This window comes from Erythrobacter sp. S43, from assembly GCF_057364955.1.
This window is the reverse complement of the sequence record NZ_CP200285.1, coordinates 2,292,590-2,404,191: the sequence shown is the minus strand read 5'-3', so window position 1 is coordinate 2,404,191 and position 111,602 is coordinate 2,292,590. Positions and strand designations below refer to the sequence as shown.

Annotated in this window: 114 protein-coding genes, 1 tRNA gene and 2 pseudogenes (2 of these 117 running past the window's edge); 56 read left to right on the top strand and 61 right to left on the bottom strand. The window is 58.7% G+C overall.

Going from position 1 to position 111,602, the window contains the following annotated elements; genetic code table 11:
• The 16 genes and pseudogenes from AC0V6K_RS11775 to coxB form a co-directional block, all read right to left on the bottom strand.
• A protein-coding gene (locus tag AC0V6K_RS11775; protein ID WP_472622457.1) for a hypothetical protein crosses the window boundary here: on the bottom strand, window positions 1-320 show its 5' portion. It extends 124 nt beyond the left edge of the window; the window shows 320 of its 444 coding nt (coding positions 1-320); it begins with the start codon at window positions 318-320; its stop codon lies beyond the left edge, outside the window.
• Between the two features lie 62 nt (window positions 321-382).
• A complete protein-coding gene (locus AC0V6K_RS11770; protein WP_472622455.1) occupies window positions 383-859 on the bottom strand; it encodes a molybdenum cofactor biosynthesis protein MoaE in 477 nt (158 codons plus the stop codon).
• A 6-nt stretch (window positions 860-865) separates the two neighbouring features.
• Window positions 866-1,069 carry a MoaD/ThiS family protein gene (locus tag AC0V6K_RS11765; protein WP_472622453.1) on the bottom strand — a complete coding sequence of 68 codons (204 nt, stop codon included), beginning with the start codon at window positions 1,067-1,069 and terminating at the stop codon, window positions 866-868.
• On the bottom strand, window positions 1,041-2,120 hold the full coding sequence (gene moaA, locus AC0V6K_RS11760; protein ID WP_472622451.1) for a GTP 3',8-cyclase MoaA: 1,080 nt from the start codon (window positions 2,118-2,120) through the stop codon (window positions 1,041-1,043). Before moaA ends, AC0V6K_RS11765 begins: the two co-directional genes overlap by 29 nt.
• Entirely contained in the window at window positions 2,113-2,433 is a 321-nt protein-coding gene (locus tag AC0V6K_RS11755) for a Rossmann fold domain-containing protein (protein WP_486172645.1), read from the bottom strand. Before AC0V6K_RS11755 ends, moaA begins: the two co-directional genes overlap by 8 nt.
• A complete protein-coding gene (locus tag AC0V6K_RS11750) occupies window positions 2,434-2,817 on the bottom strand; it encodes a dihydroneopterin aldolase (protein ID WP_472622447.1) in 384 nt (127 codons plus the stop codon).
• 18 nt (window positions 2,818-2,835) lie between these two features.
• The gene (locus tag AC0V6K_RS11745) at window positions 2,836-3,726 is read right to left on the bottom strand and encodes a class I SAM-dependent methyltransferase (RefSeq protein ID WP_472622445.1); all 891 of its coding nucleotides are present in this window, start codon (window positions 3,724-3,726) and stop codon (window positions 2,836-2,838) included.
• Entirely contained in the window at window positions 3,726-5,135 is a 1,410-nt protein-coding gene (gene thrC / locus AC0V6K_RS11740; RefSeq protein ID WP_472622443.1) for a threonine synthase, read from the bottom strand. The genes AC0V6K_RS11745 and thrC overlap by 1 nt, the downstream gene beginning before the upstream one ends.
• A gap of 61 nt (window positions 5,136-5,196) precedes the next feature.
• Window positions 5,197-5,766, bottom strand: a complete 570-nt coding sequence (locus tag AC0V6K_RS11735; protein WP_472622441.1) for an SURF1 family cytochrome oxidase biogenesis protein — start codon at window positions 5,764-5,766, stop codon at window positions 5,197-5,199.
• Entirely contained in the window at window positions 5,763-6,143 is a 381-nt protein-coding gene (locus AC0V6K_RS11730; RefSeq protein ID WP_472622439.1) for a DUF983 domain-containing protein, read from the bottom strand. The genes AC0V6K_RS11735 and AC0V6K_RS11730 overlap by 4 nt, the downstream gene beginning before the upstream one ends.
• Complete coding sequence (locus AC0V6K_RS11725) at window positions 6,143-7,024, bottom strand: cytochrome c oxidase subunit 3 (protein ID WP_472622437.1); 882 nt, start codon at window positions 7,022-7,024, stop codon at window positions 6,143-6,145. Before AC0V6K_RS11725 ends, AC0V6K_RS11730 begins: the two co-directional genes overlap by 1 nt.
• A gap of 33 nt (window positions 7,025-7,057) precedes the next feature.
• On the bottom strand, window positions 7,058-7,648 hold the full coding sequence (locus tag AC0V6K_RS11720) for a cytochrome c oxidase assembly protein (protein WP_472622435.1): 591 nt from the start codon (window positions 7,646-7,648) through the stop codon (window positions 7,058-7,060).
• Complete coding sequence (locus tag AC0V6K_RS11715) at window positions 7,645-7,776, bottom strand: hypothetical protein (protein ID WP_472622433.1); 132 nt, start codon at window positions 7,774-7,776, stop codon at window positions 7,645-7,647. The genes AC0V6K_RS11720 and AC0V6K_RS11715 overlap by 4 nt, the downstream gene beginning before the upstream one ends.
• Window positions 7,773-8,708, bottom strand: coding sequence for a heme o synthase (locus AC0V6K_RS11710; RefSeq protein WP_472622431.1), 936 nt, complete (start codon window positions 8,706-8,708; stop codon window positions 7,773-7,775). Before AC0V6K_RS11710 ends, AC0V6K_RS11715 begins: the two co-directional genes overlap by 4 nt.
• Window positions 8,709-8,822: 114 nt before the next feature.
• Complete coding sequence (ctaD, locus tag AC0V6K_RS11705) at window positions 8,823-10,541, bottom strand: cytochrome c oxidase subunit I (RefSeq protein ID WP_472622429.1); 1,719 nt, start codon at window positions 10,539-10,541, stop codon at window positions 8,823-8,825.
• A 56-nt stretch (window positions 10,542-10,597) separates the two neighbouring features.
• Window positions 10,598-11,595: pseudogene (coxB, locus tag AC0V6K_RS11700) on the bottom strand (cytochrome c oxidase subunit II).
• Between the two features lie 233 nt (window positions 11,596-11,828).
• On the opposite strand from coxB, the gene pyrE reads away from it, so the two are divergent.
• The 7 genes from pyrE (at window position 11,829) to ruvX (ending at window position 16,473) form a co-directional block, all read left to right on the top strand.
• Window positions 11,829-12,422 carry an orotate phosphoribosyltransferase gene (pyrE, locus tag AC0V6K_RS11695; protein ID WP_472622427.1) on the top strand — a complete coding sequence of 198 codons (594 nt, stop codon included), beginning with the start codon at window positions 11,829-11,831 and terminating at the stop codon, window positions 12,420-12,422.
• 7 nt (window positions 12,423-12,429) lie between these two features.
• On the top strand, window positions 12,430-13,170 hold the full coding sequence (locus tag AC0V6K_RS11690) for a pyridoxine 5'-phosphate synthase (protein ID WP_472622425.1): 741 nt from the start codon (window positions 12,430-12,432) through the stop codon (window positions 13,168-13,170).
• Window position 13,171: 1 nt separating this feature from the next.
• A complete protein-coding gene (locus AC0V6K_RS11685) occupies window positions 13,172-13,456 on the top strand; it encodes a pyridoxal phosphate biosynthetic protein (protein WP_472622423.1) in 285 nt (94 codons plus the stop codon).
• A complete protein-coding gene (gene acpS / locus AC0V6K_RS11680; RefSeq protein WP_472622421.1) occupies window positions 13,453-13,863 on the top strand; it encodes a holo-ACP synthase in 411 nt (136 codons plus the stop codon). The genes AC0V6K_RS11685 and acpS overlap by 4 nt, the downstream gene beginning before the upstream one ends.
• Window positions 13,864-13,960: 97 nt before the next feature.
• Window positions 13,961-14,848: a signal peptidase I gene (gene lepB / locus AC0V6K_RS11675; RefSeq protein WP_472626137.1), complete on the top strand. Its 888-nt coding sequence runs from the start codon at window positions 13,961-13,963 to the stop codon at window positions 14,846-14,848.
• Between the two features lie 9 nt (window positions 14,849-14,857).
• The gene (locus AC0V6K_RS11670; protein WP_472622419.1) at window positions 14,858-16,006 is read left to right on the top strand and encodes a DUF3089 domain-containing protein; all 1,149 of its coding nucleotides are present in this window, start codon (window positions 14,858-14,860) and stop codon (window positions 16,004-16,006) included.
• Window positions 16,007-16,020: 14 nt separating this feature from the next.
• The gene (gene ruvX / locus AC0V6K_RS11665) at window positions 16,021-16,473 is read left to right on the top strand and encodes a Holliday junction resolvase RuvX (protein ID WP_472622417.1); all 453 of its coding nucleotides are present in this window, start codon (window positions 16,021-16,023) and stop codon (window positions 16,471-16,473) included.
• Here the strand turns inward: ruvX and AC0V6K_RS11660 are convergent.
• The 3 genes from AC0V6K_RS11660 to AC0V6K_RS11650 form a co-directional block, all read right to left on the bottom strand.
• Window positions 16,470-17,381, bottom strand: coding sequence for a transposase (locus AC0V6K_RS11660; protein WP_486172644.1), 912 nt, complete (start codon window positions 17,379-17,381; stop codon window positions 16,470-16,472). The genes ruvX and AC0V6K_RS11660 overlap by 4 nt on opposite strands.
• Window positions 17,381-18,220 carry a hypothetical protein gene (locus AC0V6K_RS11655; RefSeq protein ID WP_486172643.1) on the bottom strand — a complete coding sequence of 280 codons (840 nt, stop codon included), beginning with the start codon at window positions 18,218-18,220 and terminating at the stop codon, window positions 17,381-17,383. Before AC0V6K_RS11655 ends, AC0V6K_RS11660 begins: the two co-directional genes overlap by 1 nt.
• Window positions 18,221-18,352: 132 nt before the next feature.
• Window positions 18,353-18,523 carry a hypothetical protein gene (locus tag AC0V6K_RS11650; protein WP_472622411.1) on the bottom strand — a complete coding sequence of 57 codons (171 nt, stop codon included), beginning with the start codon at window positions 18,521-18,523 and terminating at the stop codon, window positions 18,353-18,355.
• Between the two features lie 121 nt (window positions 18,524-18,644).
• On the opposite strand from AC0V6K_RS11650, the gene AC0V6K_RS11645 reads away from it, so the two are divergent.
• Both AC0V6K_RS11645 and AC0V6K_RS11640 read left to right on the top strand, forming a co-directional pair.
• Window positions 18,645-19,142 (top strand): PaaI family thioesterase, encoded by a 498-nt coding sequence (locus AC0V6K_RS11645; RefSeq protein WP_472622409.1) that lies wholly within the window; start codon window positions 18,645-18,647, stop codon window positions 19,140-19,142.
• The gene (locus AC0V6K_RS11640) at window positions 19,135-19,527 is read left to right on the top strand and encodes a PaaI family thioesterase (protein ID WP_472622407.1); all 393 of its coding nucleotides are present in this window, start codon (window positions 19,135-19,137) and stop codon (window positions 19,525-19,527) included. The genes AC0V6K_RS11645 and AC0V6K_RS11640 overlap by 8 nt, the downstream gene beginning before the upstream one ends.
• A gap of 9 nt (window positions 19,528-19,536) precedes the next feature.
• On the opposite strand, the gene AC0V6K_RS11635 is transcribed toward AC0V6K_RS11640, so the two are convergent.
• The 3 genes from AC0V6K_RS11635 to AC0V6K_RS11625 all read right to left on the bottom strand — a co-directional run bounded on the left by AC0V6K_RS11635 (window position 19,537) and on the right by AC0V6K_RS11625 (window position 23,616).
• Window positions 19,537-21,723 carry a transglycosylase domain-containing protein gene (locus AC0V6K_RS11635; protein ID WP_472622405.1) on the bottom strand — a complete coding sequence of 729 codons (2,187 nt, stop codon included), beginning with the start codon at window positions 21,721-21,723 and terminating at the stop codon, window positions 19,537-19,539.
• Between the two features lie 62 nt (window positions 21,724-21,785).
• Window positions 21,786-22,775: a cobaltochelatase subunit CobS gene (gene cobS, locus AC0V6K_RS11630; protein ID WP_472622403.1), complete on the bottom strand. Its 990-nt coding sequence runs from the start codon at window positions 22,773-22,775 to the stop codon at window positions 21,786-21,788.
• A gap of 82 nt (window positions 22,776-22,857) precedes the next feature.
• Window positions 22,858-23,616 carry a cupin domain-containing protein gene (locus AC0V6K_RS11625; protein WP_486172642.1) on the bottom strand — a complete coding sequence of 253 codons (759 nt, stop codon included), beginning with the start codon at window positions 23,614-23,616 and terminating at the stop codon, window positions 22,858-22,860.
• 4 nt (window positions 23,617-23,620) lie between these two features.
• On the opposite strand from AC0V6K_RS11625, the gene AC0V6K_RS11620 reads away from it, so the two are divergent.
• A complete protein-coding gene (locus AC0V6K_RS11620; RefSeq protein ID WP_472626135.1) occupies window positions 23,621-24,460 on the top strand; it encodes an oxygenase MpaB family protein in 840 nt (279 codons plus the stop codon).
• Between the two features lie 58 nt (window positions 24,461-24,518).
• Window positions 24,519-24,878: a DUF1428 domain-containing protein gene (locus tag AC0V6K_RS11615; protein WP_472622399.1), complete on the top strand. Its 360-nt coding sequence runs from the start codon at window positions 24,519-24,521 to the stop codon at window positions 24,876-24,878.
• Between the two features lie 6 nt (window positions 24,879-24,884).
• Here AC0V6K_RS11615 and AC0V6K_RS11610 read toward each other — a convergent pair whose 3' ends face one another.
• Window positions 24,885-25,478 (bottom strand): DnaJ domain-containing protein, encoded by a 594-nt coding sequence (locus tag AC0V6K_RS11610; protein ID WP_472622397.1) that lies wholly within the window; start codon window positions 25,476-25,478, stop codon window positions 24,885-24,887.
• 86 nt (window positions 25,479-25,564) lie between these two features.
• Here AC0V6K_RS11610 and AC0V6K_RS11605 point away from each other — a divergent pair, with 86 nt between their 5' ends.
• The 5 genes from AC0V6K_RS11605 to AC0V6K_RS11585 are packed head-to-tail and all read left to right on the top strand — an operon-like array spanning window position 25,565 to window position 28,935.
• Window positions 25,565-25,816 carry a BolA family protein gene (locus tag AC0V6K_RS11605; protein WP_472626133.1) on the top strand — a complete coding sequence of 84 codons (252 nt, stop codon included), beginning with the start codon at window positions 25,565-25,567 and terminating at the stop codon, window positions 25,814-25,816.
• Window positions 25,816-26,694, top strand: a complete 879-nt coding sequence (locus AC0V6K_RS11600) for a pirin family protein (protein WP_472622395.1) — start codon at window positions 25,816-25,818, stop codon at window positions 26,692-26,694. Before AC0V6K_RS11605 ends, AC0V6K_RS11600 begins: the two co-directional genes overlap by 1 nt.
• 23 nt (window positions 26,695-26,717) lie before the next feature.
• Window positions 26,718-27,530 (top strand): SDR family NAD(P)-dependent oxidoreductase, encoded by an 813-nt coding sequence (locus tag AC0V6K_RS11595; RefSeq protein WP_472622393.1) that lies wholly within the window; start codon window positions 26,718-26,720, stop codon window positions 27,528-27,530.
• Complete coding sequence (locus AC0V6K_RS11590; RefSeq protein WP_472622391.1) at window positions 27,530-28,423, top strand: alpha/beta fold hydrolase; 894 nt, start codon at window positions 27,530-27,532, stop codon at window positions 28,421-28,423. The genes AC0V6K_RS11595 and AC0V6K_RS11590 overlap by 1 nt, the downstream gene beginning before the upstream one ends.
• Window positions 28,424-28,479: 56 nt before the next feature.
• Entirely contained in the window at window positions 28,480-28,935 is a 456-nt protein-coding gene (locus AC0V6K_RS11585; RefSeq protein WP_472622389.1) for a hypothetical protein, read from the top strand.
• A gap of 15 nt (window positions 28,936-28,950) precedes the next feature.
• On the opposite strand, the pseudogene AC0V6K_RS11580 reads toward AC0V6K_RS11585, so the two are convergent.
• A pseudogene (locus AC0V6K_RS11580) lies at window positions 28,951-29,475 on the bottom strand (DUF2332 family protein).
• Window positions 29,361-30,029: a DUF2332 family protein gene (locus AC0V6K_RS11575; protein ID WP_472622387.1), complete on the bottom strand. Its 669-nt coding sequence runs from the start codon at window positions 30,027-30,029 to the stop codon at window positions 29,361-29,363. The pseudogene AC0V6K_RS11580 and the gene AC0V6K_RS11575 overlap by 115 nt, the downstream one beginning before the upstream one ends.
• Before the next feature lie 66 nt (window positions 30,030-30,095).
• Between AC0V6K_RS11575 and hisG the strand changes: the two genes are divergently transcribed.
• The 8 genes from hisG to AC0V6K_RS11535 all read left to right on the top strand — a co-directional run bounded on the left by hisG (window position 30,096) and on the right by AC0V6K_RS11535 (window position 38,902).
• A complete protein-coding gene (gene hisG, locus AC0V6K_RS11570; RefSeq protein ID WP_472622385.1) occupies window positions 30,096-30,788 on the top strand; it encodes an ATP phosphoribosyltransferase in 693 nt (230 codons plus the stop codon).
• Window positions 30,788-32,080 carry a histidinol dehydrogenase gene (hisD, locus tag AC0V6K_RS11565; RefSeq protein ID WP_472622383.1) on the top strand — a complete coding sequence of 431 codons (1,293 nt, stop codon included), beginning with the start codon at window positions 30,788-30,790 and terminating at the stop codon, window positions 32,078-32,080. Before hisG ends, hisD begins: the two co-directional genes overlap by 1 nt.
• Window positions 32,077-32,541: a transcription antitermination factor NusB gene (gene nusB / locus AC0V6K_RS11560; RefSeq protein ID WP_472622381.1), complete on the top strand. Its 465-nt coding sequence runs from the start codon at window positions 32,077-32,079 to the stop codon at window positions 32,539-32,541. The genes hisD and nusB overlap by 4 nt, the downstream gene beginning before the upstream one ends.
• A gap of 35 nt (window positions 32,542-32,576) precedes the next feature.
• A complete protein-coding gene (thiL, locus tag AC0V6K_RS11555) occupies window positions 32,577-33,434 on the top strand; it encodes a thiamine-phosphate kinase (RefSeq protein WP_472622379.1) in 858 nt (285 codons plus the stop codon).
• A gap of 164 nt (window positions 33,435-33,598) precedes the next feature.
• The gene (locus tag AC0V6K_RS11550; RefSeq protein ID WP_472622377.1) at window positions 33,599-35,719 is read left to right on the top strand and encodes a sodium-translocating pyrophosphatase; all 2,121 of its coding nucleotides are present in this window, start codon (window positions 33,599-33,601) and stop codon (window positions 35,717-35,719) included.
• A 169-nt stretch (window positions 35,720-35,888) separates the two neighbouring features.
• On the top strand, window positions 35,889-37,058 hold the full coding sequence (locus tag AC0V6K_RS11545; protein ID WP_472622375.1) for a GNAT family N-acetyltransferase: 1,170 nt from the start codon (window positions 35,889-35,891) through the stop codon (window positions 37,056-37,058).
• Complete coding sequence (locus tag AC0V6K_RS11540; RefSeq protein ID WP_472622373.1) at window positions 37,058-37,939, top strand: cupin-like domain-containing protein; 882 nt, start codon at window positions 37,058-37,060, stop codon at window positions 37,937-37,939. The genes AC0V6K_RS11545 and AC0V6K_RS11540 overlap by 1 nt, the downstream gene beginning before the upstream one ends.
• 33 nt (window positions 37,940-37,972) lie before the next feature.
• Window positions 37,973-38,902 (top strand): acyl-CoA thioesterase, encoded by a 930-nt coding sequence (locus AC0V6K_RS11535; protein WP_472622371.1) that lies wholly within the window; start codon window positions 37,973-37,975, stop codon window positions 38,900-38,902.
• A 40-nt stretch (window positions 38,903-38,942) separates the two neighbouring features.
• Here AC0V6K_RS11535 and AC0V6K_RS11530 read toward each other — a convergent pair whose 3' ends face one another.
• Window positions 38,943-39,761 carry a universal stress protein gene (locus AC0V6K_RS11530; protein WP_472622369.1) on the bottom strand — a complete coding sequence of 273 codons (819 nt, stop codon included), beginning with the start codon at window positions 39,759-39,761 and terminating at the stop codon, window positions 38,943-38,945.
• Window positions 39,762-39,899: 138 nt separating this feature from the next.
• Here AC0V6K_RS11530 and AC0V6K_RS11525 point away from each other — a divergent pair, with 138 nt between their 5' ends.
• Window positions 39,900-41,402 (top strand): carotenoid oxygenase family protein, encoded by a 1,503-nt coding sequence (locus AC0V6K_RS11525; RefSeq protein WP_472622367.1) that lies wholly within the window; start codon window positions 39,900-39,902, stop codon window positions 41,400-41,402.
• 103 nt (window positions 41,403-41,505) lie between these two features.
• Window positions 41,506-42,117 (top strand): superoxide dismutase, encoded by a 612-nt coding sequence (locus tag AC0V6K_RS11520; RefSeq protein ID WP_472622365.1) that lies wholly within the window; start codon window positions 41,506-41,508, stop codon window positions 42,115-42,117.
• Between the two features lie 60 nt (window positions 42,118-42,177).
• On the opposite strand, the gene AC0V6K_RS11515 is transcribed toward AC0V6K_RS11520, so the two are convergent.
• From AC0V6K_RS11515 to AC0V6K_RS11495, 5 genes are all read right to left on the bottom strand, one after another.
• Window positions 42,178-43,365 carry a flavin monoamine oxidase family protein gene (locus AC0V6K_RS11515; RefSeq protein ID WP_472622363.1) on the bottom strand — a complete coding sequence of 396 codons (1,188 nt, stop codon included), beginning with the start codon at window positions 43,363-43,365 and terminating at the stop codon, window positions 42,178-42,180.
• A 44-nt stretch (window positions 43,366-43,409) separates the two neighbouring features.
• Entirely contained in the window at window positions 43,410-45,014 is a 1,605-nt protein-coding gene (locus AC0V6K_RS11510) for an AbgT family transporter (protein ID WP_472622361.1), read from the bottom strand.
• 139 nt (window positions 45,015-45,153) lie between these two features.
• A complete protein-coding gene (locus AC0V6K_RS11505) occupies window positions 45,154-45,663 on the bottom strand; it encodes a hypothetical protein (protein ID WP_472622359.1) in 510 nt (169 codons plus the stop codon).
• Between the two features lie 128 nt (window positions 45,664-45,791).
• Window positions 45,792-46,814 carry a DUF6607 family protein gene (locus AC0V6K_RS11500; RefSeq protein WP_472622357.1) on the bottom strand — a complete coding sequence of 341 codons (1,023 nt, stop codon included), beginning with the start codon at window positions 46,812-46,814 and terminating at the stop codon, window positions 45,792-45,794.
• 22 nt (window positions 46,815-46,836) lie between these two features.
• A complete protein-coding gene (locus tag AC0V6K_RS11495) occupies window positions 46,837-49,083 on the bottom strand; it encodes a TonB-dependent hemoglobin/transferrin/lactoferrin family receptor (RefSeq protein WP_472622355.1) in 2,247 nt (748 codons plus the stop codon).
• Between the two features lie 485 nt (window positions 49,084-49,568).
• On the opposite strand from AC0V6K_RS11495, the gene AC0V6K_RS11490 reads away from it, so the two are divergent.
• A complete protein-coding gene (locus AC0V6K_RS11490; protein WP_472622353.1) occupies window positions 49,569-50,222 on the top strand; it encodes a hypothetical protein in 654 nt (217 codons plus the stop codon).
• A 200-nt stretch (window positions 50,223-50,422) separates the two neighbouring features.
• On the top strand, window positions 50,423-52,273 hold the full coding sequence (locus AC0V6K_RS11485) for a DEAD/DEAH box helicase (RefSeq protein ID WP_472622351.1): 1,851 nt from the start codon (window positions 50,423-50,425) through the stop codon (window positions 52,271-52,273).
• 41 nt (window positions 52,274-52,314) lie between these two features.
• On the opposite strand, the gene AC0V6K_RS11480 is transcribed toward AC0V6K_RS11485, so the two are convergent.
• Both AC0V6K_RS11480 and uvrC read right to left on the bottom strand, forming a co-directional pair.
• Complete coding sequence (locus AC0V6K_RS11480) at window positions 52,315-54,213, bottom strand: putative bifunctional diguanylate cyclase/phosphodiesterase (protein WP_486172641.1); 1,899 nt, start codon at window positions 54,211-54,213, stop codon at window positions 52,315-52,317.
• A 135-nt stretch (window positions 54,214-54,348) separates the two neighbouring features.
• Window positions 54,349-56,310 (bottom strand): excinuclease ABC subunit UvrC, encoded by a 1,962-nt coding sequence (gene uvrC / locus AC0V6K_RS11475; RefSeq protein ID WP_472622347.1) that lies wholly within the window; start codon window positions 56,308-56,310, stop codon window positions 54,349-54,351.
• A 35-nt stretch (window positions 56,311-56,345) separates the two neighbouring features.
• On the opposite strand from uvrC, the gene AC0V6K_RS11470 reads away from it, so the two are divergent.
• The 4 genes from AC0V6K_RS11470 (at window position 56,346) to AC0V6K_RS11455 (ending at window position 60,536) form a co-directional block, all read left to right on the top strand.
• A complete protein-coding gene (locus AC0V6K_RS11470) occupies window positions 56,346-57,575 on the top strand; it encodes a BaiN/RdsA family NAD(P)/FAD-dependent oxidoreductase (RefSeq protein WP_486172640.1) in 1,230 nt (409 codons plus the stop codon).
• 23 nt (window positions 57,576-57,598) lie between these two features.
• Window positions 57,599-58,018, top strand: a complete 420-nt coding sequence (locus AC0V6K_RS11465) for a DoxX family protein (protein ID WP_472622343.1) — start codon at window positions 57,599-57,601, stop codon at window positions 58,016-58,018.
• 197 nt (window positions 58,019-58,215) lie between these two features.
• A complete protein-coding gene (locus AC0V6K_RS11460; protein WP_472622341.1) occupies window positions 58,216-59,667 on the top strand; it encodes a WS/DGAT/MGAT family O-acyltransferase in 1,452 nt (483 codons plus the stop codon).
• 59 nt (window positions 59,668-59,726) lie between these two features.
• A complete protein-coding gene (locus AC0V6K_RS11455) occupies window positions 59,727-60,536 on the top strand; it encodes an esterase/lipase family protein (protein WP_472622339.1) in 810 nt (269 codons plus the stop codon).
• A gap of 98 nt (window positions 60,537-60,634) precedes the next feature.
• Here the strand turns inward: AC0V6K_RS11455 and AC0V6K_RS11450 are convergent, their stop codons facing one another.
• Entirely contained in the window at window positions 60,635-63,817 is a 3,183-nt protein-coding gene (locus tag AC0V6K_RS11450) for a TonB-dependent receptor (RefSeq protein ID WP_486172639.1), read from the bottom strand.
• A 293-nt stretch (window positions 63,818-64,110) separates the two neighbouring features.
• Here AC0V6K_RS11450 and infA point away from each other — a divergent pair, with 293 nt between their 5' ends.
• From infA to purQ, 10 genes are all read left to right on the top strand, one after another.
• Complete coding sequence (gene infA, locus AC0V6K_RS11445; RefSeq protein WP_298465050.1) at window positions 64,111-64,356, top strand: translation initiation factor IF-1; 246 nt, start codon at window positions 64,111-64,113, stop codon at window positions 64,354-64,356.
• Between the two features lie 26 nt (window positions 64,357-64,382).
• On the top strand, window positions 64,383-64,958 hold the full coding sequence (locus AC0V6K_RS11440) for a Maf family protein (protein ID WP_472622335.1): 576 nt from the start codon (window positions 64,383-64,385) through the stop codon (window positions 64,956-64,958).
• Window positions 64,951-65,802 (top strand): Rne/Rng family ribonuclease, encoded by an 852-nt coding sequence (locus AC0V6K_RS11435; RefSeq protein WP_472622333.1) that lies wholly within the window; start codon window positions 64,951-64,953, stop codon window positions 65,800-65,802. The genes AC0V6K_RS11440 and AC0V6K_RS11435 overlap by 8 nt, the downstream gene beginning before the upstream one ends.
• Window positions 65,781-65,924 carry a hypothetical protein gene (locus AC0V6K_RS11430; RefSeq protein WP_472622331.1) on the top strand — a complete coding sequence of 48 codons (144 nt, stop codon included), beginning with the start codon at window positions 65,781-65,783 and terminating at the stop codon, window positions 65,922-65,924. The genes AC0V6K_RS11435 and AC0V6K_RS11430 overlap by 22 nt, the downstream gene beginning before the upstream one ends.
• Window positions 65,921-66,121 carry a DNA gyrase inhibitor YacG gene (yacG, locus tag AC0V6K_RS11425; RefSeq protein ID WP_472622329.1) on the top strand — a complete coding sequence of 67 codons (201 nt, stop codon included), beginning with the start codon at window positions 65,921-65,923 and terminating at the stop codon, window positions 66,119-66,121. Before AC0V6K_RS11430 ends, yacG begins: the two co-directional genes overlap by 4 nt.
• 95 nt (window positions 66,122-66,216) lie before the next feature.
• A tRNA-Phe gene (locus AC0V6K_RS11420) sits at window positions 66,217-66,291 on the top strand.
• Window positions 66,292-66,330: 39 nt separating this feature from the next.
• A complete protein-coding gene (gene purC / locus AC0V6K_RS11415; RefSeq protein WP_472622327.1) occupies window positions 66,331-67,134 on the top strand; it encodes a phosphoribosylaminoimidazolesuccinocarboxamide synthase in 804 nt (267 codons plus the stop codon).
• A 137-nt stretch (window positions 67,135-67,271) separates the two neighbouring features.
• Window positions 67,272-70,205, top strand: a complete 2,934-nt coding sequence (locus AC0V6K_RS11410; RefSeq protein ID WP_472622325.1) for a M16 family metallopeptidase — start codon at window positions 67,272-67,274, stop codon at window positions 70,203-70,205.
• Between the two features lie 267 nt (window positions 70,206-70,472).
• Window positions 70,473-70,724, top strand: coding sequence for a phosphoribosylformylglycinamidine synthase subunit PurS (gene purS / locus AC0V6K_RS11405; RefSeq protein WP_472622323.1), 252 nt, complete (start codon window positions 70,473-70,475; stop codon window positions 70,722-70,724).
• Window positions 70,724-71,413 carry a phosphoribosylformylglycinamidine synthase subunit PurQ gene (gene purQ, locus AC0V6K_RS11400; protein WP_472622321.1) on the top strand — a complete coding sequence of 230 codons (690 nt, stop codon included), beginning with the start codon at window positions 70,724-70,726 and terminating at the stop codon, window positions 71,411-71,413. The genes purS and purQ overlap by 1 nt, the downstream gene beginning before the upstream one ends.
• 16 nt (window positions 71,414-71,429) lie before the next feature.
• Here the strand turns inward: purQ and AC0V6K_RS11395 are convergent, their stop codons facing one another.
• From AC0V6K_RS11395 to AC0V6K_RS11380, 4 genes are all read right to left on the bottom strand, one after another.
• Window positions 71,430-73,730 carry a putative bifunctional diguanylate cyclase/phosphodiesterase gene (locus AC0V6K_RS11395; protein WP_472626131.1) on the bottom strand — a complete coding sequence of 767 codons (2,301 nt, stop codon included), beginning with the start codon at window positions 73,728-73,730 and terminating at the stop codon, window positions 71,430-71,432.
• Between the two features lie 136 nt (window positions 73,731-73,866).
• On the bottom strand, window positions 73,867-74,250 hold the full coding sequence (locus tag AC0V6K_RS11390) for a GFA family protein (RefSeq protein WP_486172638.1): 384 nt from the start codon (window positions 74,248-74,250) through the stop codon (window positions 73,867-73,869).
• Complete coding sequence (gene glmS / locus AC0V6K_RS11385; RefSeq protein WP_472622319.1) at window positions 74,247-76,070, bottom strand: glutamine--fructose-6-phosphate transaminase (isomerizing); 1,824 nt, start codon at window positions 76,068-76,070, stop codon at window positions 74,247-74,249. Before glmS ends, AC0V6K_RS11390 begins: the two co-directional genes overlap by 4 nt.
• 114 nt (window positions 76,071-76,184) lie before the next feature.
• On the bottom strand, window positions 76,185-77,072 hold the full coding sequence (locus AC0V6K_RS11380) for a DMT family transporter (RefSeq protein ID WP_472622317.1): 888 nt from the start codon (window positions 77,070-77,072) through the stop codon (window positions 76,185-76,187).
• 160 nt (window positions 77,073-77,232) lie between these two features.
• Here AC0V6K_RS11380 and AC0V6K_RS11375 point away from each other — a divergent pair, with 160 nt between their 5' ends.
• Genes AC0V6K_RS11375 through AC0V6K_RS11360 form a run of 4 tightly spaced genes read left to right on the top strand, consistent with a single transcriptional unit; the run spans window position 77,233 to window position 81,702 of the window.
• On the top strand, window positions 77,233-78,252 hold the full coding sequence (locus AC0V6K_RS11375; RefSeq protein WP_472622315.1) for a glycosyltransferase family 2 protein: 1,020 nt from the start codon (window positions 77,233-77,235) through the stop codon (window positions 78,250-78,252).
• Between the two features lie 5 nt (window positions 78,253-78,257).
• A complete protein-coding gene (locus AC0V6K_RS11370; RefSeq protein WP_472622313.1) occupies window positions 78,258-79,931 on the top strand; it encodes an ArnT family glycosyltransferase in 1,674 nt (557 codons plus the stop codon).
• Entirely contained in the window at window positions 79,931-80,746 is an 816-nt protein-coding gene (locus tag AC0V6K_RS11365) for a class I SAM-dependent methyltransferase (RefSeq protein ID WP_472622311.1), read from the top strand. Before AC0V6K_RS11370 ends, AC0V6K_RS11365 begins: the two co-directional genes overlap by 1 nt.
• Complete coding sequence (locus AC0V6K_RS11360; RefSeq protein WP_472622309.1) at window positions 80,743-81,702, top strand: lysylphosphatidylglycerol synthase transmembrane domain-containing protein; 960 nt, start codon at window positions 80,743-80,745, stop codon at window positions 81,700-81,702. Before AC0V6K_RS11365 ends, AC0V6K_RS11360 begins: the two co-directional genes overlap by 4 nt.
• On the opposite strand, the gene AC0V6K_RS11355 is transcribed toward AC0V6K_RS11360, so the two are convergent.
• Window positions 81,647-82,777, bottom strand: coding sequence for a glycosyltransferase (locus AC0V6K_RS11355; RefSeq protein WP_472622307.1), 1,131 nt, complete (start codon window positions 82,775-82,777; stop codon window positions 81,647-81,649). The genes AC0V6K_RS11360 and AC0V6K_RS11355 overlap by 56 nt on opposite strands.
• 280 nt (window positions 82,778-83,057) lie before the next feature.
• Between AC0V6K_RS11355 and AC0V6K_RS11350 the strand changes: the two genes are divergently transcribed.
• Window positions 83,058-84,590, top strand: coding sequence for a TadA family conjugal transfer-associated ATPase (locus AC0V6K_RS11350; RefSeq protein ID WP_472622305.1), 1,533 nt, complete (start codon window positions 83,058-83,060; stop codon window positions 84,588-84,590).
• On the opposite strand, the gene AC0V6K_RS11345 is transcribed toward AC0V6K_RS11350, so the two are convergent.
• Window positions 84,587-84,829, bottom strand: coding sequence for a hypothetical protein (locus tag AC0V6K_RS11345; protein ID WP_472622303.1), 243 nt, complete (start codon window positions 84,827-84,829; stop codon window positions 84,587-84,589). The genes AC0V6K_RS11350 and AC0V6K_RS11345 overlap by 4 nt on opposite strands.
• Window positions 84,830-84,893: 64 nt before the next feature.
• Between AC0V6K_RS11345 and AC0V6K_RS11340 the strand changes: the two genes are divergently transcribed.
• Window positions 84,894-85,793 carry a DMT family transporter gene (locus tag AC0V6K_RS11340; RefSeq protein WP_472622301.1) on the top strand — a complete coding sequence of 300 codons (900 nt, stop codon included), beginning with the start codon at window positions 84,894-84,896 and terminating at the stop codon, window positions 85,791-85,793.
• A 57-nt stretch (window positions 85,794-85,850) separates the two neighbouring features.
• Complete coding sequence (locus tag AC0V6K_RS11335; protein WP_472622299.1) at window positions 85,851-85,982, top strand: entericidin A/B family lipoprotein; 132 nt, start codon at window positions 85,851-85,853, stop codon at window positions 85,980-85,982.
• Between the two features lie 17 nt (window positions 85,983-85,999).
• Here AC0V6K_RS11335 and AC0V6K_RS11330 read toward each other — a convergent pair whose 3' ends face one another.
• The 15 genes from AC0V6K_RS11330 to AC0V6K_RS11260 all read right to left on the bottom strand — a co-directional run bounded on the left by AC0V6K_RS11330 (window position 86,000) and on the right by AC0V6K_RS11260 (window position 98,835).
• Complete coding sequence (locus AC0V6K_RS11330) at window positions 86,000-86,629, bottom strand: DUF938 domain-containing protein (RefSeq protein WP_472622297.1); 630 nt, start codon at window positions 86,627-86,629, stop codon at window positions 86,000-86,002.
• Window positions 86,630-86,635: 6 nt separating this feature from the next.
• Entirely contained in the window at window positions 86,636-88,198 is a 1,563-nt protein-coding gene (locus AC0V6K_RS11325; RefSeq protein ID WP_472622295.1) for a long-chain-fatty-acid--CoA ligase, read from the bottom strand.
• Window positions 88,199-88,286: 88 nt separating this feature from the next.
• Window positions 88,287-88,733, bottom strand: a complete 447-nt coding sequence (locus AC0V6K_RS11320; protein WP_472622293.1) for an ABA4-like family protein — start codon at window positions 88,731-88,733, stop codon at window positions 88,287-88,289.
• Between the two features lie 9 nt (window positions 88,734-88,742).
• On the bottom strand, window positions 88,743-89,486 hold the full coding sequence (locus AC0V6K_RS11315; protein WP_472622291.1) for an NAD(P)H-binding protein: 744 nt from the start codon (window positions 89,484-89,486) through the stop codon (window positions 88,743-88,745).
• Window positions 89,479-90,651: a deoxyguanosinetriphosphate triphosphohydrolase gene (locus tag AC0V6K_RS11310; RefSeq protein ID WP_472622289.1), complete on the bottom strand. Its 1,173-nt coding sequence runs from the start codon at window positions 90,649-90,651 to the stop codon at window positions 89,479-89,481. Before AC0V6K_RS11310 ends, AC0V6K_RS11315 begins: the two co-directional genes overlap by 8 nt.
• A 270-nt stretch (window positions 90,652-90,921) precedes the next feature.
• On the bottom strand, window positions 90,922-91,626 hold the full coding sequence (locus tag AC0V6K_RS11305) for an aspartate/glutamate racemase family protein (RefSeq protein ID WP_472622287.1): 705 nt from the start codon (window positions 91,624-91,626) through the stop codon (window positions 90,922-90,924).
• 76 nt (window positions 91,627-91,702) lie between these two features.
• On the bottom strand, window positions 91,703-92,677 hold the full coding sequence (locus tag AC0V6K_RS11300; protein ID WP_472622285.1) for an alpha/beta fold hydrolase: 975 nt from the start codon (window positions 92,675-92,677) through the stop codon (window positions 91,703-91,705).
• A complete protein-coding gene (locus tag AC0V6K_RS11295; protein ID WP_472622283.1) occupies window positions 92,677-93,657 on the bottom strand; it encodes an SO2930 family diheme c-type cytochrome in 981 nt (326 codons plus the stop codon). The genes AC0V6K_RS11300 and AC0V6K_RS11295 overlap by 1 nt, the downstream gene beginning before the upstream one ends.
• 29 nt (window positions 93,658-93,686) lie before the next feature.
• A complete protein-coding gene (locus AC0V6K_RS11290) occupies window positions 93,687-94,877 on the bottom strand; it encodes a parallel beta-helix domain-containing protein (RefSeq protein ID WP_472622281.1) in 1,191 nt (396 codons plus the stop codon).
• A gap of 67 nt (window positions 94,878-94,944) precedes the next feature.
• Window positions 94,945-95,313 (bottom strand): hypothetical protein, encoded by a 369-nt coding sequence (locus tag AC0V6K_RS11285; protein ID WP_472622279.1) that lies wholly within the window; start codon window positions 95,311-95,313, stop codon window positions 94,945-94,947.
• A gap of 18 nt (window positions 95,314-95,331) precedes the next feature.
• Window positions 95,332-96,783, bottom strand: a complete 1,452-nt coding sequence (locus AC0V6K_RS11280; RefSeq protein ID WP_472622277.1) for an NAD(P)(+) transhydrogenase (Re/Si-specific) subunit beta — start codon at window positions 96,781-96,783, stop codon at window positions 95,332-95,334.
• Between the two features lie 3 nt (window positions 96,784-96,786).
• Window positions 96,787-97,068 carry an NAD(P) transhydrogenase subunit alpha part 2 gene (locus AC0V6K_RS11275; protein ID WP_472622275.1) on the bottom strand — a complete coding sequence of 94 codons (282 nt, stop codon included), beginning with the start codon at window positions 97,066-97,068 and terminating at the stop codon, window positions 96,787-96,789.
• Window positions 97,069-97,080: 12 nt separating this feature from the next.
• Complete coding sequence (locus AC0V6K_RS11270) at window positions 97,081-97,575, bottom strand: PDZ domain-containing protein (RefSeq protein WP_472622273.1); 495 nt, start codon at window positions 97,573-97,575, stop codon at window positions 97,081-97,083.
• Window positions 97,575-98,696, bottom strand: coding sequence for an NAD(P) transhydrogenase subunit alpha (locus tag AC0V6K_RS11265; protein ID WP_472622271.1), 1,122 nt, complete (start codon window positions 98,694-98,696; stop codon window positions 97,575-97,577). The genes AC0V6K_RS11270 and AC0V6K_RS11265 overlap by 1 nt, the downstream gene beginning before the upstream one ends.
• Before the next feature lie 10 nt (window positions 98,697-98,706).
• Window positions 98,707-98,835, bottom strand: coding sequence for a hypothetical protein (locus tag AC0V6K_RS11260; protein WP_472622269.1), 129 nt, complete (start codon window positions 98,833-98,835; stop codon window positions 98,707-98,709).
• A gap of 230 nt (window positions 98,836-99,065) precedes the next feature.
• On the opposite strand from AC0V6K_RS11260, the gene AC0V6K_RS11255 reads away from it, so the two are divergent.
• Complete coding sequence (locus AC0V6K_RS11255; RefSeq protein WP_472622267.1) at window positions 99,066-100,529, top strand: sigma-54-dependent transcriptional regulator; 1,464 nt, start codon at window positions 99,066-99,068, stop codon at window positions 100,527-100,529.
• 32 nt (window positions 100,530-100,561) lie between these two features.
• Window positions 100,562-101,329, top strand: a complete 768-nt coding sequence (locus AC0V6K_RS11250) for an SDR family NAD(P)-dependent oxidoreductase (protein WP_472622265.1) — start codon at window positions 100,562-100,564, stop codon at window positions 101,327-101,329.
• 4 nt (window positions 101,330-101,333) lie between these two features.
• Here the strand turns inward: AC0V6K_RS11250 and AC0V6K_RS11245 are convergent, their stop codons facing one another.
• The 6 genes from AC0V6K_RS11245 to AC0V6K_RS11220 all read right to left on the bottom strand — a co-directional run bounded on the left by AC0V6K_RS11245 (window position 101,334) and on the right by AC0V6K_RS11220 (window position 107,875).
• A complete protein-coding gene (locus tag AC0V6K_RS11245; protein WP_472622263.1) occupies window positions 101,334-102,530 on the bottom strand; it encodes an alkaline phosphatase D family protein in 1,197 nt (398 codons plus the stop codon).
• 77 nt (window positions 102,531-102,607) lie between these two features.
• The gene (folP, locus tag AC0V6K_RS11240) at window positions 102,608-103,723 is read right to left on the bottom strand and encodes a dihydropteroate synthase (RefSeq protein ID WP_472622261.1); all 1,116 of its coding nucleotides are present in this window, start codon (window positions 103,721-103,723) and stop codon (window positions 102,608-102,610) included.
• Between the two features lie 229 nt (window positions 103,724-103,952).
• On the bottom strand, window positions 103,953-104,732 hold the full coding sequence (locus AC0V6K_RS11235; RefSeq protein ID WP_472622259.1) for an outer membrane protein: 780 nt from the start codon (window positions 104,730-104,732) through the stop codon (window positions 103,953-103,955).
• Window positions 104,733-104,913: 181 nt separating this feature from the next.
• Window positions 104,914-106,065 carry a site-specific DNA-methyltransferase gene (locus AC0V6K_RS11230; protein ID WP_472622257.1) on the bottom strand — a complete coding sequence of 384 codons (1,152 nt, stop codon included), beginning with the start codon at window positions 106,063-106,065 and terminating at the stop codon, window positions 104,914-104,916.
• Window positions 106,066-106,309: 244 nt separating this feature from the next.
• Window positions 106,310-107,239 (bottom strand): calcium/sodium antiporter, encoded by a 930-nt coding sequence (locus AC0V6K_RS11225; protein ID WP_472622255.1) that lies wholly within the window; start codon window positions 107,237-107,239, stop codon window positions 106,310-106,312.
• A 12-nt stretch (window positions 107,240-107,251) separates the two neighbouring features.
• Window positions 107,252-107,875, bottom strand: coding sequence for a ribonuclease HII (locus AC0V6K_RS11220; RefSeq protein ID WP_472626127.1), 624 nt, complete (start codon window positions 107,873-107,875; stop codon window positions 107,252-107,254).
• Between AC0V6K_RS11220 and AC0V6K_RS11215 the strand changes: the two genes are divergently transcribed.
• The 5 genes in view from AC0V6K_RS11215 to AC0V6K_RS11195 are tightly spaced (at most 42 nt apart) and all read left to right on the top strand, a layout consistent with a single transcriptional unit that may run on beyond the window.
• On the top strand, window positions 107,874-109,040 hold the full coding sequence (locus AC0V6K_RS11215) for a PQQ-dependent sugar dehydrogenase (RefSeq protein ID WP_472622253.1): 1,167 nt from the start codon (window positions 107,874-107,876) through the stop codon (window positions 109,038-109,040). The two genes, AC0V6K_RS11220 and AC0V6K_RS11215, sit on opposite strands and share 2 nt — an antisense overlap.
• Window positions 109,041-109,082: 42 nt before the next feature.
• Window positions 109,083-109,619, top strand: a complete 537-nt coding sequence (locus AC0V6K_RS11210; RefSeq protein ID WP_472622251.1) for a GNAT family N-acetyltransferase — start codon at window positions 109,083-109,085, stop codon at window positions 109,617-109,619.
• Between the two features lie 42 nt (window positions 109,620-109,661).
• Window positions 109,662-110,216 (top strand): DUF1285 domain-containing protein, encoded by a 555-nt coding sequence (locus tag AC0V6K_RS11205; protein WP_472622249.1) that lies wholly within the window; start codon window positions 109,662-109,664, stop codon window positions 110,214-110,216.
• Window positions 110,217-110,220: 4 nt separating this feature from the next.
• The gene (locus AC0V6K_RS11200; RefSeq protein ID WP_472622247.1) at window positions 110,221-110,814 is read left to right on the top strand and encodes a CoA pyrophosphatase; all 594 of its coding nucleotides are present in this window, start codon (window positions 110,221-110,223) and stop codon (window positions 110,812-110,814) included.
• 17 nt (window positions 110,815-110,831) lie between these two features.
• Window positions 110,832-111,602, top strand: the 5' portion of a protein-coding gene (locus AC0V6K_RS11195) for a CCA tRNA nucleotidyltransferase (protein WP_472622245.1). 408 nt of this gene lie beyond the right edge of the window; the window shows 771 of its 1,179 coding nt (coding positions 1-771); it begins with the start codon at window positions 110,832-110,834; its stop codon lies off the right edge, out of view.

Here is a 111,602-nt window from a genome sequence, read left to right as displayed (position 1 = left end):
TTCTGAAATTTACCGGCAGTCATCGGTACGCTCTCGTTTGCGTCCAACGCATTGCTCTTAAGCTTCACCCAGATAGTCGGCACACCGAACGCCGCCACAATGAACAGCGCGAAGATCACCATCGGGATGACCAGAACGGGATTGCCAAACGCCGCCGCCATGATCGCGATGAAGCCGAGATAAAGACCCGCTGTCGCAGCATAGAGAGCAGTCGGAAGCTCAAAATTGCGATCGACCTCAACCTGATGGCGCGCGGCTTGTGGGGCCTCGACGACACGTGCGTCGCCGCGAGCGATGATATCGTGAACCTGTTTGCTCATGCGTGTTCTCCTTCGTTGGGAGGAGAATTAGAGCAGCGGTCGGCGCGCTTCCTTGATCTGCATCAAATTGAGTGGATCTTGCGGGATTTTTCGCGCCAGCGGGCGAGGTCAGCGTAGTCTTCAGCGCGCGGTTCGATCCAATGCCAAGCGCCAGCGCGCTTCTCGCGCTTCCAGAACCACGCTGCGCTTTTGAGATGGTCCATGCAAAAGTCGACAGCCTCAATCGCCCCGCGGCGGTGCTGCGCGGCGGCAGCCACGCACACTATGGGTTCACCGGGTAGCATATGGCCAACTCGGTGAATGATCGTGATCGATTCAAGATCAAACCGGACGCAAGCCTCACCGCCAATGTCTTCCATGCCACTCAGCGTAAGCGGCTCGTAGTACGAGAGCTCAAGCGCCTCGACTTCACCATCGGTTCGAACGATCCCGGTGAAGCTTGCCACTCCGCCGACCCTTGACACGGATCGCGAGGTCTCTTGGATTGCCTCGCTGGGATTGAATGGCTCTTCGACCAATCGAATGAGTTCATAATACATCGAGCTTCAACCGCCAGAGACAGGAGGCAGGAGCGCCACTTCTTCACCATCCGCTGCTTTGAGCGCAGTCTTGTCCGCTAATACCTTACCTGCACAGGCGACATTGGCCCGTTCTTGCTGAAGTTGTTCGGCGATTTCGGGGCCAACCGCTTTGAGTAACCCTTGCCAATAAAGCGGACCATCAACCGCACGCGATTGTTCGCCCGCCATGTCGCGCAAGGGACCTAGAAAGAGGATTGTTACGGACACTGGATCTACCCCCCGTCATCGACATATGGCGCGGCTGAGCCGGCTCCGCGCCGCGCTCATCCATGCGGAAATGGTGCCGCTCGGGTTTGATCCGCATGGCCTGATCAAGCGCGCGAGCAAGATTCGCCTCAGGCTCATCTGACCGCAGCGCCGAGCGCAGATCGACCCGTTCACTGCCTCCAAGGCACGGATAAAGCTGCCCCGTCGCGGTCACCCGCAGCCGATTGCAACCTGCGCAGAAATTGTTGGTCAGAGGAGTGATGAAGCCTAGCCGACCGCCTGTCTCAGCGACTTCGACATAACGTGCTGGTCCGCCTGTGGTCGTGGCGGAGTCTGTGAGAGCCCAGCGCTGCTCCAACCCGTCACGAACCGCGCTCAAAGGCAAAAAGTGATCAAGCCGGTCTTCATCCACATCACCCAGCGGCATGACCTCGATCAGTGTCACGTCATGCCCTCGCGCATGCGCCCATGCGATCAGATCCGGCAATTCATGCTCGTTGATGCCCTTTAGCGCGACCGCGTTGAGTTTGACCTTCAACCCGGCCTCTTTCGCCGCAGCAATTCCCTCAAGCACCTGCCGTAAGGCATCGCGCCGCGTAAGCCTCGCAAAGGTCTCGTGGTCCAGCGTATCGAGCGAGATGTTGACCCGCTTCACGCCCGCTTTCGCCAGTGCATCGGCTTTGTCGGCAAGCTGTGTCGCATTGGTGGTGAGGGTGAGCTCCTCGAGTCCCTTGCCCAATTGCCGACCAAGCGCGGTGAACAGGTCTATGATATCGCGCCGGACGAGTGGCTCGCCGCCCGTCACACGTATTTTTGTGACGCCGCGCGCGATAAAGCCGAGCGCAAGATCATGCAGTTCTTCGAGAGTCAGCACCTCTTTCTTCGGCAGAAACTGCATCCGCTCGGGCATGCAATAAGTGCAGCGCAGGTCGCAGCGATCCGTAACTGACAGGCGCAGGTAGGTGATGCGGCGTTGAAACGCGTCAATCAAGGGCGCAGCAGAATCACTCATGCGCGGCAAGATACTGTCCCGTAACGCCGGGCGCACCTTCAAGATATGCGAGGATGGCATCGCGCTCTGCACCTGCCACACCTCCAACCACATTCACACGCTTTGGAGTGTACGCTCGAGCAAGATCGCCCGCGAGTGTGCGTCGCCAGTCATCATGGTCGGGACCAGCGATAGGCAAAACGATCGCCAACGCCTCATTGGCGCCCTGATCGAGCAGTTCAGCCGCCTCATTGATGTGCTTGTCATAGAAGGTCCGGCTCGCTGACAAGCTGTCAGTTGGAAAGTCGTGAATGGTCAGGACCGCCTGCACCACCTACTCCGCCGGACGCTCGCGGTGCAGCGTAATGCCAATCTTCTCACCTGCTTCGGCGATCGCCAGTTTAATGATTTTGACCGACACCGCCCGCACCCTTTTGTCCTGCACGAACAGCGTTTCGCAAATATGATCGGCCACCGCCTCGATCAGTTTGAAGTGCACGCCTTCAGGCAGGCCCTCGGACATAGCAAACTTGATATCCATGTAGTTTTTGCTGGCATCGAGCGGTGTATCAGCACCGTAATGATCCGCTACATCGTAGCGAACCTGCGTTGTCATACGCAGCGGCTGTGGCTTGCCGGTTTCCTCCGAGTATATGCCTGTCAGGACATCAACTTCGAGATCGGCAACTTCGAGGATAAGCGAATCGGATTGAGTCATGGTCATTTGCGAGCACGTTTAGCTCACATTGCTCCACCGTGCGAAGATGGCTGTGGGAAGGAGGCGCGCGCCCTCACCTTCTTCGCGCACGGCCAAATCGCCGAATTCGATTGTGCCGGGCAGGTGGGCCAACTTCTCCCGGAGAAGAGCGGCGATGGAAAGTGCGCTCATGCGTACGGCGTAGACTGTGAGAAACAGAAACCGACTATCGGCATCAAGCAATTGTGAGCAATCACCGATCAGGCCGGGTAGTCCTTCTTCCAAGCGCCATGTTTCGTTCTTCGGTCCGCGGCCAAACTTGGGCGGGTCGAGGATGATCCCGTCATAGCGGTTTTCACGGCGCACCTCGCGTCCGGCGAATTTGGCGGCGTCGTCGACGAGCCAACGGATCGGGCGGTCTTGCATGCCAGACAGCATCGCATTCTCGCGTGCCTGTGCCACCGATTTCTTTGACGCGTCGACATGGGTGACACGTCCGTGTCCACTTAACGCCAGCGAACCGAGGCCGGTATAGCCGAACATGTTCATCGTCTCGGCGTCGTCTCGATCACCCAACTGCGCGCGCATCCAATCCCAAACCGGAGCCATATCCGGAAAGAACTGCAGGTGACGGAACGGCGTTGGCAGCGCGTTGAAGCGCACTTCGTTCCACGCCAATTCCCACCCATCAGTCGGCACTTCCCGATTGAACACCCAGCGCCCGCCGCCATCCTCGTCCGAACCCGGCACGAATTCACCATCGGCGTCCCAGTCATCACGGCGCGGCTGCCACAGGGCCTGCGGCTCAGGGCGAATGAAGGAATAGGGGCCGAACGCCTCCCATTTGCGCCCTGCCCCGCTGTCGAGCAGGCGATAGGCATCCCAGCCTTCGCACTCCATCACCAACGGTTGAGGGGTCAGCGTCGCCATCAGCGGACCGCTTTTTCCAACACGAAGTCGCGGGTTGCTTCGTAATCGCCGCTCAACTCGGTGAAGAATTCCTCGCGCCCAAACAGATCGCCCACACGGGTTGGAAGCGAAGGCCGTACACCAACCGCGCGTTCAACCGCATCGCGAAATTTGGCCGGGTGCGCGGTGGCTAGCGTCACCAACGGCGTCGAAGGATCAACCCCGCCATTCGCGATCAAGTCACGCGATGCACCTAGACCTACGGCGGTGTGCGGATCGATGATCTCGCCGCTCGCTCGGTGGGCCCATTGCATCGTCTGAGAGGTCTCTTCCTGGCAGACGCTGCCGCTGCGGAACAGCGCCTTCATTCCGTTACGCTGGGCATTGGTCAATTGCATCGCCTTCGCATCGGCAAAGCCGGCCATCTGCGCTGCCATCGCCGCACCATCACGCCCGCCGACATCGAACAGCAGGCGTTCGAAGTTCGAGCTCACCTGAATATCCATCGATGGGGTGATCGTGGGCGTCACGCCGCTCGCTGAATAGTCGCCGTTCTGGATGGCGCGATCGAGGATGTCGTTGACGTTGGTTGCAACCAGAAGGGTCTCGATCGGCAGGCCCATTTGCGCCGCGACATAACCTGCGAATACATCGCCGAAATTGCCGGTGGGAACACTGTACGCAATCTTGCGATCCGGCGCGCCAAGCTGGAGCGCGGAATAAAAGTAATAGACCACCTGCGCCATCAACCGCGCCCAGTTGATCGAGTTGACCGCGCCGAGGTTTAACGCGCTGGTCACACCCTCATCCGCGAACATCCGCTTCACATGCGCTTGTGCGTCGTCAAAGCTGCCCTCGATGGCGATGTTGTGAACGTTGGGCGCGCGGACGGTGGTCATCTGGCGGCGTTGAACGTCGCTCACCTTGCCCTTGGGGTGGAGCATGAAAATCTCTACCCGCTCAAGCCCTGTAACTCCGCGGATCGCTGCCGAACCAGTATCGCCACTCGTCGCACCGATAATGGTCAGCCGTTCATCGCGGCGCTCAAGGAAAGTGTGAAACAGCCGCCCGAGCATTTGCAGCGCCACATCTTTGAAGGCGAGCGTGGGGCCGTGGAACAATTCTAGCAGCCAGTTCTGCTCGTCGAGCTGAACCAGCGGAGTGACCGCTGCATGGCTGAATTCGCTGCGATAGACAGAGTTGCACAGACTCGTCAGCTCATCCTCGGTCAGGCTGTCGCCGACGAACGGGCGCATGACCTCAACCGCCACCTCGGCATAGTGCCACCCGCGCATGGCGCGAATCTGATCCTCGGTGAAACGCGGCCATTCGCGCGGCAGGTAAAGGCCGCCATCAGAGGCGAGGCCAGCGAGCGTAGCCCCTTCAAAATCGAGCGTAGGCGCGGAGCCACGGGTGGAGATGTATTCCATTGTGCGAGTGCGAATAGCGGCGCGTGCCACGCGGGGCAAGCAAGCGGTTTTTGACGGTGGATTAGCCGCGCTTGCGCATCCGCGAGCGGACCGCAAATCCGTAGATCAATAGGGCGGTCAGCGCGAAGAAAAACCACTGTCCGGCATAGGCGAGGTGGTTGTTAGGCAGATCCTTCGGATCGGGACTGGCCAACGGTTGCAGATCGGCAACTGGCGGATCAGCGACAAGGCGCGGTCCTTCGGCAATGACCCCGGCGACTGCACCGCCAGACCATTCAGGCGTTGCAGGTGTTCGGGCAAAACCAAGATCGACGAAGTACGCCGCCTCGCTATTTGGGCTGGAGCAAGTGGCTCGTAGAACCCATCCTTTTGTCCCCTTTGCCGAAGTGCCGGCTTTAGCCTCTATCCCCTGGACTCGAACACAATCGACCTCGCTACGACGAAACCATTTTTGGCGATCATCACCAGACACGGGAAACGCAACAGCTGTTTCATCTGCAAGAGCGATCTCGGCCTGCGCAATCAGCTCCGCTTTCTCATCAGCCCGCCCCAACTGCCAGAAGCCGAGCCAGACCATCACACCCGCTGCCGCGATGACGATAATGGTAGGGATGATCGGTATGCGATTCACTCATCTTGCTCCTGAACGATCTCATACTGGCGATACAGCAAAGCCGTCTTGAGCAGCCTCAAAACACCGATAACGACACCGACCGTCACCGGTGCCCATACCAGGGCTTGCAGCCACAAAGGTGGGCGAAAGTTAATCTCGATTGCGAGCGCAATGGCGATCAGCACCGCCGCGACCAGTATCGTCACCGGTCCGGCAAGCCGCCCTCCCCGCTCAAGTTCGGCGAGCTTTAGCCCGCAATTGTCGCATTGAAAGGCGAAACGCGCTGGCCCTTCAAACAGGGTCTTCGCTCCGCACCGGGGGCATAAACCGGAAAGGGCAGCCGAGAAGATCCTCGGCTGCCCCTTAATTTCCGTCGGACCTTGGTCCTGATGCATCAGTGGAATTCAGCGCCCCAACCGCCCCAGATGTAGACGGCGATGAAGAGGAACAGCCACACAACGTCAACGAAGTGCCAGTACCACGCTGCCGCTTCGAAACCGAAGTGCTGGCGCGGAGTGAAGTGGCCTTTGTAAGCGCGGAACAGGCACACGGCGAGGAAGATCGTTCCGATCAGAACGTGGAAGCCGTGGAAGCCGGTCGCCATGTAGAACGCCGAGGAATAAGTGTTCTGGCCAAAGTTGAACGGCGCAACACTATATTCGTAAGCTTGGATAGCGCTGAACAGTACGCCCAGAGCAATGGTCGCCCAAAGGCCCTGTTTCAGGCCTTCACGATCACCGTGGATCAGCGCGTGGTGCGCCCAGGTTACGGTGGTGCCCGAGCACAGCAGGATCAGCGTGTTAAGCAGCGGGAGGCTGAACGGGTTCAGCACTTCCATGCCGGTCGGAACCAAAGTGCCGAGGCCCGCAGTGTTATCGCCAATGAATGCGTTGGTTGTCACCTGTTCGGCAGTACCAGCGGCTTCAACACTTAACGGTGCGGGGAACAGAGCAAAGTCAAAGAAGCTCCAGAACCAGCCCACGAAGAACATCACCTCGGATGCGATGAACAGGATCATGCCATAACGCATATGCAGCTGGACCACTGGCGTGTGATCCCCTCGCTGGGCCTCGATGACGACGTTGCGGAACCAGAAGAAGAAGGTAGCCAGAAGGCCGGCAAGACCGAGATACATGATGATCGATCCGGCAGAGCCGAACATTTCATGCATGTTGAAAACTAGGCCTGTGGTGAAGGTCACTGCCGACATAGAGCCGATCAGCGGCCAGATATCCGGCTCTAGAATGTGATAATCGTGGTTTACCTTACCGCCCATAATCTTGGTTCCCGTACCTTCGGATGGTTGTAATCAATTCGCGCTGGAACGAGCCGAGTCTACGGCCTCTTTCGCGCGGTGGAAAGTGTAGCTCAAAGTGATTTGCTCGATATCGCCGATAACCTCATCTTCAAGGATGGCGGGATCGACGTAATAGAGCACGGGCATGTTGACTTCCTGCCCTGGCTCAAGCGTCTGCTCGGTGAAGCAGAAGCATTGGATCTTGTGGAAATACTTGCCCGCTTGCGCCGGTTCGACATTGAATGTCGCGGTGCCCGTCACGGCGAAGCTGCTTGTGTTGCGCGCGGTGTAGCTCGCAAGGTCGCGTTGGCCGATCTCAACAGTGTCGGTCGATTGGACCGGAGCGAAAACCCACGGCATGTTGTTCGCAGTCGAGGCGTCGAAACGGATCGAGATTTCCTCACCGGTCGCAGTCGCTGCGGCGCGTGCGGCTTCGGTCTCGTTAGCGACCTGCGTGGTTCCGCCAAAGCCCGTTACGCGGCAGAACAAGTCGTAGAGCGGCACAGCAGCATATCCGAGGCCGAGCATGGCCAGCGCGCCGACAAAGGCTAGGATGCCGACCTTCGCGTTACGCTGGTCAAGGTTAGGTTGCGCGGTGCTCATGATGCACCGCCAATCCGTGCCATGGTGATGAAGTAGAACAGCACCACAAAGAACAACAGCGTGCCTGCAACCACAAGGTTGCGGCTCTTCTGGCGACGCTTGGCTTCTGTCTCTTCTTCAGGCGTCATGCGAACATGCCCCCGGCAATTACACCCTGCGCTGCCAGCACGCGGTCAGCGACCAGCGCGCCGAACAGGATGAAGAGATAGAGGATGCTGAATTTGAACAGCGTCTTTTCCGGCTTGAGCGGATCGTCGCCAGTACGGTTCTCTGCCATCACCGGCAGCGCCAGCACAGCAAACAAGACCGAGAGCACGACCGCTACCGAGCCATAGACCCAGCTCGTCCCACCGATCAACCACGGCGCAATCGCGACAGGAGCCAGCAGCAGGGTGTAGACCATAATGTGGATGCGCGTGGAGCGCTCACCGGCAACCACCGGCAGCATGGGAATGCCAACCTTGGCGTAGTCCGACTTAACAAACAGCGCGAGCGCCCAGAAGTGCGGCGGCGTCCACATGAAGATGATCGCGAACAGCAGGACCGGCATCGCGGTGATTTCACCGGTAACCGCAATCCAGCCAATGAAAGGCGGGAAAGCGCCAGCGCCGCCACCGATTACGATGTTCTGCGGCGTGCGCGGCTTCAGCCACATTGTGTAAATCACGGCGTAATAGACAATCGCAGCGGCAAGCGAGATCGCGGCAAGCCAGCCAATGGCAACGCCCATCAGACCCACCGAAACACAGCTGAGGAAGACACCGAAATCGCGTGCGTCATTCGGGTTCATCCGCCCCTGCGGGATCGGGCGGGTCGCAGTGCGTTTCATGCCCGCATCCAGATCCGCTTCCCACCACTGGTTGAGGACAGCCGACCCGCCTGCGCCCATCGCAATCGCAAGGATCGCGGTAAAGCCGAGTACCGGGTGAATAGTCCCCGGCGCCGCCAGCAGTCCGCAAATGCCGGTGAAGATCACCAGCGTCATCACGCGCGGCTTGGTCAGCGTGAAGAAATCACGCCATTCCGCCGGGAGCGATGTTGTGTTTGCAGTCGTGTCCATCGGACGGTTCTTACTCGGTTTCAGTGTCTTTATCGGGAGAGAGCGCACCATCGCGGCGCGCCCCCTCAAGTTTCGGTTTGTCGAGCAGGTGGGAGGCGCCCCACCCTGCTCCGATCACTCGGCCGGCTGAGCCGACGGACGGTGATCGTGGTAATCGTGGTGGTCCTCGATCACCGGAAGCGTCTCGAACTGGTGGAACGGCGGCGGGCTCGGGAGAGTCCATTCAAGCGTTGTTGCACCTTCGCCCCATGGGTTCCCTTCTGCCTTGCGGCCCGCAAAGAACGCGTAGGCAAGGTTCACGAAGAACACGGCAACCGAAGCGAGAATGATCATGTAACCGATCGAGCTGATCTGGTTCCAGTAAGCGAAGGCTTCCGGATAGTCAGGGATACGTCGCGGCATACCGTTCATGCCTAGGAAGTGCTGCGGGAAGAACACCACGTTCACGCCGATAAAGAACAGCCAGAAGTGAACATGCGAGAGAAGCTCGCTATGCATCTTGCCGCTCATTTTCGGGAACCAGTAGTAGAACGCCGCGAACAGCGAGAACACTGCACCCATCGACAGCACGTAATGGAAGTGCGCCACAACGTAGTAGGTGTCGTGCAGGTTATCATCGATACCGCCATTGGCGAGGATCACACCGGTTACACCACCAACGGTGAACAGGAAGATAAAGCCCAGCGCCCAGACCATCGGTGATTTGAACTCCATGGAGCCGCCCCACATCGTCGCGATCCAGCTGAAGATCTTTACGCCCGTCGGGACGGCAATAACCATCGTCGCGGCGGTGAAGTACATCTTCGTGTTCACGTCGAGGCCGACGGTGTACATGTGGTGCGCCCACACGATGAAGCCGACGACACCGATGGCAACCATGGCGTAGGCCATACCGAGGTAACCGAAGACCGGCTTACGGCTAAAGGTTGCGACGATCTGGGAGATCATGCCGAAGCCCGGCAGGATCATGATGTAAACCTCTGGGTGACCAAAGAACCAGAACAGGTGCTGGTAGAGAACCGGGTCGCCGCCGCCTGCTGGATCGAAGAAAGTCGTACCGAAGTTACGGTCGGTAAGCAGCATGGTGATTGCAGCCGCGAGCACCGGAAGGGCGAGCAGCAGCAGGAACGCTGTGACCAGAACCGACCATACGAACAGCGGCATTTTGTGCAGGGTCATGCCCGGCGCGCGCATGTTGAAAATGGTGGTGATGAAGTTGGTCGCACCAAGGATCGAGCCTGCGCCAGCAAGGTGAAGCGAGAAGATCGCAAAGTCGACCGCAGGCCCGGGGTTCGCGGTGGTCGAGAGCGGCGCATAGACCGTCCAACCCACACCTGCTCCCAGGGCATCAGCGCCCGTTCCAGGTACAAACAGCGAGAAACAAAGACTGATGAAACCAGCAACGGTCAGCCAGAATGAAATGTTGTTCATGCGTGGAAACGCCATGTCAGGCGCACCGATCATGAGCGGCACGAACCAGTTGCCGAAGCCACCGATCATGGCTGGCATGACCATAAAGAATACCATGATCAGGCCGTGAGCCGTGATGAACACGTTCCACATGTGATAATTGGCGTTCTCGGACGGATTGCCGCCGAAAAACTCAACCGCAGCGCCAAGATACTGGATGCCAGGTTCGGCCAGTTCCAAACGCATAACGCCTGACATCGCGCCGCCGATGATACCGGCGAAGATCGCGAAGATCAGGTAAAGCGTGCCGATATCTTTGTGGTTGGTCGACATGAACCAACGCTTGAAGAAGCTCGGCTTGTGATCCGCGTGATCATCGGTGTGCCCGTGGGCTGCGTCGAAATTTTCTGCGGTGGTTGCCATGGTTACGTTTCTCTCAGGCTAGTCTAATTCGTTCAGTGCGATGGGATAGAAAGCGATCAGCTTTCTGTCTCTTCGCCTTCCTCAGCAGTTGCTTCTTCGGCGGGCTCTTCAGCAGTTTCTGTGCCGGGCATCGCGCCGCCCTGCGATGCCACCCAAGCTTCAAACTCGGCAGGCGGCAGCGCTTCGACTGTGATCGGCATAAAGCCGTGGCGCGCGCCGCATAGTTCGGAGCACTGGCCATAATAAACGCCCGGCTCTTCGATCGTGAGCAGCTTCTCGTTCAAACGGCCCGGAACGGCGTCCATTTTGAACCAAAGCGACGGAACCGAAAATGCGTGGATCACGTCTGCGGCGGTTGTCTGGATACGAAGGGGGTGTTGGCGGGCACAACCATCCGATTGTCAACAGCCAGCAGGTAAGGCTCGCCATCTGCCAATGCAGTCGGCTTGTCCTTCATGTTTGATACGATTTCGACGCCGTGGTCGGGATACTCATAACCCCAATACCACTGATAACCCACCGCCTTAACGGTCACAGCATCTTCGGGTGGGTTCTCGTACTGCGCGGCCAAAAGGGTGATCGATGGGATGGCGATCACGACGAGGATAAGGACCGGTACAACGGTCCAAACCACCTCAATCAGCGTATTGTGAGTGGTGCGCGACGGGGTCGGGTTACTCCTGCGATTGTAGCGGATCATAACCCAGATCAGAAGGCCCAACACGAATAGGCTGATGACCGTGATGATCGGCAGCAGCAGATAATCATGCATACCAAGAGCGTAGGCACCGTCCTTGGTGTACTGGTCCTGGAAGGTCATCGATTTGAGCGCATCATCTTCGTAAGGCGTGGGCATACCCTTATCTTTGGTCGGCGCCATCGGCGTGTAGCCACCGGCTGTTTCAGCCACCTCTTCGGTCGCTGGCGCCGCAGTTTCTTCTGCTGCATCCTGTGCGAATGCCGCTTGCGGCGACGCAAGGGTCGCAAATGCGAGGAGAACCGCCGCGAACACAGCTGCGGTTGCAAACTTCAAATGGCTGAGTGCCTGACCCATAATAATGTGCCTAAACATGCTTTAGAGTTTTGATCCCATTCCGCACCACCCGAGGATTCGTCCAAACCCCTTGAAAGCACGGCATTGCTGTCGGCATTTCTGCCAACTTCTCGGCCCCCTTAGCCGCGCTTGCCCCCTGCCTCAAGCGCTTCTAGGGAGAAAAATATGCAAGGCCCCATGATGCGGGCGCAAGTTGATGCAACCTTCTAGACGGTGTGAGGATTTGAACGGCAATGACCGCAGCTCTTTCTACAGATGACGTATTGAACGAATTTCGCGGCTGTGGCGCCTTGCTTGAAGGGCATTTCAAACTGTCGTCTGGCCGGCACAGCGGCCATTATCTGCAATGTGCCCGCGTCCTTATGAACCCGGCTCGTGCCGCGCGCTTGGCCGAAGCAACCTGTGCAAAAATCCCCCTCGATATCCTCAACGAGGTTGATGTGGTCGTCTCGCCAGCAATGGGCGGAATCATCATGGGCCATGAAGTCGGACGGGCTTTGAACATGGATGCGCTGTTTCTCGAACGCCCCGATGGCGTGTTTCACCTACGCCGCGGTTTCGCGATCGAGCAAGGTGCCAAAGTTCTGATGGTAGAAGACGTGGTCACCACGGGCCTTTCCAGCCGCGAAGCCATCGCGGCGGTAGGCACGGAAGGCGGTGAAGTGATCGCAGAGTGCTCGCTGGTCGACCGTTCGGGCGGTTCGGTCGATCTGGGCGTGCCTTTTTTCCCTCTCGTCGCCATTGATTTCCCAACCTATGCCGAAGACGAAATCCCCGACGCGCTGGCCGCCGTACCTGTGACCAAACCCGGAAGTCGCAAGGAATAGAGCCGCTATGACATCCCCCTTACGTTTGGGCGTGAACATTGATCACGTTGCCACCATTCGCAATGCGCGCGGCGGCGATCATCCAGATCCGGTGCGCGCAGCGGAAATCGTGGCAAGGGTCGGCGGTGATGGCATCACTGCGCATTTGCGCGAAGACCGCCGCCATATCCGCGATGAAGACTTGGCGCGCATCCAGTCTGCAACCAATTTGCCGCTCAATCTGGAAATGGCCGCAACGCCGGAGATGCTGGAGATCGCGCTGCGTCACCAGCCACATGCCGCCTGCATAGTCCCCGAAAAGCGCGAGGAGCGGACCACCGAAGGCGGTCTGGATGCGGCTGGTCTGCACAACACACTCGTGCCGATTGTCGAACAACTGCGCGAGGCAGACATTCGCGTCTCACTGTTCATCGAAGCCAACGAACGCCAATTGGACGCCGCCTTGCGCTTAGGAGCCCCCGTGGTGGAGTTTCATACCGGCGAATACGCGCACGCTTTCCTAGATGACGACTACGCAAGAGTTGAAAGCGAGTTGCGACGCATATCAGACATGGCAGCGCTTGCCGCCAAAAACGGGATAGAGCCGCATGCCGGACACGGCCTAACGTTCGAGAATGTCCAGCCCATCGCCGCTATCCCGCAGATCGCCGAGCTGAATATCGGGCACTACCTTGTGGGCGAGGCAGTTTTTGTTGGCCTCGAAAACGCCATTCGCCGCATGCGCGAATTGATGGATGAGGCACTCTAATATGGCAGCCGAAGAACTTCCCGAACTCACTAACGCGCAGAAAGGTTGGGCGTTCGCCGCAGCCGCGCTCTTCTTGGGAGCAGTCGGGTTTCTCGGTTTCGCGCTTAATACCGGCATCCTGCGCCCCTTTGCCATCGGGTGGATAGCCTTGCAGATCTTTGGCTTTGTTGGCGCGTTGAAGTTTGCAAAGGGCGACTTCGCGCATCCTTTATTCAAAAGTCAGGTGATGCTCCATATCATTGCTGTGGCGCTACTGGTGCTGGCTATATCGAGGGCTTCCGCATGATCATCGGCCTTGGTTCTGACCTGTGCAACATCGAACGCATCGCCAACTCACTCGAACGGTATGGCGAGCGGTTCGAGAACCGCGTCTTCACCGAAATTGAGCGCGCCAAGGCGCGGCGGCGCCCCTACACCATCGCCGGAACCTACGCGAAACGCTTCGCTGCCAAGGAAGCTTTCAGCAAGGCGGTGGGCACCGGTTTCAAACGCGGCGTTTACATGAAAGACATCGGCGTGGTGAATGCCCCTTCCGGTGCGCCCACTCTTGCGCTAACGGGCGGCGCAGCGACGCGGCTTGAAGAAATGATCCCGGCGGGACATGAGGCGCACATTCATCTTACCCTAACCGACGATCATCCATGGGCGCAGGCCTTCGTTATTATTGAAGCCTACCCCCGCGCAGCCCAATGATTGCAGCAGTTTGAAACGGACACACGTGACTGACACCAACACCCCGACCACCGGCGACACCCCTGTCGAGCCCGAAGTCGAGACCAAAGCAGAGGCAGTGGCCGAAGTGGCTGACGGCGAAACTAAAGACGAGAAGGTCAACTGGTTCGCAGAGCTGCGCGGGCTGGCCCTCATGCTGCTCGCGGTGCTGTTCTTTCACAGTCTGGTCGCCAAACCGTTCTACATCCCTTCGACCTCTATGATGCCAAGCCTGTGGGTCGGCGACCGTCTGGTGGTCAGCAAGTACCCGTATGGCTGGAACTGGTCATCGGCCAGCTTCCATCTGCTTCCCCGCGGAGAATGGCGCATTTGGGCCGACACGCCTGAATATGGCGATATTGTCATTCCTGTGCACCCGGACCGTGATGAAGATTACATCAAACGTGTCGTTGGACTGCCCGGCGATACAGTCGAGGTGAAGGACGGGGTTCTGATCCTCAACGGAACACCGGTGAAACGCGAAATCGTGCCACCGACGCGCATTCCGTATGAACCCGAGTTGCTGTGTGGCGGCAGCGGGATCGAAATGCCCTGCCTCACCGCGTTTGAGCCGTACAAGGTACGTGAGGCGAATGGCGATCAGTTTTACGAGCCCGCGACCTATCGGGAGACCCTACCCAACGGTGCGAGCTATCTGGTAATCGATCACGAGGACCAACCGCTCGACAACTTCGCCCCTTACATTGTCCCCAAGGATCACGTCTTCGTGATGGGCGACAATCGCGACGAAAGCGCTGACAGCCGTGCCAGCGCTGCAGAGCGCGGGCTTGGTGGCGGCGTGCCGCTTTGGAACATCGGTGGCCGTGCAGAGTTCATCACATTCTCGCTCGACGGCTCGACGTCATGGAACCCGGTAAGCTGGTTCACATCGATGCGCGGCGATCGGGCGTGGAGCACCTTGCGTCCGGCCAAGGCGGAGACGTCGAAGGCGGCAACTGAAGAGTAAAGAGCTCTAATGGCCAAGAAATTCCTGTATTTCATCGCGTTCTGCATCGTTCTTGCGTTGATCGGCCGGATCGGCTGGGAGATGTTCAAGGAAGAGATCGCTGCGGCGGTGCTTGTGCCTTCGACTGAGTTCACGCCACAAGAGCCATTGCAAGCCAACGCGTACCAAGACCCGTCGCTTTGGTATTCGCGTCCGGGGATGGGGACAAATGATCCGGCGCGCTGGAGGCCATCCAACGTCATTGACAGCGAATCCGGCGACGGACCGAACTTCGCTGTCTTCTTCGTCCATCCGACCAGCTATCTGAACCGCGAGGCGTGGAACGCGCCGATAGGTGAGAATGCCGATGCCGAGGCAGAGCGCATAGCCCGCATCTACCTTCGCGGCATGGCGAGCCCGTTCAACGAAGCAAACGAGATATGGGCTCCCAAGTATCGCCAAGCGACGATGGGCGCATTTCTGACTGATGCTGAAGAAGGCCAGAAAGCCATCGACGCGGCCTATAGCGATGTTCTGGAGGCCTACCGCTACTTCCTGGAGTCGCTTGATGCCGACACGCCTATCGTGCTGGTCGGACACAGTCAGGGCTCGCTGCACCTGATCCGCCTGCTGCGCGAGGAAGTTAAAGACAGCGATATCGCCGACCGTTTGGTGGCAGCATACGCTGTCGGTTGGCCCATCTCGATTGAGATTGATCTTCCAGAAATGGGAATTGCGGCCTGCGCGACTGCAGCGCAAACTGGCTGCGTCCTATCGTGGTCTAGTTTTGCCGAGCCTGCTGATCCCTCCACCGTCATGGAAACCTATGCGAAGTCCACTGGCTTCAACGGGCAAGCGCGCGGGAACAGCAAAATCCTCTGCACCAACCCGCTCACCGGGACATTCGAGGGCGACGCATCTGCTGACGTTAACCTCGGCACTTTGCTTCCGAACGACACAATCACATCAGGCAGGCTTGTGCCCGAGGCCGTTCCGGCCCGCTGCGACGACCGTGGATTGCTGCTGATCGGCAATCCGCCGGAGATTGGCGGCAACGACTATGTGCTGCCCGGGAACAACTATCACGTTTATGACATCCCGCTGTTCTGGGCGAATACGCGCGCAGATGTGAACCGCCGTGTACGTGCGTTTGTGAACACCGCTGAGGACGCATCCTGATTGTCGAGAATGCCTTGGATTTCTCAGACGCGCTTTCCGATGGCGGAGCGCTGCTGGGTCTTGACCTTGGCACCAAGACTATCGGCACCGCATTCTGCGATGCGGGCTGGCGGTTTGCCACCAATGGTAAGACCCTGGGGCGTGGAAAATGGGGGCGCGACAAGGCGCTGATCGGCGAGTTGATCGAACAGCGCGCGATCAAGGGCATCGTGCTTGGCCTACCCCGCAACATGGATGGCAGTGAGGGACCACGTGCGCAAAGCTCCCGCGCATTTGCCCGCAATCTTTCCGAGGCTTTTGAAATGCCCGTTCTGCTGTGGGATGAGCGTTGGTCCACGCAAAGCGCCGAAGCGGCGATGATCGGGCAGGATATGAGCCGCGCCAAACGTGCCGAGGCCATCGACAGCCACGCCGCGGCTGTGATCTTGCAAGGCGCGATTGATCGGCTTGCCGGCGGAGTGATCTAAGCGGTCATTGCTTTGCGGCGACGTCTTGCGATCGCCGCGACCATCCGACTGCCGCTCTTTTCCGCTGCCCCCCAAATTTGGTCTGCCTTAGCATTATCGGCCACCGCCGCCTGCGCCTTAAAGCTTGCCAAGCGCAACCGGTCACTAGGATGAGACCGCCCTACCCATTCAGCAAAGTCGAATGCCTCCTCGCTCCCGCTCGCGACCGCGATACGCATAAACACTTCGGTCGTGTTCCCATTGAGAAGACGGGTGACCTCGCCACGATCAAGATCAAAACCGTATTGATCGAACCAGCACTGCGCTGGATCGATATGCATGACGTTAAGCGAGACCGAGAGCGCTTCAGGCGGCAGCTGGCTGTGAATGTCGCGGTGCGCGCGGTAGAGCATCACTTTACCTGGTTCGAGCGTGCTGCGCTCTACAAACCGCAATTCGACCCGTTCACCGGGATGGCCAGCCACCGTTTCATAATCGTAGTCGTAATAGTCGCTGCGATAGCCCGGGCCGGAATACCCGCAGGTTAGGAAGCTGAAGTTGTGATCGTGCGGCACTCCATAGACAAAACTGCGAGCGCCGCTGGTCCTAAAGCACAGATCGTCTTCGGCGGGCCAGATATTGGCACGCAAAAACATGCCGCCTCGTTCCCCCTCGTAACGCGGGCTGAGCATGATTGCTTGCGGACCATAACCGCTATCGAGCGCGGATGCAGTGTTTGATCGGCCTGCGATCTGATCGACCAAAAGGTTGGCGAGGAAGGTCCGGTTGTTGCCAAGCTTCTTCAGCCAAATTGCCGCCGATTGCAGCTTTTCTTCATCAGATGGGTCAAACTCCAAGGCGGCAAGCGCATCTATCGCCTGCTCCAATGAGCAAGACGAGTTGTCATCGCAATGCATCACGCGGGGCATTATGCGGCCTGCGTCGCTAGCTGCGGGTAAGTCGACATGAGAATCCTGCGAAGCGCTGAAGCGGTACTTGCAAGCGGGTCAGCAACATCTTGGCTCAATTTCGAGAGCAAAAGGAACCCTGTCGCGGCATCAAGTGCAAGGCATTGCCTGACGGCTTCCCATCGCAGATCTGGATCGGCTTCCAGGTCGGATGCCAGTTGCTTTAGCTCGGGCAGCGCCGGTTCATGCTCAAGAGCGCCCAAGAGCGCTACAGCCATTTGCAGTCGGCTCGTCCGCTTATTCCCGCTCGCACTGTGAATGCGTTCGCCGGTTTCGACATGATATTGGTGCGCCGGCCCGGCTTCCGCCGGCGTTCTTGCGACATGGAGGGTCAGGACGGGTCGATCAATTGCGTGGAGAAAACGCGTCTGCATGTAGTCCAGCGTGATCGTGTCACCCTCTTTCCAGATGTATTGCTTCTTGCAGATTGTCGCGCTTGGGGCGTGCTGGTCGACGGCAACAATCGCGCCCTTCGCTTTTCCCGACAGAATTACCTCGTGACTCTGATGATCGTTGAACACAGCGCCGGCTGGCGCGCGAGCAATTTCGACAGGCCAATACGCACACAAGCTTAGCGTTGCTTCGCCCGCTGCAATCAACCGTAGAATTGTGTAGCTCTCCGCAGACTTGCCGTTGAGCGGCACCTCGGCCAAAGGGTTATCCCTAAGCGTGGCCAAGATCGCATCGATTAGGAGATCAAGCCAGTCCCGCGCAGGTGCCTCGGACTCCAGCATCCTCCACAAAAACTTGCACTCTTTGACGTCCGCTCCAGAGCCGAAAGCCGCCAAATCCCGCGCCACGTGTCGAGTCTGCGGAGTTACTTGCCATTGCGCAATGACCCGATCGATCGAAGACTGCGCATGGCGCTGCGAAGCTCGATTGCTCCGCAGCGCCGCGATGTCGGGATGCACACGCAACTGGCCAATCCCGGATTAGAAGAACAGTCCCGGAGGAGGAGGTGGTGGTGGCGGAGCGGTTTCGTAAATGTAGACCATGATTTCAACAATCGGTCCTCCGGCAGAGGTCTCCGTAGAGGAGATCGAACCGTAAAGACCCTTCGCTGTTTCAAGGCCCGGCAATGAGGATAAGTCAATTTTTGGCATAGCTTCGCCCCTTGTCTGACGCCCGATGAATGCCGAGCGACAAGAGAATGGTGCGCGATCTGGCGCTGCCGAAAAAATTAAAACATTGTAATGAATATCGCAGCGCAGCTAGGCAGCGCGCATGAGCTCAAACTTGCCGCCATTCAACCCGAAAGAAGCCGCGAAGTTCTTCTTCAAACACGGCCACTCCGGATGGCTTGGATTGCGATATCACGACCATGGTGAAAACTGGGTTGAGTTAGAATTACCTTGGCGCGAGGATCTGCTGGGTGAACCGGATCGTCCAGTCCTTGCCTCTGGCCCCATAGTCAGCCTGATGGACATGGCGAGCGGCATGTCGATTTGGCAGTCCAAAGGAACATTCACGCCCATCGCCACATTAGATCTGCGCGTGGATTACCAGCGCGCCGCGAAGGAACGTTCAGCAGTATACGGCAGAGTGGAATGCTATCGCTCAACCCGGTCAGCGGCGTTTGTTCGCGGGATCGCGCATGATGGGGATCTCAACGATCCCGTCGCGCATGTTGCGGGCGTATTTATGACAATCGCCCATGATCCTCGGCAGAAATCACCACCGTCACAGGTAAACGCAAAATCGGAAGGGGCGGCCGATGACTAATATGCCAACCCTACCGGCCTATGCTCGATCATTGGGGATCGCCTTTCACGAGATGGAAGGCGACACACCTGTTCTGACTGTCGACTTCGGTCCTTCCGTGGAAGGACGACCCGGACACTTCCATGGCGGAGCAACGGCTGGCTTGCTCGAAAACGCAGGTTACGCAGCGTTGCGACATGCGCTGTTGGCTGAGGGGCGCACACCGCAACTCAAACCGATCAACATCACAGTTCAATATCTTTCCGCTGGCAAGCAAAAGCAGACATTCGCTCTTGCCCGCATCACGCGGCTCGGTCGTCGCAGCGCCAATCTTTCGGTGGAGGCGTGGCAGGATGATCGTTCGCGCCCCATCGCAAGCGCCGTGATGAACATCCTGATGGCATAATGCCGCCTGCTATTCCTCCGGCGGGCTTTGTCCGGGGTTTATGTTGAAGCCGTCCTCGTCAATCCGGAATTCCACAGGCGCGCCGCCGATTTCAGCTTCGACCGATAAGCCATCCTCTTCAATCCGAAGGCTGGTTCCATCCTCCCCCAAGGGAATCTCAGCGCCCTCTTCGACGTCGAGAGGCTCAATCGGCCCCTGTGGGTCAGGCGTGCGGGTAGGTCGAGCTGGCGCTTTCAGTGACAGTGCACCGCGCATAAAGTCTTTCCAGATCCGCGCAGGCAATCCGCCACCGCTCACTTTGTTCAAAGGGCTATTATCGTCATTGCCGACCCACACGCCTACGACCAAGTCTTCGGCATAACCGACGAACAATGCATCACGGTAATCCTGCGTTGTTCCGGTCTTCCCATAATTGGCAATCGGCAGCATCGCCGCACGACCAGTGCCGGTGTTGATCGCGGTGCGCATCATCTGCTGCAAATCATCGCTCACGCGATAGGACATGCTGTCCTCATTGCCCCAGATCCAGTCCCAGAATGACTGCCACCACGATTTTTCCTCTTGTGGCAGAGGATGCGGGCGCACGGGGAACGAGTTGGCCGCCACACCGGCATAGGCAGAGGTGAGCTCGAGCAACGTCATGGAAGACGTGCCCAACGCGAGACTTGGGTCGCCCTCTGGCAAAGGCGACGTCACACCTAAATCGCGCGCAGATTCGATAACGTTCTTGCTGCCAACTTCATTGAAAAGCCTCACCGCAGCGACGTTGCTTGAAGTCGAAAATGCTTGTTCAAGAGTGATTTCGTCGGAGTATTTTTCGCCCGAGTTCTTGGGTCGATAAGAACCCGTCTCGATGGGCGTATTCGCAATCATATCCTCGGGCGACCAGCCAGCCTGCAAGGCTGCGTGATAAACAAATAGCTTGAACGTTGAGCCAGGCTGGCGCTTTGCCTGTGTTGCGCGATTGAATGGCGACGCGGCGTAATCCTTGCCCCCAACCATCGCGACAACTTCACCTGTCGGTCGCATCGCAACCAAAGCCACCTGCGCCCCGCCCAGTGCGGCTCGCCCCGTTACGCGGCTTGCCAGCTGCTGAAAGTTCGCATCGAGCGTCGTTGTCAGCACTTGATTGGAGTAACTCGCTTCCATCTGCTTGCGCGCCATCGGCAATGCCCAGTCGGCAAAATAAGTGCCGGTTGGCAAGTCGTTGACCGTCCGCGAGTCTACGACCGGCGTCGGCATAGCGTCAGCTTCGGCCTGCGTGATATACTCGGCGTCGACAAGTGCACCGACGACCTGATCCATACGTGCTTTCGCTTTGTCGAAATTCTTCGTCGGGGCGTAGCGCGATGGGGCCTGCAACAGCCCTGCCAGCATGGCCGCCTGATTGGGCTTCAGGTTCTCCGGCTTGCGATAGAAATAGTGAAGGCTCGCTGCGCGCAGCCCGTATTGATTGTCTCCGAAATAGGCATTGGAGAGGTAGCGGCTGAGTATCTCATCTTTGGTCAGCCATGCTTCCAGCCAGAAAGCGATCAGAGCCTCACGCGCTTTGCGGGTCAGCGTCTGCTCCGGCGTCAGGAAGGTGAACTTAGCCAATTGTTGCGTGATCGTGCTGCCACCGCCTCGCCCGGTCCACGCCGCACGTGCAATGCCGCGCGGGTCAACGCCCCAATGCGAATAGAACCGGCGATCTTCAATCGCGAGAAACGGCTCGATCACATGGTCGGGCAGATCAGCCACATTGACTGGCTCCGCCACCACGGCGCCGCTTCGTGCGATGGGTGTGCCATCATTCGCGACCAGCGTGACCTGCGGCGGGGCGATTGGCTCGAGCGACTTGGACAAGGGCGCTGTGACGGTCAGCCACGCAACGAGCAGGATGAACATCATGATCATCCCCGCAACGATCCGTGCCGCCCACCAACGCTTGCGCCGCCCGCGCCAATAGGTGGGGGTCCAGAAAGGACGCTTGTGTCGGACGATCGCCTCAGTCTGGCGATCTGCCTCATTTAGTTGCTCGTCCCATTCGTCAAAGCGGCTGGCCGTGCCGACGCGCGATGGGCGGTCCCAGTCGTCATCGGGGTCATAGTCGCGCTGTGACTCATAAGTGGCGTAGTATCCCGCACCACCAGCCGCCTCGTCGCGGGACTGCGACGAGCGGTTCTTGCCAAGACGGATTCGTTCGAACAGCCCCATAGCACCACTGTGTTAGCAGGATAGGACACCTGCCTGCAAGTAAACGCTATGATCCGCTACCTTTACGAACCCTGAGCAGCGCTTTCAGGTAGGTCTTCGTTGAACACGCGCTGATAGTATTCGCTGACCAGAGTGCGCTCTGCCTCATCACATTTGTTGAGGAAGCTAAGGCGGAAGGCGAAACCGACCGAGTTAAAGATCGCCGCGTTCTGCGCCCATGTGATGACGGTGCGCGGACTCATGACGGTCGAGATATCGCCGTTCATGAAACCTTGGCGCGTAAGCTCGGCGACTTTGACCATGTCAGCGATCATCGCATCGTCCGCATCCGGTGTCTTCGACTTTACAATCTGTTGTTCGGTTTCAGCGGGCAGGTAGTTGAGCGCGACAACAATGTTCCAGCGGTCCATCTGCGCTTGGTTGATTGCCTGCGTACCGTGATACAGTCCGCTCGTATCCCCCAGCCCGACCGTGTTGGTGGTCGCGAAGAGGCGGAAATAAGGATTCGGCGTGATCACGCGATTCTGATCTAGCAGCGTCAGGCGACCATCAAATTCGAGAATACGCTGAATCACGAACATCACGTCCGGACGACCCGCATCATACTCGTCAAAGGTGAGCGCAACAGGGTGCTGCAGCGCCCATGGCAGGATGCCTTCCTTGAACTCAGTAACTTGAAGCCCGTCTTTCAGAACAATCGCATCGCGGCCCACCAGATCAATACGGCTGATATGCGCGTCCAGGTTCACGCGGATGCTGGGCCAGTTGAGGCGAGCCGCGACCTGTTCAATGTGGGTCGATTTACCCGTACCGTGATAACCCTGAACCATTACGCGGCGGTTGTGTGCAAAGCCTGCGAGGATCGCGAGAGTGGTGTCGGGGTCGAAGACGTAATCTTCGTCGAGCTCAGGCACGTGTTCGTCATTGCCGCTGAACGCGGGGACCTGCCAATCAACATCGATGCCGAATGTGTCGCGCACATCAACTGTCGTATCGGGCTCGGACGGGATGGCGCTGCCGCCAGCGAAGTCTTCGGTAGAGTGTGAGTTCATTGCGAGGTCCGGTTAAAGCGCGTTGCGTCCCTAAGCAACCCGCGCAGAGCAGTTAAGTTTCAAATCGCACACGATTTACATGTCAGCTTTGGTCTGGGACCGTGATTTGGGACAGGTGACCGCTTTTGATCCAAAGCCGCGCGCCATCCTCTTTGGCTGTGACTGATACAGGTGCTCCCTCTGGGAAACGGAGCCAATCATGGCGGGCGAATTTCTCGCATCCATGTTCGACAGCGCCTTCGAGAACCAGAATTTCGCAACCGCCATCCGAAACCAGCTCGGTAGTGACACCTTCATCCCACTGCTCCACTACAACGCGTTCGTAGTCGCGATCAGCGAGAATAGCGCTCGAAACGCCTTGACGTCGCGGGTCAGGAGTCAGCTCAACCGCGTTGAGATCAATAGAGAACTGATCCCTATCGGCCGGATCAAACTGCCACAGTTTCACAAAGATAGTGCAGCCGGGTTCGGATCGGGGAATGTGATGTGTGCCAACCGGATTGCGGACATAAGTGCCAGCCGGATAGTCACCGTGCTCATCCTGAAACACACCTTCCAGAACGATGAACTCCTCACCACCGGAATGGGTGTGCTCAGAAAAGACGCTTCCCTCAGCGTACCGCACAATGCTGGTCGCGCGAGCCACTTCATCGCCGATCCGATCAAGCATTCGCCTGTCCACGCCAGGCATCGGTGATGCTTGCCAATCCAACTGATCGGTGTGCGCAAAGGCTGGCTTATCGAATTCGGCGTTGATCTGCATGACCCCAAAATGGCGATAAAGTGAGACGATGAAAGGGCAATCACGCTCGAAAAATCCGATTGCTGTGATTACATTCACTGCGATGGCCGATCCGATTGAATCTCTGCGACTAAAACTTGTTGATCAGGTGCGAGCCGTGTTCAACGACACGTCGAATGGACAGAAGCCAGTTCCGCCATCGGAAAATGCGCTGTTTGAGAAAGATACGCCGATCCGCATGGTCCATGCCGATCTGGTGGGCATGATGACCGGCGGCATTCGGAGCCTGCTCCTGCAAATGCTACATCCGCACGCGCTGCAAGGCGTGCTGGATCATTCCAATTTTCGCGAGGATATGCACGGGCGATTGCAGCGCACGGCTCGGTTTATTGCAGTGACGACGTTTGGTGATCGCGAAACGGCAATGGCGACAATTCGCGCGGTCAATCGCATCCATGCGCGGATCGAAGGCGCACTCCCCGATGGGACGCCCTATAACGCCACCAATCCGCGTACGCTGGCTTGGGTCCATGTGGTTGAAGCGCAGAGCTTCCTTGCAGGCTACTTGCGGCATGTTCGGCCGAATATGCCTTCGAGTGACCAGGACGAATATTACCGCCAATTCGCCATTGTCGCCCGCGCGCTGGGTGCTGACCCCGTTCCAGAAACCCGGGCCGAAGCGGATGCGATCTTGCGCGAACTGCGCAGCGACCTAAAAGCTTCACCAGAGGCACGAGAGGTTGCACAGTTGGTGCTCAGCCAGAAGCCTCCCGGCACCCCGCCCGGTGTGCAGCGAATGCTGGGCGCAGAAGCGGTTGCGATGCTGCCCGATTGGGGCCGTTCCATGCTGCGATTGCGCAGGCCCACGCTCACCGCCCTACCCGCTCGCGCAGCAACATGGGGTGCGGGCAAAACCCTGCGCTGGGCCTTTCGCCAGAATTGACGCGATCTCGCCATAATCCTGAACAATATTGGCGCTCGGATCGTAGAGGAGAACGTCGATGTATGTAGCGATGGCCGTTCTGTCAGTGCCCGAAGCCAACCGGGATGCTTACGCTAAAGCAGCCGAATTCATGGCCGATTGGTCAATGAAAAACGGTGCCTTGGAGGTTATGGAAGCCTGGGAAGTCAATGTGCCCGACGGCAAGAAGACGGACCTGCGCAAGGCTGTTGCTGCGGAAGAAGGCGAAAAGATCGTAACTGGCTGGGTCATCTGGCCGGACAAGGAAACGCTTACCAAGGCACAAGAGGCCATGGGACGCGGCGAGGGATTTGAAGACTATCCGCAGGGCGACCCACCATTTGACCCATCGCGATTGATCTTCGGTGAGTTTGAGCCGGTCTTAACACGGGGCCGTTGACTATAGTCAGGCTAGCGCGCGGCTCTTTCGCAGTAACTGATACGCATCAACAACTTTGTTCAGCCGCGCTTCGAACTTTCGGTCACCGCCATTGCGGTCAGGGTGATAGCGGCGCACCAGTTCTGAATACCGTCGGCGCAATCGGCGTCGGTCGGTGTTGAGGCCCAATCCCATAACCTCCAGCGCCTGCGCCTCGTCCTTCGAAAAGCGGCCATCCATTGCCATCGTCGCTTCGCGCTGCGCCTTGCTTTTGATCCCCGCCGCACGAGCTGAAATCGCGTCAAGCGGATCGTCAAAGTCGGCCCAGCGCGGCAACCCATCCACGTGAACACGCTGCGAGAAACCGGGGCTTTCGGTGCGCCAACCATTCACAGGCGACTGGGCGCTAAAGATCTCATCGGCGCTCATACCCTCGAACCAATCATAGCCCGCGTTGAACTCGCGAACATGCTCTAGGCAAAACCAGCGCCACTCACCCGGCCCGTCAAATCCACTCGCACGATAGCCGGGCGCGCGAAACTCGCCCGCCTCGGTGCAGCCCGGCGCTTCGCACTGGCGATCCGCATCATCATGGCGGCCATGGAACTTGGATTGAGACATAAAGCTTGAAACAATGGGGTTTCGACGCCCAAATGCCAAGAATGCAAAAAGGACAAAATGCCGTGAGCGGACCCATTGCCGACGAAATGACGACACTGCTGACCGAGGCATTTGCGCCCACGCAGCTCGAAATCATCAATGATAGCGCACACCATGCGGGGCATTCAGGAGATGACGGTTCGGGAGAATCCCACTTCACAATCGTGATCGAAGCGGAAGCTTTTGCCAGCATGAATCGATTAAAACGCCAACGCGCAGTTATCGCGGCGCTCGGTGATATCGTCGGAGAGCGCGTGCACGCCGTTGCAATCAAAGCCAGCGCGCCGGAGACAGCCTGATGATCACGCAAACCATCACGCCGGTTACGCACGATCTTGGGCAGTTTGAGGTGCGCCGGGTTTTGCCATCACGAGCCCGGCAAATGGTCGGGCCCTTTATCTTCGTTGATGAATTCGGTCCGGGAGAGTTGAGCGGCGACGGAATGGGTGTGCGCCCTCACCCGCATATCAACCTCGCCACGGTCACTTGGCTTTTCGAAGGTGCAATTGATCACCGCGACAGCCTTGGCACCTTTGCCACGATCCGTCCCGGTCAGGTCAATTTGATGACGGCTGGCCGCGGGATCGTCCATTCGGAACGCAGCCCAAAGGGTGAGCTTGCCACAAACCCGGGCATGTTCGGGATGCAGACATGGCTCGCGCTTCCAGATGGCAAAGAAGAGATCGACCCGGCATTTGAAGCGGTGACAGACCTACCCGTCATTGAGGACACATGCGCCAAAGCATGGGTCATTATGGGCGACTTATGGGGGAAAAGCGCGCAAACCACGACCTATGCCGACACGATCTACGCCGAGATTGTCCTCGCCCCAACCGGCGCGATGCCAATTGAAGCCAACGCCGATGAGCGCGCCGTGATGCTGGTAAGCGGCGAGGCCAACGTAGATGGCATAGCTCTTAAGCCTTACGAATTGGCAGTTCTTGAACCGGGCAAAGAGATGACCGTTTCGAGCGATCGCGGAGGAAGGATCATGCTGCTAGGTGGAGAGGCTTTCACCACCAAACGCCACGTCTGGTGGAACTTTGTCAGCTCTGATCGAGAGCGCATCCAGCAAGCCAAAGAAGACTGGCGTGAGGGGCGTTTCCCCTCCGTGCCGGGCGATGCGGATGAATTTATTCCCTTGCCCGAAGTGCCAAAGACGATCAGCAATCCCTGAGAGGAATCAGGGAGAGCACTAATATGGATTACACCGGTAAGGTGGTTTGGATCACCGGTGCATCATCAGGCATCGGCGCAGCACTGGCGCGCGACTTGGCTTCGCGGGGTGCGCATCTGGTGTTGTCAGGTCGCGATGAAGCACGACTTGCTGAGGTTGCGGCAGACTGCGGTGAAACTCTGATCCTCCCATTTGACGTGCGCGATGACGCAGCGCTGGCGGATGCGACGGCCAAAGCGATCGATTGGAAAGGCGGTGTCGACCTCGCCTTTGCCAATGCCGGCGTTTCTCAGCGCAGCCGTGCGCTTAAGACCGATATGCAGGTATACCGCGATATCATCGATATCGACCTCACCGCCCAGATCGCTTTCAGCCAAGGCCTGATAGGCCATATGGTGGAGCGGGAAAGCGGCGGGCTAGCCTTCATTTCCTCCATCGCTGGCAAGGTGGGTGTTCCGATGCGCACCGCCTATTGTGCGGTGAAATTCGGCCTTGCCGGTTATGCGGATGCTTTGCGCGGCGAGTTGTCGCAGACGGGCGTTGGTGTCCACGTCATATATCCGGGCTCGGTCGCAACCGACGTGGCGCGAAACGCGATGGTGGGCGATGGCACCAAGCGAGGGCGCAGCGACAAAGCAATCGACGAAGGCATCCCTGCCGACGATGCGGCCAAAACAATGCTTGATGGCATCGCCAAAGGTGAGCGCGAGATCATCGTCGCTCAAGGCATGGAAGAACGGATGGGCGAAATGCGTCGCACCCCCGATGCGCTGTTCGATCAGGTCGCAGCCATGGTTGGCGCCGGTTACATGGAGCGCATGGAAGAGGAAGGCTGATGGTCATGGAGCAACGCCGCGTCGATCTGGCCAATGGTATTCATCTGATGGTCGTCGATGAGGGGCCGAAGGATGCGCCCGTGCTCATGTTCCTCCACGGCTTTCCCGAGAACCACCGGACTTGGCGTCATCAGATCGCGCATTTTTCGGATCGCTTTCGCTGCATCGCCTATGATCAGCGCGGCTACGCGCAATCGTCCAAACCTCAGGGCGTGGAGAACTACACTCCCGACAAAATGATTGGCGACGCATTCCTGCTCGCAGATGCTCTGGGCCTCGAGACATTCACTATCGTCGGGCACGATTGGGGCGGCGCGATTGCTTGGGGAGTGGCGTTGGCCGGACAACACGCGCGGGTGGAACGGGCAATCATTGCAAACGCTCCGCATCCCTCAATTTTCCAGAAGCTGCTCTACACTCATCGCGGCCAACGGGAGGCCAGCCAATATATTCGCGGGTTCAAGGATCCGGCCAACGACGATCTGATCCGTAACAAGGGGATCACCGGCATTCTGCTGCAAGAGGTCAATTGGGACCGCCCAAATGAAATGCCCGCAGAAGAACGCGCCCGGCTGCTAAGCGAGTGGGAGGACCGCGATGCCTGTTTCGGCATGATCAATTATTATCGAGGCAGCACGATGACTGTCCCGACGATGGACGAGCCTTTTGAGGTACCAGCCGACTACGTGCCACCTGATCTGCCAAAACTGACCGTCCCGACGCTGGTTGTTTGGGCGATGGACGACCTCGCGCTCCCGCCGGAGAATCTCGAAGGGTTGAACGAGGTGATCGACCCGCTCACCGTGGTACCGATTTATGGTTGCGGGCATTTTGTGACATGGGAAGCGCCAGAAAAAATGAACGCTGCGATGGACGCATTTCTGACTGCTTAGTTTGGTCAGTGACCTAATGTCATGTATCCTCCGCGAGCAAATGGAGGAGATGGATCATGGTCAAATTCAAGAAAGCTGCCGTTGTGGGTGTTGCAAGCGCAGCAATAATTGCGACTGCTACACCGAGCTTTGCCCAAAGCATAAGAGCACAGCGCGCTCAGCCTGCGAGCTCGGGCCCTTCCAGCTTCGAGCAGCAAGAAATTCCTAATCAGGAGCGCATGGCCTGCACATCCTCATTCAAGGTTTACTACACCCAGAGAGGCATCGCCTTCACCTGTCGAGCGGGCAACTCAGCCGCGCGTGTCATGGCAATCGATCATGACAAGTTTCCGGGCGGTGTGGATGCAGCCATGACCATGCTCATGACCGCAAAAACGAACAAGGACGCTAAGGGCTTTATGGTCCTGAGCGCGCGCTATCGTTCGCCAACCCCAAAAACCAAAATGATCTGCAACCTAACAGGGATTGTCAGCACGATCCCTTGTGTGGAAGTTGTCGCGCTAGATATCTGACGGACGGGTTGAGGGCTAGTCGCTAACCCACTCAACCCATGCGCCATGCGGATGCGCGTGGGAAAGTAATGTAGTGGTGCCGTTTTCAGCACCGCCGTTCCAGTACCGCACTTTGAGTTCATGGCGGAACGTTGCCGGATCGGTTTCGAGAGACACCCAGGCCAGTGGCTTGTCTTCGGTTGCTTGCGATCCAGCCGCTTCAAATGCCGCGGTGATCGCATCTTGCGTCTCAGCAGGCATGTATTGCCACATGATCGAGTGAAACATTGCCCGCGTTGAACCATGGGCTTGAGGTTCGGCGAGACACTTTTAGACGAATGCCCCGGCGTCCATTTCTACCAGAATAGGCGGGTTTGCGCTGGCGAGCGCAATGGCGGCATCAATCCGTTCCATCCGCTCTGGGGCATCGGGCCAGACATAGGCTTTCAACCGCAGCGCACTTTCTTGATCGGAAAGGTCAATCGGTCCGACATCACATCCGCGCACGGAGGTGATGGCGAAATCCTCTGGCGGCGCGGGTGGCGATCCCTCCCCCGCCATTCCGGTGCAATTCGCATGGGAGAATCCGCAGGACCGACCACGGTTTCGCCAAGCCGGTAATGATACCGCTCGATCATCGTGTTCACCCCCGCACTCGCGCCAAGCTCGAACAGCTCGAAGCGCGGTTGGATGCGCTGTGCCAACCACAGCAGCCCTGCCATAATGCTCGCCGAACGTCCGGCTTCGTTGGTCTGCGGTGGTCCATCAAGCCAAGGGGTGAGCTGCTCGTCGTGCTCACTCACCAAGGCTAGCACGATGCGATCCACCTCGGCCTGATCGGTAATCTCGCCCGAATAGACCGGAAGCAGCCGCTCATCGACGCCCGTCAGCGCCAAATGATGCAGCCCGCCTGTCACGCGCAGCGGCATCGCGTCTTTGAGCGTCAATCCGGCCCATTCGCGCATCCGCTGACCCATCGCTGTATCGCATTCGCGCACCTTGCTCAGCGCGCGGACCACGCGCGCAGTGCATTCTGCTCCATTCTCCGCAGCGTGCTGCGCCTGCCAGTCAATTGCCGTTTGAAATTCCTCAATGAGCATGACTGGCTGGTTCATAGTGCTTTCTCCAATGTCTCGCGGGCATTGCCCTTTGGTGCGCGCATCCCTAAGTCCCGCGGCGCAATGACCACCGACCTCTCTTCCACCAATTCCACACCGCTGACTTTCGCGGTGCCAAAGGGGCGCATTCTTGACGAAGCGCTGCCGGTGATGGCGCGTGCGGGCGTGGTGCCCGAGGATGGCTTTCACGACAAGTCCAACCGCTCGCTATCGTTCGGCACAACCCGCCAGGATATGCGGATAATCCGTGTACGCGCATTCGATGTTGCGACATTTGTTGCGCATGGTGCCGCGCAGGTGGGGATTGTAGGTTCGGACGTTATCGAGGAATTCGACTACGACGATCTCTATGCGCCGGTCGATCTGGATATCGGCCACTGCCGTCTATCGGTTGCACGGCTTGCCGATGATGACTTCAGCGCTGACGGTGCGAGCCATCTGCGTGTGGCGACCAAATATCCCAACCTCACACGCCGTCACTTCGAGCAGCAGGGCGTTCAGGCCGAATGCGTCAAGTTGAACGGCGCGATGGAGCTGGCTCCGTCGCTCGGCCTTGCACGTCAGATCGTTGATCTTGTCTCGACCGGAACGACGCTCAAGCAGAATGGACTGGTCGAGACTTCGAAGATCATCGACATCACCGCGCGCCTGATTGTGAATCGCGCGGCGTTGAAAACCGATGCACGTGTAGCGGCCTTGGTTTCCGCGTTTCGAGAGAGCGCGGAAGCTCGCAACACAAGTCCGGAAGCGGCGTGATGGAGATGATCTCCAGCCTCGATCCCGATTTTGCAAAGAAGTTCAAGCGCATCGTGGAATCGCGCCGCGAGGCGGACAAGGATGTGTCGGGCACAGTTTCGAGCATTCTGGCTGCGGTTAAGGCTCGTGGCGACGCGGCTTTGCTGGAATTCACGCAGCGCTTCGACGGCCATGGTCTGGTTGACGATGCGGACTGGAGTATTTCTGCCGAGCGTTGTGAGGAAGCATACAAAACGCTCGAGCCTGATCTGCGCGAAGCGCTCGATCTCGCGGCTGCACGCATTCGCGCCTATCATGAGGCGCAATTGCCGACAGACCGTGACTATGTTGATGAAGCAGGTGTTCGCCTCGGTGCAATCTGGCGCCCGGTCGATGCCGCTGGTCTTTATGTACCGGGCGGACGCGCAGCATACCCTTCGTCTCTGCTGATGAATGCAATCCCCGCTAAGGTTGCCGGAGTAGAGCGGCTTGTCGTGGTGACACCCACACCGAAGGGGAATTCAAACCCGCTCGTCCTTGCGGCGGCTCATGTTGCGGGCGTGGATGAGATTTGGCGCGTCGGAGGCGCGCAGGCGGTCGGTGCACTTGCTTACGGCACCGAGCGGATCAATCCGGTCGATGTGATCACTGGCCCGGGCAATGCCTTCGTCGCGGAGGCCAAACGTCAGCTTTATGGTGTGGTCGGGATCGACATGGTCGCAGGGCCCAGCGAAATTCTGGTCATCGCCGATGGCAAGAACGATCCTGACTGGATCGCTGCCGATTTGCTGTCTCAGGCCGAACACGACCCGACCTCACAGTCGATCCTGATCACCGACGATTCAGGATTTGCTGCCTTGGTGGAGGACTGCGTTGATGTGCAGTTGGCCATGCTCGACACCGGCAAGACAGCCCGCGAAAGCTGGGATGCGCACGGCGCAATTGTGGTCGTCAACGATCTGGCAAGCGAAGCCCCTGCCCTCGCCAACCGCCTCGCCGCCGAACATGTCGAAATCGCTGTCGATGATCCGGAGCCTTACCTTAGCTCAATCAAGCATGCGGGCAGCATCTTCCTTGGCCGCATGACGCCAGAGGCCGTGGGTGACTACGTTGCAGGACCAAACCACGTCCTGCCGACGGGTCGCCGCGCGCGCTTTTCGAGCGGACTGTCGGTGCTCGACTTCATGAAGCGCACAAGCTTTCTCGGTCTCGACAAGACATCCTTCCCACAAATTGGCCCGGCTGCGGCGACACTCGCCCATGCCGAGGGGCTTCCAGCCCACGCCAAATCGGTTGAATTGAGAATAAAATGACCGCTCCCCGCTCGCAATCCCGTTCGACCGCGCGGCTCGCCGCTGTACAGGCACTCTACCAACAGCAGATGGAAGGCACCCCGCTCGCCAAGCTGCTCGACGAATTTCACCAGCACCGGCTAGGCCGCGAAGTTGATGATGAAGATCACGACGGCGAGGTCTATGCAGATGCAGAGGTCGAATTCTTCGATGACATTGTGCGCGGCGTCGACGCGCGACGTGACGAAATAGACGCTAATCTGACCGATAAATTGTCAGATGGGTGGACCCTGACGCGTCTCGACAAGACCATGCTTCAGGTCCTGCGCGGTGGAGCCTATGAATTGATGGCGCGCGCCGATGTGCCAACCGCCAGTGCGATCAATGAGTATGTTGATGTTGCCAAAGCGTTTTTCGACGATCGCGAGGCCAAGTTCGTAAACGGCATCCTCGACGCGGTAGCGAAAGACGTTCGCACCTGATGCATACCGCCTCGCTTCGCGCTAAAGACTAGCGCGTGAACGAGTCCGAATTTCTCTCTGCCCTGCGCACGATGCCGCTGCACCCGGGTGCACGTGGCTTGCGCGATGATTGCGCGCTGATCGAGGTCGGGGGCGAAACGCTGGTCATCACGCATGACATGATGGCCGAAGACACACATTTCAGGCGCGATGCGGATTTGGCCGACGTCGCCTGGAAGCTCGTTGCCATGAACTTGTCGGATCTCGCCGCAAAGGGCGCAGAACCTCTCGGGATCTTGCTTGGCCATTCTCTCAGCCATGCGGACGAGCGGTTCCTGACCGGTCTGCGCGAGGTTTTGACGGTCTACAACGTACCAATCATGGGCGGCGACACAATCGCATCCACCGGCGCCAACACCTTCGGTCTGACGGCGATAGGCCGCGCCACCCATAGTCCCGTTCCGTCCCGCGGCGGCGCAGAGGCAGGCGATGCGCTCTACGTCACGGGCACGCTGGGCAAGGCGATGCTGGGCTTCGAGGGAGTTGAAGAGCACGTGGATGCCTTCAACCGGCCTCAACCAAAGCTTGAGGAAGGCCGGATTCTGGCCCCGCTTGTCAGCGCAATGATGGACATCTCGGACGGCCTGCTTCTCGATTGTTGGCGCATAGGCCATGAGAGCGACGCAACCATAGAACTCAGGCCGGACACCATTCCCGTCGCTGACCAAGATCGCATCGATGATTGTGTTCGTTGGGGCGACGATTACGAACTTCTTTTCACTGCCGCGCCCGACGTCAAACTGCCTGTTCAAGCAAGCCGGATCGGCACTGTAAAACCACGCGATGAAGCCCCATTGCTGTTCGGCGCAACCCCTATGAGATCACCCGCTTCACTAGGCTATCAGCACGGATAGAGCCTCTGCGGAGCCACCTATGTGCTCAAATCAGGTGAAAACGGCTCAAAACCGTCTTTTTCGGGCGGGATTCCGCTTGCCAGTGCTCGCTTACCGCCTATGACTACTCGCCTCGCGCCTACGGGAGACACAGGCGCTTTCCACGCATCAGAGGGGATTATTTCGTGGACCTAATTCTCATATCAATCGGGCTAGGTGCGCTTGCCGTCGTGTACGGCATCGTGACCAGCCGCCAAGTTCTCGGCGCAGACGCCGGGAACGCCAAAATGCAAGAGATTGCTGGTGCCGTCCAAGAGGGCGCGCAGGCTTATCTCAACCGTCAGTACACCACTATCGGCATCGTTGGTGTCGTCGCAGCGGTGGTTGTCGGGCTTTTCCTTGGCTATGTTCCGGCCATCGGCTTCGTCATCGGCGCGGTCTTGTCAGGTGTTGCGGGCTATATCGGGATGAACATCTCGGTTCGCTCCAACGTGCGCACAGCTGCTGCCGCTGAAAAGGGCCTGCAGGATGGTTTGACCATTGCGTTCCGCGCTGGCGCCATCACCGGCATGCTCGTTGCTGGCCTTGCTCTGCTCGCGATCGCGGTGTTCTTTTACGTTCTCGTCGGCCCAATGGCCATGGACGCAGATAGCCGCACCGTGATCGACGGTCTTGTCGGCCTCGCCTTTGGCGCGTCGCTGATCTCGATCTTCGCGCGTCTGGGCGGTGGTATCTTTACCAAGGCGGCTGACGTCGGCGCCGACCTTGTCGGTAAAGTCGAAGCCAGCATCCCGGAAGACGATCCACGTAACCCGGCCACCATCGCTGACAACGTCGGCGATAACGTGGGCGACTGCGCTGGTATGGCCGCCGACTTGTTCGAAACCTATGTCGTGACCGTTGGTGCGACGATGGTTCTGATCGCTCTCCTTTTCGGTGAGGCACTGGGTGACCTGCTGCTGCCTATGATGACGCTTCCGTTGCTCATCGGCGGCGCTTGCATCGTTACCTCGATCATCGGCACCTATTTCGTGCGTCTTGGCAACGGGACCAACGTGATGGGCGCGATGTATAAGGGCTTCATCGTCACTGCTGTTCTGGCAATTCCGCTGATCTGGATGGTCATCGCTCACGCGTTGGGCACTCAAGGCACCGACATGAACACAGTCATCGCGACTGGACCGGGCGGTGTGGAATTCCACGGACGTGACCTGTTCTACTGTTCGCTTATCGGACTTGCGCTGACCGGCGTCATCATCTGGATCACCGAGTACTACACCGGCACGAATTTCCGTCCGGTGAAGTCAATCGCCAAGGCTTCAGAAACGGGCCACGGCACCAACGTGATCCAGGGTCTGGCGATCAGTCTTGAATCGACCGCCCTGCCGACCATCGTCATCATCGCCGCCATCATTGGTGCGTACCAGTTGGCTGGCCTGATCGGTCTTGCCTTTGGTGCGACCGCGATGCTTGCACTCGCCGGCATGGTCGTCGCGCTCGACGCCTATGGTCCTGTAACCGACAACGCTGGCGGCATTGCTGAAATGGCTGGTCTGGACGAAAGCGTTCGCGAAAAGACCGACCTGCTCGACGCGGTGGGCAACACCACCAAAGCCGTGACCAAGGGTTATGCCATTGGTTCGGCTGGTCTTGCCGCGCTCGTTCTGTTCGCAGCCTACACCGCTGACCTTCGTGCATACTTCCCGGACGCCGAAGTCAATTTCAGCCTCGAGAACCCGTACGTGATTGTTGGTCTGCTTCTCGGCGCACTGCTCCCGTACCTGTTCGGTGCGATGGGCATGACCGCCGTGGGCCGCGCTGCTGGTGACGTTGTCGTCGACGTACGTGATCAGTTCGCGAATGACCCGGGCATCATGGCAGGCACCAGCCGTCCAGACTATGCCCGCACGGTGGACCTCGTGACTAAGGCAGCGATCAAGGAAATGATCATTCCGTCACTGCTTCCGGTGCTCGCGCCGATCGTGACGTACTACGTGATCTACCTGCTCGCTGGACAGAACGAGGCCTTCGCGGCACTCGGCGCTCTGCTTCTCGGCGTGATCGTCGGCGGTTTGTTCGTCGCGCTTTCCATGACCGCCGGTGGCGGCGCATGGGACAACGCGAAGAAGTACATCGAAGACGGCAATCACGGTGGCAAGGGCTCTGAAGCCCATAAAGCTGCTGTGACCGGCGACACCGTGGGTGACCCGTACAAGGACACCGCAGGTCCCGCCGTGAACCCGATGATCAAGATCACCAACATCGTGGCGCTGCTGCTTCTCGCGGCTCTCGCTGGAGCGCACTAAGCCTTCATCGCCTTTTTGGCCAAATTTGACCCCGCCGGGAGCAATTCCGGCGGGGTTAGTTTTTGCCCCTCGCTTGTCCCAATGCCGGACGGCATTCGGGGGCTCCATCCAATATTAAGGCGATTGTGCCATATGCCGCCTCCGCGCAAGAACCAGTGCGCCAAGGAGGATGAGAGCCATGGATCTGGCGGCGACGCCCGGATTTGATGACGTTCAATCGCTGCCCCGCACCCAGGCGGCAGCGACCGGAGAGCTGCGCCTGATCTCCGCTAAACAAGCAGTTGAACTCAAGTTTATCGAGCGCTGGCAAAACCTTGCCTCTGAAGCGAGCGAACCCAATCCCTTTTTTGAACCGTGGTGTCTCGTCCCGGCGCTAAAGCACTTGCACGATGACTCCCGTTTGGCGATCTGCGCACTTGTTGATGGTGGTCGGCTGCGCGGTTTGATGCCGGTCGAGAGAGCCACAAAATACTACGGCTATTTGCTGCCTCACGCTTCGACTTGGCTCCACTCTAATGCGTTTTGCGGCGCCCCATTGCTGGCCAAAGGATACGAGCAAGCATTCTGGCGCGCATTGTTTGAGCGCTTAGATCGCAAACCCCAGCGCGCAACATTTCTGCACCTTCCGCAATTGCCCGAGGATGGTCCCGCTGCAGAAGCCCTGCTTGCAGTAACCACGCATGAGGCGCGCGCCTGCGTAGAGGTTGAGGCTGGTGAGCGCGCGATGCTTTCATCCGACCACGATCCGGAAGCCTATCTGGAACAGGCGATGACAAAGAAACGGCGCAAGGAATTGCGGCGTTTGGCAAAGCGACTGTCTGAATGTGGGGAGCTGCGATTGGAGCGGCGCGCGGATCAAACCGGCATCCAGAAATGGATCACGGAATTTCTCGACCTCGAAGCGGCCGGATGGAAAGGCGAAGCTGGAACAGCGCTTGCCAACGCGCAGGCAACGCGTGACTTCTTCGAGGAGGCCCTGTTGCGTGCAGGTAAGGCCGGTCGATTGGAAAGACTGGCCTTGAGATTGGATGGCCGCCCTGTGGCGATGCTGGCGAACTTTGTCACACCGCCCGGAGTGTTCAGCTTCAAGACCACTTTCGATGAGGAATTCGCCCGCTTCTCACCCGGTTTGCTGCTTCAGATCGAGAACCTCGCATTGCTCGAACGCGGCGATGTGGAGTGGGCGGACAGTTGCGCTGTTGAAGGGCACCCGATGATCGAGAGGATCTGGCGAGAGAAGCGCCGGATTGTCAGCAGGAACGTTGCGATTGGCGGCGGCATGCGGCGCGCGCTCTTCAAAGGGCTGATGGCGTATGAAACAAGAGGGAGGGATGGCTGATGAACGCGCCCACGTCCAATCTTCCGACTACGCATGATGCGGCGAATGCCGTGTTCGATGCCCCTGCCCGCGCGCATTTCGCCACTCACTATCCAGAGGGGCCTCACCGCCTCTCGCACTCACTCAATCACCATCCACTGCTGGAGATTGGCGCTCTTGCGGCGCTCGCCGAAACGCTCCCTGAGAGTAGTGTCGAATACAACCGCGGTGATCTGCCAATTGGTGTCGATGGCAAGCCGGGAAGCACCGGACTGAGCATTGGTGAGACAATCCGCCAAGTGCAGAAGGCCAACAGCTGGGCGGTGCTCAAAAATGTTGAGCAATCGCCTGCTTACAGCGCGCTGCTTGACGACCTGCTGAGCGAATTGAAGCCTGAAATTGAATTGCGCACAGGCGCGATGCTGACACCGCAGGCCTTCATCTTCATTTCCAGCCCCAACGCCGTCACGCCTTATCACTTCGATCCCGAGCACAACATCCTGCTCCAGATCGCTGGCACAAAGACGATGACACAGTTTCCAGCGGGTGACGCGCGGTTTGCGCCTGACACCACCCACGAAAGCTATCACACCGGCGGCCCGCGTGAGCTCAGCTGGGATGACAGGCTGCGCGACTATGGCAGCGACTTCACCCTCTCCGCTGGACAGGCCGTCTATGTTCCCGTGATGGCACCCCATTTCGTGCGCAACGGTCCAGAAAGCTCGATCTCACTCTCGATTACATGGCGTTCCGCATGGAGTTACCGAGAGAGCGAGGCTCGTGCATTCAACGCGAAACTGCGCAGGCTTGGTCTGACACCAAGCGCGCCCGCTCGTTGGCCAGGGCAAAATCACACCAAGTCGCTCGCTTTTCGCGCAATGCGCAAACTCGGTCTCGCTTGACCTAATCCGCACCGCCCCGCATTGGCTGCTGCGATGAATGACACACCCACCAATGAACAACTGGTCGGCGGTCTAGTCCGCCTGCTGACTGTCGAGAAACGCGCGGCGGATGTCTTTGTGGGCAGTCCGCAAAAAGGCGGCGTGGGCCGCGTGTTTGGCGGTCAGGTTCTTGCGCAGGCGCTTCAGGCGGCACAGCTAAGCGTGCCCGAGGGCAAAAGCGCGCACTCGCTGCACGCTTATTTCCTACGTGGCGGTAAGGAAGGCCTGCCCATCGAATACCGCATCCAGCGTGATTTTGACGGGCGCAGCTTCGCCAATCGTCGGGTTGTCGCAGCGCAGGAAAATGAGGACGGGTCGTGCACCCCAATCCTCAACCTCACAGCCAGCTTTCAGGTGCCCGAAGATGGGCTGGAACACGTCGATAGCCCGATGCCCGATGTGGAAGGCCCCGATAGCCTCAAGCCGGACATGGAGATGCGCCGCATCATGGCGGACAAGATGGGCGACCGGCTGAGCGATGCGCAACGCGCGCTGATGCTACGCCCGCGCCCGATCGAAATGCGCACGATTGACCGGCTGCACTGGATGAACAGCGAACCGCGCGAACCGCGTGCGCATACCTGGTTCCGCACCGCCTCGCCCCTTCCCGATGATCCCGCGCTCCATCGCGCTGTCATCACCTATGCCAGCGATTACACGCTTTTGGGCACCAGTGCCCTGCCCCATGGCCTTTCGTGGATGCGTGGCGAGTTGGTCGGCGCCAGCCTTGACCACGCAATCTGGTTTCACTCACCCAAAGACAGGTATGCGCGCGCAGATGAATGGCTGCTCTATTGCACCGATGCCCCATGGTCAGGCGGCGGCCGCGGCTTTAACCGGGGGCGCATCTTCAATCAGGCGGGCGATCTCGTAGCCAGCGTCGCGCAAGAAGGCATGATGCGGAAACGGAAGGGCAAAAGCTAACCTTCCATCATCGCTACTCTCCAAGGCTCATCTTGAGCGCTCAATGCGCCATAAAGATCGGCAACTGCGGATTGGTGAGACTGCGGCGGGTCACACCACCCAGCAGCATTTCCGATAGGCGTGAGTGGCCGTAAGCCCCCATCACCATCACCGAACATTCGCGGTGCTGCGCGGCAGCGAATAGCGTTTCTGAGATCTTCGCATCGCCGCGCGGGACCTCGACGATCTCTGCCTCGATCCCATGCCGGCTGAGATATTTTGCGCCGGACGTGGGCGGGAAATCGAACCGCTGCTTCCTATCATCTTCGGACACGCAGGCGAGATACACTTTGCTGGCCAAAGACAGCAGCGGCACCGCACTGCGCAGTGCAACACAAGCTTCCGATGAGCCATTCCAGGCCACAAGAGCAGGCGCGGAAAGAACAAGGCTGGTAGTGGACCCCGGCACCACCAACACAGGGATCGGCGCGCGTAAAGTCAGCTCGCCGACCAATCGGGAAGGCCCACGGGAGCCCTCCTCCCCGACATCATGTGGCCCAACTACTATCAGATCATGCAAAGGCGATTGCTCGAGCAAGCGATGTTCGGCCATCCCGTAGAGAAACTGCCATTCCCAAGCGACATCTTCGTTGGCGAGATCGGTTTCGATCTTGGCGCGAAGTTTCTCAGCTGCTTCTTTGATGCGGGGCATGGCAGCGGCCAGTGCCGAGCCATAGAAATCGCCCGGTGCGAACACCTCATAACTCACCGCTTGCAAGCACGTGATATGCGCGCCTGTTGCGCGGGCTATGTCGAGAGCTGCTTGCATGCGCGCTTCCATGCATGCGTCATCATCAATGTGGAGCAGAATGGATTTCATGATTCGATTCTCCTTGTCCCAATGCACAAGGAATGATCGCAAATGTGTCGGCTTTCATTGATGCAGATCAAGTTTTGATCTGTTTCCCATTGGATTTTTCTGGGTTAGGCTAAACGGGCCTCTTGGGAGAGAAACGCGATGCAAGTCACACGCCATCCGCCGGTCAAAACGACACTGGAACCATCGAATCACCCTTACTTGAGCGGAGCATGGACGCCGCTTCACGAAGAGGTCGATGTTGAGGAGCTGGAAGTGATCGAGGGTGAGGTGCCTGCGGATCTTGATGGCATTTATCTGCGGAACACCGAAAACCCGGTGCATCAACCGCTGGGCCGCCATCATCCATTTGATGGCGACGCCATGGTGCATCAAGTCAGCTTCAAAGACGGCAAAGCGAGCTATCGCAACCGCTTCGTCCGCACTCAGTGCTTTGAGGCAGAGCAGATTGCGAGCGGCGCGCTTTGGGGTGGTCTGATGGACCCGCCCGCACTTTCCAAACGTCCCGGATTTGGCGCGCATGGCTCGCTGAAGGACACCGGTTCAACAGACATTATTGTCCATGCCGGTGTGGCCTATGCAACGCTGTATCAATGTGGCGAGGCATGGGCGATTGATCCGATCACGCTCGACAATCTGGGCAAGGCATCATGGGGCCCGCTCGATGGCGTGTCAGCGCACCCGAAGGTTGACGAGCAGACCGGTGAGCTGATGTTCTTCAACTATTCGAAGCACGCGCCCTACATGCATTATGGCGTGGTCGATCGGTCGGGACAGTTGGTGCACTACATTCCTGTCCCGCTACCCGGCCCGCGCCTGCCGCACGATATGGCGATCACCAAGAACTGGTCGATCCTGAACGACATGCCGCTTTTCTGGGACGAAGAACTGCTCAAGCGTGATATTCATGCGGCGCGCATTCACGAAGGCGTGCCCACCCGCTTCGCGCTTATCCCGCGTCACGGCAAGACCGAGGCAATCCGCTGGTTCGAAGCCTCACCCACCTATGTCCTGCACTGGACGAACGCTTGGGAAGATGGCGATGAAGTAGTCTTGGAAGGCTATTATCAGGACAAGCCTATGCCCGACCCGATCGAGGAAGCGGGCGAATACAGCCATATGATGGCCTTCGTAGACGAGCATTCCTTCCAGTGCCGTTTGCACCGCTGGCGCTTCAATCTGAAGACGGGCGAGACAACTGAAGAGCGCCTGTCGGACCGGATCGTCGAGTTCGGGATGATCAACCCCGATTACCTGATGGAGAAGAGCCGGTATTTGTGGTCCACCACCACGCGTCCCGGCTGGTTCCTGTTCAACGGCTATGTGAAACACGACACACAGACGGGCGAGGAACAGGTCTTTCAGCTGCCCGACGGCGTCTATGCCAGCGAAAGCCCGATGGTGCCACGCAAGGGCGGGTCGGGAGAAGAAGACGACGGCTATCTCGTTACCTTCCTGATCGACGAGAATAAGGGTACATCCGAATGCGCGATCATGGATGCGCGCGACGTGACAAAGGGACCGATTTGCCGCCTCGCCCTGCCGCACAAGATTTCGAGCGGCGTGCATTCCACGTGGGTGGAACACGCCCAATTGCGTGCCGATGCCGCTTTCAAACGCGGAATGATAGGGCTGCATTATTGAGCAAGCTGTAAAACGCCCTTTTTCCAAGAGGCGTTGCAACCTATATCGCGCACACGCATTGGTTTCACAGACGGTTCAAAACCCCAAACACAGAGGGACTACCATGGCTTTCCAACTGATCGATCTTCCATACGCAGACACCGCGCTCGCTCCGGCAATTTCGGCCGAGACTCTGTCATTCCACCACGGCAAGCACCACAAGACTTACGTCGACAAGATGAATGCCGCCATCGAAGGCACCGCACATGATAGCGCCGCGCTTGAAACCGTTGTATCCGACGCACGCGGCAGCAATCAGGGCCTGTTCAACAACGCGGCACAAACTTGGAACCACGCGTTCTACTGGCACTCGCTGACCGGCGAAGCCACGTCGCCTTCGGCTGATCTTGCTGCCAAGATCGATGAAGCATTCGGCTCGATGGATGAACTCAAGGCCCAGCTGAAAGCACGCGGTGCGGGTCACTTCGCCAGCGGCTGGGTGTGGCTGGCCGAGAAAGACGGCAAGCTCTCGATCGAGGAAACCCATGATGGCGACACGCTGGCGGACAGCGGCTTCAACCCGCTGCTGACCATCGATGTGTGGGAGCACGCCTATTACATCGATCACCGCAATGCGCGCCCGGCCTATCTTGAGGCTGTGGTCGAAGGGAAGCTCAACTGGGCCTTCGCCAGCGACAATCTCGCACGCGGCTCAGCTTGGACCTATCCGGTCTAAGCAACCGCTCTACCAACAGCAAAAGGCCCGGATCGCACATCGCGGTCCGGGCCTTTTTCGTCAAACTCGAAAGGCATTTCGTAGCGTCGCAGTGGCCAGTTCGACCAGAACTTCATCGCTCTCCTCCGCGAGAGAATACGCCGCAGAGCCACCATTGAGCCCGACTATGACAGGTTCATCGATATACCTGCCGAGATTGAACCACTGATTGAAATGACCGCGCGGAAGGTCGTTCTCTGGTGTGTAAATCCACGTCGCATCGACATCCCAGAATGCGTCCTCGAACTTCAAGCACAGCTTGTCGAGGAGACCAAATCCGACACGCTCAATGGCGCTGAGTTTCGCGGCAGGAAGCGGGGGATCGAACTCTATGCTACCGCTTTTCAGAACGCCGAGCGGCACGGTGACGATGACCGCATCAAAGGTCTGCGCGGCACCGTCAGCGAAGGAAATTTCAACGCCGTCGTCACCATAGCTGGTCGATTGAGCCTGGTTGTTTAGCTCGATCGAGTATTCGCCTTCTAGAGCTCTAAAGATCTCAGAGTAGCCGCCCGGAAAGGTAACATCGGGCCCTTCGAAACCATCGGTATCGGCGAAGCCAGCTTCGGCAAGCCAGTCCTTATCGGCACCATAGGCGACCTGAATTTCGTTCTCGTCAAACAGCCAACTGGGTGTCGAGAAAAGCCCCAACTTTTTGCCCTCACCGCCCCACACGCTGTAGCCGTCGCGAGTGCGATCACGCTTGAGCTCCAATGCATCGGCCAACTCGGTCAGCGGGTTGCCCTTTATTCCGTGGATCCATGCAGCCCCAAGGTCGAGAGGCAGACCGAGGTCGGAATTCGACCAGATACGTCCGCCAATCCGGTCTCGCGCTTCTAGAACGGTGACCTTGCGTCCCTCGCTGGATAGCGCCTTTGCAGCAGCGAGCCCGCTCATCCCTGCTCCTATCACCGCGACCGACTTGGCCGGGCGCTTCAACACATTTGCGGCGCATGCCTTGCCCGACAGATAGGCGGCATGGACTGTGGAGTTGAGCCGGTCTGATACCGCCTCTCCGGCGAAGAACAGCCGCTCCCCAACGGGCTTTGCAAGCTCGGCATAATCTGATCGACTGGTGCCCTTAGCAAAGTACGAATAGGCACCGAGAGCGAAGGGATCCTTGCTCCAATTGGTGCGCAGATACCCGACCAAGCCAGCGTCGTTTGGCTCGCTTTCTTTCCACTGACCACACGCTGCCGATGCCGTCATTGCCGATACTCCCGCGACGAATGCTCTGCGATCCATCGAATGCTTCAGCCCGGCATCGTGTAATAGGTTGGCGATCCCGGACCTACCGGAATGCCGAGGACGAAGGTCCAGAGATAGAAAAAGATCGACCAGAAGAAGATGAAGAACATCGAATAGGGCAGCATCATCGCGATGAGCGTGCCCACGCCGAGGTTTTTGTCATACCGCGTTGCCCAGGCGAGGATCAGGCCGAAATAGCTCATCATCGGAGTGATGATATTGGTGGTGCTGTCGCCAATACGGTAGGCCGCCTGGATCGCTTCGGGCGCATATCCGATCAGCATCAGCATCGGCACAAAGATCGGCGCGGTCACCGCCCATTGCGCGCTCGCACTGCCGAGTGAGAGGTTGATCATCGCGCACAGCAGGATGAACAGGAAGAACACCGCCGGACCGGTCATGCCGGTCTCGACAAGGAAGTTCGCGCCTGTCACCGCCGTGATTGCACCCAGATTGGTCCAGCCGAAGAATGCGACGAACTGCGCGGCAAAGAACACCAGCACGATGTAGAGGCCAAGCGAGGACAGCGCTTTTGCCATCGCATCAATCACGTCGCGGTCGGTCTTCATCGTTCCCACCGCGCGGCCATAGGCATAACCGAGCGTCACGAAGAAGATGAAGATCCACACCACGAAGCCGTCAAAGAACGGGCTGTCGATGCGGTCTCCGTTTTCCGGATTGCGCAGCACGCCCCATTCGGGGACCAGCACCAAAGCCATCAAGCCGAGCACGCCAAGCAGCGCGATGCCCGCCCAGCGCAGGCCCTTCTTCTCGTCCGCGCTGACCTCATCCATCATGCGATCATCGAGGATAGTCTCATCCGCGCCCGAGGCATCATACTCACCCAGCTTCGGCTCCACGATGTAGATCGTCGTCAGTGAGCCGATGATGGTGATGAGGAAGGTCGAGGCGAACATGAAATACCAGTTCGCGGTGGCAACCACGGTGTAGTCCGGATCGATCAGCTGCGCGGCTTCTTGCGTGATGCCGGCAAGCAGCGGGTCGATAGTACCGATCAGCAGGTTCGCGCTGTATCCGCCCGAAACCCCTGCAAACGCCGCCGCCATACCTGCGAGCGGATGCCGCCCGAGGGCATAGAAGATCGCGCCTGCCAGCGGGATCAGGACCACATAGCCAACTTCCGAAGCGGTGTTCGAGACGATACCGGCGAACACTATGGCCACCGTCACCAGATGCTTGGGCGCGCCGAGCACCATGCTGCGCACCGCTGCCGAAAGGAGCCCCGAATGCTCCGCCACACCCACGCCCAGCATTGCCACAAGCACCACGCCGAGCGGCGCAAAGCCGGTGAAGTTGTCGACCAATCCGGTGAAGATGCGCCGTATCCCGTCGCCATCCATCAGGCTCACGGCGCGGATCATCCCGTCCTCAGCCACACCCTTGGCGCCCAAAGGACGCGGGTCCTCGACCGCAACGCCCAGATAGCCAAGCAAGCCCGAGAGCAGCACAATCCCCACCGCCAACAACGCGAACAGCGTCACCGGATGCGGCAGAAGGTTCCCCAGCCATTCAACCCCGTCCAGGAAACGGGTGAAGGCGTTACGCTTGCCTTCCTTATGCTGCTCTGCCGTTGCGGGAAGTTCGCTCATGGATGCTCCGAAATGGGTGATTTGCCCCTGCATAGGGACGCGCAGATGAACAGAAACCGATAACGCGCACATACCGCTTGGCAAGCTTTGCTTCGCGCAAGGGTGATACACCTACGCGAGTTTTGAAGAGTGTGACTTTTCACTCGCTTGCCCATGCGCGCACCTGCGCCGCTGCCCTGTCGCTGCAGCGAAGCAGCATCAAAAGCGCATCATTATCAGCCATTTGCCTCACGCCCATATAGCGCCCGCCGCGCAGGATCACCCGCCACTTGCCAGTTTCGACACGCCACTCCAGCTCGCGAAGTGTGACTTTCCGATTGGGCTTTAACGCCGCCAGCGCTGTCTCCCGCGCGGCCAAGAACCGCTCCAACCCCGTTTCGCTGGTTCGCACGGCAAGCGCCATATCCCAAACTGCAGCAAAGCCCTGCGCACCGGGCCGCTCGCGCAGGCGATACGCGGTCTCGCGCGCCATTGAGACTTGCCGCGCCGCCTCGGCCACCGAGCGGGTTTGCGCCAGCCAGCCAATAAACTCCGCCTGCCGGCGAGGCGTCCATCCGTCAGCGCGCGGACGGGCTTGCACCGCATGGAACGGCGGGAGTTGGAGCGGTGGCATGGAAGGAGACGTGCGGCGCGCAGTGTAGTGCTTCATCCGCTGGGTATGGGTGAGTGTGGCGGATGTAGGAAAGGGAGGAGACTTTGTCCGTTTGTGAGGGTGGAAGCGGACGTTTGCGCCCGTTAGCCAAAACTGGTCAGACGCAAATGCCCCTTCGGCTTCGATCAGTATCCAGCATCCTTAGCCTGCTTTCTGAAATGCGCAGTTTTTGGAGCACTGGTTGCGCCTGAAATAAGCTCCTGTGCCTTAGTAATCGCGGCAGCCTCTTTGATTTCACCTTTCTGAATGGCGGTGCCCATGTTGAGCAATTCCATGCTGATGACTGTCCCGGCATTAGCTTCCTCGGTGACAGTAATGCCGCCGTTCTTTGACAAGGCCGTATCCCATGCTGCGCGAACCGCAGCCCAATAGGTCGAACTGGCTTTCCAATATTCATCGGCCGCACTGACAGGGTAGCCGTCAAACTTAGTGTATGTGTTGAGCACGCTTTCCTGCACGTAGGGCACAGCCTTGCCGTCCACCCACTTCATCTTGGTATTGTCTTGCCAGTGTATCCAACCGCCGGGCATGGGCTGATGCCGGTTGATCGACTTGTAGTGGTCATAGACAGGGTTGCGGGTCGCATCGCGACGGGCGAGAGGGCGGACCGTCCAGCTTGAACGCCACCGTCGCACGCCGTTCGTGGTTTGCCATTGCCCCCATGCTGCGTAACGTGGGCTGTCATCGACTTGATAAACCGTCTGCGACCAGCGTCCTTTGCGCAAGCGTTCAGGAACATCCTGCAATTCCCATGTGCTCGGCGCTGTGTATGCGAGAATTTGGGTCGGCTCGTATTCCCAATCCTGACGCCAGTGCTTCACAACGAATGGATTTTCCTTTGGTCCCACGACCAGAAGATGCTGGAGCACAATTTTGCGACCGTTGTCTTCGATAACGCGGACGCTTTCGTGGCCTCCTGACATCTTGGGATCGATGGGAGTGTAATCTTCGCGCCAACTTGTGGTTTCCTTCATGTCGAAGGTCACCTTGTAGTCGCCCGCCATGGCGAGAATGTCTGCGCGGTCGGCCGCAAACGAGGCTTGTTCTACCTCCGCAGTGCGTCCGGTAATCGGATCGTCCGCCAAAGCCGGTGTGCCGACCAGAGCGAGAGCGGCCATTGCGCCGCTGATAAGTGCGTTTTTCATCATAGGAATGTTCCTGTTTTCTGGCTCAGAAATTGGCTGAGAGTGAGACGCTGAAGTTGCGTCCCGGCTGAGTGAAGGCTTCGGTTATAGTGGAGGCATCGGTCAGGCCTCGAACATCGTTCCAGTAGCTGTAGGTCGCATCGAAGATGTTGAAGAGCCCCGCGCGCACTGTGAGAGTGTCGCCAATCCGAAAGAAAGCGGTTGCATCGAGTATGAAGAACTCTTCGGGACGGAAGCAATCACCATTGCAAACACCCAGAGTTTCATTGGCTTCTTTGCGCGCATTGTATGTGCCGATTAGCTCGGCACCAAATTTTCGATCTGGTTGGCGGTAACCAATTCCAATGACTGCATTCAGCGGATCGATTGTTGAAAGCGAGTCCGCGGGTGATCCGGGCGAGTCTACTTCGCCGTCGGCGTAAGCAATGGCAAAACGAACGCGAAAACCGCTGTCTGATTGATAGTCCGCCTTGGCTTCAACTCCGCTTACGTCGACTGCATCGAGATTGACGAATTGGAACACGGTCGGATCAAATGGCGTGCCGGTGCCGCTTACAGCTTCTTGGCTGATGAAGTTGTCATAACTGGCGACAAAGCCGGTAAGCGAGAAGTCTAGATTACGGTCATTATAACGAACCCCACCTTCGAACGTTTCGCTTGTTTCTGGCTCTAGATCGGGGTTGGGCGCAGAGGTATAGCCAAAGGCAAGGTTCTCGAAGAAGTTGTTTACTTGGCTGGGCGTTGGGGCTCGGAAACCCTGCGCGTAATTTGCAAACAGCCGAACTTCCCCACCAAGTTTTAGGACCGCCCCAACCTTGGGTGATACGCGCGAGCCATCTTGCGCGCTCGCCGTAAATGTCGGGAGCAGGGGGGCATCAGTTGGATCAAGGTCGTAAAAATCGAAGCGAATGGCAGGGTAGAGCGCGAAGTCTCCACTCGGAAACTCGATGGCGCTGCCAATAAACGCGCCGCCCAATGTGAAATCAGTGACTGGGAATGCGCGGGTCGGGAATACTTCGCCAAAAGGTGGCTCGACGCCATCGCGCAGGCCTTCCTGACGCGTGAAGCTCACATCGGCACCATAAGAGACCGTGTGTTTGAACCCTCCAGTGCTAAAGCTGCTGCGCAAGTCCGAAACAAAGCCGTAAACCCGATTGTCGAAGGTATTCAGCCGTTCCCGATCAGGGCGCAGTGTTGCGCTCACCGGTGAGCGATCTTCGTCAGCAAACTGGCGGTCGTTGCCATCCTGCCAGTAGGCCGCCAAGTGCGCGTAGTCGATCAGACCTGCGCCCGCATCGTCAGCGGTCCAGGTCCAGTCGGCTGACACGCGCATGCGTTCACTGCTATCGAGCGCTGTTAGACTATCGACATTCCAAGCGGGGAAAGGGCCAAAGAACACTGGGCCGATTCCGCTTAGAACCTCGGAGAAAACTTCGCGCTCCTGATACTCGCCTGTCAGTCGAAGCCGATGATTTCCATTGCTCCAAACAAGCTTTCCAAGCACCGCGTCGGATGTTCCATCTTGCGGATTGGGAGTAGTTCGGCCCGGGCCAACCACTTCATTGGTGCCTTGGTTATCCAATTCTTGAAAGTCGCGCCGCGAATAGGCCAGCATCGCGGAGAGCTGACCAAGCTGTCCTGCCAAGGCGATCGTTTCAGCAAACTCTTGATCTGCAGAGCTATATTGTGCCCGGAGGAAACCACCGAACGTGTTGCCATCTAGCAAGTCTTCAGGGTCAGACGTCGTAAAGCTCACTGCGCCAGCCAAACCGTCACTGCCGTAGAAGGCAGAAGCTGGGCCCCGCAAAATCTCGATTGATTTAACTAGGCCAATATCGGTGGAACTGTCACGGCCAACGGTCTGTGCGCCAAAGCTAAACCCTTGCGGGGTGCGGATACCGTCCACTTGAATGAGCACGCGGTTGCCACCGATGCCTCGGATGTTGAAATCTTCATTGCCTGCCCGGCCCGTGGTGCCCAGCGCTGCGCCGAAACGGGCTGGAGCACGGCGAACTGTTACGCCCGGTTCAAACCGGACTACATCGCGAATATCCGTCGCTAGCTCATCAGCAATTTGTTCAGCGTCAATCACTGTGACCGTCGCTGGAGCATCAGCCACGGTGACCGGCGCCCGCGTAGCAGTGACGGTGATCGTCTGATTGTCTTGTTGAGTGTCCGCTTTGTTTCCCTCTGCCAGTGCAGGATTGGATGCGACAATGGCGAGGCAAGAGCAGGCAGCAATACTTGCTGCTCTGGTAGTTGGATTGATCAATGACTATTCCCTAGATTCAGATTCGCTAATGCGAGTCACTCTCATTATCATCTAGAGGTGCTTTTGGGTTGTCAACTGGGGCGTCTAATATTCTTTTGTGATGATCAACGCGCCGCTCGCAAGAGTCCGCAAATGGGTCGAAGGCGGACGCGAACCTCTAGCCCAGCATGATAGAGTTCATTTAGCTGCTATCGGACGCCTTTCGCCCTATCCTGACCACCGCATTGCAGCGCACAAAAAACAACAAGCCAGTCCAATTGTCACCATCTGGATCGCAAAACAGCGTCAGCAATCCTGCACTGTGAAACGACCGACCCAAAAGACGTATAGGCACCCATCAGAGCGCACCGGAGGCTATTCACAACACCACGCTGGTAGTTGGGCAAGATTGCCGCTAGCTTCCTTCATAAGTGTTTCGAAAGAAGTGCTTGGGAAAGCTGCCAGATATGCGGCGTTCCGTTGTGAAGATTTAGGGGGTATTTTCCATGCGAAGCCATTCAAAAGCCGCTTACACCATGCTCGTCGCGGCAGCGGCCGTTCTGGTGACAGGATGCGATTCAAGTCAGCAGACTGACGCCCCGACGACAGAACCTGAAGCGCCAGAAACTGAGACCTCCGCCCCGCAAAGTCAGGATGGCGATGGCGCGGCCTCAAACAAAGAACCCCTTGGCGACGATGTCGAAACGCTGCCGTTGTCCTTTGAATGGAGCGCGAATGGTTACGAGAACAGTCCCGAACGCTACAGTTGGATCGGCGCAGGCGGCGACACTCCCTATTTGTCGCTTGGTGTTCCTGAAACCGATGATCAGCTCCTGACGGTCGCGTGCGATGCCGGACAAGTAGTTTGGAGAGTCAACATCATGCGTGAAGCTCCCACCGGGCCCGGGACCCGCGGCTTCTATATGGAGGTCGCCGAAAGCAGCGCAGCAACCTCGGAATATACCGCAGTGATAGTGCCGAATGAGGAGTTTCCGCACTACGCCATCGATATGGAGGCCAGCGATCCGATCCTTGATAATCTCGCCAAGGGCCAATGGCTCTTCATGCGCGCAGGCGACGACGATAGTCGGGAAAAGGTCCGGATACCGCTTGCAGATATTGCCGAGCCTCTGAAAGCCTTTCGCAGCGCATGCAAGTGAGCTGGTTAGCTGCCCAAGTCATCTGACCACACTGCACTGCACAAAAAACAACAAGCCATAGCGAACAACTATCGCTATAGGCCGCTGCGGGCGAGACCATACCGGATCACGACCCGCATGAGCAGCGTGCGCTTTGTTCGCACCGATCTCCTGCCCTTTCCTTCGCGCGACGCACCGCGCCCTTACCCAAGCGATAGCTTATGCCATTTGAAAATCTCCCGCCTGTTCTGGGCGAAGCGTTGGCTGAACGCGGTTATGACAACCCCACTTCTGTCCAGGCCGCTGTCAGCGATCCACAGGCCGCAGGACGCGATCTGATTGTTTCTGCGCAGACGGGGTCCGGCAAAACGGTCGCCTTCGGCATCGCCTTGGCGGAAGATCTGCTGAACAGTCTGGAAGAAGGCGGACGTGCGGACACGCCGCGTGCCCTTATCATTGCGCCGACCCGGGAGCTTGCGCTGCAGGTCAGCCGCGAACTCGGCTGGCTCTATGCCAAGGCAGGCTTGCGGATTGCGACATGTGTTGGCGGGATGGACGCAAGCAAGGAACGGCGTTCGCTGCGTTCCGGCCCCGCGATTGTGGTCGGCACACCCGGGCGTCTGCGCGATCACATAGAGCGCGGCTCGCTCGACCTGTCGGGCCTTGTCGGGCTGGTGCTCGATGAAGCGGACGAAATGCTCGACATGGGCTTTCGCGACGATCTTGAGGAAATCCTCGACGCCACGCCCGAAACGCGCCGGACGCTGTTGTTTTCCGCCACGATGCCGCGCGCGATCAAGCGTCTGGCTGAACGGTATCAGTCCGATGCGCTGCAATTGTCGCTGAAAGAGCAAGAGCGCGGCCATGGCGATATCAGCTATGAAGCGATCACAATTGCGCCGTCTGAAACAGAGAATGCCGTGGTGAACCTGCTGCGCTTTCACGAAGCGGAATCGGCGATCTGTTTCTGCGCCACCCGCGAAAGTGTTCGGCGGCTCCACGCCACTCTGCAGAATCGCGGTTTTGGTGTTGTCGCGCTGTCCGGCGAGCATTCGCAATCGGAGCGCAATCAGGCGCTGCAAGCGATGCGTGACGGGCGCGCGCGGGTGTGCGTTGCGACCGACGTGGCTGCGCGCGGTATTGACCTGCCGACGCTCAGCCTGGTGATCCACGTTGAAACGCCGCGCGATGCCGAAACGCTTCAACACCGATCCGGCAGAACGGGGCGCGCCGGCAAGAAGGGCACGGCGGCTATTCTTGTGCCGTATAACCGGCGCAGGCGGGTCGAGAGCATGCTGCGCGGCGCCAAGATCGAGGCCAAGTGGCATGGCGCACCAACGCCTGAAGCGATCCACAAGAAGGATCACGTCCGCCTGATGGATAAGCTCACCGCGACCGCCGAGTATGATGACGCCGACCGCGCCATTGCGAGCGAATTGATGGAGCGTCTTCCCGCGGAAGATATCGCAGCCGCGTTGGTTCAAGCCCACCGTGCGAAGATGCCTGCGCCTGAAGAGCTGCTCGCCAACACACCCGAAGCGCACCAGAAGGCAAAGGCGGAACGGCACCGGCCCGGCTTTGAAGATGTGGTGTGGTTCAAGATGGGAATCGGACGTCGGCAGAACGCAGAGCCGCGCTGGCTCCTGCCTTTAATCTGCCGCAGAGGGCATATCACGCGCAATGAGATTGGCGCCATTCGCGTCGGTCAGGAAGAAAGCTGGTTTCAAATCCCGCGCGCCATCGCAGACAAGTTCGCTGCGACCATCGAGCGAACTGCTTCTGGGGATGACGAACAGGATGCCATCCCGATCGAGGCGTCGAAAGATGGCCCCCGGATTGAGGCACGGAGAAACCGCAGGGACGGTCCGGGCGCAGATCGGGCGAAGGTCCGCGCCAAGCCATTCCAGAAGCAAAAGGATGGCAAGCCGCGGTCTTCGAAGAGGGATGGCAAGAAGCCGGAGGACCGTCGCCCCCACGGCAAGGCTGGACCGGGAAAAGGCAAGCCACCACAGAAGAAGAAGTTCGCCGGCAAAGGCAAAGGTCACAAGGCTGGCAAACCGAAGAACCGCTGAGTAAACTCAGGCGTTAGAACCCGACCTCGGGAGTTGGGACCTCAGCCGCTGGCGCGTTTGGCATCACCCAAGTGCTGCAGAGTTGGCGCGCCGCGCTCGAAGGCGTCAAACTCCGCGGGGCGGCCGATCAGGAAGCCCTGAACCGATCCCACGCCGGTGCGCTTTGCCATCAACAGACCCAGCTCGTCCTCGACGCCTTCAATAAGGCACTCGACACCCAAAGTGTTGGCCACACCGACAAGCGAACGAAGGATCTTTTCGGTCATGGGATCCTGAACATCTTCAAGGAAGCTCCGGTCAATCTTCAGCTTGCCAATCGGCAAGGATCGCAAATAGTTGAAGTTGGAATAACCCGTTCCAAAGTCATCAATAGCAATCGTATGCCCGCGCTCCGACAAGCGTTGAAGCTGTTCGCGCCCACGCGCTTCGTCGATCAGCATGGCGGACTCTGTTACTTCAAATTCGATTAGAGCCGGATCGGCTGAAGATTCCTCCAGAAGACGCAGTATCCGCGCCATGGTCTGTTCCGAGTTCAGGTCTGCCGCGGATAGGTTGATGGAAAGGGGCAGCGGGTCTTCGGACTGCTCCAACGTCGTCAGCGCTTTACGGAGGACAGACACTGTAATGTGCATCATCAATCCGCACTCTTCGGCGACGGAGATAAACTCATCGGGTGCAATCGAACCGATGATCGGGCTGTGCCATCTCGCGAGAACTTCAGCGCGCGAGATCGTGCCGGTGCCCAGTTGCATCTGCGGCTGAAACAGCAATTCAATTTCGCTATCGAGATCGGCATGACGCAGCGCCTGTTCAATCCTGAACCGTTCGGCGAAGGCTCTGGCGTGCTCGTCATCAAAGGACACAACGCGGTTCTTGCCGCTGCGTTTGGCGTGAAGCAAAGCGAAGTCGGCGCTCTTGAAGACGGTCGAAACATCCTCGCCATGGTCGATACGGCAGCATCCGATCGAGCCGGACATCTGGATCATACGTCCTTCGATAAGATAGGTCTGGCCGAGACGGGATAGAAGTCGCTCCATCCACTCGACGATTTCCACCTCGTTCAGGTCCTCCGCGATAACGATGCCGAATTCATCACCGCCGATTCGGCTAACATGCGCGCGTGCCACGCAAAATGTGCGCAACCGAAAGCTTACCGATTTAAGTAGTTCGTCGCCGACCACGTGGCCGTGATTGTCGTTCACCGACTTGAAGCCATCCAGATCGAGCAACGCCAACCATGCGCCTTCTTTCCTCTTCGTCTGTTCTTTCATGGCCGTGAAGAAACCGCGCCGATTGGCGAGGCCTGTCAGCATGTCAGACCGCGACTCTTTCTTCATCATCTGACCAGCATGCTTTTCTTCATCCAGATCGATTTTGGCGTCCAATAGAGCTTTGACGGCCAAACTTTCCGCCTTTTTCGCCTTCACGATGGCGCTGCGTAGATAAGCGGAAATGGCTATGCCAGTTGTGGCTGCAGCCAGACCCATGAACGCGAAAACGGCGCCGTAATCTGGACTGAAAGACAGCAGCTCATAAGCAAGAATTGTCAGCGTTGCGACGGTCCAGAACACCGCTTGTTTGATCGTAACGCTCGCCAAAGAAACAATGATGGCTGCGATCACCAGATAGACCAGATTGCGTTCGTCAAAAGCAATGGTCAGCCCGACCGCAACGTTCAGCAAGACCACTGCATTGGCAAAATTGGTGGCCCAAAGTACCGGTGCGAATTCGCAGCGTTTTGCAAGCGTCAGATAGACACCAGCGAATGCCGCGCTCGAAATTCCGCACAGAGGCACGAAGAGCTGGGTATCGTGTCCGGTGTCGAATGCCAGCAGGCAGATCGTCATGACGATATAGAACAGCGAGGCGACGGCTAGATAGCCGCGCACAATCGGCCAGTAGGCCTGTGCAATTGCCGTCTTGCTGCTTTCGGCGTTCACCCGTGACTTCCCCAATCGGCGCCTCTGGGCTTGACCCATGCTAGACGCACTTGACCTAAGGGTGATCCCCTAAGTTCTCGGGCACTAAATTTCGGTTACTTTCCAACCCCTAAAACGACGATGAACCAGGCGTTCTCAGCCACCTGCGTGGTAGAAGTCATATATTTGCTGAGCCACGCTGTCGCTCACACCCGGCGCACGCTTCAGATCCTCCAACGCCGCCGCCCTGACTTTGGATGCGGTTCCGAAGTGTAGAAGCAAGGCCCGTTTGCGGGCCGGGCCGATGCCGGGGATCTCGTCGAGCGGGCTGGCGGTGATGGCCTTGCTCCGTTTCGCACGGTGGGCGCCGATGACGTAGCGGTGCACTTCATCGCGCAGGTTTTGCGCGTGAAATAGGACGGGGGAGTTGGTCGGCAGGGTTTTCTCGCGACCATCGGGGAAGTGGAACACTTCTCGCCCTTCGCGCCCGTGATGCGGACCCTTGGCGATGCCGATCACCGGCACTTCGTCCGCAATGCCGAGCTCCTCCAGGACCTCCATAACGCTCGATAGCTGCCCCTTGCCGCCATCAATCAGGACAAGATCGGGCCATATCGTCTCATGGCTGTTCTTCTTGCCACTCGCGCCATCGGGATTTTCAGCCAGATTGCGGAAGCGTCGCCGCATCACCTCGCGCATCATCGCAAAGTCATCGTTGGTCTGCGCTTCCTTGATGTTGAACTTTCGATACTGCGCCTTCTCGAAGCCCTCCGGCCCCGCAACAACCATCGCGCCAACCGCTTTCGCGCCTTGGATATGCGAGTTGTCGTATACCTCGATGCGCTCGGGCGGAGCCTCCAGTTCGAGGAATTCGGCCAGTTCGCGGTTGATCTTCGCCTTGGTGCCCTTCTCCGCCAGCCGCCGCTCAAGCGCCTCAACCGCGTTGCGTTGCGCCTGCTTCATCAGCTTGCGCCGATCGCCCCGCTGGGGGATCGAGATCGCCACTTTCTTCTCGGCAAGTTCGGTCAGAGCGGCTTCAATCAACTCGCCTTCAGGCAGATCGCGGTCAACCAAAACGGTGGGGGGCGGAGGCACTTCCTCGTAGAATTGCAGCATGACATCGGCGAGCACTTGCGCCTCGTCGACATCCTTTGTGTGCGACGGAAAGAAGGCGCGGTGCCCCCAGTTTTGTCCGCCGCGGATGAAGAAGGACTGGATGCAGATCTGCCCGCCCTTCTCCGCCAGTGCGAAGACGTCGGCATCGCCAACCGCAGAGGCGTTGATGGCTTGTGAGCCTTGGATAAAGGTCGCCGCGCGCAGTCGGTCGCGCAGAATGGCGGCGGTTTCGAAGTCGAGGTCTTCCGCGGCCTTCGCCATCTGCTTCTCGAGGTCGGCCTGCACCTGAGAGCTCCGGCCGGCGAGGAAGTCCTTCGCCTGTTTGACCAGCGCGTCGTAGTCTTCGGTCGAGATACGGTCGACGCAAGGGGCCGAGCAACGCTTGATCTGGTAAAGCAAGCAAGGCCGGTCACGGTTGTTGAAGAAACTGTCGGTGCAGCTTCGCAGCAGGAACAGCTTCTGCAACGCGTTGAGCGTGGTGTTTACCGATCCGGCGCTTGCGAACGGGCCGTAGTAATTGCCCTTCGCCCGCCGTGCCCCGCGATGCTTGTGGATACGCGGAAAGGTATGATCGGCGCGCAGCAGGATGAAAGGGAAGCTTTTGTCGTCCCGCAACAGCACGTTGAACGGCGGACGGAAGCGTTTGATCAGCTGCGCTTCAAGCAGCAACGCCTCTGCCTCCGAATTGGTGGTGACGATCTCCATCGCGCGGCACTGGCTGACCATGCGCTGCAGGCGGTTGGTCAGTTGGTTGACCTGCGTGTAGTTCGCTACCCGCGCCTTGAGGCTGCGCGCTTTGCCCACATAAAGCACGTCTCCGCGCGCATCGAGCATGCGATAGACACCGGGTGTGGGCTTCAGCGTAGCGACAGTGTTGCGGATCGCCTCAACACCCGCCTCAAGGTTCGGCTGCGCCGACGCGACGGTGTTGGCCGCGCGCTCCTCATTGAAACGTTCGGCCCCTCGCGGATGATTGGGAGAGCCAGCGGCGGTCTTCGACATGCCACACAAATAGGGATGGCGATGGGCGATTGGCAATGCGCGGCAACATGCCTATCGCCAGCGCAATGCAGCATTACGACGTCATTATTCTCGGGGCAGGAGCAGCGGGCCTGATGTGCGCCGCGCGTTCGGGCCAGCGTGGGTTGCGTGTCGCGGTGTTGGAAAAGGCGGAGAAGCCGGGCAAGAAGATCCTGATCTCCGGCGGCGGGCGCTGCAATTTCACCAATGTCGATGCGGGGCCGGCCAATTACCTTTCCGACAACCCGCATTTCGCCAAGTCAGCGCTGGCCCGGTACTCGCCGCAGGACTTTATCGCGTTGGTCGAGAAGCATGGCATCGCGTGGCACGAAAAGACGCTGGGCCAGCTGTTTTGCGATGGCTCGGCTAAACAGATCGTCGCGATGCTGCTCCATGAATGTCCCGACACGGTCGATGTGATCTGCGATGCCGATGTAAGTGCGGTGGCGCATGATGACGGTCAATTTGCCGTCATGGCGTCAGGCGAAAGTTACGCTGCGCCGCAGCTTGTTATCGCAACAGGGGGCCCTTCGATCCCGAAAATGGGCGCAACCGGCTTTGCCTATGACCTGGCGCGACAATTTGGCCTGAAAGTGGTCGAACCGCGCCCCGCCCTCGTCCCCCTGACGCTGGGCGGTGACGATGTGTTGTTCCGCGAGCTTTCTGGTGTGTCAGCCCCCGTCCGCGCCCGCGCCGGATCAGGCAAGCGGAAAGCCGAATTTACCGAGGCGGCACTGTTCACCCACAAGGGCTTGTCCGGCCCCGCCATCCTGCAAGTCTCTTCCTATTGGCGTGGCGGAGAGGACATCGGGATCACCTTTCTTCCGCAAGAAGACACGGAATGGCTGCTGGGGCTCAAGAGAGATCGCCCTCGCGCGACTGTCCGATCCGCTTTGCGGGAGCATTTGCCCGACAGGCTGGCCGATGCGCTGGCCGAAAGGCTCGGTATCGAACGCGAGTTGGGCAGTGTTTCCGACAAGAATCTCCGCGCTGCGGGACAGAAACTGGCCGACTGGCGTTTCGCTCCCAACGGCACCGAAGGCTTCGCCAAGGCCGAAGTCACGATCGGAGGCATCTCAACCGCCGAACTTTCATCACAGACGATGGAAACCAAGAAACTGCCCGGCCTTTACGCCATTGGCGAAGCGGTGGATGTCACCGGATGGTTGGGCGGATACAATTTCCAATGGGCATGGGCGAGCGGCGTGGCTTGCGGAGATGGTCTGGCTGACGCACACTCGCGTTGAGAAAAGCAATATCGGGGGATCACATGTCAAACATCAGCATCACAATCGGGCGCATTCTGTTGGGCCTCTATTTCCTGATGCCGGGCCTGATGAAGATCGCGGGTGCGGAACAGACCATCGCTTATATGCAGATCCATGATATCCCCTTCGCCGCGCCTTTGATGTGGTTTTCAGCTGCAACGAACATCGTTGGCGGGCTGCTGCTCATCACCGGGCGGCATGTGAAGCTGGTTGCTTATGCCTGCGTGATCTACATCCTTTTGGTCAATTTCATGCTGCATGATTTCTGGACCATGGGTGAGGATATGGTGGAGCGCGAAACGCAGAATTTCGTCAAGAACCTCGGCATTCTTGCCGGTTTGCTGGTGTTGGCCGGTGCAGCCCCTGCCCGCCCCCTGTCCCTCTCTGGTTGGTGGCGGAGCGACAGTTCCGCTACGGCATAGGCAACGGGCGCGCATAATTCTTTCAAACGGCCCTGTTCACAAGCAACACCTGCCGCTTGCGTAAGGTTGTGTTGCCTCAGAATCGCCCTTACCTCTTCTACTGAAATCCCGATAACGGGAAGAACAGGAGGATGCCTTGCGCCAGCTGCAAGGAATGGATTCGTCGTTTGTTGCGCTCGAGATCTCCGAATTCGCCGATGCATATCGGCAGTGTGCTGATCTATAATCCGGAAACGGCACCGGGCGGCTTTGTCCGTTTCAAAGACATTCTCCAGTTCTTCGAAGACCGCCTGCGGCTGTCCAAAACCATGCGGCAGAGGCTGGTCCGCGTGCCCTTCGATCTCGATTACCCATACTGGATTGAAGACCCCAATTTCGATCTCGAATACCATGTCCGTCACGTCGCCTTGCCCAAGCCGGGTGATTGGCGACAGCTGTGCATTCAGGCGGCGCGTATTCATGCCCGCCCGCTCGATCTCAATCGCCCACCTTGGGAATTCACCGTGGTTGAAGGGCTCGACAATGTGCGCGGCTATCCGAAAGGGTGCTTTGCCTTTGTAACCAAGGTGCACCATGCCGCCATTGATGGGATGAGCGGGATAGACCTGATGGAGGCGACCCACACCGTAACGCCCAGTACCGCGCCCCCCAACGAACCGGACGACTGGAAACCGGAGAAAGTGCCCGGACCGGTCGAATTGCTCGGTAAGAGCTACGTCAACGCCATCATGAATCCGTTTCGGCAGGCTCAAGTCGCAGCGCAAGCTGTTCCCGGTATTGCCAGCGCGATCAAGGGGCTGGTGACCCGCGACTTCAAACTCAGCACTGATATGGTGCCGCCGCGTACCCGCTTTAATCGGACGATATCTTCGCACCGCGTTGTCGAGGGCTGCACGTTCCCGCTGAAGGATATGAAGGCCATTCGCGCGCTACTGCCCGAAGCCAAGGTGAACGATGTGGCGCTGGCTGTTATCGGCGGCGCACTCAACAAATATCTTTCGGCCAAGGGTGACCTGCCCAAATCAACCATGACCGCCATGGCGCCCATCTCGGTGCGCTCAAACGACGAAAAGGGCGATATGGGCAATCAGGTGGCAGCGATGATTGCGCCGCTTGGGTCGCACCTTTCAGACCCGAAAGAACGGCTCGAATACGTCTTTAGTCAGACCAGCAATTCCAAGGCGATGACCAACGCGATTGGTGCGCGCACCATGACCGAGGTGAGCAAGGTCAATCCGCTGCTCTACATGGCGCTGGGCGCACAATTGTTCAGCCGCGTGAGCCTTGCGCACCGCGCGATGCCGTTCAACACGGTGGTCACCAACGTTCCCGGGCCGCCCATCCATATCTATTCATCGGGCGCGCGGATGGAGAGCATGGCGCTCTCGCTGATCTGCCTGACCGACGGTTTGGGCCTTGCGCATGTTGTGCAATCCTACGTCGATGAAGCGTACATCAGCTTCACAGCTTGTCGTGACATCATGCCGGACCCCGAATTCTACTCACAGTGTTTGCAAGACAGCTTTGACGAAATGCTGGCAGCATCGAAGAAGGTGGCTGCCGCCGCAAAATCGACCAAGGGTCCGGCCAAGCGCCGTCCCAAGGCCGCAACCAAAAAGACGGCCCAAGCCGCGAAGAAAGCCAAATAAAACAATATGTCGCACCCGAAGAAGCAAAAGCTCGCGGGATACAGAAGAGAGGAAATCTGATGGCAACTGCCGCACTTGAGCTTGGCACCGAAAAGGAGGCGCCCATGGCAAGTCCCCCGAACCGTTTCTGGACCTTTGCCGAAGGCCGCGCGATGTTTGAGCTGGGCGCGTTTTATGCCAGCCGGCCTATGCTATCGAACCTGCAACGCGGTGACGGGCACTCTGTGCTGGTGATGCCAGGATTTATGGCGTCCAACAGTTCAACCGGGCCGATGCGCGGTTTGCTTAGCGACCTTGGCTATGACGCGCATGGCTGGGATTCGGGCCGCAATGTGCGGATCACTGAAGAGCTGATCGGACGGCTGGAGAACCAGCTCGACCGCCTGCACAAGGACAGCGGACGGCCTGTCTCGATCATCGGCTGGAGCCTTGGCGGCGTGCTGGCGCGCGAAATCACCAAGATGCATCCGGACAAAGTGCGACTGGTCATCAGCTTGGGCAGCCCGATCTCCGATGATCGTGGCCACACCAACGCAGCGCGGCTGTTCAAATTCTTCAACGGCGACAAGCCCGAGCAACTGCGCGGGGGCCAATTCATCGGCCTCGATGAAGCGCCACCCGTGCCCACGACCTCAATCCTCACCAAGACCGATGGCGTGGTCCATTGGCGTGGCAGCGTGCAGTGCCCAAGGAAGGCCGAGCATCACAGCGAGAACATTCAGGTCTATGCCAGCCACATCGGCCTTGGCGTGAACCCCAGCGTGATGATCGCCATCGCCGACCGTCTGGCGCAGGATGAAGGCGACTGGACGCCGTTCGAGGCAGAGCCAGCCCACCGCTGGATGTTCCCGAAGACTGAGGTCGATTAAGACGGCCCGCAGGGCCGCAAGGGCGACCGCCCGCCCGCAGCGACGCGACCTTTAGGTCGCATGAGCGAGGATTTCGCAGCCCGGATGGGCTGCGGGAATCAGAAGAGTTTTCGCAGATCAACACCGATAAACCGACCGACCGGATCGATCAGGAACGGCTGGTAGTTGATCGGTGTGTTGCCGAGTTCGTCGGTCACTTGCCGCTGGGCGTCGAAGATGTTGTCAGCGCGCAAGCTGATGCGGAAATTCTTCAGCAGCCCTTCATTCTTTCCGACCAACTGTCCGATTTCGGAAAACAGCCGCAAGTCGAACCTCACCAGATCATCGAAGAACAGATCGGTGCTGCCCGGCAGGCCTGATCCGTTGAGGCGGGTTGAGCCGGTGTAGCGGCCCGAGAGGCGCATACCGATGCCGGAGCCGAAGATACCCGCCTCCAAACGGCTCGAATGGCGAGGCAAACCGAATGCGCCGGTTGCGTCGCCGTCCAACTGGTCAAGGATCGGCACACCCGGGGCGATCAAGACTTCGTTTTCCAGCTCGATCGTGTGGTTAAACGACACGAAGTAGCGGAAGCCGCGGAAGTTCCTGCGAGACAATGGGTTAAAGGCTGGGCCACCGCCACCGGGGCGTCCACCGGCACGCTGACCACCTTGCTGACCACCCTGTTGGCCAGACCCGCACAGCATGGTGCGGAACTGCTCAAGAGCAGCGTCAGGAATATTGCCGTTGGCATCGCGCGCGCGGTCCAGACCCATCTTGATAAAGGCCGGATCAACGCCCGGGATCTCTGCCGAGACATCTTCACCGCGCTCGATCTTGCCAATCAGCTCGCGCATGGCAGCGAGACCATCCGGACCGCAGGCTTTGGCGCGGAACTCAGCCGAGGCCGTCGGGCGCCCTGCCCCAGCGGGAGGACCACCCTGCCCACCAGCTGGCGGTGTTGCGGCTTCTGGTGAGCCCTGCGGTGCGCCACCACCGGGCGGACCACCGGGTCGCATGCCCCGCCCGCCGCGCATCATGGAGGGGTCCATCGAACACAGCATGCCGCGCATCTGCGCCAAACGCTCACGATTGACCTTCCCGTCCTCTCCGCGCACACGCGACAAAAGGCGTTCAAGGCGCTCCGGCGTCGTGCCGGGAAGGATAGCCGATGTGTCTTCGCCATTCTCGATGGCGGTCACGAGCTTGTTCAACAATTCAAGACCATCGTCCGCGCAGATCTTCTCACGAAACGCCATGAATTGCGCGCGTCGGTCTCCTGCGGGCGGTCCACCAGCCCCCGGAGGACCACCGGTGCCTTGCGGCGGACCACCACGGCCCGCAGCACCCGGCGGCGGTCCGCCAGCTCCACCAGGACGTCCGCCACGACCACGCGCACCACCGGGAGGGCCACCCCGTTGCCCGGCGCCAATACTGCCACGGAAAAACAGCCCGAATTGCAAACGCTCCGCGCGTGTTTCAGCAAAGGTGACCGATCGGCGGTCAATCGCTGTCAGAACACCATTGCCATCGCGTGTGATGCGATCAGGAAACGCCGCTTCGATCTCTGGCGTGATCTGCGGGAAGCCTCGGGTCACGTCATCGGATCGATTGTTGATGTATTCCACAGTGAAGCGAGTGCCATCCCAGAAAGGAAGCTCCCAGTTCACCGCGAATTTCCAGTCCCGCTGCGTCTCTGCCAGCAGATTGGGATTGCCACCCGAGGTCACGCTGGCGAGCACCGTCTGACCCGTCGTAAAATCAAACACTGGCGTGTTCAGCGTGGTCACCTGCGGATTGCCGAGCGCACCCAGCGAAGGCGCTACCTCGCGCACGATGTAATTGGCTGTGAAATCGAGCTTACCCGTCGGCGCCCAACGCATCCCGATCGTGTAATCGCCCAGCGTCCCGAAGTCCGAAATGCTGTCCAGACCCACCTGACCATTCAAGCTGATTGTGCCCAGATCATCACCAAAGCCGGTTTCGCGGCTTGTGATCGGCACCACCACGTTCATACCCGTGGTGAAGACGCCGCGCGTCAGCTCGCCGGTCTCCAAAGTGCGCGTATCGGCGCTGTCGAGGTTGGTCCAGCTGTATCCGGCATCAAATGTCGCCAGCAAATCACCGGCTGGCAGTTCGGCGAGAGGCCCGCGAATGGTCGTCAACGTCTCGGCACCGATGCTGCGCGTGAAGGCGGTATCAAAACCCGGATTGACTGCACTGGGCAGCGCGCCGTCAAGCGTCAAAGTGCCCGCTAGCGCGTCCGCTTCGAGGTTGGTCGTATCGAAACGGCGATCAATCTCTTGCGTCGCTTCGGTAAGCGTCGCGTCAAATGTGCTGGTGAGACGCCAGGCACCAAACGGCTTGGTCAATGAGCCAGCCGAAGAGATGGCGTCGGATGAAGTGCGTACCTGTAGAGGCGTGTCTTCGCCGAAAGTACGGAACAGACTGTTCCCACCCGCATCGGTGAGTTGAACAGTGTTAAGGCCACTGAGGAAGAGCTGGTCGTTGCGGTTGTAACTGAGGTTTGCAGACAACGATGTGCCGCTGTCGATGATCGCCTTGGCCCAGCTCAAATTGCCGTTGAGATTACGACTGTCGCCGACAAGGCTGCGAAATTCTGCCTGATCCGGGTCCGTAGCCAATTCTGACGTAGAGCCCGGTGTCTGAATGATGTCGCGCTCATCTTCGGTCAGCAGCGAAGTATCATTAGCGCTGAAGTTGAAGTTGATCCGGCCACCATCGGCGATCTGGAGGAAGCCGAACTCCTGTTCGCGCGTGTAGTTACCACCGCGTGACGGGCCTTCGAACTCGAACTCTATCTCGGCGTTGCGATAATTCTCTTTCAGGATCAGGTTGATGACACGGCGATCGGGCGGAAAGCCGAAACGCTGCGCCACCTCATCCGGAAATACCTCAACCCGCGCCAAAGCTTCGGGCGGATAGTTGGCGAATTCACGGAAAGAACCGATGCGGATGCCGTTGATGAGGATGACCGGTCGCCCGCCACCGCTTCGCCCGCGCGGTGAGCCGGTCTGATTGGTAATCTGGGTCACAAGGTCAGCGATCGAGGTGACGCCTTCGGCGGCAATGTCATCCTCATTCAATTGAAGAATGGGAGCTGTTTCTACATCCAGCTGACCACGCAAACGGCGTCCTTCGACCAAAATGTCGCTTCCGTCCGAGACACCGAAGTCAGTCTCGTCTGCTTCTTCCTGCGGCTGTTCAGATGCCAGTTCGGGCTGAGATGGCTGGGCACTGATATCATTCGCCAACGCGGAAACGCTGGCCAAACTGGTCAAGCCGACGCCCGCCATAAGAGGGAAACGAAGCGCAATTCGAAACTGTGTTCGAGAGAGGGGGATAGCTTTCATGACGCCCTTTTGAGCTGTGCCTGGAGAGAGAGAAACGCTTGAATTGTATTAAGTTGCATCAGCCGCGAAGGTTCTTGAGACAAACCACACTGACCGAGCGGTGAACGAGGAGGATTTGTGCGACTAACGCACGAGGCTTCACTTTTGTTCTCACCATCGCTAAATGGCGCGCGTTGATCGACGGATGGCATTGTGTCGTCCGCAAAAATTGAAGGAAATACATGGCCAAGGAAGAACTCCTCGAAATGCGCGGGCGCGTCGTCGAGCTGCTGCCCAATGCGATGTTCCGGGTTGAGCTCGAAAACGGCCACGAAGTGCTCGGGCACACCGCGGGCAAGATGCGCAAAAACCGCATCCGCGTTCTGGTGGGCGACGAAGTGCAGTGCGAACTGACACCGTACGATCTGACCAAGGCGCGCATCACCTATCGCTTTATGCCGGGTCGCGGCGGTCCGCCGGGCTCGTAAGCGCCCCTTTTGGTAGCGGCCCGCGCGTGACCAGCGCACTCCATCTCACTCTCGCTTCGGCGTCGCCCCGGCGGCGTGATCTGCTTGCGCGTTTGGGTATCGAGCCTGATGCGGTCAAACCTGCCGATATCAACGAAGAGCCGCACAATGCGGAGCGCCCGCGCGATTATGCGCTGCGCATGGCTTTGGAAAAGGCGGCGGCAGTTCAGGCCGAAGGATATGTTCTGGCTGGCGACACGGTTGTCGCCGTCGGACGGCGCATTCTACCCAAAACTGAAACCGAGCAAGAAGCACGCCATTGTCTCGAACTGCTATCCGGACGCCGGCATACCGTGCTGTCCAGCATTGCCTTGCGAATGCCAGATGGTACCGCCCGCTCGCGATTAAGTGAGAACACCGTCCGCTTCAAATCGCTCTCCCGTGAAGAGATTGACGCCTATATCGGCGGTGACGAATGGCGCGGGAAAGCCGGTGGCTATGCCATCCAAGGCGCAGCCGAAGGGCTGATTCAGTGGATCAAAGGCAGCCACTCCAGCATCATGGGCCTTCCGCTCTATGAAACGCGCGCACTGCTGAAATCGGCGGGGTTTGGCATTGGCTGATTTTGGGGCTGAATGGCTAATCGAAAAAGGAATTGGTGAAAGCCGTGCACTCTTGGTCGAGAAAGGCGAGGTGCTGGCCGCAAAAATGCACTGGCCGGGCGAGATGGCGGCGGGCGACATTCACGCAGCCAAGCTGACATCAAAACCTGCCGATGCACGGCGCGGGGTCGCGGCCTTGGAAAACGGTACGCAAGTTCTAGTCGATCACTTACCGCGAGACCTGACCGAAGGCTCGCAGTTCATACTTCGCATCTCTCGGGCACCCATCGCCGAACGCGGTCGGCTGAAGCTCGCTCAGGGACGCCATGTGCCTGAAAGCGAAGCGGGTCGACCCTCACCCGAAAGACCTTTCACCACAGGCAAACCGGTTCAACGGTTTCCAGCCGGGCTTTGGGAAGATGTATGGCATTCCGCGTCGTCAGGTTCCCTTGAGATGATGGGCGGCGAAATTTTCTGCAGTGTCACTCCAGCGATGACGCTGTTCGACGTCGACTGCATTTACCCGCAAGAAGCCTATTTCAACGCGATCCCTGCAATCGCGCGAGCGCTGAGATGGTTCGACATTGGCGGTAATATCGGGATCGACTTCCCCAACATCCTCGACAAAAGCGACCGTAAGGCGTGTGATGACAGGATTGGCGAGTATCTCGCCGACTGGCCGCACGAACGCACGGCTATCAATGGATTTGGACTGGTCCAGATCATCGCGCGGCTTGAAGGCCCATCATTGCTTCACCGCTTCAATACATCGCGCACGGGCATGTGCGCCCGGATGGCACTGCGCATGGCCGAGCGTGCCGAGGAGCAGGCCCTGCCCTTGAATTGCGTGTCCATCCTGCGCTGAAGGCCAAGCTGAAACCCGAATGGCTGGCGGAACTGGCACGGCGTACGGGCAAACAGGTGCGGATCGAGACCGATCCCACCCTTGCACTCGAAGCGCCCAGCGCCCAAATCCTGAGCGCATGACCAAGCCCAATCGCCCCTGCCCGATCTGCAAGAAACCTCGCGCTGAAGACTTCGCGCCATTCTGCTCGCAACGGTGCAAGGACCGCGATCTCGCGCGGTGGTTTGGCGATGGCTATTCGGTCCCCGGACCTCGTGCCAACCCCGAGGATATGCTGCGCGAGCAATCGGGCGGTGCACAATGGAACGGGGACGACTAATTCCCTCTTGCCAAGGCGCGTCAGCCGCGCCATAGGCCCGCTCTCATTTGCTCGCCGGTTAGTTCGGAAACGTTTTAACCGTCGCCGCAGCGAATGCCCGGGTAGCTCAGGGGTAGAGCAGCGGATTGAAAATCCGCGTGTCGGTGGTTCGATTCCGCCCCCGGGCACCACTCGCAAGGCGGCCTATCGCCGGTTTGGAGGGTGCTCACATGTCTCGCCGTAACAAAATGTACGAAGGCAAGGCCAAGATCCTTTACGAAGGTCCTGAGCCGGGCACGCTTATCCAGTATTTCAAGGATGACGCGACCGCTTTCAACGCCGAGAAACAGGGCACAATCAACGGCAAAGGCGTGATCAACAATCGCATCAGCGAGCATGTTTTCACCCGCCTTTCGCATATCGGTATCCCGACGCACTTTATCCGCCGCCTCAACATGCGCGAGCAACTGGTGCGTCAGGTGGAGATCATTCCGCTCGAAGTGGTGCTGCGCAACGTTGCCGCCGGCTCGATCTGCAAGCGCCTTGGCCTCGAAGAAGGCGAGCCGCTGCCGCACACGCTGATCGAGTATTATTACAAGGACGATTCGCTCGGTGATCCGATGATCGCGGAGGAGCACATTGCCTGCTTCAACTGGGCCAGCCACGAAGAGATGCACGACATCCAGTCGATGGCAATTCGCATCAATGACTTCCTGTGCGGGATGTTTGCCGCAATCGATATCCGTCTGGTCGACTTCAAGCTGGAATTCGGCCGCCTTTTCGATGGCGATTACAGCCGCGTGATCCTTGCAGACGAAATCAGCCCTGACGGCTGCCGTCTGTGGGATATGGCCACGGGCGAAAAGCTGGATAAGGACCGTTTCCGCCGCGATCTGGGCGGTGAGGAAGAGGCTTACCGCGAAGTCGCACGTCGCCTTGGCCTACTTCACGCAGAGGACAATGGCCCGGGCGAAGTACTCGACATGTCGAGCCACCGCAGCCGTCTTCGCGGCACGCCTCCTGTCAAGAAATAGACATTCGGCATGAAAGCGACCGCGAAATAGTGGTCGCACTGACCGGTCGATTACCGAACCGAAAAGAAAACACCTGACATCGCCCGTTCATGCGCTAGGCTGCAAGCCTATCGAATGAGAAGGGTCTGTTCGACAATATGAAATTTAGCGCACGTGTATTCGCTGCGGGGCTGCTGCTTGCCCTGCCCAACCTCGCTCTTTCAAGCGCACTCGCAGCAAAAGAGGCTGAAACCGATACCGCTGAAACGGCAACAGAAGCCGAACCGGTTTGGCCATTTGAGGCGAGCAATGTTCCGGTCGATCCCGAGTATACGTTTGGGCAGCTTGATAACGGGATGCGCTACATCCTTCGTGAGAACGCGACGCCTGAAGGCACCGCTTTGGTCCGTATGCGGATCGATTCCGGTTCACTGGATGAGACCGACAACGAACGCGGGCTATCGCACTACCTGGAACATATGGCCTTCAATGGATCGACCAACATCCCCGAAGGCGAGATGATCAAACTGCTGGAGCGCAAAGGGCTTTCCTTTGGCGCGGACACGAATGCGTCGACCGGCTTCAATGCCATCACTTACATGCTCAACCTGCCACGCAATGACGAGGACCTGCTCGACACTGCGCTGATGTTGATGCGTGAAACGGCGAGCGAGCTGACCATTGCCGAAGACGCGGTCGAGCGTGAGCGCGGCGTTATCCTGGCCGAGCGGCGCGATCGCCGCAATTTCAGGCAGCGGGCGCAAGAGGACAGTTTCGAATTTTCGGCACCTGATGCGCGCTTCGCGGACCGCCTGCCAATCGGCACATTGGAGGTGCTTGAAAACGCCACAGCGGATCAGCTTCGCACGCTCTATGAACGCACTTACACGCCCAAGAACACCGTCATGGTGATCGTGGGCGACTTCAAGACAGATATCATGGAAGCCAAAATCCGCGAGCGGTTTTCCGATTGGTCTGGCGGTGAGGCGCCGGGTGATCCGTTGACCGGACCGGTCGATGTGAACCGTTCAGGCCTGACCGACATATACACCGATCCTTCGCTGTCCGAGAATGTCTCAATCTCTCAATTCAGGGAATGGGAGGAAAGGCCAGACACGCTCGAGAACCGCGAAAAGAGCACTCTGCGCAGCATCGGATACGGTATTATCAATCGCCGACTCTCGCGTCTCGCGATCGGCGAAAATGCTCCGTTCCGCGGCGCGAACTTTGGCACTGGAAACTTCTTCGAAGATGCCAGATCTTCGGGAATTTCCGTTTCCAGCGTCGATGGTGAGTGGAAGAAAGGCGTTCTGGCTGCCGTTCGCGAAGTGAACGAAGCGCTGACTTATGGCTTCACACAGGCCGAGATTGACGAACAGCTCGCCAACCGCCGCACAAGTCTCGAAAACGCAGTGAAAGCAGCGGATACGCGATCGAATGGCGGTTATGTGGGCTCCGCATTGCGCCTGATATCCAGTGAAAGCGTGCCCACAACGCCAGCATTCCGGCAAGAATTCTTCAAAAAGATTGAATCCAAAATTACACCGGCAAGCGTGATTGCTGCCGTTCGGGAAGACATGGCGTCGCTCGATAATCCGATGATCCGCTTCACGGGAAGAACCGCGCCTGAAGGCGGTGAGGATGCGCTCCGCACTGCCTTTGCCGAAGCGATGGCACTGCCCATTGCTGCACCCGAGGATAACGGTCCGGTCGAGTTTGCCTATTCGGATTTCGGCCAGCCGGGCGAAGTGGTGGAAGACAGTGTCGAAGAGCGCCTTGGCATCCGCCGCATCCGTTTTGCTAACGGCGTGCGGCTGAACATCAAGAAGACAGACATTCGCGAAGACCGCATCAATGTGCGGATTGCCGTGGATGGCGGCGGGCTCATGGCGCCAAAGGAAGATCCTCTGCGCGTAACATTGGCCAGTTCCCTCACCGCCGGTGGCCTTGGAGAACACAGCGCCGATGAACTCCGCACAGTGCTGGCAGGAAAGAGCGTATTCTATTCCTTCGGAAGCGGAGCAGAAACGTTCAACATGAATGGCGGAACCACACCGCGTGATCTTGATCTTCAGCTCAAGCTGCTGACCGCGTTCCTCACCGATCCCGGCTATCGGCCCGAAGCAGTCGAGCGGTATCGCAAGGGGATCGACAACTTCTTCGAAACGCTCGATTCGACCCCGTCGCGGGCGCTAAACACCAAGATTGGCGGCATCCTTTCGGATGATGATCCTCGCTTCAGCTTGCAACCCAAGGAAGCGTTCGAAGCGCTCGATTTCGAGAAGCTCAAAACCGCCATTGGCGATCGATTGGCCAACGGTGCTGTCGAAGTGGCGCTGGTCGGCGATCTTGACGAGGATGCGGCTATTGCAGCCGTCGCACAGACGCTCGGTGCCTTGCCGACACGCGAAGCAGAGTTCCTGCCTCGCGAGGAAGCCCGCACACGCCCCTTCACTGACAGACGCGGCGTGTATGAGATTTCACACCAAGGTGAAGACGATCAGGCGATTGTCCGCCTGATGTGGCCAACCACCGACGACAGCGACTTCACAGAAGCGCTCAAACTGCGGATGCTTGCCCGCATCCTGAGGCTGGAACTGACCGACCGGCTGCGAGAGGACCTGGGCCAAGCTTATTCTCCAGGAGCCGGTTCGAGCACCAGCCGTATCTATCGCGGCTATGGCACGGTTTCGATCACGGCGTCGGTTGATGTGGAGCAGATCAATCCTACCCGCGCAGCAATCACGAAGATGCTGGCAGAGCTCAGCGCCGATGCGATCACCGATGATCTGGTCGAACGCGCGCGCAAACCAATTCTCGAAGACTATGAGAACGCGCTCAAGGGTCTGGGCGGTTGGATGTCGTTGACGTCCCGGGCGCAAAGCGAGCCGGATCGGATGGATCGCTACTTCCAGACGCCTGATATTCTGAAAGCTATCACTCCAGCCGACTTGAAGGCGACGGCAGCGAAGTATCTTGCCGAGGATGAGGCGGTTGTCTTCATCGTGTCGCCCCAAGGCCCTGCGACTTGCTCTGGTGAGGAGGCATGCGGATCAATCCGGCCAAGCGCCCCTCCGATCATGGAAAAGTAGGCGCGCTTAAAAAAGGGGCTGATGGGTCGCCTCCCGTCAGCCCCTTAATGCTCCGACCGGTGACGCGGCGTCCACTCACGCCTCCCCCCGACCGGTTTGCTTCGTTTGAATTCTCAATAGAACGCTCGCTTCGATTGTCTAGACGCGGCGCCAACTTGTCTGAAAGCGATATTCACAAACGCCACCGGCGTGCGGAAAACCCGTTTCCATGGGGTGCGCGAAGACTATTCCCGCGTTATAGCGCCGCCATCAAAGGAGCCATCATCCATGAAAGTTCGCATTCTCGTCCGTCTGAAACCCGGCGTGCTCGATCCGCAAGGGCGCGCAGTGCACCACGCATTGGAAGGACTGGGCTTTGACGGGGTTGAAGATGTGCGCGTTGGCCGCATGATCGAGCTGGACGTGGCTGAAAGCACCACAGACGAAGCTCTGCGCAAAATGTGCGAACAACTGCTGGCCAATATGGTGATCGAGGACTTCGCGATTGAGCGTCTCGATACGGCGAAGGAGCCGGCCTGATGGGCTTCCGCGCGGCGGTTATCACATTCCCCGGTTCCAACTGCGATCGCGACATGGCGGTGGCTCTGGAAGCGGTTTCAGGCCAACCAGCCATTCGGGTTTGGCATGGTGACGCCGACCTTCCCGACAACCTCGATTTCATCGCATTGCCGGGCGGTTTTTCTTACGGCGATTATCTGCGTTCCGGCGCAATGGCGGCGAAGAGCCCAGTCTTGAAAGCAGTTGTCGCCGCAGCAGAGCGCGGCGTTCCTGTCCTTGGTGTATGCAACGGCTTTCAGGTTTTGACCGAGAGCGGACTTCTGCCGGGCGCGCTGATGCGCAACGCTCAACAGACCTTTGTTTGCCGCACGGTAACGCTTGAGGTTGCGAACACGGCTTCGGTCTTCACACGTGGCTACAGCGCTGGACATCACATCCGCATTCCTGTGGCTCACCATGACGGCAACTATTTCGCCGATGAAGCAACGCTGGATGCGCTGGAAGGCGAAGGGCAGATTGCCTTCCGCTATGCCGAGAACTGCAACGGATCGCGCCGAAACATTGCGGGTGTTTTGAACGGGTCCGGCAATGTGTTGGGCATGATGCCGCACCCCGAGCGGGCGATTGAGCCAACTGCACACCCTTCATTGGGCGGCGCAGATGGTCGGGTCTTGTTCGAAAGTGCTTTTGCTGCCTTGGCAGACGCCTAGTCCGCGCAAGAGGCCGTCAAGCTGACTTCCGGTTGTTTGCCTTAAATAGCCGCCGCGCATCTTCTTTCACCATGGGGCGACCGAAATAGTAGCCCTGGATTTTGTCGCAGCCCAGATTGCGGATCAGCTCCGCTTCCTCTTCATTTTCCACGCCTTCAGCCGTGGTGGTCATTTTCATACTGTTGGCCATAGCGACCACTGCGTTGATGATCGCGAGGCTTTCCGAACTGCCCTGCGCAGCACCTTGAACAAAGGTACGGTCGACTTTGATGGTCGAGAAGCGCAACTTGCGAAGATAGCCGAGCGACGAATAGCCGGTGCCAAAATCATCCAGAGCCACTGAACAGCCCAATGCCATCACCTGCTCTAGCGCTTCGCGCGCGATGCTCGCATCACGGACAAAGATGCTCTCTGTTACCTCGATCTCAAGCCGTTCGGGGCGCAGGCCTGCAGCCGCCAACGCTTCGACCACGTCCTGATTGAATTGCGGCTCAAGCAGCTGCTCGGGCGAGACATTGACATTCACTTTCACATGCTCGGGCCAGTTGCGTGCTTCCATGCAAGCCTTGCGCATGACCCATTTGCCAATCGGAACAATCAGGCGTGTATCTTCAGCTAGTGGGATGAACTTTCCGGGACTAACAAATCCATGGTCGGCACTGTTCCACCGCACCAGCGCTTCGAAACTTACGATGTTCTCGCTGCGAGCATCAACCACTGGCTGGTAGTGCAGCTCAAGCTCTTCACGACCCAGAGCTTTGCGGAGTGACACTTCCAGCTGGCGACGTTCTTCCGCTGAGACATGGAGGAATTGCTCGAACCGGCAGTGCTCACCGCCACCGATATCCTTCGCACGATAGAGCGCGAGGTCAGCATTGCGCATCAATTCCTCGACGGTCTGACCATCACGCGGACCAACTGCCGAGCCTACGCTGGCTCCGACATAGAGCGTGTGGTTGTCGACAGTGTATGGTTCCGACAACGCGGCGATCACCTCGAGAGCGACCTGCTGCACGAGGTCTTTCGAAGTGACCTCGCGGATCACAATCGCAAATTCATCACCGCCAAGCCGGCCGCAAATGGCGTTGTCGCCCATCAGTTTCTGCAAGCGCGAAGAAACCTGTGCGAGCAGTTGATCCCCAACCATGTGACCGAGGGAATCGTTGACCGATTTGAAGCGGTCGAGGTCCAAAATCAGAAGCGCACAACGCGAACGCCATTGCTCAGCATAGGCAAGTGCATCGCCCAGCGCTTCGGTCAGTTGCAAGCGGTTGGGCAATGCTGTCAGCGTGTCAAAGCGAGCGAGGTATGCAATCTTCTCTGTCGACGCGCGTTGCTCAGTGACGTCTGAGCCCACTCCGCGAAAACCGACAAATTTGCCTTCGTCATTGCGCATGGGTGTGCCGGAAAGCTCCCACCAGCGCTCCTCTCCCCTGATCTTGACCTGTACGATCAGGTTCGAGAAGTTCTCGCGGCGCTTGAGGCTTTCGGCCAGTTCGTGGAGGCTTGCCGGGAACTGTCCCTCACCCCACGATTTTCCCGCGATCATCTCGAAAAGGGGTTTACCTTCGGCAGAATCCTGTGTGCAGGCCAAGGCGAAGGCGAAGCGCGGGCTGGCGTTACGGATACGGCGAGTAACGTCTATTTCCCACAACCAGTCAGCCTCATTCTCTTCAAACTCGCGCAATAAGAGAGAAACGACTTCCTCTTTGTCAGCCCGTCCTTGCTCCGCCACCCGCGCAGCGAGATGGGTCCGCGCGATCTCCATGACCCCGAAGAAACAAATGACGCCAAACAAGACGGTCGCAACAGCCGGAAGCCAAAGCCCGACAATGAGGAAATGCGTAACTACCGACAGACCGATGCAGCCGATTAAGCCTACAACGCCAAGCGGGGCTCCGATGAAGAAGAACACTGTGCCTGCCGTGAGCGCACCCAAGATAATCAATAGCGCTATGAGATCGGCCGAAGAACCGTAGGGCGCGAACATCAGCGCGGGCACCATCCAGGCTACTCCAGAAAGGAACTGTGTGGCTGCCTGCCTGACAATCTCATTGCGTGAGATCTTTCGCGCTTCGACGTCCTCGAATGCCCGATCAAACATCATGCTGCGAACGTGGATAGCAACGATTGCACCCATCCAGAGGGCCAGCCAATACACTGATATTGTGTCAAAATAGACACGAATGACCAGCAACGCCATCAATGCGTTGGCGTATCCGCGGTAAAAGCTTAGCTTCGCGAATTCCGATAGCTGGGCTGCATGAAATTGTGTGACCTGCGTGTCGGCATGGTCGTGCAAGCCCAGCAATGCCATTGCTGAAAGCTTGTTTGAACGCTGAGCGGCAGAAGGCTGAATCTGCTTGGTCACCGCTGGCGGATTACGGGCGAAAAGTTATGACACGGTAAAGCAATTCTCTTTTTCACGATTTCTCGCGAAAAATCGTTGGGATCTAGCGTTTGATCTGCGCCGCTGCGCTTTCCCAATTCTTTCCATCGAAATCAGTAACTTGCGGGCTCAGACCTGAAGCATCATCTAGACAGCTTAGATGCACGCTCCAGCAGTCCGGATGCGACTTGGGCTGATAGAAACTCTTAACGCCGCAAATCCTGCAAAAAAGATGCTCCGCTTCACCACTTCCGAAGCGGTAAGATGTCAGCTGGTCCTGACCGCTCAGCAGGTCAAAACGCTCATGCGGAATGAACAGGTGCAAATACCCGCTTGCTGAGCAGATTGAGCAATTGCAGTTAAGCATTTTCGGGCGTTGGTCCGCTTCGGCGCGAAAACGCACTGCGCCGCAGTGGCAACCGCCTGTAACAGTGACGGTTTCGCTCACTCGACCGTAACGGACTTGGCGAGGTTGCGCGGCTGATCCACATCGGTGCCCTTTACCACCGCCACATGATAGGCGAGCAGTTGCACCGGAATCGAATAAACGAGCGGCGCGATCAGTGGGTGAACGACCGGCATTTCGATGGTGGCAATGCAGCCTTCTCCTGCCTGCGCAATCCCGTCTGCATCTGAGATTAGAACGACCTGACCACCGCGTGCCCGGACCTCTTCCATATTGGACACGGTCTTCTCAAACAGCGGGCCAGACGGTGCGATCACCACCACAGGAACATCATCATCGATCAGCGCGATCGGGCCGTGCTTCATCTCACCTGAAGCATAACCTTCGGCGTGAATGTAACTGATTTCTTTGAGCTTCAATGCGCCTTCGAGCGCCAGCGGATAGTCCTGACCACGCCCAAGATACAGGACGTCCCGCGCCGGCGCGATCAGGTGGGCCATTGATGCAATGTCATCATCATGATCGAGCGCAGCGTTAAGAGCAGCGGGCGCTTCAAGCAGATGCTTGACCACTTCGGTCTCTTCCTCGCGCGTCATCAGGCCTTTCTTCACCGCCATATGCGCGGCGAGAGCGGCCAGAACGGCTAGCTGGCAGGTGAAGGCTTTGGTGGAGGCAACGCCGATCTCGGGCCCAGCATGGGTCGGCAACAAGAGATCAGCCTCGCGCGCCATCGAACTGGTCGGTACGTTAACGACAACGCCGATGACCTGACCGTTCGCTTTGCAGTGACGCAGCGCCGCAAGCGTGTCTGCTGTCTCGCCACTCTGGGAGATGAACAGCGCGAGCCCGCCGTCTTCGAGCACCGGTTCACGATAGCGGAATTCGGAGGCCACATCGATGTCGACAGGGACGCGGGCGAAGTGCTCAAACCAGTATTTCGCGACCATACCTGCGTAGTAAGACGTTCCGCACGCGACGATAGTCAGGCGGCGGATCGCGGACAGGTCAAAGTCGAACTGCGGCAGAGCAACCGAGTTGTCGTCACGTCGCAGATAAGAGCCGAGCGTTTGCGCAACCACGGTCGGCTGCTCGAAAATCTCTTTCTGCATGAAGTGGCGGTAATTGCCCTTCTCCACCGCTGCCGCCGAAGCGCCCGATGGCTGAACCGGACGGAAGGTTTCCCGGCCTTCCGCGTCAAAAATCTGCGCGCGGTCGTTGCGGATGACCGCCCAATCACCCTCTTCGAGATAAGTGATACGCTGGGTCAGCGGGGCCAGTGCAAGCGCATCGGACCCGAAAAACATCTCGCCCTCACCGTGGCCGATCACCAGCGGCGAACCTAGGCGCGCGCCGATCAGCATATCCGGATGCGAACGGAAGGCGATGGCCAGCGCGAATGCGCCACGCAGGCGCGGCAGAACTGTTCGAACCGCTTCTTCAGGGCTGTCGCCCTTTTCGACACGGCTTGAGATCAAATGTGCGACGACTTCGCTGTCTGTCTCGCTCTCGAAAGAGCGGCCTTCCTCAGCAAGCTCGGCGCGCAATTCCTTGAAATTCTCGATAATCCCGTTGTGCACGATGGCGACTTCGCCCGTGGCGTGCGGGTGGGCATTGGCGGCAGTCGGCGCACCGTGTGTCGCCCAGCGTGTGTGCGCGATACCGATCACACCCTCGGCGGGCTCGACATCCAGAGCCCCAATCAGGTTCTGCAGCTTTCCTTCCGCCCGGCGACGAACCAAATCGCCACCATTCAGTACGCAAAGGCCAGAGCTGTCATATCCGCGATATTCCATGCGCCGCAGCCCATCGACCAAACGGTCTGCTACAGCCTCTTTGCCAACAATGCCGATAATGCCGCACATAAAAGGTGATGTCCCTGTTGGTATCCGCCCGATTAACTATGCGAGCGCCCTAAAGTGGAAGGGATGAATATTGTCTTGAAACCGCGTTTAGGAATCCCCTGCGATCTCTAAACGCTATTGCGCGCGCCGCAACCCGTCTCGCCACAGATACAGCCCGCCTGCAACGATAAGAGCTGCGCCGACAAAGGTATAAAGGTCCGGGCGATCACCAAACACCGCCCAACCCAGCACAACCGCAACCAATATTTGAACATAAATCGCGGGCGCCACCTGTGCGGCCCCGGCTCTCGCTGTGCCAATATAGGTGAGCCAATGCGCAGTGCTGGCAGTAACCGCCACAATCGCACAGCGGGCAGCGACGTCCCAGCTCGGCCAACCAAACTCCAGCTCCGGTACACCCGAAACGTTGGCCAGCGATGCAAAGATAATCAGGATCGGCGCGCTTATGGCTGCCACAAAGACCTGCATCGAAAGCGAGCTACCTTGCCCCGCGCTCGCCCGGTTGGCGACCATCAACAAGGCGAAGAAAACAGCGGAAATGAGCGGAAACAGCGCAGCCCAGCCAAACAGCGCGAGGTTGGGCCGCAAAATAATGATCACCCCAACCAACGCCAACGCTGAAACAACCCAGACCGCAGGGCGAACCTTCTCTTTCAGGATCACTCCTGCAAATATCTGCGTCAGCACGGGCGAGATAAACGCAATTGCCATAGTCTCTGCCAGTGGCATGACGTATATGCCCGAGAAGAAGCTTAAAGATGCGACCGCAAGGCAAAATCCACGTGCCACCTGCAGCCATGGTTTTTGGGGCACAAACGCGCGCGGACCTTCGTTGCGCAGCAGCAAAATCGATAAGCCAACCGCACCAATCGAAAAGCGCAGCGCAGCAACGGCGTGGACCGGCCAGTCCCCCGCCATGCTTTTGATTACCGCATCGCCAATCGACAGGATGATGAAGCCCGTCACCGCATAGGCAAGCCCGCTGCGTTCAACCGGTGTCATTACAGATGCCTATCGCACGAGATCATGGCGCCCCGTGGGCCAAGCCAGGCGAAAAGGCAAGCGGCGCGATTTCATGGTTTACGATTGCTTAATCCTGCCCCTGTAGCACCGCCGATAGCACAGTGTTTTTAGCGCGTATCCCGGGGGCTTTTCGCGTCATATGACTAAACTGATTATCCAGATTCCGTGTCTGAACGAGGCAGAAGTTCTGCCCGAGACACTGGCCAAGCTGCCGCGCAGCCTGCCGGGAATCGACACCATCGAATATCTCATCATCGATGATGGCAGCCATGACGATACGTCTGGTGTGGCCGCGCGTTGGGGCGTGCACCATGTCGTGCGCCACCGCCGCAATCGTGGCCTGGCCGAGGCATTCCGCAATGGGATTGACCGCTGCCTTGCCGAAGGCGCCGACATCATCGTCAACACCGATGCTGACGGGCAATATGCGGGTGAGGATATCGCCACCATCGTCGCCCCTGTTGTGGCTGGCGATGCGGACATTGTCATCGGAGACCGCTCTGTCGCCGACAATGCACATTTCTCGCCATTCAAGCGCCTCCTGCAACGGCTCGGATCGTCCGTGGTCCGCAAGCTATCTTCCACCGACATCACAGACGCGGTTTCAGGCTTCCGCGCAATGACGCGTGATGCCGCGCAGCGGATCAATATCACCACCGAATTCAGCTACACCACTGACATGCTTATCCAAGCGGGCAGGAAGCGTCTGGCGATCAAATCGGTGCCGATCCGCACCAACAGCGCAACACGCCCCTCACGCCTGTTCAAGTCGATCCCGCGTTTCATCATGTCGCAGGGCATGACGATCACGCGCGCTTACACCACCTTCAACGCGCTGCGCGTATTTACGCTGCTAGGCGCAGTTCTGACCACTCTGGGCTTGATCCCGATCGCGCGGTTCCTTTGGTTTGTCATCCAAGGCGACGGCTCGGGCCACATCCAGTCGCTTGTCATTGGCGGCGCCCTGCTCGTGGTTGGCGTGCTTGTCGCGACGCTGGGTATTCTGGCTGATCTCATCGCGACCAACCGCAAGCTGCTCGAAGCTTCAATGCTGAAACTGCGCCGTTTGGAAGAAAAGCTGGATGCGCAGGCCGATGACGTCATGGCTGTCGACGACGATTCAGTCGAAGACACCGCGCCTACACGCCGTATCGCCTAAGCGCCATGACCACCGCGACTGCCTCGACCATAAACGCCGCGACTACGCCCAACGACGCGGCGCATGGCTCACGCGCAGCCGTTTGGCTAATGGCGCTTGTGGCGGTCATGCTCGGATTGCATCTTCACCTCGCGCTGACCCGGACAATCAACTGGGACGAATTCCATTTCCTCGCGCAGGTGCACCAGTTTGCACGCGGTGAGCTAACCTTGCCGCTCCAGACGCTGCATGTGCAGCTGTTCCAATGGCTAGCCGACAGCGACCGTTCCGCGGTGGACCAGATCGTGCGCGGCCGGCTCGTGATGTTTGGTGCGATGCTGTGCACCTGCGCAGCCATCATAGCGACGGCACGCCGCTTCACGTCTCTGCCCGGCGCGCTGGTTTGTGCGCTGGCATACCTCACATTTGGTTTTGTGGTTCAGCACGGCACGGCCTTCCGCACCGATCCACTCGCCGCCATGCTTTGCATGAGCGCGCTGGCAGTGCTTGCACGCTCGAAGCTTTCGCCGCTGGCGATCTTCGCCGCCGCCACTGCGCTGGGCATCGCGATCATGGTAACGATCAAGATGGTGCTCTACGCGCCTGCCTTCGCCGGGATTGCTTGGCTTCGCTGGTCGGAAAGCGGGCGGTCAATCGCTTGGGCAATGCGCATCATCGCGATCCCTGCTTTGGCAGTGGCAGTCGCTGGCGTGCTGTATTTTTGGCACGCGGGCACACTGCCTGCGGCGGACACCGGTGCTGCGGTTGTTGGGAATTCGAGCGCAACGATGTTCGGGATCTCGCCTAACCTTGTCTACGTGGCCAATGCGATACTGAAGGCCATTCCGTTCGTGCTGTTGCTGTCAGTGCTGGTCTCGACCTTGATCAAAGGTGATGATCTGGACCGTGCGACCCGCATCGCGATCATCGGACTGGTTTCACCGCTATTCTGGCTGCTGACATACACCAACACGTATCCATATTTTTACGCCTTCATCCTGCCACCGGTTTGCGTGGCACTCGCCGCAGCGATGCCCGCTGTCGCCAAGCGCTGGGGTCTCCTCCCTGCCGCGCTGCTGCTCGCAGGAAATGGCGCGATGATCTGGGCAGTGGACGGGACGACCAAGCAAGACGGGCAGCGGAGCGTTGAGCAAGCGGTGAACGCTATGTTCCCGCAGCCAATAGCGTATTTCGACTTCCCCGGCTTCCTGCCGCGCCACCAAAAGGCGAACTTCTTCATGACCGTTTGGGGCTTTCGCAACTACCATGCCGCGGGCAAGCCGCATTTTGCGCAGGCTATGGCCAAGCAGGCCGTACCGCTGCTGCTTGCAGTAGACCCCGAACGCAATGCGTCCTTGCTGGCAGTGATGAAAGGCACGGAAAACTCTCAGCTGTTCCATGAGGAAGATATCGCCGCCTTGCGCGAGACTTATCGCGAGGTTTGGGGGCCGGTTTATGTTGCCGGAACACAGATTGACGCCGCAAAACCGCGCGAATGGAACGTGCGAGTTCCCGGTGACTACACCGCAGAAGGTGCGCTGCAGATCAATGGTAAAGCTGTCGCCGATGGCGAAACTGTCACTCTCTCACGCGGCGTTATCCGCCTTGAAGCCGACAACGCCGCTGGCCTGATTTGGGCCGATATTGCAAAGATGCCCGAAGGCCCGCCGCCAGCGCGCCCGTACTGGAGAGGGTTCTGATGAAACACGAAGCTATGGAGGACGTCATGGCTAAGGCCATCGCCAAGGACAGCAACCCGCTTCCGGCAGCACGCGAACAGCGCCCTCTGCCCCCGCTCCCGCCCAATGCCGCCTTACGCTGGGACACAGTGCGGCGAGTTCTGCCCAAAAACCCCGGCGCAGTGTTCGAAGTGGGCTGCGGACGTGGCGGAGCGGCCGCGCGGATCGCACGACGTGCCACTCGCATGGTTGCTGTCGAACCAGACCCGCAAAGCTTCGCCGTTGCGAGCAAAAATCTGGGCGACGCGGTCGAACTGCACAATTGCATGAGTTTTGAGCTTCCTGACGACGAGAGCTTCGACACATTGTGCGCGTTCGAAGTGCTTGAACATATCGAAGACGATTTGGGTTCACTTCGCGAATGGAAGGACAAATTGAAGCCCGGCGGCACAATCATGATCAGTGTGCCGGCCTGGGCCGATCGATATGGCCCTTTCGACAAGCTGGTGGGTCATATCCGTCGGTATAATCCCGAACACCTCCGCGCGCGCTTGGAAGAAGCCGGCTTCGTTGATGTCCATGTCGAAGCCTATGGCTTTCCGGTAGGCAACCTGCTCGAAGCAGCTCGCAATCTCATCGGGCGCCGCCGTCTGGCAGCGGAAAAGCGGAACAAGGATTTCGATGAGCGCACTGCCGGTTCGGGCCGCCTGCTCCAACCGGACCATGGCCTGTTCGGAACCCTGATCACTTTCGCAACGCGTCCGCTGGTATGGTTGCAGCGTGTGTTCCCTGGTCGCGGTGTCGGCCTCGTCGCGCGGGCTCACCTTCCCAAATGACGCAAGAGGGCCCTTCCCTCACAACCAAACCGCGCTCGTTAGGGCGCTGGAAAGGCGTGCTGCGCGCGTCATTCCTTCTCGCTGTGGCTGCTGCCGCCGGAGTCATCATTGCGCGCGATGCCGATGCGATTGGTGAAGCACTGTCGCGCGCAGACTTCGGCCTTGTCGGTGCGGCATTGGTGTTTTCGTTGATCAACATCGTGCTGACCGGCGTTTCGTGGCGTTTGCTGCTGCATGATGCACCGGCCAAGCCATCGTGGAAGACTTCGGCCCACATCTTTTTCACTGGTCAGCTGGGCAAGTATCTGCCGGGTTCGCTGTGGTCCTTTCTCGCATCAGCGGAACTGGCCAAGCAAGCTGGCCTGTCGCGGACAGTCGCCGTTTCAAGTCTCGCCTTGGCGGTTCTGATCGGATTGGGATCAGGTGCGATATTGGCTCTGGCTATCCTTCCTGGAGCATTTGACCTGCTGGGCCTGACCTGGTGGTTCGGCCTCGCAACGGTAGCTGCGGGTGCGCTGCTCATCTGGCCCCGCTCACGTGGTTTCCTTCTCCGCCTTGCGCGCATCGATTTTCCGATCTCTGCGCCGACACTGTTGGCATCAAGCGCAGTCGCCGCGTTCGCATGGATATTCTCCGGAGTGCAGTTGGTGCTCATCGCGCAGGCGCTGGGTATTGATGTTTCGCTTGCGCAAATCCCGCAATGGATCGGCTTTTATGCGCTGGCATGGGTCGCAGGTTTTCTGTTCTTCATCGCCCCTGCAGGGCTTGGCGCGCGTGAAGGCGTGCTTGTCTCGCTGCTCGCCATGCAGATGCCACTGGCAGAGGCAGTCACGATTGCGCTGATCTCTCGGGTGGTGACAACCGCCGCAGACTTTCTCCTCGGCCTCGGCGCGGTGGCAGCTAGCGGTCAGTCCCAAGCCGCGCCAACAGCGCCCGCACACCCGCATCAGGGCTAAGCTCTGAAAGCGAGCTTTCGGGCATAGGCACAAGCGCGTTCTTGTCGGAAAGAGCCTGCGCAACCGCGTCCGCCAGAGCGTCAGGATCATCGGCAGGAACGGTGCGCAAGGTGTTTGGAAACTTTGCTGCCAACGTATCAACTGCGGGACTTGCCCGCGTGATAACCGGCTTACCCACCGCCAACTGCTGAAACAGCTTGTTCGGGATAACACGAGCAGCCTTGTCCGATGCTCCGAATACGCCAAGGCAAATATCCGCGCGCGCGATCAGCGAAGGAAGGCGCTCGTAGTCGACCCATTCGATCCACTCGATCGCACTATCGTCACCGGCTGTCGCCTCATGCATCAGAGGCTCAAGTTGCCCCTTACCGATCACGACCCATCGCGCTGGTGGACCGGAATAGACCTTCGCCGCCTCAAGGATGGTCGGCAGACCATGAAGCGGGATCAGCTGGCCGTAAAACAGCACAACCGATTTGCTGTCGTCGGGTGCCAGCAAATCGGTGGTGGCCTGGGATGCCGCGGCGGGAGCAAAATTGGCCTCTGCCCCGACCAAAACCGTCTCAAATCGTTCAGCTGGAATTCCGAATTCTTGGGAGAAGTATTCACCATGGGCGTCGGTATCGACCACGATGATATCCGCACAGCGCAGCGCCAGTTTCTCAAACAGGTGAATGGCGCCTGCGATTAGGCCACCCCGCTTCGCAAAGCCGCGGTCCACCACGACAGTATCATGGATGGGCAAAAACGCATCGAGGATCACTGTGCGACGCATCAGCGCGGCGAGCGGTGCAACAACCAGAATTTCGACCACGCCCGGATAAGGCAGCAGGATTGCGGCGCCCTTTTCGCTGCGCGCCAAGCGGATCAATGCTCCGGGGTACGCGATGAGCATTTTCAGAAGAACTTTCAGGAATGAAAGCTTTGACGGCACATTGGTCTGCGCCACTTTTTCCCAACCCTCGATATGGATCTCGGAACTCAGCGCTTCCGCACGCCGGATCGCATCCAGCATCAGCCGCACGCGAGGCTTGCGCGTATCATAGGCTCCAAAGGCAATGATATTCCGGCTCATGTCCATGGAAGCGATACGTTCGAACGCTACTCAGCGCCAGATATTCGGCGCATTGCGTGCGAGGCGTCTGTGCAAAAGCCAAAATGCGTAAGCCGCGATTGAGACAATCTTCACGCTATTGGAGGACACCTCTCCATCGAATGATGCGTGAGGCGCACTTTCTTTACCCGAAATTTAGGAAAAAAATAAGGTTTCCGGAATATTCACCAAACATCGAGACGCACCGTTCGCCAGATTGCGAACATGCGGGTTTTAGAAATGGTAGTCCTGGGGGCCTAGAATGAGCGCATTCGGAAAGAAGGGTGGAGCTGGCGGAATGAAGCCAAATCGACCTGCCTTTGGCGTCGCTCGTCCTATGAAAGGCGGTGGCTCCTCTGCGCAGCCTTCGGGTGGTGAGCAATTCCCACCTCTGCCTGACGAAGAAGAGCCGAAACCCGAGCCCAAACCCGAAGCAACGTCCAGCAAGCGCCCTGCAACCACTGCAGATGCCATGGACCGTCTTGCCGAGCGCGCCAACGCGGTTGCCGAAGCTGGCAGTGAATCGGGCGGCTTCGAAGCCAGCGTCCACAAGATCAAAGAACAGGTGCTGCCGCGCCTGCTCGAACGCGTTGACCCTGAAGCTGCTGCGACGCTTTCGAAGGAAGAGCTGTCGGAAGAATTCCGTCCGATCATCCTTGAAGTTCTGGCCGAGCTCAAAGTCACGCTGAACCGCCGCGAGCAGTTTGCTCTCGAAAAAGTTCTCATCGACGAATTGTTGGGCTTCGGTCCGCTTGAAGAGCTGCTGAACGATCCGGACGTGTCCGACATCATGGTCAACGGCCCAGACCAGACCTACATCGAGAAAAAGGGTAAGCTGGTTATCGCACCGATCCGGTTCCGCGACGAACAGCACCTTTTCCAGATTGCACAGCGCATCGTGAACCAAGTCGGCCGCCGTGTTGACCAGACCACGCCGCTTGCTGACGCCCGCTTGAAAGACGGCTCACGTGTGAACGTCATCGTTCCGCCGCTTTCGCTGCGCGGCACCGCAATCTCCATTCGTAAGTTCTCCGAGAAACCGATCACCTTGGACATGCTCAAGGAATTCGGTTCGATGTCAGAGAAAATGTGCACCGCGCTGAAAATCGCGGGCGCATGCCGCATGAACATCGTTATCTCTGGCGGTACGGGTTCGGGTAAAACGACCATGCTCAACGCCCTGTCGAAAATGATCGACCCGGGTGAGCGCGTGCTGACCATTGAGGACGCCGCCGAACTTCGTCTGCAACAGCCGCACTGGCTGCCGCTTGAAACGCGTCCGCCTAACCTTGAAGGGCAAGGCGCGATCACCATCGGTGACCTCGTGAAGAACGCCCTGCGTATGCGTCCTGACCGGATCATCCTAGGTGAGATTCGTGGTGCAGAATGTTTCGACCTTCTCGCCGCTATGAACACGGGCCACGATGGTTCGATGTGTACGCTTCACGCCAACAGCCCGCGCGAATGCCTTGGCCGTATGGAAAACATGATCCTGATGGGCGACATCAAGATTCCGAAACAGGCGATTTCGACCCAGATTGCCGAGTCTGTCGACATCATCGTTCAGGTTAAACGTCTGCGCGACGGTTCACGTCGCACGACCGACATCACCGAGGTGATCGGGATGGAAGGCGATGTGATCGTGACCCAGAACCTGTTCAAGTTCGAATATCTCGACGAGAGCGAAGACGGCAAGATCATCGGTGAGTTCCGCGCCTCTGGTCTGCGCCCCTACACGCTTGAAAAAGCGCGCCAATTCGGGTTCGACCAAGCGTATCTCGAGGCTTGCCTCTAAAGATTGCTGATAACGACGGGTAGACTCATCGCAAGGCACCCGCCGCCGATAATCATGAAACCCACGAAAAGGCTGGTCCACGGGACCCAGCCGACGTTTTCCAATCGCTCAACCGAGCGCGTCTTGTTGCGACGCCGGTCCATGAGTGAGCAAAACCCTGCAAGCACCAAAAAGGCTGCGCCGATCAGCGCCATGATCGCGGCGTCGCTTGAAAGCAGGATCTGGTTGATGATGTCCATGGCCCACGCGATTTAGTGTGCCCGCGCGCTTGCGCAATCCCCTCGCCTACGCCAAGCGCCTCGCATGGACGGTTCCGTCGCCCGCCCCCGCCCCATGCTCGCCATTGGATTGCGGCTGCTCACAGCCGTGGTCTTTGCGACCATGGCGATGCTGGTAAAGCTGGCAGGAGAGCGCGGCGTTCATTTGGTCGAGATGATCTTCTGGAGGCAGCTGATTACACTCGTTCTGATTACTGCCGGTCTCGCCCTTTTCGGGCATCTGGCGACACTGCGCACCAAACGGATCAAGAGCCATGCGGGTCGAGCGATAACCGGCGGCACGGGCATGTTCTTTGTCTATGGCGCAGTGCTGTTGCTCCCTTTGGCCGAGGCGACGACCCTCTCTTACACCGCCCCGTTCTTTGCCGTGGTCATCGCCGTGACGATGTTTGGAGAAAAGGTCGGGCTTTACCGCTCGGCGGCGGTCTTGGTCGGCTTTTGCGGGGTTCTGGTCATTATGCAGCCAGGAAGCGGTGGCGACGAGATTAGCCTGATTGGCGTTGTGATCGCCTTGATCGCTGCCGCTATGGTCGCTTTGATCAGCTTTCAGGTGCAGGACCTCAATAAGACCGAAAGCCCGTGGTCGATCATCTTCTGGTTCACCTTACTCTCGACGCCCGTTGTCCTGCTCGCCATGCCTTTCGTAGCGAAAGCGCATAGCGGCGAGACCTGGTTGATCATCATCGCGATGGCGCTGAGCGGCGCGGCGGCCCAAATACTGCTCACCTCCTCCTTGCGTTTCGGATCGGCGGCTGTGGTTCTGCTCATCGATTACACCAGCCTCCTTTGGGCGATGTATTACGGGTGGAGTGTGTTTGATCGCACACCGCCCAGCACATTATGGCTGGGCGCACCGTTGATCATCGGCGCCGGGGTGCTCATCGCATTTAGAGAACGGGCTCTCGCACAAAACAAACGCGCTTGAGCTTTCTGGCTCTAGACATGTGATGATGAATACACGGGCATCAGAAAGGACCCCCTCATGATCCGTAAAGCACTGATCACCATCGCAGCTGGCTCGTTGGCTTTGACTGCAACGGCCTGCAACACTGTCAAAGGTCTGGGCGAAGATATCAAATCGGTCGGACAGGCTGGCGAAGACGCCATCGACTAAGCCGGCCCGCTGTCAGATCAGCCCTTCGGTCTGAAAATGTAGGTCACATTGTTGGCTGGCATCTTGTAGCGCGCGGACCATTCGAAACCGTGCTCTTTCGCCGTATCGACCACTTGCTCCGCATTGCGCACACCCCAATCGGGATTGCGCGCTTGCAGGCTCTCGCTGAACGCAAGGTTTGACTCCGCGGTTTCGACACCGGGTTCAATCATTGGACCATAAAGGATCAATGGCCCACCGCTCAAGGCCAACACCTTGGCCGCGCCTTCGAAGAGACCTTGGGTCGCTTGCCACGGGCAAATGTGGATCATGTTGATGCAAACAACCGCATCCGCCTGATCCACGCCCCATTTGCGCGGCGCACTTGCATCCAGTTCCATTGCCTCGCGCAGGTTTACCCCGTCATAGTCCGCTCGATAAGCGTTGATAGAGGCCAAAGCCTCAGGGTCTGGGTCACTGGGCTGCCACGCCAATTGCGGCATGTTTTCCGCAAAGAACGCTGCGTGTTCTCCCGATCCGCTCGCAATCTCCAACACGGTACCCCATTCGGGCAACTCGTTCCGCAAGACAGATAGAAGCGGGGTGCGATTGCGTTCAGTGGCGGGCGCGTGCTTCTTCACGCCATCGCTGTCGTCGATATAGGCCATGATGCGTCAGTTGACCTGTCGGTCCTGACCTTCCCAATAGGGTGCACGCAGCTGCCGACGCAGAATCTTGCCGGATGCGTTGCGCGGCATTTCAGGGATGACATCCACGCTTTTGGGTGCCTTGAACGCAGCGATGCGTTCACGGGTGTAGGCGATCAACTCGTTCGGATCGAACTCGCTATCGGGTTTGCAGACGACGCAGGCCTTCACCTCTTCGCCCCATTGCTCGGACGGAACGCCGATGACGGCGACTTCGGCAACGGCCGGGTGACCAAAAATCGCGTTCTCAACCTCGGCCGGATAGACGTTTTCGCCGCCGGAGATGATCATGTCCTTGATGCGGTCCTGAATGAAGACATAGCCGTCCGCATCCATGATTCCTGCATCGCCTGTGTGCAGCCAGCCATCGGCATCGATGGTTTCAGCTGTGGCGTCAGGGCGCTTCCAGTATCCGGACGTGTTTGAAGGCGACTTGATGCAGATCTCGCCGATCTCGCCAAGGGGCGCTTCCTTGTTTCCTTCGGTGCGGATTTGCACTTCGACACCGGGCACCGCCTTACCCGCAGAACGCATCCTCTCATTGCCTTCCAGCGAATGGTCTTCGGGCGGCAGCATCGTCACGGTGCCGCAGGTCTCTGTCATTCCGTAAACCTGCAGGAAGCCGGTGTCTGGCATTGTCTTTACCGCTGCTTTCAGCAGTTCAAGCGGCATCGGTGCCGCGCCATACATCAGGTATCGCAGGTTCGAAAAATCAGTCTCCGCTGCCAGCGGGTGCTGGATGATGAACTGGATCGCTGCTGGAACAAGGAACATGTGCGTTGCCCCGTTCTCGATTGCATGCAGCACGCCGTGCGGAGTGAATTCATCGAGGATCTGCGCGCGGATACCGTAGGCAACGGCAATGGCTGCAAGTCCAGTCCCGCCAATATGCGCGCATGGCATAGCGGCAAGGATGCAGTCCGTTTCCCCATATTTGTGCCAAGGTAGGTCGGCCTCAACACTCGGTTTGCGCAGTGCGAAAAGGTTGCGGTTGGAAAGGCCAACGCCTTTCGGATTGCCCGTGGTGCCCGATGTGTAGAGCTGCAGAACCGCATCATCGGCATTGGGCGTTTCGTATTCGGTCGGCTCAAGCGCTGCGGCTTCTTTGAAGAAGACGTTGCCTGTCACAACTTGCGGCCCGTTCTCCATTCCTTCGGAAACCTGCTTCCCGACCTCGTAAAAGTCGTCGCCCGTAACCAGCAGCTTCGCGCCGGTATCGGTCAGGATGTATCCGATCTCAGGCGCCGCGAGACGCCAGCCCACCGGCGCCATGGTCGCGCCCATTCGCGCGGCGGCATAGAGTAGCAGGAAATAGTAGTCGGAGTTCTTGCCCAACCACGCGATCATATCGCCTTTGGTCACTCCGCGCGCCTGCATCGCCGCGATCAGCTTTCGCGTCAAAGGCTCGGCTTCGCCATAGGTTGTCTTGCGATCGCCATCTTCAAGCGCAATGCCTTCGGGCCGCTCAACCGCCCAATACTTCAGAAACTCGTCAAAGCTGAGATAGTCGTTGTGCGCAGCTGTCGCCATGTGGGCCCTCTTCAGGTCAAACTCTCCGCCGTGACGCTAGGGCAAACTGCCCTGCGGGGTCTAGCGAATTACGACATGAGATTGCCGCCTACTGAAAACGTCCCTTAGACCGTGCGCGACGTTCGCGGATGATGAGCCACAGAAACAAGCCCACTGGCCCAGCGAGGAACGTCGCAAGCAGAATTGGCGCTTGCACATATCTCGAGAAGAATTTGGCGTCCGCATCGCGCGCGATCCAAAGACCAACGAACAGATCGAATGCGAGATAGTGAGCCCAGCCAATTGTCACACCTGCATCGCTTGCGAAAAAGCCTCGCACTCCTTCGATGGTCATCTCGATCGCTTGCCCATCGGGATTGGGTACCAGCCCCGTCACAATCGAAACCAGAGACACGGTGTAAATCAGACACAGCAGCCCCACACCCGCATACATAACCGCGGATAAGATCGCAGGCGCGCGGGGAAGAAAGATCAGCACTACCCAAGCGATCAATGCGATGAAGTTCACCGCGCTGAAGAGAAATGCCCAATCCATCACCGTCTCCTACTCAACGCCAATACTACGCCGCCATTCGCGCGCCGCACGCTTCATCGCCTCATTGTCGTGGGTGAACCGCCCTGCCGCATTGCGCATTGCCAATCCTAGCGCAGCCTGAGCAACGATATTGGCATCAATCGAGCGATACTTTTCCCACGATCCCGAAAGCATCGGATCGACCACGGTGCTGGCAATAATCGCCGCGCGTTCGAGCAGACGAAAATCATTCTGGCGCGCGCCGCGAAGCAGGCCCGGCTGCAAGATGTCGAGCCGTTTAAACCCGACATCTGTGACGAGCTTCTCCGTCTCGCCCTTCACTTTCAGGTAGAAGTTCTTCGCCCTTGCATCTGCGGACGAGGAACTCACGAGGACCATATTGGGAATGCCTGCTGCCTTCGCCGCTTGGGCGGTTTGGACGACAAGGTCCTGATCCACCGCGCGAAAGGCCTCTTCATCGCGTCCCGCTTTCCTCCACGTCGTCCCTAGCGCACAGATCAAAGCGCGCGGACGCACCGCTTCCAGCACATCGCTCCATTTATCGGGCTCGGCGACAAACATCTCCATGCGCGCGCCTTCGGGCAAAGGTGCTTCGCGCCGCGCGATCCCCACGATGCGGACATCATCGCCTGCGCTCGCAATCTGGATCACACGGCGTCCGATCAAGCCGGTGGCTCCGACCAGACCGATCCGCACCGGTCCGGTTGACGTATCCGCCGCCATCTTGCGGCCCAAGGCGAGCCGATCAGACATTGACCAGCCCACTCGGCTGCTCACCGTAAATCTTGGCGCAGGCTTGCATCGCAAACCTATCACTCATGCCGGCGATAAAGTCGGCAATGGTACGCGAACGCTGCGGTTCCTGCTCCGGCAACTGCTCTTGCCAGCTGTCGGGCATTAAGCGGGAATCCTGCGAATAGGCCGCAAACAACCGCGCCACCACGTCGCGCGCACGCTCGGCAGCAGCGACCTGTTCGGGGTGGTAGTAGAGCTTGCGATACATAAACTTCTTAAGCGCCCGTTCGTGTTCTGACATGGCCGGAGAGAAGCCCGCAAGCTGTCTACCGGCCTCACGCACTTCCTTCACCGATGTGATCCCGGCCACCTGAGCGCGCGTATGCTCGAGCACGTCGTTGACCATAAGCCCAATCTGGTCGCGCACCAGCTCGCGCAATTGGCGATCCCGCGGCGCATTTGGAAAGCGTTTTTCGACCGCCCGCCACTGATCCGCGAGGAAATCGAGTTCGAGCAAGTCATCAAGGCTAAGAAACCCGGCGCGCAGGCCATCATCAATATCGTGATTGTCATAGGCTATGTCGTCAGACACCGCCGCGATCTGCGCCTCGAGCGAGGGCCAACTACCCAAATCCAGCGGGAAGGCATCATCAAGCTCCGCAATCGCCCAGTTGGGCGCGTCGACAGGGCCGTTATGCTTAGCCAATCCTTCAAGCAGGTCCCAAGTGAGGTTCAGACCGTCATGGTCCGGATAGGGGCTTTCCAGCCGCATTACGGTGCGCAGTGTTTGAGCGTTGTGGTCAAACCCGCCGAAACGCTCCATCGCATCGCACAAGGCAGCCTCACCGGCATGGCCAAAAGGCGGGTGGCCAAGATCGTGCGTGAGGCACAATGCCTCCGTTAAGTCTTCATCCAGCCCCATTGAACGCGCCAGCACCCGACCAATCTGCGCAACCTCAAGGCTGTGAGTAAGGCGTGTGCGGTAGTGGTCACCACCGGGCGCAATGAAGACCTGCGTTTTCGATTTCAACCGGCGAAAGCTCATCGAATGGATGATGCGATCCCTGTCCCGCTGGAATTCGCTGCGCGGGCCACGCGATTCTGCGCCGGTGCTTGTGCTTTGCGGGCCGAATTCGCGCCCACCATGTGCGTTGGCATCAGCAGCGTAAGGAGCGCGTGTCATGGCTGCGTCAAATAGGCCAGCGCCCACGCACGCTCAACGGGAACAGATCGGGAAAACACCGGATGAGGCAAAGTGCGGGGCCGCTCCGCAGGTGCAAATGGGGGTGGAGCGACCCCGCAGGCATTTCGGTACGACCCGAAAGCCCGGAAAAGAGCTCATCAATGTAAATGAGAATTTCCAATTGGCGATTTAGTCGAGCGCGGTCACGCTTACAGCAGTGATTTTACGTCATTACGACGAAACGTGGTCGGACAGCGACAAACGGCAGACTTAGTCGCCGCCCTCTTCCTCAAGGATCCAGTTGGCGGCAGCCGCGCAGTGGATCCGCGTGGAATCAAAGACTGGCAAGACGTTAGCGTCCACATCCACAATCATATCCAGCTCCGTGCAGGCCATGATGACCGCTTCGGCGCCTTCTTGAGACTTGTTGAAGATGATCGTCTTCAACGCACGCTCTGCATCGCGGGTGGCTTTGCCAACCATCAATTCATCGTAGATGATCCGGTCCAGCATCTCGACATTCTTCATATCGGGCGCGAGCAGATCGATCCCGTGTGCGACGAGGCGCTTTCGATAAAAGCTCTCGGTCATCACGTTGCGCGTGCCGAGCAGAGCGACCTTCTTGTGCCCGGCCTGTTTCACCGCGCGTCCGACATGCTCGGCGATGTGCAGGATCGGGATTCCGACCGCATCGGCGACATCGTCATAGAGCTTGTGCATGGAGTTTGCGCCAATGATCAGCGCGCCGGCTCCCGCACCTTCAAGCCTTTTCGCGCTTTCAGACAACGTATCCGCCGCGCGTTTCCATTCGGCTTCTTCTTTGAGAGCATAGAGCTGGCAGAAATCGAGGCTTTCAATCAGCAAGGGTGCGCTTGCCATCGGCGCGGCGCGTTTTTGCACGATGCGGTTGATGCGCTCGTAATACATGCCGGTCGACACCCAGCTCATGCCGCCGATCAATCCCAGTTTGCGCAAGTGAATTTCCTCGAATCTTCAGGGGGTATGACTAAGATGTAGCCATCAAGGAAAGCCTGCGTCCATAGGCGGACAGTTATTCCTGCGATTCAGTCTCTTGTGTGTCGCTTTCAAGCTTGCCGAGCCATTCTTTGAGGTCAGCAATGGTCGCATCAGGCGCTTCCTCTTGGGGAAGGTGACCGATTTCGGAGTAAACCACGATCTCACTATTGGGCAGCAACGCATCATAGCGCTCGCCAGCTTCGACCGGGATAAGCTTGTCCTCGACACCCCAAAGGATCAGAGCAGGCACAGGGATACCTTTGATATTTTCTTCGTCAAAGCCCACCCAGCTTCGGGAAAAGCGTTCGAGCGTGGCGTCGCGATTGCCGGGATAACGCAGCATCTCCCAATATCGATCGACAGCCTGTTGCGTCACAATATCTTCATTGCTGACGCTTTCGCGCAAGCTCTGCTCCACCAACGAACGCGGTGTGATGTGCTTGATCAGCTGGTTCAGAACCGGCGTGCGCGCAATGGAGAAACCGGTGTTGCCTTCGGACTTCTTCTCAACCCGAAGACCACCTGCATCGACAAGGACGATGCCCATAAGACGCTCCGGATGCTCGATCGCATAGGCAACCGTGTGTCCGCCGCCCATTGAATTTCCGCCGAGAATGAAGCGATCCAGCTTAAGTGCGTCGGCGACTTCACCGATGTCCTCGACAAAGCTGGCAGTCGAATGGTCTCCGGCGGTGTTCGGTCCGGTCAGTCCATGGCCGATCTGATCGAAACGGATCACTCGATACGTATCTTTCAAACGCTCAACCCATGGCTGCCAGGTTTGTAAATCGGCGTTCGAACCATGGAGCAAGATGATCGGAATCCCGTCACGCGGCCCTTCATCACGCAGGTGAACCGTTACCCCTCCGCCAATCTCAATGAATTGCGAGGGTTCTCCGCCATACTTCGCGCGCATTTCGTCTGCGTTGGTATCCGGCGTGCGGAAGACCAAGAACAAAATGACTGCCACGGCAAGCAGCGTGAACCCAATGCGAAGGACCCACTTCATTATTGCGCCATCCCATCAATCCATTTGCGCACTGCCTCGACACCCTCTTCGTCCACTGTGCCGCGGCTCAATTCGGGCATGGCCACGCCCGGTTCGACCGACTTCATACGATACAGCAGGATCGACTTGTCCGGCTCACCCGGCGCAATCGAGACGTTAAAGCCCCCTGCCCCGCGTCCGGCGGCAACCGGCGGCTTGCGAATACCAATGGCGTGCGGATCAACCTGCTCCCAGCGCAGATCAAGTCCGGAGTTCGAAGCGCTCCCGCCGGGTTGATGGCAATGCGCGCAGTTCACATCGAGATAGGCGCGGGCGACCTCATTTGCAGGTGCAGAATTACGCTCGCTCCAGTCGGGTAGAACCCTCTCAACAGCGGCGGCGCCGGATAGGTACCTGTTTTCCATCATCATATTGAGCCAGTCGGTCGACATGTTGCGCACCTTGGGACCGATCGGGATGACTTCGCCGTCTTTGCTGTGACATGTCTTGCACTGGTTCTTGTTTGGGATGCGGTAGCTGATTTCGGTCCCGTCAGGCCGCGTAATCGGCATCCGCCCACCCGCAAGTGCAAGCCTCGCATCAGTTTGCTCGTCGTTCCATTTGTACGGCAGCGCCACCCAACCATCTGCGCGATGGAGAAGCACGCGGGTTTCGATCAGGCGGCGATCATCGCCGTCGCCAAACGCGAAAGTCTTGATGATTGCCGAACCGACAGGAAAGGTCAGCAGTCCCGCATCCGCACCCTCCATGGTTCCGCCGTCGGGCACATAGATAAAGCGCAGCTTATCAGCGCCGTCCGAATAGAGCGCAGTGTTTAGCTCATACGGTACAACACGGTCTGCATTCGTTTGGTTGGGGAGATCAGCGAAGAAGCCAAACTCGCTCAAGCTTCGTGGCATCCCATCCATCACCGCCTGATCGTTGACCAAGACAGGCGAAGTCGCGCCGCCGTGTGAGACCGCGCCGGCCAGGGCAGTCATTGACGCTGCGAGGGCGAACCAAGCGGATCTCACTTGAGACGGTCCTCCATCCCGGCTGGAAGCTCCACGGCTTTATACCGTTTGCTCTCTACGGCGATCACAGGACTGATCATGGTTGGCTTTCCACTGCCGAAGCCCTGACCCACTTCGGTCAGACCCAGCGAGACGACCTTGATTGGATCTTCCACCGCGAGATTCTTGTGCAAGCCATCGGTCAGCACTGGTGGCAGTGCTCCTCCGAATGCGGCAGCCAGTTGCGCGCCACCTGCAAAGTCCGGAGCCGTCCCGCCCTTGCCATAATCATTGCCGCGAATGACCACATCGACCGGACGTGGTTCATAACGATCGTCGTTGTAGTCCTGAGTATAAGCGACAAGCATGATGTGTGACGTCAGATTGTCGGCGAGAATATTGTCGAGAATTTGCACGCCTGTGTTTGCCATCACCATGATGCCGGTGCCGTAGGGGACAGCCGCTACGATGTTGCCTTCCGGCGCAAAATTGTCCGTGTTGTTGCTGGCGACGATATTGTTCGCGACGGTAACGGTGCCCCCACCGACCTTAGGCAGACCGGGCAAATCGAACACAAGGATACCGCCTGTGTTGCGACCAGCGAGATTGTTGGTCACCTCGGCATTGGTCGAGTTTTCAATTTCGATCCCGGCGACGTTCTCGGTGACATAGTTACGGCGCACGATGATGTTTTCGGACTGGCCGACATAGACACCTGCGTCCGATGCACCGCGAATGTAACTGTCTTGCACCAGAATGTTCGACGCTTCGACCGGATAGATGCCGTATGCGCCGTTGCTTGCCTTTGGCCCTCCGGTCCATTCGACGCGGATCGAGTGATAGATGATCTGGTCCGCACCTTTGGATTTGATCCCGTCACCCTTGGCGTTCTCGACACCAAAGTCGCGCAACGTCACGTTGTCGGATGTGATCAGAAGCCCTTCGCCAGAACCCTGTTGGTTTGTGAAGTCGAGGACACTCTTATGCATGCCAGCGCCGCGAACGGTTACCCCGTCCACATCAAGGCTAAGTCCGTCGGTAAGTGCAAAGCGCCCCGCTTCAAGCACGATCGTATCGCCCGGCTCCGCGAGGATCAAAGCCTCTTGCAAGCGCTCCTGTGCGCCCTCGCCCGAAGCAATCGTGTGCGTTTCTGCAAGCGCGGGCAGCGCTGTAGTTAGCGCCAGCGCAGCCAATGTCGTTCTGATCATGAAAATCTCCTCTCCCACGCACATAATTGCGCGAGGTGGGGAGCGTTGGCAAGTCCGCTTTAGAAACCTATTTTTTTCCGAACTGCTTGCCGACCATTTCGATACCGCAGGACGTTGCGGAACCGACCAGAGCCGATACGGCTTCGCTGTCATCGACACGGCGCAAACGTTCGACCGCTTCGGCGCGCGATTGCGGGATACGGCTTTCGCCACCCTGCGGGCCTAGCTTCTCAAGGCTTTGCAACTGAGAGATTGAAAGCTTGTCCGTCAGCTTCCCGGCCATGCATTCTGCCATTGGCGCGGGCATGCCATTGGCCAGCAAGGCGCCTTCAACGCGCTCTTCGGTCACCTGCTCCAATACGCCGCCATCGCGGGTGAAGACCCAAACGCCGACACCAATCAGCGCAATTCCCAAAACAATAGCAAGCATCCGCATCAGACGACCCTTCCTGATTTAATCGAGCGCTTTGACGATCTCCTCGACCATCTTCTTCGCATCGGACAGCAGCATCATCGTCTGGTCCATGTAGAAGACGTCGTTGTCGACACCGGCATAGCCGACGCCGCCCATCGAGCGCTTGATAAAGAACACCTGCTTCGCCTTGTCGACGTCAAACACTGGCATTCCGTAAATGGGTGAGGATTTGTCGGTCTTCGCCGCCGGGTTGACCACGTCGTTCGCGCCGATGATGAAGGCAACGTCAGCCTGTGCGAATTCGGAATTGATGTCTTCGAGTTCGAACACCTCGTCATAAGGCACGTTCGCTTCGGCCAGCAGGACGTTCATATGGCCCGGCATACGTCCCGCCACTGGGTGGATCGCGTACTTCACGTCCACGCCTTTGGCTTTCAGACTGTCGGCCATTTCGCGCAGGATATGCTGCGCTTGCGCCACCGCCATGCCGTAACCCGGGATGATGATGACCTTTTCTGCCTGTTCAAGCATGAAAGCTGCATCGTCCGCACTGCCCTGCTTGTACGGACGTTGTTCGCGCGCTTCGCCGCCACCCGCGGCGCTGTCATCCGCACCAAAGCCACCGGCGATCACGCTAATGAAGCTGCGGTTCATGGCCTTGCACATGATGTAGCTGAGGATTGCGCCTGAGGAGCCAACCAGCGCGCCGGTGATGATCATCGCAGTGTTGCCGAGCGTGAACCCCATCGCCGCTGCAGCCCAGCCAGAATAGGAGTTCAGCATGGAGACGACGACCGGCATGTCCGCGCCGCCAATCGGGATGATCAGAAGGAAGCCGATGGCAAAGGCAGCCACGGTCAGCGCGATGATATAGGGCAGGTTCGCTTCGGCGCCCGGCGTGTGTGCGAACATCGCGGTCAGCACAAGAATAGCCGCCAGCGTTCCGAGATTGATGACGTGTCGCAGCGGCAGGAGGATCGGCGCGCCGCTCATCCGTCCTGAGAGCTTCAGGAAGGCGATAACCGAGCCGGAGAAAGTGATCGCACCAATGCCGATACCCAGCCCCATTTCGACTTTGCTGACCGGCGAGATAACGCCCTCACCAACGAGCAATCCGAATGCGCCGGGATTGAGGTACGCCGCCCAGCCAACCACCACAGCGGCAAGGCCGACCAGCGAGTGAAAGCCCGCGACTAGCTCTGGCATAGAGGTCATCGCAATCTTGCGCGCGATTGTGACGCCGATGATCCCGCCTAGGAAGATGGCGATGCCGATCTCGGCGATGTTGGCGATGTTGTGGGTGACCAACGTAGTGACCACCGCCAACAACATGCCGACCATGCCGTAACGGTTGCCCGCCCGGCTCGTCGCAGGGCTGGAAAGCCCGCGAAGCGCGAGGATAAAGAAAACGCCTGACGCGAGATAGGCCAGCGCGACCCAAGGGTTCACGGCGCCGCCTTCGGCGCCTGCTGCGAAGATGGAGAAAGTCATCTCTTACTTCTCCTTCTTCTTGTACATCGCCAGCATCCGCTCAGTCACGGCAAAACCGCCGAAGATATTGACGCTGGCAAGGACCACACCGAAGAGGCCGAGATATTTGGCCACCGGAGTTGCTGCCTCCGCCGCCGCAATCAGCGCGCCGACAATGATCACCGATGAAATCGCATTGGTCACCGCCATCAAGGGCGTGTGCAAAGCAGGCGTGACAGACCAGACAACGTAATAGCCGACGAAACACGCCAGCACGAAGATCGAGAGGATTGAGATAAAGTCCATAATGTGCCCTGTTTATTCCCCGTCGCCCTTAGGCGGGATCGGCGCCTTGATCAGCGAATAGCGGCCGCGCCCTTCGATATCGAAATCGATCTCGCCATCAATGGCTCCAAGAATCTTGACGGCTTCTTCCGTTTTGAACTGCGTCATGTCGATCCCGTTTACGCGCAGGATGACCATATCCTCTTGCAGACCGGCGCTCTTCGCCGCTGATCCTTCAAGGACGATGTCTATCTTCATGCCATTCGAAACACGGCTGATACCAAACCCGACCACTGGCTTTGATGTATCGAAGGGCTGCGCGACGGGATTTGTGGTCCGCAGCGTCTCCAATAATTTGGGAAACTCCAAATCAGATAGATCGTCCGTCTTTGCCGGTTTTTCCGCCGGTGACGGCTCTGGCTTTTGCCCGTCCTGAGCATATGCGGTCTGACCGGCTCCAGAAATTGCCAGAGCTAAAACTGCACCGACCCATTTCGAGCGCCCATATGGTTCTTTTCGGCTCGGCATCACCCCAAAAGCCTCTCGTTCACAACCTTGCCGTCCTTCGTCAGGCGGATTGCATCGCCGATTTCTTCGTCGAGTTCGGGTTTGCCCGCTTCCTTGTCCCAGAAGGCGCTGAGGAAGTTGTAATGGTTACGCGCGAACAGTGCCGAGGCGTCGGCGGCGAGATGCGCTGGCGTGTTGGCATAGCCGATGATCTTTACACCGTGCTTCTCAACCACCGTGTCCGGCTCTGAGCCTTCAACATTGCCGCCTTGGGCGACAGCGAGGTCGAAGATCACACTGCCCGGCTTCATCGTCGCAATCTGCGCGTCGGTTATCAGCACCGGAGCCGCGCGTCCGGGGATCAATGCGGTGGTGATGACGATATCCTGTTTGGCGATGTGTTCGCTGACCAGCTTGGCCTGAGCCGCTTTGTACTCGTCGCTCATCTCTGTGGCGTAGCCGCCTGAGCCTTCGCCTTCGATGCCTTCGACTTCTTCGACGAAGATTGCCTTCGCCCCAAGGCTCTCGATCTGCTCTTTGGTGGCCGAGCGCACATCGGTGGCGGAGACCTGCGCGCCGAGGCGACGTGCGGTTGCAATCGCCTGCAAACCAGCAACACCGACACCCATGACGAAGCATTTGGCCGCGTTCACAGTGCCCGCTGCCGTCATCATCATCGGGAAGGCGCGGCCATACGTGTCTGCGGCTGCCAAAACCGCCTTGTATCCGGAAAGGTTCGATTGGCTCGAAAGCACATCCATACTTTGCGCGCGGGTGATGCGCGGCATGAATTCCATCGAAAGCGCTTCAAAACCTGCCTTGGCGTAGGCCTCGACCCGGTCTTTCTGCATGAATGGATCGAACAGAGCGCCGACCCATGCACCTGCATTGGCACCTTTGAGATGCTTCACGTCGGGCGCTTGAATGCCCAAAATGATATCGGCACCCTTTACGGTCGCCGCCGCTTTTCCGACGCTCGCCCCTGCTTCCGCAAAGGCAGCATCGGTGATCGAAGCCGTGACCCCTGCCCCCTCTTCAACCGCGACATCATTACCCAAGGCAATGAATTTCTTTACCGTTTCGGGTGTCGCGGCAACCCGCGTTTCCCCCGGGCTGCGCTCTTTTAGGATGGCAATTTTCACGGAGTTTTTCTTATCCTGCTGGTGCGATCAGCATGACGACGAAGAAGGTAATGATTGCGATCAGAGGCACCGCCCATTTGAGCGCCCCCATGAAAGAACCATAAGTCTTGCGTGCATCATCCATATCGTGCGTGCTCATGTCGGTTTGATCCCTCGTGTGTGTCCAACGGTGAATGCGGCAAAAGGTTGCCGAGAAGTGAATACAAAAGCTCGTATCGGACGAAAGTGCGATGCTCAAGCCCGCTGTGTCCCACCACTGCCGGAAAGTCCAACAGCCTTAATCTGGTCTTTACACGTTCGCCGTAAAGATGCGGCTCGTCTCGCTGTGGGACGGAATGAACCGGACGGATTGGGGACACGAACACGCCTATGTCCAACATGGATACGCGCCTTGAAGTACAGCCCCCCGCGCAGGAAGATGCGCGGCTTGTGATGCTGATCGATGATGAGCCTGCGCAGAGCCGGCTGATCTCGGCGATTGCTGCGCGTGATGGCTGGCGGACGATTGTCGCAAGCGATGCCGAAAGCGCGATTGCCATCCTTGGCACGCGCGAGGGTATGCAGCTTTCCGCAATTCTGCTCGATCAATGGGTTCCGGGTGACGATGCCTGTGCGCTCATCGCGGAGCTTAAAGAGCGCCGCCCTGCCCTACCTATTCTGATGCTCACTACCAGCGCCTCTCCGCTGCTCGCTGTCGAAGCGATGCGTGCAGGTGCAAGCGACTATCTGGTCAAACCGATTTCTCCCGATCGCCTGATGGAGGCGCTGCGCAGCGTCACCACCCGTGAATCTCCGCGCGAAGAACTCGCCCCGCTGACCGAGAAAATGTCCGCAGATCTCGATTTCGATGCGATGATCGGCACGGCTCCCAAATTCCGCACTGCTCTGGCGCAAGCTGCCAAAGCAGCGCGCGGGCACGGTCATACCTTGATTGAAGGCGAAAGCGGCACCGGCAAAGAAATGCTGATGCGCGCGATGCACGCCGCATCGCCGCGTTCGAAGCTGCCGCTGCGCATCGTGAACATCAGCAGCGTCCCGCACAATTCAATTGAGTCGGTGCTGTTCGGGCATGAGCCCAACGCATTCCCCGGCGCTTTTGACCGTCAGGTCGGCGCGTTCCAGCATTGCGATGGTGGCACGCTTGTCCTCGATGAAGTCGATCGCCTGCCCAAACCGATTCAGGAACGTCTGAACGAGGCTCTGGAAACGGGTATTGTCCGCCCGGTCGGCGCGACGCATGGCTTCCGCGTCGATGTCCGCTTGCTTACGGCGAGCAACATTCCGCTTTCACAGCTTGTTGCGGGCCGGCACTTTGACAAAGCGCTCGCCGACAAACTGGCCTCAACGCGCATTGCTCTGCCTCCGTTGAAAGAGCGCACGGGCGATATCCCTGCACTCACGCGTCACTTCCTTGGACGGATCGGTGAACAGCCCGGCCTGCGGCACCTCTCGGTTTCGGATGGAGCGCTCGCGCTGCTCGCTGCATATGACTGGCCGGGCAATGTCCGTCAGCTGCAATCGGTCCTTTTCCGCGCGGCTGTCTATTGCGAAGGCAACACGCTGACGGACGAGAGTTTCCCGCAGCTTTCCGAAATGCTGGGAGCGCAAGAGACAGGTGGGCAAAGCGCTTCCTCGCTGCACGAAGGCGTGGGCGTGATGCTCTACACCGAAGACGGCAATCTGCGCCCGCTTGAAGACATCGAGGCCGATGTCATCCGCCTTGCCATTGGCCACTATCGCGGCCGCATGACCGAGGTCGCGCGCCGCTTGGGCATTGGTCGTTCAACGCTTTATCGCAAGCTTAGCGATCTCGGCATCGACAACGCGGCTTGAATGCCTGCCCTTGAGCGCCTAGCGCTAAGGGCATGACAAACCTCTCGGATTTTTCAGGGCGCTCCGCGCTTGTTACAGGCGCTGCATCGGGCATCGGTGCGGCTTGTGCGACGGCTTTGGCTGCGCGCGGAGCGACTAAACTTTTCCTTGTCGATGTCGACGAGGCTGGCATGGCCGCCTTGGACCTTGGCGACGCCAAAGTCATTTGCGTCGTGGGTAGCGTTGCTGACGAGGCTTTGTGGGACGATCTGACCCCGCAAATGGCCGGCCTTGACCACGCCATCGTCAACGCTGGCATCGGCGGTTGGGGCCCGATTGCGGACCTAGAGATGGCCGATTGGCGCCGCGTGATGAACGTCAATCTTGATGGCGCATTCCTCACCTTGCGCGCTTGCCTGCGAGCCATCCGTGACGGCGGCAAAGGCGGCAGCGCGGTCATAACTGCTTCAACCACCGGCGTTAAGCCCGTGCCCGGCATCGGCCCCTATGGCATCGCCAAAGCGGCGGTTGCACACATGGCCCGCGTTGCAGCTGCGGAGAATGCGGCCAACAACATCCGCGTCAACGCCATTGCCCCGGGCGGGGTCGACACCGCCATCTGGGAAGGCGGTGAGGACTTCAACAAATCGGTCGAAGCCATCGGACGCGAGGCAACGATCAAGAACATGGCGAAGACCACGCCGTCAGGCCGCTTTGCCACCTCCGAAGAGATCGCCAGCGACATCCTTTACATGCTTTCGGACGCAGGATCGAACATCACCGGACACGTGCTCGTGTCCGATGGCGGGTTTACGCTTTAAGCGATCACCACTTCTCTGTCCGGGTCACACGCTCAGCGCCGGTATCGGCGTCGCGCATGCTCATAGTGAAGGTGCGCTTCTTCCAGTCGATCTCGACCAGGCCGAAATTCACTTCCGAAATGAAGTCGGTAAGGCGCTTGGGATCGGGTTCACGCGCCGTGTTTCGCTCGGTTGAGCTGAACGAGTAGTTGAGCGACGAGCTGGTCAGCTCCCACACACGCTCACCTTTCATTTCAGGGCGAACATCGCTGTAAATGCCGCCCGCATGGCGATCGCCTGAAAGCATCACCAGACCACTTTCCTCACGGCCAGCCAACAGGTCATAGAGCTTCGCGCGCTCATGCGGCAGCGCTTCCCAGCTTTCATAGTCGTGCGCGTCTGTGATCACCTGGATCGAAGAAACAAGGATGCGCAGATCGGCCGGTTTCGCGAGTTCTTGCTCGAGCCATTTCCACTGTGCCTTGCCCAGCATGGTCTTCGACATGTCGTCAGATGGTTTGTACGGACCAAGCGGCGGGCGCGACATTGTGTAGTCCATCGTATCAAGATCAGACCGGAAAAAACGGGTGTCGAGCATGATCACCTGCGTGACCTTGCCATCGCTGCCAAAGGTGCGGCTTTCATAGATGCCAGGGCGCGATTTCACCTCTTCTGACGAGGCCCAGAAAGTCTCATAGATCGTCTCGGCCCACCGACGATGGACGAAATTCGCGCCGCCATCATTGAATCCGTAATCGTGATCATCCCACGTGATCATCATCGGTACTTGTTTACGGAACGCGGCGAGTTCAGGTGTCTTGGCTTGCACACCATAAGCTTCGCGCAAGGTCGTCAGCGCAGCGTCGCCGTCCCAGCCCTGATCACCGTAATTGTTGTCTCCGATAAACAAGAACAGATCGGGATTGGTCTGTGCGATCTGCGACCAAAAGCCTTGCGGGCGCAGCTGGTGGTTACAGCTCCCAAATGCGATACGGGTGATGACGGTATCGGGTGCCAGCGAGACGTTAGCGGGCGCGACGGGCAGATCGACGCGGGTCTTCAGCTTCGCATAGTACGGCGCGAGCAAATCCTCGGCATACAAGGGCACATGGCCATCATTGTGGTGCGCATGATGTTTCTTTTCCTCTCCGTGATCGTCGGCCAGCACAGGCGATGCAGCGAGGCCAATTGCGGTGGCGGTGAGGAGGACGAGACGGCGCATGGGCGAATCCTTGATTGATTGGGTTTGAGACCTTGTGGCCCGTCTGCATGACGATTGCGCGACGGGCAAGTGGCGGTTCAAAGCGGAGGCAATCCCGCAAAGTCGGTCAGCGCCGCATCGCGCATGCCCCGCCAAACATTGCGCGCCTGTACAGTTTCCGCGACGTCGTGGACGCGCAGCATATGCACGCCCGCTTCCATCCCCTTGAACGCCAGAGCGATTGAGCCAGCCAGCCTCTGATGCGCGCCCTCTTCCTTGCTCATAGCTCCGATCATCCGCTTGCGGCTTACGCCGAGCAAGACGGGCGAGCCGAGCGCATGGAACAGCGGCAAAGCGTGGATCAGCGCAAGGTTGTCGGCGAGCGACTTGCCAAAGCCGATACCGGGATCGAGCATGATGCGGTTTTCCGCGATCCCCGCCGCCACCGCATCGGCGCGCGCCTTTTTGAGCATGTCGAACACTTCGCTCACCACATCGGCGTACTTGCCGCCCTCATGCAGATTGTCGCCCGTTCCCGGCGCATGCATCAGGCAGACCGGGCATGCGGCGTTCGCCACCAGCTGCGGCATACGCTCGTCATAGCGCATGGCAGAGACGTCATTCGCCATATGCGCACCCGCTGCCAAAGCGGCCTCAAGCACGCCAGCGCGGCGGGTATCGACGCTGATCGCGGCGCCCATTTCCTTGCAGTACTCGACTGCCGGCAGGACGCGGTCCTTCTCATCTCCCTCCCATGTGGCCGCACCGCCCGGACGCGTGCTTTCACCGCCAATGTCGATGATCGCCGCGCCCGCTTCGACCATCTGCGCCGCATGGGCTGCGCCAGCGTCTGGCCGTTCAAGGAACTCGCCACCATCGCTGAAGCTGTCGGGCGTGACGTTGAGCACACCCATCACCTGCGGCTGATCAAGGCGAATGGTGCGCTCACCCAGTTGCAGCGGTTCGTGCTGCTTCTGAAGGTTGGTCCATTGTTGCTGCGCTTCCTCGGCCTGCGCGGTGTCGAGACTGGTCAGCGCCGCCTCAAACCCACGCGCGCCGAAGAGCAGGCGCTGCGTGACCGCACCGTCCTCTTTGACCACCAGCGCAAAGCGGCTGGCATAGGCCAACGTCCCCGCAAGCCGGATCGCATCGCCTTCCACGCTCTGCGGACTGTTCACGAGGCTGATCGGGTGGAGGTAGACAGTCGCGCTCATCGTTCAGCTTTCCAGCTTGAAGCCTGACAGCTGAGACACTTGATACACTGTCCTAGGATTGGAATCATTTGCACTTGAGGTCGGCTTGTCATGCGGAGGGCTTAGCGGGCGGGAGGCGAGTAGGATAGGATGAGGGGTGCGGTTATCGTCATCCCCGCCCATCTAAGAAGGGGTCGGACCTCTCAGCCCGACCCCGCATTGCTCGCACTATCAGTCTAAGTGCTTTGGTTTAGCCACCAAAGCCGACGCGAACGCCAACCGAAATCAGCGATTGCTGGCTCTCCACGCCCAAGGTCGCGGGCAGCAACGTCAGCGGAATGTCAGCATCTTCGGTTGTATCGCGATATGTGTACTGACCAAACACCTCGAAGTTATCGGACAATTCGTAGCTTGCGCCTGCCATCAACTGATAAGCAAAGACACCGTCGCTATCTTCACCAACGACAACGCCTGATGGCTGATAGTCTGTATCGACCCACTGAAAGCCAGCGCCGGCACCGACATACGGTTTAAACCCGCTGCCTGTGTTGATGTCGTAAAAGACATTTCCGAAAAGACCGAAGTTAGAGACGCTTCCCTGACCGTCGGCGACAAGCTCACCCACAGTTGGGTTGATCGGATCGGGGGTTCCACGCGTCAGTACTGCGGCATCGACGCCGTCAATGACTGCGCCGCCCACGGTTACACCGCTATGTGATTTCACACCATACTGTGAGTAGGCGGCTTCTAATTCGAGGCGAAAGCCATTGTTAAAGGCGTAGCCGAGGTGGCCGTTGATCGCATAACCTGTGTCGAAATCGGTGTTCCATGACAGGTCTGTGCCAGCGGGGATCGACCCAAAATCAGGTGTTGCGGCCACGTCAGCGTCGAATTCTCCGGTGTTCTCGCTATCGCTGGGGAGTGCGATACCGCCGCTAACGCCAGCATAGGGGCCATCAGCGGCCGCCGGGGTTGCGACCAAAGCCGCCAGAGCAGCGGATGCGAATGAGATTGTTTTGAAGTGTTTCATGAGTTTCCTCTTCTCTTGAAACCACGCGCTAAATTAGGGGTATGCACGCGGCCCAGAGAACTACGCAAAACCAACCTGAACGGTTGTGAACGCAGGCGACCAACCGTGTAAAATCACGGATGTTTCAGAGGAATTTCGATGAAGCGCCCTTCAAGCGGGATAGCTGCTTTAGCGGGTTGGACTAGCCGTCTTCATTCGCCAGCAGATAGTTCTGCCGCGCGTGGTCGACCGGCTTTACCTCCCCATCAACTTCGTAGTGCCAGAAGGTCCAGCCGTTGCAGCTGGGGGCTTCTTGCAGGTCTTTGCCAAGGCCGTGGATGCTGCCCGTTTTGCCTTGGAACTCCAGCGAGCCATCGGCGCGTACGTTGGCGATCCAGCGGCGCTTCTTGTCGAACACCTTGGTGCCCGGCGGGATGAGTGCGTTCTCGACCAGCGTCCCGAAGGCAACGCGCGGTGCGGCCTTCTTGCTCTGCATGGTGGCAAGCGCGCTTTCATCGAGCGGCAGTTCTTTCTCGATCCGTTTGTACGCCGCGTCGCGATAGGTGTCCTCGCGTTCGCAGCCGATCCATTCGCGGCCCAGACGTTTGGCAACAGCGCCGGTGGTGCCGGTGCCAAAGAACGGGTCGAGCACGACGTCGCCCTTCTCGGTCGTTGCCAGCAGAACGCGGTACAGCAATGCCTCAGGCTTCTGGGTCGGGTGAACCTTGGTGCCGTTCTCTTTCAGGCGCTCTCCGCCCGAACAGATCGGCAGCACCCAATCAGAACGCATCTGAAGTTCGTCGTTTAACGTCTTCATTGCACGGTAATTAAAGTGATAGCGCGCCTTTTCGCCCTGGCTCGCCCAGATCATCGTTTCATGCGCATTGGTGAAGCGCGTGCCTTTGAAGTTCGGCATCGGATTGGTCTTGCGCCAGATGATATCGTTGAGGATCCAAAAGCCCAGATCCTGCAAGATCGCGCCGCAGCGGAAGATGTTGTGATAGCTGCCAATCACCCACAGCGATCCGTCGGGCTTGAGAACGCGTCTCGCTTCTGTCAGCCAAGCCTTTGTAAACTCGTCATAGACGCGGAAGCTGTCGAACTGGTCCCAGTGATCAGTCACGGCATCGACTTCGCTGCCGTCAGGGCGGTTGAGATCACCGCCGAGTTGCAGGTTGTAAGGCGGATCAGCAAAAATGCAGTCGACCGAATTGTCAGGCAGTGAACGCATCGCCTCGATGCAGTCACCGTCCAGAATCTGGCCGAGCGGTAGGCTTTCTTTGGGCGCAATTTTTGGCGCTTTGACGCGCGCTTTTGCTTTTGGTTTTGTTGTGTCAATCACGCCCACGGGCATTCCCCAGTCTTTTGATCGGCCGATAGGACAGCCAAAGTTATCCACAGGGTGAGTCCAAGCGGACTCCGCGTCAAGCGAAGATTCTGAAGGGGTATGGTTAACAGGTGGTAAACCGCACAATTGCTGGAGCGGAACGAAAGGTGACCCCACTAGATATTGAGTCCGCGCTTAACGCGAAGACTCGATATCAAGGGGTGTGGCGCGAAAGACTCAGCCACCCTGCCGCTTTGAATAATTCTTGCGATCAGGCGAGGACGAAGACCACATTCGCTGCAAAAGCGGCGAGCAGCAGTGCGCCCAGCCCTCTGCCGATTTTGTTCGCGAACCATAGCAGCGCGAGCAGCAAGACAGCGCTCGCCGTCAACAGAGCCATCTGCAATCCGGCAAGTTCAGAAGGCAAGGCAGAAGGCGCGATGCTCATGGTCGCGCCGCCGATCAACAAGATGTTGTAGATGTTCGACCCAACGACGTTGCCGATCGCCAACCCTGATTTGCCGCGCAGGGCCGCAGCGATGGATGCGGCAAGCTCGGGCAGAGATGTACCCACAGCGACAACCGTCAGGCCGATCACTGTCTCGGGCACGCTGAAGATCCGCGCCAGATCAATCGCGCCAGTAACCAGCGCCTGACCCGCGACAACAAGGATCGCGAGGCCAGCGACGAAAAATCCGGTCGCCACCCAAGCGTTGTCCGGGCCTTCTTCTTTCTCTTCCTCGGCTTCAACCACGGCGCCGCCGGGGTGCATGTAGCGCCAGACGATGTACCCGATGATCCCGCCAAGCAGCGCGACACCGATCCACCGTGCGCCCAATTGCGATACCACCAGTGCCCACAGAACCAGCGTCGCGCCGAGAGCAAAAACCGCATCTCTTCGCCCGCTGCCCGAGAGCATGATTGGGGTGACAAGCGCCGACACGCCGAGGATCAGAAGAGTGTTCGCAAGGTTAGATCCGACGATGTTGCCCCACGCAATCTCGGGCGAACCGCGCATCGCCGCTTCAACGCTGGCGACCATTTCGGGCATGGACGTCGCAAACCCGACAATCACAAGGCCCGTGAAGAGCGTCGAGACGCCCAATTTGAAGGCAATCCCCACCGCCCCGCGCACGAGCAATTCGCCACCAATGGCAAGGCCGACAAGGCCGGCGAGGCTGAGAAGTAGAGCAGTTACCATGGGGAGCCTATCTCAAAGCAAAGAGGCTTGCGCAACCGGCGCGAAGCTGCGGCGGTGGAGCGGGGTTGGACCATGCACACGCAACGCCTCCATATGCTCGGCGGTTCCATACCCCTTATTGCGTTCCCAGCCGAAATGCGGATGCTCCTGCGCCGCTGCGATCATCAAGCGATCACGCCATTCCTTGGCGATGATCGACGCTGCGCTGATCGCCGGTTCGATGCCATCTCCGCCGACAATCGCCCGTGCAGCCCATTGCCATTCGTTGCAGCGACCATGCGGGGTCATGTTTCCGTCAATCAACACTTCGTGCGGAGCCGCGCCCAATTGATCGCATAATTGGCCGACACACCGCGTCATCGCGGTCATGGTAGCCATAAAGATGTTGAGCCGGTCGATCTCTTCCGGTTCCACCACCGCTACTGCCCAGCCACAGCTTTCGCGGATCTTTTCGTCGAGCACCGCGCGCCGTTTGGCCGTTAAACGCTTGGAATCATCCAGCCCCGCAGGTATCTCTTGGCCCAGAACAACCGCAGCGGCCACAACCGGCCCAGCCAGCGGCCCACGGCCAGCCTCATCCACCCCGATGACGAGGTTTTCGGCACCGAATGGAAGATTAGGAGTTAGTCCGGACATGAAGAACATCGCCAAAGCATCGCTCACACTGTCCCTCTCCTCCCTCGCGCTCGCAAGCTGCGCAAAGTCGGATTCTGGGGATACCGCCCAGCCGCCCGTGACCACCGATGGCGACGATTACGTCGTGACCTCCCTGGGCAAGTTTGACCGCCCTTGGGCGATCGAGTTCATCCCGGGCACCAACACGCTCGCGATCACCGAAAAGGCGGGTGTACTGAAGCTGATGAAGACCAATTCCGGCCAAGTGACCGTCGTTCGCGGCACGCCGGAAGTGGCTTTTGGTGGTCAGGGCGGCCTTGGTGACATTGCATTTCTCGACTCAGAAGAAGGGCAGGCCCCGCGCACGATCTTCCTCAGCTATGCCGAAGCTTCGGACGATGGACAGACCTTCGGCGCGGCAGTCGGCAAAGGCACGCTGACTTGCGAGGAAGAAGCAGACTCTTGCCAGATCGCCGATTTCAAGGTCATCTGGCGCCAAGCGCCCAAGGTGACCGGCAAAGGCCATTACTCGCACCGCCTGCTGATCTCGGATGATGAGAAGTATCTGTATGTCGCCAGCGGCGATCGACAGAAGCAGACCCCGGCTCAGGATACCACCAACACGATGGGAACCATCGTGCGCCTCAACCTCGATGGCACGCCAGCCGCTGGCAATCCCATGGCGGACAAAGGCGGCGTGACGCGTGAGATCTGGTCTTACGGACATCGCAACATCCTTGGCATGGATTGGGACGCGCAAGGGCGCCTGTGGGAAGTCGAGCACGGTCCCGCAGGCGGCGATGAGCTGAACCTCGTGAAGCGCGGAGCCAATTATGGCTGGCCCACCCGTTCGGACGGCGACAATTACAGCGGCGTCGACATTCCCGATCACACTCCCGATGACGGCTTTTCAAAACCAGCACTTGGCTGGACCCCCGTTATCGCACCGGGCGACATGATCTTTTACTCGGGCAAGATGTTCCGCGGTTGGAAAGGTGATGCGTTCATCGCTGGCCTGAAATCCAAAGCGCTGGTGCGCGTCGCAATCGATGGTGAAAGCGCCAGCGAAACTGCGCGGTACGAGATTGCCGGTCGCCTTCGTTCGGTCGAAGAAGGCCCTGATGGCGCGATCTGGGTCGCTGAAGATGGCGAAGGCGGCCGGGTGCTTCGCATTTCTGCGCAATAAGTTTTGGTGGGCATCACGCGCGAAAATCATTAACGGCGCGCCATGTCTTCCAGCACAGCATCCCTGATTCCGCTTTCGGCGGTGCCAACCGAGATGGTCGAGCAGGTGCTCGACCGCGCTTTCGGGCCGGACCGCCATGCGCGCACCGCCTATCGCATTCGCGCGGGGATGGAACCGCTCGACGCGCTCAGCTTCGCCGCCGTCGACGAAGACGAGATGCTGGTCGGCACGATCCAGTGCTGGCCCGTCGCTTTGATTGACCCTGAGGGAAGACCAGTGCCGCTGGTGATGGTGGGACCGGTAGCGGTGGTTCCCGAAAGACAGAGCGAGGGTTTTGGTCTCGGGCTCATGGCAGCCATGCTCGACGCGGAGGCGAACCTTGCAAAACAGGGCATGCCACCCCTCGCCCAGGTACTGATTGGCGATGTCGAATATTATGGGCGCTGGGGCTTTTCAGCGGCAGCGACGGGCGGATGGCGTTGCCCTGGCCCGTATGAACCCGATCGCCTGCTCGCACGAGGCGACGCACTGTCCGCTATGCCCGCAGAAGGCATGCTGGGGCCGTGGGGTATGGAATAGGCTTGGCAGGAACGCGGTGGGGTGCCATCGCATTATGCAAGCATGCCCTACGAACCACCTCCCTATCTCGCCGAACTGACCCTCGCCGAAATTGCCGAGCAAGTCGCTGCACGGAAATTGCCACCGGTTGAAGGCTGGGACCCGCAGAAAATCGGCGAAAGCGACATGCGCATCGCCGCCGATGGGAAGTGGTTTCACGAAGGCGGGCTCATCAGCCGCCCCGCTATGGTGCGCGCATTCTCAGGCCTGCTGACCCGCGACGATGCCGGACAGCACTGGCTGGTCAGCCCGTTCGAGAAACTCAGCATCGAAGTTGCCGATGCCGCCTTTATCGCGGTCGATTGCGTGCAGCGTGATGGCGAGATCGCCTTCCGCCTCAACACCGATGAGTTGGTGGTCGCCGGACCGGAAAACGCTCTGCGCGTGGCGGGCGATCCGGAGACGCCAGCGATCTATCTCCATGTCAGGCGGGGCTGCGAGGCGCGGCTCAATCGCTCGACTTACGCCCAGCTTGCCGAGATTGCGATGGAGACCAGCGGCGATGACTGGTTGGTGACCAGTCAGGGCGCGATCTTCTATCTGATTGCAGCCGGATAAGACCATGTCTGCGCTGTTCGATCGGCTATCTGCTCTGGCGGAAGAAGGGCACCGCAAGGACATTCCCGATCTGCTGACCGATGCAAATTTCGCTCGTGGGCGGGCAACGCCCGCAGCGGTGCTCATAGCGGTCACCGACCGACCTGAGCCGGGCGTCATCCTGACGCAGCGTCCGCGCGACATGCGCGATCATCCCGGGCAAGTCGCCTTTCCCGGTGGCAAGATCGATCCGGGCGAAGACGCCATCACCGCCGCGTTGCGCGAGGCGGAAGAAGAGCTAGCCATGCCGCGCGATTCAGTGCGCGTTATCGGCGAAACGGACCGGTACCACACCGGCACCGGCTTTGACGTGACCCCCGTGCTCGCCGTGGTGGAGCCTGATCTACCTCTGGTGCCCAGCCCCAGCGAGGTTGAAGCATGGTTTGAGCCGCCGCTCGCAATGCTGCTCGATCCAGCTAGTTGGGACACCAACGAAGTGTTCTGGCGCGGTGCCAATCGTCGCTATCTCGAAATGGACTACGAAGGCTTCCGCATCTGGGGTGTGACCGCCGCGATCCTCGCAAACCTTGCACGCCGGATTGATTTCAAGGCGCTGTAGACACATAGGGAGCGGCAATGTCTGACACCCTGCCTCTTGCCCCATGGACCCAGAGCCAAGGATTGGCCGCGCTGACCGCTGCCCTTGGCGCGGAGAACATGCGCTGGGTTGGCGGTGCAGTGCGCGATACATTGCTGGGTGTCGACGTCGCCGATGTTGATTGCGCGACGCTGCTGACGCCTGACGTCGTGATCGACCGCTGCAAGCAAGCGGGCATTCGCACAGTGCCGACTGGGATCGACCACGGCACCGTCACTGCTGTGCTGGACGATGGCACAGTGGAGATCACCACGCTTCGCAAGGATGTCAGCACCGATGGCAGGCGCGCGACCGTCGCCTTTGCCAGCGAGTGGCGTGATGATGCGGCGCGACGCGACTTCACGATGAACGCGCTTTACGCCCACCCGCAAACGCTCGAAATCAGCGACTATTTTGGCGGCTTGGCGGACCTTGAAGCGCGAAGCGTCCGCTTCATTGGCGATGCCCGTCAACGCATTCGCGAAGACCACCTGCGCATCTTGAGATATTACCGTTTTCAGGCGCGGTTCGGGGCCGAACTGGATGACGAAGCCGAAGAAGCCTGCGCCGAACTCGCCAGCACGCTGAAGGGCTTGAGCCGCGAGCGGATTGCAGATGAAGTGCTCAAGCTGCTTGCCCTGCCCAACCCACACGCGACCGTGGCCCGGATGTTCGAGCGCGGCGTGCTGCCCGTGATTCTCCCCGAGGCATGCAAGGCCCATGTTGCCGCCTTGGAACGCTTAATTGCAGCCGAGGCAGAGCAGAGTTTT

Excerpts from the sequence above, each read along its gene's own strand:
- AC0V6K_RS11770 (WP_472622455.1), bottom strand. The coding sequence starts at position 859 with ATGTATTATGAACTCATTCGATTGGTCGAAGAGCCATTCAATCCCAGC.
- AC0V6K_RS11765 (WP_472622453.1), bottom strand. The coding sequence starts at position 1,069 with ATGGCGGGCGAACAATCGCGTGCGGTTGATGGTCCGCTTTATTGGCAA.
- moaA (WP_472622451.1), bottom strand. The coding sequence starts at position 2,120 with ATGAGTGATTCTGCTGCGCCCTTGATTGACGCGTTTCAACGCCGCATC.
- AC0V6K_RS11750 (WP_472622447.1), bottom strand. The coding sequence starts at position 2,817 with ATGACTCAATCCGATTCGCTTATCCTCGAAGTTGCCGATCTCGAAGTT.
- AC0V6K_RS11745 (WP_472622445.1), bottom strand. The coding sequence starts at position 3,726 with ATGGCGACGCTGACCCCTCAACCGTTGGTGATGGAGTGCGAAGGCTGG.
- thrC (WP_472622443.1), bottom strand. The coding sequence starts at position 5,135 with ATGGAATACATCTCCACCCGTGGCTCCGCGCCTACGCTCGATTTTGAA.
- AC0V6K_RS11730 (WP_472622439.1), bottom strand. The coding sequence starts at position 6,143 with ATGCATCAGGACCAAGGTCCGACGGAAATTAAGGGGCAGCCGAGGATC.
- AC0V6K_RS11725 (WP_472622437.1), bottom strand. The coding sequence starts at position 7,024 with ATGGGCGGTAAGGTAAACCACGATTATCACATTCTAGAGCCGGATATC.
- AC0V6K_RS11720 (WP_472622435.1), bottom strand. The coding sequence starts at position 7,648 with ATGAGCACCGCGCAACCTAACCTTGACCAGCGTAACGCGAAGGTCGGC.
- AC0V6K_RS11715 (WP_472622433.1), bottom strand. The coding sequence starts at position 7,776 with ATGACGCCTGAAGAAGAGACAGAAGCCAAGCGTCGCCAGAAGAGCCGC.
- AC0V6K_RS11710 (WP_472622431.1), bottom strand. The coding sequence starts at position 8,708 with ATGGACACGACTGCAAACACAACATCGCTCCCGGCGGAATGGCGTGAT.
- ctaD (WP_472622429.1), bottom strand. The coding sequence starts at position 10,541 with ATGGCAACCACCGCAGAAAATTTCGACGCAGCCCACGGGCACACCGAT.
- pyrE (WP_472622427.1), top strand. The coding sequence starts at position 11,829 with ATGACCGCAGCTCTTTCTACAGATGACGTATTGAACGAATTTCGCGGC.
- AC0V6K_RS11690 (WP_472622425.1), top strand. The coding sequence starts at position 12,430 with ATGACATCCCCCTTACGTTTGGGCGTGAACATTGATCACGTTGCCACC.
- AC0V6K_RS11685 (WP_472622423.1), top strand. The coding sequence starts at position 13,172 with ATGGCAGCCGAAGAACTTCCCGAACTCACTAACGCGCAGAAAGGTTGG.
- acpS (WP_472622421.1), top strand. The coding sequence starts at position 13,453 with ATGATCATCGGCCTTGGTTCTGACCTGTGCAACATCGAACGCATCGCC.
- AC0V6K_RS11670 (WP_472622419.1), top strand. The coding sequence starts at position 14,858 with ATGGCCAAGAAATTCCTGTATTTCATCGCGTTCTGCATCGTTCTTGCG.
- AC0V6K_RS11660 (WP_486172644.1), bottom strand. The coding sequence starts at position 17,381 with ATGCCCCGCGTGATGCATTGCGATGACAACTCGTCTTGCTCATTGGAG.
- AC0V6K_RS11650 (WP_472622411.1), bottom strand. The coding sequence starts at position 18,523 with ATGCCAAAAATTGACTTATCCTCATTGCCGGGCCTTGAAACAGCGAAG.
- AC0V6K_RS11645 (WP_472622409.1), top strand. The coding sequence starts at position 18,645 with ATGAGCTCAAACTTGCCGCCATTCAACCCGAAAGAAGCCGCGAAGTTC.
- AC0V6K_RS11640 (WP_472622407.1), top strand. The coding sequence starts at position 19,135 with ATGACTAATATGCCAACCCTACCGGCCTATGCTCGATCATTGGGGATC.
- AC0V6K_RS11635 (WP_472622405.1), bottom strand. The coding sequence starts at position 21,723 with ATGGGGCTGTTCGAACGAATCCGTCTTGGCAAGAACCGCTCGTCGCAG.
- cobS (WP_472622403.1), bottom strand. The coding sequence starts at position 22,775 with ATGAACTCACACTCTACCGAAGACTTCGCTGGCGGCAGCGCCATCCCG.
- AC0V6K_RS11620 (WP_472626135.1), top strand. The coding sequence starts at position 23,621 with ATGGCCGATCCGATTGAATCTCTGCGACTAAAACTTGTTGATCAGGTG.
- AC0V6K_RS11615 (WP_472622399.1), top strand. The coding sequence starts at position 24,519 with ATGTATGTAGCGATGGCCGTTCTGTCAGTGCCCGAAGCCAACCGGGAT.
- AC0V6K_RS11610 (WP_472622397.1), bottom strand. The coding sequence starts at position 25,478 with ATGTCTCAATCCAAGTTCCATGGCCGCCATGATGATGCGGATCGCCAG.
- AC0V6K_RS11605 (WP_472626133.1), top strand. The coding sequence starts at position 25,565 with ATGACGACACTGCTGACCGAGGCATTTGCGCCCACGCAGCTCGAAATC.
- AC0V6K_RS11600 (WP_472622395.1), top strand. The coding sequence starts at position 25,816 with ATGATCACGCAAACCATCACGCCGGTTACGCACGATCTTGGGCAGTTT.
- AC0V6K_RS11595 (WP_472622393.1), top strand. The coding sequence starts at position 26,718 with ATGGATTACACCGGTAAGGTGGTTTGGATCACCGGTGCATCATCAGGC.
- AC0V6K_RS11590 (WP_472622391.1), top strand. The coding sequence starts at position 27,530 with ATGGTCATGGAGCAACGCCGCGTCGATCTGGCCAATGGTATTCATCTG.
- AC0V6K_RS11585 (WP_472622389.1), top strand. The coding sequence starts at position 28,480 with ATGGTCAAATTCAAGAAAGCTGCCGTTGTGGGTGTTGCAAGCGCAGCA.
- AC0V6K_RS11575 (WP_472622387.1), bottom strand. The coding sequence starts at position 30,029 with ATGAACCAGCCAGTCATGCTCATTGAGGAATTTCAAACGGCAATTGAC.
- hisG (WP_472622385.1), top strand. The coding sequence starts at position 30,096 with ATGACCACCGACCTCTCTTCCACCAATTCCACACCGCTGACTTTCGCG.
- hisD (WP_472622383.1), top strand. The coding sequence starts at position 30,788 with ATGGAGATGATCTCCAGCCTCGATCCCGATTTTGCAAAGAAGTTCAAG.
- nusB (WP_472622381.1), top strand. The coding sequence starts at position 32,077 with ATGACCGCTCCCCGCTCGCAATCCCGTTCGACCGCGCGGCTCGCCGCT.
- AC0V6K_RS11545 (WP_472622375.1), top strand. The coding sequence starts at position 35,889 with ATGAGAGCCATGGATCTGGCGGCGACGCCCGGATTTGATGACGTTCAA.
- AC0V6K_RS11540 (WP_472622373.1), top strand. The coding sequence starts at position 37,058 with ATGAACGCGCCCACGTCCAATCTTCCGACTACGCATGATGCGGCGAAT.
- AC0V6K_RS11535 (WP_472622371.1), top strand. The coding sequence starts at position 37,973 with ATGAATGACACACCCACCAATGAACAACTGGTCGGCGGTCTAGTCCGC.
- AC0V6K_RS11530 (WP_472622369.1), bottom strand. The coding sequence starts at position 39,761 with ATGAAATCCATTCTGCTCCACATTGATGATGACGCATGCATGGAAGCG.
- AC0V6K_RS11525 (WP_472622367.1), top strand. The coding sequence starts at position 39,900 with ATGCAAGTCACACGCCATCCGCCGGTCAAAACGACACTGGAACCATCG.
- AC0V6K_RS11520 (WP_472622365.1), top strand. The coding sequence starts at position 41,506 with ATGGCTTTCCAACTGATCGATCTTCCATACGCAGACACCGCGCTCGCT.
- AC0V6K_RS11515 (WP_472622363.1), bottom strand. The coding sequence starts at position 43,365 with ATGACGGCATCGGCAGCGTGTGGTCAGTGGAAAGAAAGCGAGCCAAAC.
- AC0V6K_RS11510 (WP_472622361.1), bottom strand. The coding sequence starts at position 45,014 with ATGAGCGAACTTCCCGCAACGGCAGAGCAGCATAAGGAAGGCAAGCGT.
- AC0V6K_RS11505 (WP_472622359.1), bottom strand. The coding sequence starts at position 45,663 with ATGAAGCACTACACTGCGCGCCGCACGTCTCCTTCCATGCCACCGCTC.
- AC0V6K_RS11500 (WP_472622357.1), bottom strand. The coding sequence starts at position 46,814 with ATGATGAAAAACGCACTTATCAGCGGCGCAATGGCCGCTCTCGCTCTG.
- AC0V6K_RS11490 (WP_472622353.1), top strand. The coding sequence starts at position 49,569 with ATGCGAAGCCATTCAAAAGCCGCTTACACCATGCTCGTCGCGGCAGCG.
- AC0V6K_RS11485 (WP_472622351.1), top strand. The coding sequence starts at position 50,423 with ATGCCATTTGAAAATCTCCCGCCTGTTCTGGGCGAAGCGTTGGCTGAA.
- uvrC (WP_472622347.1), bottom strand. The coding sequence starts at position 56,310 with ATGTCGAAGACCGCCGCTGGCTCTCCCAATCATCCGCGAGGGGCCGAA.
- AC0V6K_RS11470 (WP_486172640.1), top strand. The coding sequence starts at position 56,346 with ATGCGCGGCAACATGCCTATCGCCAGCGCAATGCAGCATTACGACGTC.
- AC0V6K_RS11465 (WP_472622343.1), top strand. The coding sequence starts at position 57,599 with ATGTCAAACATCAGCATCACAATCGGGCGCATTCTGTTGGGCCTCTAT.
- AC0V6K_RS11460 (WP_472622341.1), top strand. The coding sequence starts at position 58,216 with ATGCATATCGGCAGTGTGCTGATCTATAATCCGGAAACGGCACCGGGC.
- AC0V6K_RS11455 (WP_472622339.1), top strand. The coding sequence starts at position 59,727 with ATGGCAACTGCCGCACTTGAGCTTGGCACCGAAAAGGAGGCGCCCATG.
- infA (WP_298465050.1), top strand. The coding sequence starts at position 64,111 with ATGGCCAAGGAAGAACTCCTCGAAATGCGCGGGCGCGTCGTCGAGCTG.
- yacG (WP_472622329.1), top strand. The coding sequence starts at position 65,921 with ATGACCAAGCCCAATCGCCCCTGCCCGATCTGCAAGAAACCTCGCGCT.
- purC (WP_472622327.1), top strand. The coding sequence starts at position 66,331 with ATGTCTCGCCGTAACAAAATGTACGAAGGCAAGGCCAAGATCCTTTAC.
- AC0V6K_RS11410 (WP_472622325.1), top strand. The coding sequence starts at position 67,272 with ATGAAATTTAGCGCACGTGTATTCGCTGCGGGGCTGCTGCTTGCCCTG.
- purS (WP_472622323.1), top strand. The coding sequence starts at position 70,473 with ATGAAAGTTCGCATTCTCGTCCGTCTGAAACCCGGCGTGCTCGATCCG.
- purQ (WP_472622321.1), top strand. The coding sequence starts at position 70,724 with ATGGGCTTCCGCGCGGCGGTTATCACATTCCCCGGTTCCAACTGCGAT.
- AC0V6K_RS11395 (WP_472626131.1), bottom strand. The coding sequence starts at position 73,730 with ATGGCATTGCTGGGCTTGCACGACCATGCCGACACGCAGGTCACACAA.
- glmS (WP_472622319.1), bottom strand. The coding sequence starts at position 76,070 with ATGTGCGGCATTATCGGCATTGTTGGCAAAGAGGCTGTAGCAGACCGT.
- AC0V6K_RS11380 (WP_472622317.1), bottom strand. The coding sequence starts at position 77,072 with ATGACACCGGTTGAACGCAGCGGGCTTGCCTATGCGGTGACGGGCTTC.
- AC0V6K_RS11375 (WP_472622315.1), top strand. The coding sequence starts at position 77,233 with ATGACTAAACTGATTATCCAGATTCCGTGTCTGAACGAGGCAGAAGTT.
- AC0V6K_RS11370 (WP_472622313.1), top strand. The coding sequence starts at position 78,258 with ATGACCACCGCGACTGCCTCGACCATAAACGCCGCGACTACGCCCAAC.
- AC0V6K_RS11365 (WP_472622311.1), top strand. The coding sequence starts at position 79,931 with ATGAAACACGAAGCTATGGAGGACGTCATGGCTAAGGCCATCGCCAAG.
- AC0V6K_RS11360 (WP_472622309.1), top strand. The coding sequence starts at position 80,743 with ATGACGCAAGAGGGCCCTTCCCTCACAACCAAACCGCGCTCGTTAGGG.
- AC0V6K_RS11355 (WP_472622307.1), bottom strand. The coding sequence starts at position 82,777 with ATGAGCCGGAATATCATTGCCTTTGGAGCCTATGATACGCGCAAGCCT.
- AC0V6K_RS11350 (WP_472622305.1), top strand. The coding sequence starts at position 83,058 with ATGAGCGCATTCGGAAAGAAGGGTGGAGCTGGCGGAATGAAGCCAAAT.
- AC0V6K_RS11345 (WP_472622303.1), bottom strand. The coding sequence starts at position 84,829 with ATGGACATCATCAACCAGATCCTGCTTTCAAGCGACGCCGCGATCATG.
- AC0V6K_RS11340 (WP_472622301.1), top strand. The coding sequence starts at position 84,894 with ATGGACGGTTCCGTCGCCCGCCCCCGCCCCATGCTCGCCATTGGATTG.
- AC0V6K_RS11335 (WP_472622299.1), top strand. The coding sequence starts at position 85,851 with ATGATCCGTAAAGCACTGATCACCATCGCAGCTGGCTCGTTGGCTTTG.
- AC0V6K_RS11330 (WP_472622297.1), bottom strand. The coding sequence starts at position 86,629 with ATGGCCTATATCGACGACAGCGATGGCGTGAAGAAGCACGCGCCCGCC.
- AC0V6K_RS11325 (WP_472622295.1), bottom strand. The coding sequence starts at position 88,198 with ATGGCGACAGCTGCGCACAACGACTATCTCAGCTTTGACGAGTTTCTG.
- AC0V6K_RS11320 (WP_472622293.1), bottom strand. The coding sequence starts at position 88,733 with ATGGATTGGGCATTTCTCTTCAGCGCGGTGAACTTCATCGCATTGATC.
- AC0V6K_RS11315 (WP_472622291.1), bottom strand. The coding sequence starts at position 89,486 with ATGTCTGATCGGCTCGCCTTGGGCCGCAAGATGGCGGCGGATACGTCA.
- AC0V6K_RS11310 (WP_472622289.1), bottom strand. The coding sequence starts at position 90,651 with ATGACACGCGCTCCTTACGCTGCTGATGCCAACGCACATGGTGGGCGC.
- AC0V6K_RS11300 (WP_472622285.1), bottom strand. The coding sequence starts at position 92,677 with ATGAAGTGGGTCCTTCGCATTGGGTTCACGCTGCTTGCCGTGGCAGTC.
- AC0V6K_RS11295 (WP_472622283.1), bottom strand. The coding sequence starts at position 93,657 with ATGACTGCCCTGGCCGGCGCGGTCTCACACGGCGGCGCGACTTCGCCT.
- AC0V6K_RS11290 (WP_472622281.1), bottom strand. The coding sequence starts at position 94,877 with ATGATCAGAACGACATTGGCTGCGCTGGCGCTAACTACAGCGCTGCCC.
- AC0V6K_RS11285 (WP_472622279.1), bottom strand. The coding sequence starts at position 95,313 with ATGCGGATGCTTGCTATTGTTTTGGGAATTGCGCTGATTGGTGTCGGC.
- AC0V6K_RS11280 (WP_472622277.1), bottom strand. The coding sequence starts at position 96,783 with ATGACTTTCTCCATCTTCGCAGCAGGCGCCGAAGGCGGCGCCGTGAAC.
- AC0V6K_RS11275 (WP_472622275.1), bottom strand. The coding sequence starts at position 97,068 with ATGGACTTTATCTCAATCCTCTCGATCTTCGTGCTGGCGTGTTTCGTC.
- AC0V6K_RS11270 (WP_472622273.1), bottom strand. The coding sequence starts at position 97,575 with ATGCCGAGCCGAAAAGAACCATATGGGCGCTCGAAATGGGTCGGTGCA.
- AC0V6K_RS11260 (WP_472622269.1), bottom strand. The coding sequence starts at position 98,835 with ATGAGCACGCACGATATGGATGATGCACGCAAGACTTATGGTTCTTTC.
- AC0V6K_RS11255 (WP_472622267.1), top strand. The coding sequence starts at position 99,066 with ATGTCCAACATGGATACGCGCCTTGAAGTACAGCCCCCCGCGCAGGAA.
- AC0V6K_RS11250 (WP_472622265.1), top strand. The coding sequence starts at position 100,562 with ATGACAAACCTCTCGGATTTTTCAGGGCGCTCCGCGCTTGTTACAGGC.
- AC0V6K_RS11245 (WP_472622263.1), bottom strand. The coding sequence starts at position 102,530 with ATGCGCCGTCTCGTCCTCCTCACCGCCACCGCAATTGGCCTCGCTGCA.
- folP (WP_472622261.1), bottom strand. The coding sequence starts at position 103,723 with ATGAGCGCGACTGTCTACCTCCACCCGATCAGCCTCGTGAACAGTCCG.
- AC0V6K_RS11235 (WP_472622259.1), bottom strand. The coding sequence starts at position 104,732 with ATGAAACACTTCAAAACAATCTCATTCGCATCCGCTGCTCTGGCGGCT.
- AC0V6K_RS11230 (WP_472622257.1), bottom strand. The coding sequence starts at position 106,065 with ATGCCCGTGGGCGTGATTGACACAACAAAACCAAAAGCAAAAGCGCGC.
- AC0V6K_RS11225 (WP_472622255.1), bottom strand. The coding sequence starts at position 107,239 with ATGGTAACTGCTCTACTTCTCAGCCTCGCCGGCCTTGTCGGCCTTGCC.
- AC0V6K_RS11215 (WP_472622253.1), top strand. The coding sequence starts at position 107,874 with ATGAAGAACATCGCCAAAGCATCGCTCACACTGTCCCTCTCCTCCCTC.
- AC0V6K_RS11220 (WP_472626127.1), bottom strand. The coding sequence starts at position 107,875 with ATGTCCGGACTAACTCCTAATCTTCCATTCGGTGCCGAAAACCTCGTC.
- AC0V6K_RS11210 (WP_472622251.1), top strand. The coding sequence starts at position 109,083 with ATGTCTTCCAGCACAGCATCCCTGATTCCGCTTTCGGCGGTGCCAACC.
- AC0V6K_RS11205 (WP_472622249.1), top strand. The coding sequence starts at position 109,662 with ATGCCCTACGAACCACCTCCCTATCTCGCCGAACTGACCCTCGCCGAA.
- AC0V6K_RS11200 (WP_472622247.1), top strand. The coding sequence starts at position 110,221 with ATGTCTGCGCTGTTCGATCGGCTATCTGCTCTGGCGGAAGAAGGGCAC.